The organism is Streptomyces sp. NBC_00080, assembly GCF_045041255.1.
Taxonomy (GTDB): domain Bacteria; phylum Actinomycetota; class Actinomycetes; order Streptomycetales; family Streptomycetaceae; genus Streptomyces; species Streptomyces coriariae.
Genome location: NZ_CP108235.1, coordinates 1 through 115,343, shown reverse-complemented (window position 1 = coordinate 115,343; position 115,343 = coordinate 1). Strand labels below are relative to the sequence as shown.

General features: G+C 71.8%; 100 protein-coding genes and 4 pseudogenes (1 of these 104 running past the window's edge). 66 read left to right on the top strand and 38 right to left on the bottom strand.

Annotated features, from left to right (window positions below):
• The 24 genes and pseudogenes from OHU34_RS00520 to pcaB all read left to right on the top strand — a co-directional run.
• On the top strand, positions 1-1,045 hold the 3' portion of the coding sequence (locus OHU34_RS00520) for a methyltransferase (protein ID WP_235034845.1). Its footprint begins 29 nt before the window's first position; only the last 1,045 of its 1,074 coding nucleotides appear in the window; its start codon lies beyond the left edge, outside the window; the stop codon is at positions 1,043-1,045.
• 92 nt (positions 1,046-1,137) lie between these two features.
• Positions 1,138-1,848, top strand: coding sequence for an AAA family ATPase (locus OHU34_RS00515; RefSeq protein WP_235034844.1), 711 nt, complete (start codon positions 1,138-1,140; stop codon positions 1,846-1,848).
• Between the two features lie 25 nt (positions 1,849-1,873).
• On the top strand, positions 1,874-2,470 hold the full coding sequence (locus OHU34_RS00510; RefSeq protein WP_142270716.1) for a flavodoxin family protein: 597 nt from the start codon (positions 1,874-1,876) through the stop codon (positions 2,468-2,470).
• A gap of 23 nt (positions 2,471-2,493) precedes the next feature.
• Positions 2,494-2,904: a nuclear transport factor 2 family protein gene (locus tag OHU34_RS00505; protein WP_142270715.1), complete on the top strand. Its 411-nt coding sequence runs from the start codon at positions 2,494-2,496 to the stop codon at positions 2,902-2,904.
• A gap of 61 nt (positions 2,905-2,965) precedes the next feature.
• A complete protein-coding gene (locus OHU34_RS00500; protein WP_142270714.1) occupies positions 2,966-3,973 on the top strand; it encodes an AvrD family protein in 1,008 nt (335 codons plus the stop codon).
• On the top strand, positions 3,970-4,983 hold the full coding sequence (locus OHU34_RS00495; RefSeq protein WP_142270713.1) for a beta-ketoacyl-ACP synthase III: 1,014 nt from the start codon (positions 3,970-3,972) through the stop codon (positions 4,981-4,983). Before OHU34_RS00500 ends, OHU34_RS00495 begins: the two co-directional genes overlap by 4 nt.
• Before the next feature lie 31 nt (positions 4,984-5,014).
• Positions 5,015-5,263, top strand: a complete 249-nt coding sequence (locus OHU34_RS00490; RefSeq protein WP_142270712.1) for an acyl carrier protein — start codon at positions 5,015-5,017, stop codon at positions 5,261-5,263.
• 72 nt (positions 5,264-5,335) lie between these two features.
• On the top strand, positions 5,336-6,562 hold the full coding sequence (gene metK / locus OHU34_RS00485; RefSeq protein ID WP_142270711.1) for a methionine adenosyltransferase: 1,227 nt from the start codon (positions 5,336-5,338) through the stop codon (positions 6,560-6,562).
• Positions 6,563-6,720: 158 nt separating this feature from the next.
• Positions 6,721-7,701: a carbohydrate kinase family protein gene (locus tag OHU34_RS00480; protein WP_142270710.1), complete on the top strand. Its 981-nt coding sequence runs from the start codon at positions 6,721-6,723 to the stop codon at positions 7,699-7,701.
• A gap of 215 nt (positions 7,702-7,916) precedes the next feature.
• Positions 7,917-8,780, top strand: coding sequence for a methylenetetrahydrofolate reductase [NAD(P)H] (gene metF, locus OHU34_RS00475; protein WP_405764035.1), 864 nt, complete (start codon positions 7,917-7,919; stop codon positions 8,778-8,780).
• Between the two features lie 160 nt (positions 8,781-8,940).
• Complete coding sequence (locus tag OHU34_RS00470; RefSeq protein WP_142270708.1) at positions 8,941-9,855, top strand: aromatic prenyltransferase; 915 nt, start codon at positions 8,941-8,943, stop codon at positions 9,853-9,855.
• 206 nt (positions 9,856-10,061) lie between these two features.
• Positions 10,062-10,550, top strand: coding sequence for a hypothetical protein (locus tag OHU34_RS00465; protein WP_142270707.1), 489 nt, complete (start codon positions 10,062-10,064; stop codon positions 10,548-10,550).
• A 481-nt stretch (positions 10,551-11,031) separates the two neighbouring features.
• Entirely contained in the window at positions 11,032-12,555 is a 1,524-nt protein-coding gene (locus OHU34_RS00460) for a DHA2 family efflux MFS transporter permease subunit (RefSeq protein ID WP_235034843.1), read from the top strand.
• Positions 12,556-13,275: 720 nt separating this feature from the next.
• On the top strand, positions 13,276-14,478 hold the full coding sequence (locus tag OHU34_RS00455) for an acyltransferase (RefSeq protein WP_142270705.1): 1,203 nt from the start codon (positions 13,276-13,278) through the stop codon (positions 14,476-14,478).
• A 138-nt stretch (positions 14,479-14,616) separates the two neighbouring features.
• A complete protein-coding gene (mvk, locus tag OHU34_RS00450; RefSeq protein WP_235034842.1) occupies positions 14,617-15,597 on the top strand; it encodes a mevalonate kinase in 981 nt (326 codons plus the stop codon).
• Positions 15,587-16,642: a diphosphomevalonate decarboxylase gene (gene mvaD, locus OHU34_RS00445; protein WP_142270703.1), complete on the top strand. Its 1,056-nt coding sequence runs from the start codon at positions 15,587-15,589 to the stop codon at positions 16,640-16,642. The genes mvk and mvaD overlap by 11 nt, the downstream gene beginning before the upstream one ends.
• A pseudogene (locus OHU34_RS00440) lies at positions 16,639-17,505 on the top strand (phosphomevalonate kinase); the annotation flags it as partial. The gene mvaD and the pseudogene OHU34_RS00440, both read left to right, overlap by 4 nt.
• Positions 17,506-17,566: 61 nt before the next feature.
• Positions 17,567-17,761: a hypothetical protein gene (locus tag OHU34_RS00435; protein WP_405772092.1), complete on the top strand. Its 195-nt coding sequence runs from the start codon at positions 17,567-17,569 to the stop codon at positions 17,759-17,761.
• A complete protein-coding gene (fni, locus tag OHU34_RS00430; protein ID WP_142270701.1) occupies positions 17,758-18,849 on the top strand; it encodes a type 2 isopentenyl-diphosphate Delta-isomerase in 1,092 nt (363 codons plus the stop codon). Before OHU34_RS00435 ends, fni begins: the two co-directional genes overlap by 4 nt.
• Positions 18,846-19,907, top strand: a complete 1,062-nt coding sequence (locus OHU34_RS00425; protein WP_142270700.1) for a hydroxymethylglutaryl-CoA reductase — start codon at positions 18,846-18,848, stop codon at positions 19,905-19,907. Before fni ends, OHU34_RS00425 begins: the two co-directional genes overlap by 4 nt.
• 3 nt (positions 19,908-19,910) lie before the next feature.
• Positions 19,911-21,086, top strand: coding sequence for a hydroxymethylglutaryl-CoA synthase (locus tag OHU34_RS00420; RefSeq protein WP_142270699.1), 1,176 nt, complete (start codon positions 19,911-19,913; stop codon positions 21,084-21,086).
• A 133-nt stretch (positions 21,087-21,219) separates the two neighbouring features.
• The gene (locus tag OHU34_RS00415) at positions 21,220-22,197 is read left to right on the top strand and encodes a 3-oxoacyl-ACP synthase III family protein (RefSeq protein ID WP_142270698.1); all 978 of its coding nucleotides are present in this window, start codon (positions 21,220-21,222) and stop codon (positions 22,195-22,197) included.
• A gap of 289 nt (positions 22,198-22,486) precedes the next feature.
• Complete coding sequence (locus tag OHU34_RS00410) at positions 22,487-24,436, top strand: FAD/NAD(P)-binding domain-containing protein (RefSeq protein WP_142270697.1); 1,950 nt, start codon at positions 22,487-22,489, stop codon at positions 24,434-24,436.
• Positions 24,426-25,853: a 3-carboxy-cis,cis-muconate cycloisomerase gene (pcaB, locus tag OHU34_RS00405; RefSeq protein ID WP_405764028.1), complete on the top strand. Its 1,428-nt coding sequence runs from the start codon at positions 24,426-24,428 to the stop codon at positions 25,851-25,853. Before OHU34_RS00410 ends, pcaB begins: the two co-directional genes overlap by 11 nt.
• 78 nt (positions 25,854-25,931) lie before the next feature.
• On the opposite strand, the gene OHU34_RS00400 is transcribed toward pcaB, so the two are convergent.
• The gene (locus tag OHU34_RS00400; RefSeq protein WP_142270695.1) at positions 25,932-26,114 is read right to left on the bottom strand and encodes a hypothetical protein; all 183 of its coding nucleotides are present in this window, start codon (positions 26,112-26,114) and stop codon (positions 25,932-25,934) included.
• A complete protein-coding gene (locus tag OHU34_RS00395) occupies positions 26,111-26,659 on the bottom strand; it encodes a hypothetical protein (protein ID WP_405764026.1) in 549 nt (182 codons plus the stop codon). The genes OHU34_RS00400 and OHU34_RS00395 overlap by 4 nt, the downstream gene beginning before the upstream one ends.
• 677 nt (positions 26,660-27,336) lie before the next feature.
• On the opposite strand from OHU34_RS00395, the gene OHU34_RS00390 reads away from it, so the two are divergent.
• The 6 genes from OHU34_RS00390 to OHU34_RS00365 all read left to right on the top strand — a co-directional run bounded on the left by OHU34_RS00390 (position 27,337) and on the right by OHU34_RS00365 (position 32,672).
• Entirely contained in the window at positions 27,337-27,633 is a 297-nt protein-coding gene (locus tag OHU34_RS00390; protein WP_142270693.1) for a hypothetical protein, read from the top strand.
• A 199-nt stretch (positions 27,634-27,832) separates the two neighbouring features.
• Positions 27,833-28,711 carry an aromatic prenyltransferase gene (locus tag OHU34_RS00385; RefSeq protein WP_142270692.1) on the top strand — a complete coding sequence of 293 codons (879 nt, stop codon included), beginning with the start codon at positions 27,833-27,835 and terminating at the stop codon, positions 28,709-28,711.
• Between the two features lie 78 nt (positions 28,712-28,789).
• Positions 28,790-29,629, top strand: coding sequence for a nuclear transport factor 2 family protein (locus tag OHU34_RS00380; RefSeq protein WP_142270691.1), 840 nt, complete (start codon positions 28,790-28,792; stop codon positions 29,627-29,629).
• Positions 29,630-30,004: 375 nt separating this feature from the next.
• Positions 30,005-31,027 carry a ParB/RepB/Spo0J family partition protein gene (locus tag OHU34_RS00375; protein ID WP_405764024.1) on the top strand — a complete coding sequence of 341 codons (1,023 nt, stop codon included), beginning with the start codon at positions 30,005-30,007 and terminating at the stop codon, positions 31,025-31,027.
• A 204-nt stretch (positions 31,028-31,231) separates the two neighbouring features.
• Entirely contained in the window at positions 31,232-31,801 is a 570-nt protein-coding gene (locus tag OHU34_RS00370; RefSeq protein WP_142270689.1) for a carboxymuconolactone decarboxylase family protein, read from the top strand.
• A 4-nt stretch (positions 31,802-31,805) separates the two neighbouring features.
• On the top strand, positions 31,806-32,672 hold the full coding sequence (locus tag OHU34_RS00365) for an RNA polymerase sigma-70 factor (protein ID WP_142270688.1): 867 nt from the start codon (positions 31,806-31,808) through the stop codon (positions 32,670-32,672).
• Positions 32,673-32,750: 78 nt separating this feature from the next.
• Here OHU34_RS00365 and OHU34_RS00360 read toward each other — a convergent pair whose 3' ends face one another.
• Positions 32,751-33,932, bottom strand: a complete 1,182-nt coding sequence (locus tag OHU34_RS00360; RefSeq protein WP_142270687.1) for a ScyD/ScyE family protein — start codon at positions 33,930-33,932, stop codon at positions 32,751-32,753.
• Between the two features lie 464 nt (positions 33,933-34,396).
• Between OHU34_RS00360 and OHU34_RS00355 the strand changes: the two genes are divergently transcribed.
• Together OHU34_RS00355 and OHU34_RS00350 are read left to right on the top strand one after the other, a co-directional pair.
• Positions 34,397-35,551 (top strand): ScyD/ScyE family protein, encoded by a 1,155-nt coding sequence (locus tag OHU34_RS00355; RefSeq protein WP_405764021.1) that lies wholly within the window; start codon positions 34,397-34,399, stop codon positions 35,549-35,551.
• A gap of 297 nt (positions 35,552-35,848) precedes the next feature.
• Positions 35,849-37,006 carry a ScyD/ScyE family protein gene (locus tag OHU34_RS00350; RefSeq protein WP_405764019.1) on the top strand — a complete coding sequence of 386 codons (1,158 nt, stop codon included), beginning with the start codon at positions 35,849-35,851 and terminating at the stop codon, positions 37,004-37,006.
• Between the two features lie 220 nt (positions 37,007-37,226).
• On the opposite strand, the gene OHU34_RS00345 is transcribed toward OHU34_RS00350, so the two are convergent.
• Positions 37,227-37,415: a ferredoxin gene (locus OHU34_RS00345; protein WP_142270684.1), complete on the bottom strand. Its 189-nt coding sequence runs from the start codon at positions 37,413-37,415 to the stop codon at positions 37,227-37,229.
• Positions 37,416-37,424: 9 nt separating this feature from the next.
• The gene (locus OHU34_RS00340; RefSeq protein WP_142270683.1) at positions 37,425-38,633 is read right to left on the bottom strand and encodes a cytochrome P450; all 1,209 of its coding nucleotides are present in this window, start codon (positions 38,631-38,633) and stop codon (positions 37,425-37,427) included.
• 612 nt (positions 38,634-39,245) lie between these two features.
• Here OHU34_RS00340 and sigJ point away from each other — a divergent pair.
• On the top strand, positions 39,246-40,181 hold the full coding sequence (sigJ, locus tag OHU34_RS00335) for an RNA polymerase sigma factor SigJ (RefSeq protein ID WP_142270682.1): 936 nt from the start codon (positions 39,246-39,248) through the stop codon (positions 40,179-40,181).
• Between the two features lie 204 nt (positions 40,182-40,385).
• On the opposite strand, the gene OHU34_RS00330 is transcribed toward sigJ, so the two are convergent.
• From OHU34_RS00330 to OHU34_RS00305, 6 genes are all read right to left on the bottom strand, one after another.
• Positions 40,386-40,862, bottom strand: coding sequence for a carboxymuconolactone decarboxylase family protein (locus tag OHU34_RS00330; protein ID WP_142270681.1), 477 nt, complete (start codon positions 40,860-40,862; stop codon positions 40,386-40,388).
• Between the two features lie 141 nt (positions 40,863-41,003).
• Positions 41,004-41,639 carry a phenazine biosynthesis FMN-dependent oxidase PhzG gene (gene phzG / locus OHU34_RS00325; RefSeq protein WP_142270680.1) on the bottom strand — a complete coding sequence of 212 codons (636 nt, stop codon included), beginning with the start codon at positions 41,637-41,639 and terminating at the stop codon, positions 41,004-41,006.
• Between the two features lie 28 nt (positions 41,640-41,667).
• The gene (locus OHU34_RS00320) at positions 41,668-42,504 is read right to left on the bottom strand and encodes a PhzF family phenazine biosynthesis protein (protein ID WP_142270747.1); all 837 of its coding nucleotides are present in this window, start codon (positions 42,502-42,504) and stop codon (positions 41,668-41,670) included.
• 5 nt (positions 42,505-42,509) lie between these two features.
• Positions 42,510-44,501, bottom strand: a complete 1,992-nt coding sequence (locus OHU34_RS00315) for an anthranilate synthase family protein (protein WP_200840144.1) — start codon at positions 44,499-44,501, stop codon at positions 42,510-42,512.
• A complete protein-coding gene (locus OHU34_RS00310) occupies positions 44,498-45,121 on the bottom strand; it encodes an isochorismatase family protein (protein WP_142270679.1) in 624 nt (207 codons plus the stop codon). Before OHU34_RS00310 ends, OHU34_RS00315 begins: the two co-directional genes overlap by 4 nt.
• A gap of 19 nt (positions 45,122-45,140) precedes the next feature.
• A complete protein-coding gene (locus OHU34_RS00305; RefSeq protein ID WP_142270678.1) occupies positions 45,141-45,629 on the bottom strand; it encodes a PhzA/PhzB family protein in 489 nt (162 codons plus the stop codon).
• 305 nt (positions 45,630-45,934) lie between these two features.
• Between OHU34_RS00305 and OHU34_RS00300 the strand changes: the two genes are divergently transcribed.
• Complete coding sequence (locus OHU34_RS00300) at positions 45,935-47,035, top strand: methyltransferase (protein ID WP_142270677.1); 1,101 nt, start codon at positions 45,935-45,937, stop codon at positions 47,033-47,035.
• A gap of 34 nt (positions 47,036-47,069) precedes the next feature.
• On the opposite strand, the gene OHU34_RS00295 is transcribed toward OHU34_RS00300, so the two are convergent.
• Together OHU34_RS00295 and OHU34_RS00290 are read right to left on the bottom strand one after the other, a co-directional pair.
• Complete coding sequence (locus OHU34_RS00295; RefSeq protein ID WP_142270676.1) at positions 47,070-48,293, bottom strand: cytochrome P450; 1,224 nt, start codon at positions 48,291-48,293, stop codon at positions 47,070-47,072.
• 108 nt (positions 48,294-48,401) lie between these two features.
• The gene (locus OHU34_RS00290) at positions 48,402-49,013 is read right to left on the bottom strand and encodes a nuclear transport factor 2 family protein (protein ID WP_268827263.1); all 612 of its coding nucleotides are present in this window, start codon (positions 49,011-49,013) and stop codon (positions 48,402-48,404) included.
• 474 nt (positions 49,014-49,487) lie between these two features.
• Here OHU34_RS00290 and OHU34_RS00285 point away from each other — a divergent pair, with 474 nt between their 5' ends.
• The 12 genes from OHU34_RS00285 to OHU34_RS00230 all read left to right on the top strand — a co-directional run bounded on the left by OHU34_RS00285 (position 49,488) and on the right by OHU34_RS00230 (position 64,704).
• On the top strand, positions 49,488-50,945 hold the full coding sequence (locus OHU34_RS00285; protein ID WP_142270675.1) for a multicopper oxidase family protein: 1,458 nt from the start codon (positions 49,488-49,490) through the stop codon (positions 50,943-50,945).
• Between the two features lie 56 nt (positions 50,946-51,001).
• A complete protein-coding gene (locus OHU34_RS00280; RefSeq protein WP_405764014.1) occupies positions 51,002-52,567 on the top strand; it encodes an MDR family MFS transporter in 1,566 nt (521 codons plus the stop codon).
• 782 nt (positions 52,568-53,349) lie between these two features.
• The gene (locus OHU34_RS00275) at positions 53,350-54,606 is read left to right on the top strand and encodes a 3-deoxy-7-phosphoheptulonate synthase class II (RefSeq protein ID WP_405764012.1); all 1,257 of its coding nucleotides are present in this window, start codon (positions 53,350-53,352) and stop codon (positions 54,604-54,606) included.
• Between the two features lie 593 nt (positions 54,607-55,199).
• Positions 55,200-56,738: an NAD(P)/FAD-dependent oxidoreductase gene (locus OHU34_RS00270; protein ID WP_160160089.1), complete on the top strand. Its 1,539-nt coding sequence runs from the start codon at positions 55,200-55,202 to the stop codon at positions 56,736-56,738.
• Between the two features lie 422 nt (positions 56,739-57,160).
• A complete protein-coding gene (locus OHU34_RS00265; protein WP_142270672.1) occupies positions 57,161-58,882 on the top strand; it encodes a cytochrome bc complex cytochrome b subunit in 1,722 nt (573 codons plus the stop codon).
• Between the two features lie 117 nt (positions 58,883-58,999).
• Positions 59,000-59,359 carry a DUF3099 domain-containing protein gene (locus OHU34_RS00260; protein ID WP_142270671.1) on the top strand — a complete coding sequence of 120 codons (360 nt, stop codon included), beginning with the start codon at positions 59,000-59,002 and terminating at the stop codon, positions 59,357-59,359.
• A 193-nt stretch (positions 59,360-59,552) separates the two neighbouring features.
• Positions 59,553-60,344, top strand: a complete 792-nt coding sequence (locus OHU34_RS00255; protein ID WP_405764009.1) for a hypothetical protein — start codon at positions 59,553-59,555, stop codon at positions 60,342-60,344.
• A gap of 651 nt (positions 60,345-60,995) precedes the next feature.
• Complete coding sequence (locus tag OHU34_RS00250; RefSeq protein ID WP_327488632.1) at positions 60,996-61,178, top strand: hypothetical protein; 183 nt, start codon at positions 60,996-60,998, stop codon at positions 61,176-61,178.
• Between the two features lie 460 nt (positions 61,179-61,638).
• Entirely contained in the window at positions 61,639-62,013 is a 375-nt protein-coding gene (locus OHU34_RS00245) for a DUF6059 family protein (protein WP_142270669.1), read from the top strand.
• Between the two features lie 352 nt (positions 62,014-62,365).
• Entirely contained in the window at positions 62,366-62,536 is a 171-nt protein-coding gene (locus OHU34_RS00240; RefSeq protein ID WP_160160088.1) for a hypothetical protein, read from the top strand.
• On the top strand, positions 62,529-63,074 hold the full coding sequence (locus OHU34_RS00235; RefSeq protein ID WP_405772089.1) for an aromatic prenyltransferase: 546 nt from the start codon (positions 62,529-62,531) through the stop codon (positions 63,072-63,074). The genes OHU34_RS00240 and OHU34_RS00235 overlap by 8 nt, the downstream gene beginning before the upstream one ends.
• 205 nt (positions 63,075-63,279) lie before the next feature.
• Complete coding sequence (locus OHU34_RS00230; RefSeq protein ID WP_405764006.1) at positions 63,280-64,704, top strand: NACHT domain-containing protein; 1,425 nt, start codon at positions 63,280-63,282, stop codon at positions 64,702-64,704.
• Positions 64,705-65,400: 696 nt separating this feature from the next.
• On the opposite strand, the gene OHU34_RS00225 is transcribed toward OHU34_RS00230, so the two are convergent.
• The gene (locus tag OHU34_RS00225; protein ID WP_235034840.1) at positions 65,401-65,988 is read right to left on the bottom strand and encodes a MarR family winged helix-turn-helix transcriptional regulator; all 588 of its coding nucleotides are present in this window, start codon (positions 65,986-65,988) and stop codon (positions 65,401-65,403) included.
• 116 nt (positions 65,989-66,104) lie between these two features.
• Between OHU34_RS00225 and OHU34_RS00220 the strand changes: the two genes are divergently transcribed.
• The gene (locus tag OHU34_RS00220) at positions 66,105-66,620 is read left to right on the top strand and encodes a YceI family protein (protein WP_405764004.1); all 516 of its coding nucleotides are present in this window, start codon (positions 66,105-66,107) and stop codon (positions 66,618-66,620) included.
• A 64-nt stretch (positions 66,621-66,684) separates the two neighbouring features.
• Here OHU34_RS00220 and OHU34_RS00215 read toward each other — a convergent pair whose 3' ends face one another.
• On the bottom strand, positions 66,685-67,002 hold the full coding sequence (locus OHU34_RS00215; protein WP_405764002.1) for a hypothetical protein: 318 nt from the start codon (positions 67,000-67,002) through the stop codon (positions 66,685-66,687).
• Between the two features lie 184 nt (positions 67,003-67,186).
• Here OHU34_RS00215 and OHU34_RS00210 point away from each other — a divergent pair.
• The 6 genes and pseudogenes from OHU34_RS00210 to OHU34_RS00185 form a co-directional block, all read left to right on the top strand.
• Positions 67,187-67,568 (top strand): annotated as a pseudogene (locus tag OHU34_RS00210) (transcriptional regulator); the annotation flags it as partial.
• Between the two features lie 4 nt (positions 67,569-67,572).
• Positions 67,573-67,846 (top strand): annotated as a pseudogene (gene tpg, locus OHU34_RS00205) (telomere-protecting terminal protein Tpg); the annotation flags it as partial.
• A gap of 872 nt (positions 67,847-68,718) precedes the next feature.
• Positions 68,719-69,051 carry a MerR family transcriptional regulator gene (locus tag OHU34_RS00200; RefSeq protein ID WP_405764000.1) on the top strand — a complete coding sequence of 111 codons (333 nt, stop codon included), beginning with the start codon at positions 68,719-68,721 and terminating at the stop codon, positions 69,049-69,051.
• 183 nt (positions 69,052-69,234) lie between these two features.
• Positions 69,235-69,890: pseudogene (locus OHU34_RS00195) on the top strand (hemolysin III family protein).
• A gap of 409 nt (positions 69,891-70,299) precedes the next feature.
• On the top strand, positions 70,300-70,692 hold the full coding sequence (locus OHU34_RS00190) for a hypothetical protein (protein WP_405763999.1): 393 nt from the start codon (positions 70,300-70,302) through the stop codon (positions 70,690-70,692).
• 9 nt (positions 70,693-70,701) lie between these two features.
• On the top strand, positions 70,702-71,124 hold the full coding sequence (locus OHU34_RS00185) for a hypothetical protein (protein ID WP_405763997.1): 423 nt from the start codon (positions 70,702-70,704) through the stop codon (positions 71,122-71,124).
• Between the two features lie 358 nt (positions 71,125-71,482).
• On the opposite strand, the gene OHU34_RS00180 is transcribed toward OHU34_RS00185, so the two are convergent.
• From OHU34_RS00180 to tap, 10 genes are all read right to left on the bottom strand, one after another.
• Complete coding sequence (locus OHU34_RS00180) at positions 71,483-72,397, bottom strand: TniQ family protein (RefSeq protein WP_405763995.1); 915 nt, start codon at positions 72,395-72,397, stop codon at positions 71,483-71,485.
• The gene (locus tag OHU34_RS00175) at positions 72,394-73,416 is read right to left on the bottom strand and encodes a TniB family NTP-binding protein (protein ID WP_405763993.1); all 1,023 of its coding nucleotides are present in this window, start codon (positions 73,414-73,416) and stop codon (positions 72,394-72,396) included. Before OHU34_RS00175 ends, OHU34_RS00180 begins: the two co-directional genes overlap by 4 nt.
• Complete coding sequence (locus OHU34_RS00170) at positions 73,413-75,536, bottom strand: transposase (RefSeq protein ID WP_405763991.1); 2,124 nt, start codon at positions 75,534-75,536, stop codon at positions 73,413-73,415. The genes OHU34_RS00175 and OHU34_RS00170 overlap by 4 nt, the downstream gene beginning before the upstream one ends.
• Complete coding sequence (locus tag OHU34_RS00165; protein ID WP_405763989.1) at positions 75,530-77,491, bottom strand: transposase; 1,962 nt, start codon at positions 77,489-77,491, stop codon at positions 75,530-75,532. The genes OHU34_RS00170 and OHU34_RS00165 overlap by 7 nt, the downstream gene beginning before the upstream one ends.
• Before the next feature lie 41 nt (positions 77,492-77,532).
• Positions 77,533-78,363 (bottom strand): TnsA-like heteromeric transposase endonuclease subunit, encoded by an 831-nt coding sequence (locus OHU34_RS00160; protein ID WP_405763987.1) that lies wholly within the window; start codon positions 78,361-78,363, stop codon positions 77,533-77,535.
• A 193-nt stretch (positions 78,364-78,556) separates the two neighbouring features.
• On the bottom strand, positions 78,557-78,889 hold the full coding sequence (locus OHU34_RS00155; RefSeq protein WP_405763985.1) for a hypothetical protein: 333 nt from the start codon (positions 78,887-78,889) through the stop codon (positions 78,557-78,559).
• A 161-nt stretch (positions 78,890-79,050) separates the two neighbouring features.
• Positions 79,051-80,274 carry a hypothetical protein gene (locus OHU34_RS00150; RefSeq protein WP_405763983.1) on the bottom strand — a complete coding sequence of 408 codons (1,224 nt, stop codon included), beginning with the start codon at positions 80,272-80,274 and terminating at the stop codon, positions 79,051-79,053.
• Positions 80,275-80,469: 195 nt separating this feature from the next.
• On the bottom strand, positions 80,470-81,858 hold the full coding sequence (locus OHU34_RS00145; protein WP_405763982.1) for a DNA-binding protein: 1,389 nt from the start codon (positions 81,856-81,858) through the stop codon (positions 80,470-80,472).
• A gap of 52 nt (positions 81,859-81,910) precedes the next feature.
• Positions 81,911-82,468: a telomere-protecting terminal protein Tpg gene (gene tpg / locus OHU34_RS00140; protein ID WP_405763980.1), complete on the bottom strand. Its 558-nt coding sequence runs from the start codon at positions 82,466-82,468 to the stop codon at positions 81,911-81,913.
• 14 nt (positions 82,469-82,482) lie between these two features.
• Positions 82,483-84,711, bottom strand: a complete 2,229-nt coding sequence (tap, locus tag OHU34_RS00135) for a telomere-associated protein Tap (RefSeq protein ID WP_405763978.1) — start codon at positions 84,709-84,711, stop codon at positions 82,483-82,485.
• Positions 84,712-84,954: 243 nt separating this feature from the next.
• Between tap and OHU34_RS00130 the strand changes: the two genes are divergently transcribed.
• From OHU34_RS00130 to OHU34_RS00105, 6 genes are all read left to right on the top strand, one after another.
• Entirely contained in the window at positions 84,955-85,911 is a 957-nt protein-coding gene (locus OHU34_RS00130) for an ankyrin repeat domain-containing protein (RefSeq protein WP_405763976.1), read from the top strand.
• A 120-nt stretch (positions 85,912-86,031) separates the two neighbouring features.
• The gene (locus OHU34_RS00125) at positions 86,032-88,461 is read left to right on the top strand and encodes a Helicase associated domain protein (protein WP_405763974.1); all 2,430 of its coding nucleotides are present in this window, start codon (positions 86,032-86,034) and stop codon (positions 88,459-88,461) included.
• Positions 88,462-88,947: 486 nt separating this feature from the next.
• Entirely contained in the window at positions 88,948-90,240 is a 1,293-nt protein-coding gene (locus OHU34_RS00120) for a DUF4241 domain-containing protein (RefSeq protein ID WP_405763972.1), read from the top strand.
• 145 nt (positions 90,241-90,385) lie between these two features.
• Positions 90,386-90,808, top strand: a complete 423-nt coding sequence (locus OHU34_RS00115) for a hypothetical protein (protein WP_405763971.1) — start codon at positions 90,386-90,388, stop codon at positions 90,806-90,808.
• Entirely contained in the window at positions 90,805-91,017 is a 213-nt protein-coding gene (locus OHU34_RS00110; RefSeq protein ID WP_405763969.1) for a hypothetical protein, read from the top strand. Before OHU34_RS00115 ends, OHU34_RS00110 begins: the two co-directional genes overlap by 4 nt.
• 205 nt (positions 91,018-91,222) lie before the next feature.
• Positions 91,223-91,471, top strand: coding sequence for a hypothetical protein (locus OHU34_RS00105; RefSeq protein WP_405763967.1), 249 nt, complete (start codon positions 91,223-91,225; stop codon positions 91,469-91,471).
• An 18-nt stretch (positions 91,472-91,489) separates the two neighbouring features.
• Here OHU34_RS00105 and OHU34_RS00100 read toward each other — a convergent pair whose 3' ends face one another.
• Positions 91,490-92,287: a hypothetical protein gene (locus OHU34_RS00100; RefSeq protein ID WP_405763965.1), complete on the bottom strand. Its 798-nt coding sequence runs from the start codon at positions 92,285-92,287 to the stop codon at positions 91,490-91,492.
• A gap of 313 nt (positions 92,288-92,600) precedes the next feature.
• On the opposite strand from OHU34_RS00100, the gene OHU34_RS00095 reads away from it, so the two are divergent.
• On the top strand, positions 92,601-93,125 hold the full coding sequence (locus OHU34_RS00095) for a hypothetical protein (protein WP_405763963.1): 525 nt from the start codon (positions 92,601-92,603) through the stop codon (positions 93,123-93,125).
• A 301-nt stretch (positions 93,126-93,426) separates the two neighbouring features.
• Here OHU34_RS00095 and OHU34_RS00090 read toward each other — a convergent pair whose 3' ends face one another.
• Positions 93,427-94,077, bottom strand: a complete 651-nt coding sequence (locus OHU34_RS00090; RefSeq protein WP_405763961.1) for a DUF6417 family protein — start codon at positions 94,075-94,077, stop codon at positions 93,427-93,429.
• 399 nt (positions 94,078-94,476) lie between these two features.
• Between OHU34_RS00090 and OHU34_RS00085 the strand changes: the two genes are divergently transcribed.
• The gene (locus OHU34_RS00085; protein ID WP_405763959.1) at positions 94,477-94,950 is read left to right on the top strand and encodes a lamin tail domain-containing protein; all 474 of its coding nucleotides are present in this window, start codon (positions 94,477-94,479) and stop codon (positions 94,948-94,950) included.
• Positions 94,951-95,069: 119 nt separating this feature from the next.
• Here OHU34_RS00085 and OHU34_RS00080 read toward each other — a convergent pair whose 3' ends face one another.
• A complete protein-coding gene (locus tag OHU34_RS00080) occupies positions 95,070-95,789 on the bottom strand; it encodes an HNH endonuclease family protein (RefSeq protein ID WP_405763958.1) in 720 nt (239 codons plus the stop codon).
• A 315-nt stretch (positions 95,790-96,104) separates the two neighbouring features.
• Here OHU34_RS00080 and OHU34_RS00075 point away from each other — a divergent pair, with 315 nt between their 5' ends.
• Both OHU34_RS00075 and OHU34_RS00070 read left to right on the top strand, forming a co-directional pair.
• Positions 96,105-97,388: a hypothetical protein gene (locus OHU34_RS00075; RefSeq protein ID WP_405763957.1), complete on the top strand. Its 1,284-nt coding sequence runs from the start codon at positions 96,105-96,107 to the stop codon at positions 97,386-97,388.
• A 242-nt stretch (positions 97,389-97,630) separates the two neighbouring features.
• Positions 97,631-98,374 carry a TIGR02391 family protein gene (locus OHU34_RS00070; protein ID WP_405763955.1) on the top strand — a complete coding sequence of 248 codons (744 nt, stop codon included), beginning with the start codon at positions 97,631-97,633 and terminating at the stop codon, positions 98,372-98,374.
• Positions 98,375-98,751: 377 nt separating this feature from the next.
• On the opposite strand, the gene OHU34_RS00065 is transcribed toward OHU34_RS00070, so the two are convergent.
• Positions 98,752-99,561 (bottom strand): TIGR02391 family protein, encoded by an 810-nt coding sequence (locus tag OHU34_RS00065; protein ID WP_405763953.1) that lies wholly within the window; start codon positions 99,559-99,561, stop codon positions 98,752-98,754.
• A 531-nt stretch (positions 99,562-100,092) separates the two neighbouring features.
• Here OHU34_RS00065 and OHU34_RS00060 point away from each other — a divergent pair.
• The gene (locus tag OHU34_RS00060; protein WP_405763951.1) at positions 100,093-101,469 is read left to right on the top strand and encodes a helix-turn-helix transcriptional regulator; all 1,377 of its coding nucleotides are present in this window, start codon (positions 100,093-100,095) and stop codon (positions 101,467-101,469) included.
• A 250-nt stretch (positions 101,470-101,719) separates the two neighbouring features.
• Here OHU34_RS00060 and OHU34_RS00055 read toward each other — a convergent pair whose 3' ends face one another.
• Positions 101,720-102,193 carry a hypothetical protein gene (locus tag OHU34_RS00055; protein ID WP_405763949.1) on the bottom strand — a complete coding sequence of 158 codons (474 nt, stop codon included), beginning with the start codon at positions 102,191-102,193 and terminating at the stop codon, positions 101,720-101,722.
• A gap of 374 nt (positions 102,194-102,567) precedes the next feature.
• Between OHU34_RS00055 and OHU34_RS00050 the strand changes: the two genes are divergently transcribed.
• Positions 102,568-102,786 carry a hypothetical protein gene (locus OHU34_RS00050; protein WP_405763947.1) on the top strand — a complete coding sequence of 73 codons (219 nt, stop codon included), beginning with the start codon at positions 102,568-102,570 and terminating at the stop codon, positions 102,784-102,786.
• 53 nt (positions 102,787-102,839) lie between these two features.
• Here OHU34_RS00050 and OHU34_RS00045 read toward each other — a convergent pair whose 3' ends face one another.
• The 8 genes from OHU34_RS00045 to OHU34_RS00010 all read right to left on the bottom strand — a co-directional run bounded on the left by OHU34_RS00045 (position 102,840) and on the right by OHU34_RS00010 (position 114,561).
• On the bottom strand, positions 102,840-102,977 hold the full coding sequence (locus OHU34_RS00045; RefSeq protein WP_405763945.1) for a hypothetical protein: 138 nt from the start codon (positions 102,975-102,977) through the stop codon (positions 102,840-102,842).
• A 1,051-nt stretch (positions 102,978-104,028) separates the two neighbouring features.
• Positions 104,029-104,187, bottom strand: coding sequence for a hypothetical protein (locus OHU34_RS00040; protein ID WP_405763943.1), 159 nt, complete (start codon positions 104,185-104,187; stop codon positions 104,029-104,031).
• A 219-nt stretch (positions 104,188-104,406) separates the two neighbouring features.
• Positions 104,407-104,934: a hypothetical protein gene (locus tag OHU34_RS00035; RefSeq protein ID WP_405763941.1), complete on the bottom strand. Its 528-nt coding sequence runs from the start codon at positions 104,932-104,934 to the stop codon at positions 104,407-104,409.
• A gap of 687 nt (positions 104,935-105,621) precedes the next feature.
• Positions 105,622-107,289 (bottom strand): hypothetical protein, encoded by a 1,668-nt coding sequence (locus tag OHU34_RS00030; RefSeq protein ID WP_405763939.1) that lies wholly within the window; start codon positions 107,287-107,289, stop codon positions 105,622-105,624.
• A 229-nt stretch (positions 107,290-107,518) separates the two neighbouring features.
• Positions 107,519-110,038, bottom strand: coding sequence for a DEAD/DEAH box helicase family protein (locus tag OHU34_RS00025; RefSeq protein WP_405763938.1), 2,520 nt, complete (start codon positions 110,036-110,038; stop codon positions 107,519-107,521).
• Between the two features lie 259 nt (positions 110,039-110,297).
• On the bottom strand, positions 110,298-110,783 hold the full coding sequence (locus OHU34_RS00020; protein ID WP_405763936.1) for a hypothetical protein: 486 nt from the start codon (positions 110,781-110,783) through the stop codon (positions 110,298-110,300).
• The gene (locus OHU34_RS00015; RefSeq protein WP_405763934.1) at positions 110,780-112,918 is read right to left on the bottom strand and encodes a hypothetical protein; all 2,139 of its coding nucleotides are present in this window, start codon (positions 112,916-112,918) and stop codon (positions 110,780-110,782) included. The genes OHU34_RS00020 and OHU34_RS00015 overlap by 4 nt, the downstream gene beginning before the upstream one ends.
• Before the next feature lie 518 nt (positions 112,919-113,436).
• Positions 113,437-114,561, bottom strand: a complete 1,125-nt coding sequence (locus tag OHU34_RS00010; RefSeq protein WP_405763933.1) for a hypothetical protein — start codon at positions 114,559-114,561, stop codon at positions 113,437-113,439.
• A 112-nt stretch (positions 114,562-114,673) separates the two neighbouring features.
• Here OHU34_RS00010 and OHU34_RS00005 point away from each other — a divergent pair, with 112 nt between their 5' ends.
• A complete protein-coding gene (locus tag OHU34_RS00005) occupies positions 114,674-114,841 on the top strand; it encodes a hypothetical protein (protein ID WP_405763931.1) in 168 nt (55 codons plus the stop codon).
• Positions 114,842-115,343 lie beyond the last annotated feature (502 nt).

Genomic DNA, 115,343 nt, shown 5'->3' with positions numbered 1-115,343 from the left:
GCGTGAATACATGGTGGGCCCCTCGCGGTTCATGACCGTGCTGTCCTGCTTCGAGCTGGGGATCGTCGGCGCGCTGCGGGACACGCCCGGCCTGACCGCCGCCGAACTGGGCGACACCGTCGGCGCCAAGCCCGACGCCGTGCAGCAGCTCCTGCACCTGCTGGTCAAGGAGGGCTTCGTCGCCCTCGACGAGGACCGGGGCACCTACCGCCTCGACGCCCTCGCCGGCGTCGCCGAGAACGACCTGCGACGCGCCCTCGCCTACATGAACATGATCAAAGTGGTGGCGCTGCGCCAGCTGTTCTACCTCACCGAGAGCACCCGCTCCGGCACCATCGTCGGACTCAAGGAGCTCTACGGGGTGGACGAGGGCACCCTGTACGGCGCGGTCGCCGACCACACAGACCTGCGGGACGCCTGGGCGAACCTGATGAACACCGTCACCGCCCACATCGACCCCTGGTTCTTCGCCAACGTCGACATCCCGGCCGGGTCGAAGGTACTCGACCTCGCCGGCAACACCGGGCTCGGCGCGATCCACACCTACCGGCACAAGGCCTCGCCCGGCCTGCACGTCACCACCTTCGACCTGCCGGAGAAGGAGAACGAGGCCCTGGAGAACTTCAGGACCCACCAGGTGGCCGAGCACTGCTCGTTCATCGGCGGCGACGTCTTCGACGGAGTCCCCGAGGGCTTCGACATCGTCCTGATCAAGCACTTCCTGGACATGTTCGACAAGGACGACGTCTTCAGGATCCTCAAGGGGGTCAACGCGTCCCTGGAGGTCGGCGGCCAGGTCAACATCATGGTGCCGGTGTACCCGGAGGACATCACCGACACCGACAACTACAACGTCGACTTCTTCCCGGCCTTCTTCATCGGCTGCGCCATGGGCCAGGGCGGCCCGCAGCAACTGTCGGTCTACCAGAGCTGGCTGGAGGAATGCGGGTTCAAGGTGACCAAGGCCGTCACCAAGGACGCCTCCGAGATCCCGCCGGACGTCATCCCCGTCCAGGCCATCCTGTCCGCGACGAAGGTCGCCTGACCGGCCGGACCGCCACCCCCTCGCCCGGCGAGCACGGCGGCCCGGACCCGGTCCGGACCGCCGCCCGAGGACCCGTCACCACTGGAGCACTCGTGAAGATATCCGTATCCGGCACCTACTCCTCGGGCAAGACCTCCACGGTGATGGCCTTGTCGCACTACACCGGCGTCCCGCGCAGCCTGGCCCGGACGATCCGGGGCATCATGCCCGAGGCCCTGCCCGGCCTGAAACTCGCGGAGGTGACACCGCCCCAGTTCCTCCAGCTCACCCTGCGCCGGCACACCGGCCGCGCCGTGCAGGAAGCACTGCTGGGGGACAACTTCATCTCCGACGGCTCCTCCCTCCAGGAATGGCTGTACGGGGCGGCCCGGGTCAAATACGGCATGAACCCGAACGCCACCGCGGACGGCCAGGAACCCCCCGCGGCACAGGACCCCCAGGAGATGGCCTTCTTCGCGCAGGTCGTCGAGCAGTACGGACAGGCGTTCAAACAGCACGTCAAAAGCACCTACGACGCCTACGTCCACCTGCGCCACGAACTGCCGATCGCCGCGGACGGCCACCGGCCGATGAACAACCAGTTCCGCGCGACCATCGACACGATGCTGCTGGCCACGCTGGAGGAACTGCGGATCCCCTACCACGTGGTCGGCGGCACCATGGCGCAGCGCTTGGAGACCACCGCGGGGATCTTCGGCCTGACGCCGGTCATGAGCACCGCCGAAGCCATCGAACTGGCCCGCCAGGAGTACGGCCGGCAGGACTTCCGCATGGAGACCGAGCGGATTTCCGGCCGGGCGTGAACCCCCTGCCCCGAGGAGAACACCGATGCACCAGCCACCCCAAATCGCCGTCGCCTACCACTCCGGCAGAGGCCACACCGAGGTGCTGGCGCAGGCCGTACGGGCCGGCGCGCAGGCCGCGGGCGCCGAGATGACCATGGTGAGCGTCGACGCCATGGACGACGCCAAATGGGAGAGCCTCGACACGGCCGACGCGATCGTGTTCGGCGCACCCACTTACATGGGGTCGGCGTCGGGCAAGTTCCACGCCTTCGCCGAATCGACCAACAAGCGCTGGGCACGCCAGGCCTGGAAGGACAAACTCGGCTCGGGCTTCACCCTCAGCGCCTGCAAGGCGGGCGACAAGGACTCCAGCCTCGGCTACTTCGCGACCCTGGGCGCCCAGCACGGAATGATCTGGGTCAGCCTCGGCCTACTCCCGGGCTGGCACCTCAGCCACGAGAGCGAGAACGACCTGAACCGGCTCGGGTACTTCAACGGCGCCGCCGGGACCCTGCCCGGAGACCTGCCCCCCGACGCCGTGCACAAAGCGGACATCGCCACGGCCGAACACCTGGGCCGGCGCGTCGCCGAGCAGACCGCGGCATTCCTCGCCGGACGCGCGGCACTGACCCACCGATAGCGGACAAGCACCGAGAGGGCGACATGACGACACCGCAGCGGTCCACCGGAGCGGTCCTGGACGCGTTCTTCGAGAAGTTCGGGGCCGGCGACCTGCCGGGCCTGCTGGAACTGTTCGCCGACCACGTGGACTTCCGCGTCCAGGGAAGCCCCCACGTGCCGTGGACCGGCACCCGCACCACCAAGGCGGAGATCTCCGACTTCTTCCAGATCTTCCCCAAGGTGCTGACCGGACCACAGAGCTTCACCCTCACCGCGCGCCTCGTCGACGGCCCCGACGCAGTGGTGACGGCCGAGTCCGTCTTCGAGGTCCTGGCCACCCGCAAGAGCTTCACCAACAGCTACGCCCTGCACCTGCGCGTCGAGAACGAACGGATCACCCGGTACCACATGTACGAAGACAGCTACGCCATCGCCGAAGCCTTCGCCCGATGACCACCCCCCCGCACTGAACGGCGGGGCGGACAGCGGCTCTTCGTCGAGACAAGGAGCGCCTGTGCCATCCCTGGAACTAGCCTCCATAGACGACTTCCTCGGCCCGCGAGACAGCCGGTTCCTCGGCGAGGGTTTCAAGCGGGTCGAGCGCTCCCTGAACGATCTCACCGTATCGCCGGGAGACGAAGGCGTCGGAGGGATCCAAGCCACCGCCCGCATCGCCATACCGGGCCTGTGGTCGCGCAAAGGAGAACAGAGCCCCCAACCCCATCTGAGCACCATCGACGCCATGCTCTTCGGCGCCCAGCTCACCGGCCTGTACGCGGCCCACACCCTCGGGCTCACCCCCGACGCCCGCTTCACCGTGCAGCGCGTCGACCTGAAAGCCGGCGCCCGCCCCGACGAGGACCACCTGGAGGCGGTCCCGGTCAGCGGCCGCCTCGTGGCCGCGCAGCGCGCCGGCGAGGAATGGGCGACCACCCTCGACTGCCGGATCGGCTCACTGACGGCCAGGGTGCACGCCCGGCACAGCCCCGGCCGCACCCTGGCCCGCACCGACCGCGTCTACGCCGGCGCACGGGAACTGGCCGGCCCCTGGAACCACACGCCGTACGGCATCTCCCACCACGCCCGCCGGCAACTGCTCACCGGGGTCCGCGTCAGCACGGACGACCAGGACGACCTGCGGGCCACCGCCCGCGTCACACTGGCCCGCGACCCCGCACACGCCGTCCCGCCGGACGCCCCGGCCACCATGATCGACGCCTTCGTCGCCGCCCTCCAGCTCGGCCAGGTCCTGCTGTACACGCTGGACGGCATCGACCGCGCCCACAGCAACAACCTGTGGATGCGGCGCACCCGCGTCACCGCCGGCCCCGCCCTGCCGCGACCCGCCGACGAGGTGAGCGCCGCCCTGGAGCAGACCATGCTGCTGCCCTCCCCGGTCGGCACCTGGCGCACGGCCGAGGTGGTCGGCAGCCTGCACGGCGTCCAGGCCCGGGCCGGCGTCGGCCACCTGCTGCCCCAGCCCTCCCTGTCCGCCGCCTCCCCGGGAAGGAGCGGCCGATGACCGCCCGCGCCGCCGTACTGACGGGACTGGGCGGCTATCTGCCGCCCCGCACGCTCACCAACGAAGAACTCTCCGCCCGGATCGACACCAGCGACGAATGGATCCGCAGACGGACCGGCATCCGCCGGCGGCACGTCGCCGACCCCGGAGTGAGCACCGGCGACCTCGCCGTCGAGGCCGGCCACCGGGCACTGAAGTCGGCCCGCCTGGGCGCGGCGGACACCGTCGACATGGTGATCGTGGCCACCTCGACCCCCGACCACCCGCTGCCCGCCACCGCACCGGACGTTGCGGCCCGCCTCGGCCTCGGCCCCGCCGCCGCCTTCGACATCGCGGCCGGATGCTCGGGCTTCGTCTACGCCCTCGCCACCGCGAGCGCCGCGCTCGTCGCCGGGCACGCCGAACGTGTCCTCGTCATCGGAGCCGAGGTCTTCTCCACCGTCCTCAACCCCGCCGACCGCGGCACCGCGGTCATCTTCGGCGACGGCGCCGGCTCCGTCCTCCTGCGCGCCGGAACCACCGACGAGGCCGGCGCCGTCCTGGCCGTCGACCTGGGCGCCGACGGCACCGGCAGGGACCTGGCCACCATCCCGGACGGCGGCTCCCGCCAGCGCGCCACCGGCCGCGAACCGCAGCCGGACGGCCACTACATCCACATGCGCGGCAAGGAGATCTTCGTCCGGGCCGTCCACGGGATGGAACGCTCCTCGGCCGCGGTCCTGGACAAAGCGGGCTGGGACATCGGCCAGATCGACCATGTGGTCGGCCACCAGGCGAACCTGCGCATCCTGCACAGCCTGGCGCAGCAACTGGGCGTGGACCGACAGCGCGTGGTCTCCCACATCGAAGAAGCGGGCAACACCGCGGCCGCCTCCATCCCGCTCGCCCTGGCCGACGCCGCCGCCCGCGACCGGTTCCGGCCCCACGACCGGCTGCTGCTGACCGCCTTCGGCGCCGGCCTGGCCTGGGGCTCCATCGCCCTGACCTGGCCACCGCTCACCCCCGCCTGACACCCCCCACGACGCCTGGAAAGGACATCCCATGACGATACGGACCGGCATCCAGCCCGAGCCCGTACTCGACGTTCTGAAGACACACTTCGACGTCCCCGCCGAAACGACGGCCGACACCCATTTCGAGAGTCTCGACCTGGATTCCCTGGTCCTGATCGAATTCGCGGTCATCCTGGCGAAGCAGTACGACATCGACGTGGCCGCGGACGAACTGGCCACCGCCGGCACGGCGGCCGGCGTGGCCGGCCTGCTGTCGGCCAAAGGCGCGCACACCTGATCCGGCGCCCCGCACGGCCGCTCATGCCCGCCACCGGCGTGAGTCCACCACCCCCCGTCTCCTGGAGTCGTCATGTCCCGCCGCCTGTTCACCTCGGAATCCGTGACCGAGGGACACCCCGACAAGATCGCCGACCAGATCAGCGACACCGTCCTGGACGCACTGCTGCGCCAGGACCCCGCCTCCCGCGTCGCGGTCGAAACCCTGATCACCACCGGCCAGGTGCACATCGCCGGCGAGGTGACGACCTCCGCCTACGCCGACATCGCCACCCTGGTCCGCCAGAAGATCCTCGACATCGGCTACGACTCCTCCGCCAAGGGCTTCGACGGCGCCTCCTGCGGCGTCTCGGTGTCCATCGGCGCCCAGTCGCCCGACATCGCCCAGGGCGTCGACACCGCCTACGAAGTACGCCAGGACACCGGCCGCACCGGACACGACGAGGACGACCTGGACCGGCAGGGCGCCGGCGACCAGGGCCTGATGTTCGGCTACGCCAGCGACGAGACCCCCACCCTGATGCCGCTGCCGATCGAGCTGGCCCACCGCCTCGCCCGCCGCCTGACCCAGGTCCGCAAGGACGGCACCGTCCCCTACCTGCGTCCGGACGGCAAGACCCAGGTCACCGTCGAGTACGACGGCAGCCGCCCGGTCCGCCTGGACACCGTCGTGGTCTCCTCCCAGCACGCCGCCGACATCGACCTCGACGCCCTCCTCACCCCCGACATCCGCACCCACGTCGTCGAACCCGTCCTGGCCGGGCTCGCCGACGACGGCATCAAACTCGACACCGACGGCCACCGCCTCCTGGTCAACCCCACCGGCCGCTTCGAGATCGGCGGCCCCATGGGCGACGCCGGCCTCACTGGCCGCAAGATCATCATCGACACCTACGGCGGCATGGCCCGCCACGGCGGCGGCGCCTTCTCCGGCAAGGACCCCTCCAAGGTCGACCGCAGCGCCGCCTACGCGATGCGCTGGGTCGCCAAGAACGTCGTCGCTGCCGGCCTCGCCGCCCGCTGCGAGGTCCAGGTCGCCTACGCGATCGGCAAGGCCGAACCGGTCGGCCTGTTCGTGGAGACCTTCGGCACCAGCACGGTCGCCGCCGAGAAGATCGAGGACGCCATCGTCGCCGTCTTCGACCTGCGCCCCGCCGCGATCATCCGCGACCTCGACCTGCTGCGCCCGGTCTACGCCCAGACCGCCGCCTACGGCCACTTCGGCCGCGAACTGGCCGACTTCACCTGGGAGCGCACCGACCGCGCCGACGCCCTGCGCGCGGCGGTCGCCGCGAGCTGACCGCAGGACCGGCGCCCCGGGAACACCCCGGCGCCCGGACCGGCGGGGAGCGGTGGCACCCCGTCCCACCGCTCTCCGCTTTCCTCGCCCGCCGGCCTGCTCGCCGCCCCGGACGCCGGCCGGAAACGTCCCGCCCACAGGCCCAAGGAGCACCTGCCGTGCGTATCGCCGTGACTGGATCGATCGCGACCGACCATCTGATGGTGTTCCCCGGACGCTTCACCGAACAGCTGATAGAAGGACAGCTCGAGCGGGTCTCCCTGTCCTTTCTCGCCGACCGGCTGGAGGTGCGCCGCGGCGGTGTCGCCGCCAACATCGCCTTCGGCCTCGGCCTGCTGGGCTGCGGCCCGCTCCTGGTCGGCGCGGCGGGCACGGACTTCGCCGAGTACGGCGCCTGGCTGCGGGCCGCCGGAGTCGACACCTCCGCGGTCCGGGTCAGCGACACCCTGCACACCGCGCGCTTCGTGTGCACCACCGACGCCGACCAGAACCAGATCGCCACCTTCTACGCCGGCGCCATGGCCGAGGCCGCGGACATCGACCTTGCCGACACCGCCCGCCGCACCGGTCTGGAGCTCGTCCTGGTCGGCGCCGACGACCCCGCGGCCATGCTGCGGCACACCGCCACCGCCCACCGCCTCGGCATCCCCGTCGCCGCCGACCCCTCCCAGCAACTGGCCCGCCTGGACCGCGCACAGGCCCGCCGGCTGGTCGAGGGAGCGACCTGGCTGTTCACCAACGCCTACGAGGCCGCCCTGCTGAAGGAGCGCACCGGCTGGAGCGAGGAGGACATCCTCCAGCGGGCCGGTACCTGGATCACCACGCTGGGCGCCGACGGGGTGAGCCTGGCCCGCGCCGGCGCCCCCCGCCTGCACATACCGGCCGTGCCCGCGCAGAAGATCGCCGACCCCACCGGAGCGGGCGACGCCTTCCGGGCCGGCTTCCTCGCCGCACTGGCCTGGCAGTGGCCGCACGAGCAGGCCGCCCGGCTCGGATGCGCCCTGGCCACCACCGTGCTGGAATCGGTCGGCACCCAGGAGTACAAACTCCTCGCCGCCGACCTGACCGACCGCATCGGCCGGACCTACGGCGATGACGCGGCCCGCGCCGCCGAACCCCGCCTGGCAGACGTGTCATGACCCCCGGCCAGCCCCGCCGCCCCGCCGCCGGCCCGGCAGCCACCACAGCCGCGGCAGGCACCACGGGCACGGCGGGCACCGGGGTGCGGGAACCGGCCCCCGCCCCACGGCACGTGCCGCATCCGGCAGTCCCGCATCCGCTGGGTCCTCGGCTGTCAGCCCCGCGTCCGGCGGTCCCGCCGGCGGGCCGTTCCGGCGGCGCAGGGCGGCCCGCGGTGACGTTCTCCTTCGAGTTCTTCCCGCCGAAGACGGGTGCCGGGGAGGGCACGCTGTGGAAGGCGATCCGCCGGATCGAGCCGCTGCGCCCGGACTTCGTGTCCGTGACCTACGGCGCCGGCGGCTCCTCCCGGGATCGCACGGTCGCCGTCACCCGGCGCATCGCCGCCGAGACGACCCTGCGCCCCGTCGCCCATCTGACCGCCGTCGGCCACCCGGTCGCCGAACTGCGCCACATCATCGGCCGGTACGCCGACGCCGGCATCCGCGACGTCCTGGTCCTGCGCGGCGACCCGCCCGGCGATCCCAAGGGCGCCTGGACGGCACACCCGCAGGGCTTCGCCTACGCCAGTGAGCTGGTCGAACTGGTCCGCTCGCTGGGCGACTTCAGGATCGGTGTGGCCGCGTTCCCCGAGCGCCACCCCCGCTCGCGCGACTGGGACTCCGACATCCGACACTTCGTCGCCAAGTGCAGGGCGGGCGCCGACTACGCCATCACCCAGATGTTCTTCCACGTGGAGGACTATCTGCGGCTGCGCGACCGGGTCGCGGCGGCCGGCTGTGACATCCCGATCATCCCGGAGATCATGCCGGCCACCGACCACCGCCAGATCGCCCGCTTCGCCGAACTCTGCGACGCCTCCTTCCCCGAGGCCCTCGCCGCCCGCCTGCACGCGGCCCGCGAGAACCCGGCGGACGGCCACCGCATCGGCGTCGAGTACGCCACCGCCATGGCCGAACGCCTGCTCGCCGAAGGCGCCCCCGGCCTGCACTACATCACCCTCAACAAGTCCACGGCGGCCCTGGACATCCACCGCGACGTGCTGCGTTCGACGAGCGCGAGGATCCTCCAGTCCTGCTGAGCCCGACACCGGCGACGCCACCGCCCCGCTCCGCCAGGGGCGTCGCGCACGACAAGGCCGGCAAGGACCCCTCCCGCCGGCACCGCACCCCCTCGACAGACCCCGCCATCCGCGGGAGTTTCCGCTGCAAGACAGCAACCCTGGGCACTTGGAGGATGAAATGTCCGAAGCCACTGTGGCCGAAGACGTGTACGCGGCCATCGAGGAATCGTCCCGGCTGGCGGGCATCACCTGCTCGCGCGAGACGGTCTGGCCGGTCCTGAGCGCGTACGAGAAGGCTCTCCCGCAGGCCGGGATCGTGCTCAGCGTGTCGACCGTCGAGCACCCGCCCGCCGACCTCGACTACACCATCACGGTGCCTTCCGGGACCGTCGACCCCTACGCCGTCGCCGTGGCGAACGGCTTCGTCACCGACACCGACCACCCCGTCGGCACCCTGCTCGCGGACATCCAGGCCAAGGTCCCGGTCACCGAGCACCTCATCGACTGCGGAGTCGTCAGCGGCTTCAGCAAGATCTACGCGCACTTCCCCTTCGACCTGCTGGGGCTGGCGCAGCTCGCGGACCTGCCCTCCATGCCGCCGGCGCTGGCCGACAACACCGGCCTCTTCGCCCGCCACCACCTCACCGAGGTGGCGATGACGGGGATCGACTACCAGCGCAAGACGGTCAACCTCTACTTCGCCCACCTTCCCGAGGAATTCCGCACCGCGCGCAACATCCTGGAACTGCACCGCGAGCTCGGCCTGCCGGAACCGAGCGGCAAGATGCTGGAGTTCGCCCAGAAGTCCTTCCGCGTCTATGTCACCCTCGGCTGGGACTCCTCCCGGATCGAGCGGATCTGCTACGCCCCTGCGCCGGTGCGCGGCTGGGACCCCTCACACCTCCCGGTCCCCGTCGAGCCGGAGGTCGACAAGTTCGTGAACGGCTCCCGGCGCACGTACGCCGGTCCGCCCATCGTCATCGCGGCCGTCAAATGGACCGCCGAGGGCCAGTACCTGAACCTGGGGCCGTACTGTCGGCTCTCGCCCCTGATGCGCCGGCTGCTGCAACAGCTCACCGGGCAGCCGGTGTGAGCACCGGCCGCGGTTGAACTCCCGCGGGCCCGTCCCGCACGCCCGGCCGCCGCCACCGGCGCAGGAGTGCCGGTCGAGCGAGGGTCGGGCAGGCGGCGAGCGGGGGGGCGAGGCTGATGTTCTACATCCCGACCCGACCGGCGGCCGCCCGCCCGGACATCGGTCTGTGCACGCGAGCCCCTGTCGCCATGACACCGGAGGGAACAGTGTCCGAAACCACCGAAACCACCGCGACCGACGCGGAGTCGACCGCCCTGAGCGCCCTGGGGGGCGCACTCGCGCAGGCCGGGGCGGCGTCACTGACCGGGCAGCGCGAGCGGATGGCCGAGGAACTCCTGCGGGCCTCCCTGGCGCAGTGGGAGGACCCCCAGGTCAGGCCGCGGCTGCTCGAGGGCCTGCTCGCCGCGCTGACCAGCGAGGCGGGTGCGGCCCGGATGCGCGACTTCATGGCCTCCCCGTCCTCCCCGATCTTCAGCCAGCTGGGCAAGGCGCTTGGGGTGCCGCAGGCGCTGGACATCAACCAGGTCGCGGAACTCCTCAAGGTGCCGGCGCTGAACATCAACGCGGCCCAGGCCCAGGTGTGGGGCCTGGTCGTCCTGCGCTACCTCGTGGAACTCGAGCCGGTCGCGTCGGCGACGGCGGACGACATCGTCGACGTCTTCGCCCCCACGATCCAGCGCTACCTGGTCGGCTAGGAGGCGGCACCGGGCCCGGCGCCCCTCTCCCCGCCCCCGCGTCCACCGCCCGCCCGTCCGCGGCAGCCGCCCGGACGGCCCGGCCCGCAGCCCGGAGAACGCCCTCCCCCTCACCCGCCCGACCCGCAACACCCCGGCCGTGCACCGCGGATGCTCCCGGCACGGGCCCTTTCGCAGCACGTCTCAGGTGCCGGGCCGGCGGGGTGGACCGCCGGCCCGGCCTGCCGGTCCCGGACCCCGCCCCGCCCCGCGCCGCCCGCGCGCAGCGCGAAAAGGCCCTCGCGAACGGATCCCGGGCGGCCGTCCCGGGCGGCGCCGCGGCCATGAGAGCGGTGCGGGCCTCACATTCCGGGGTGCCGCGTCGTCGTAGTACAGACCCCGTACGGCGCGCGCACCGGCACGGCGGTCGGCAACGTCCACCCGGCGGCCCCCTGTATTCGCGGCCGCTGATCATCCGAGGAGACGCAAGGCAGTGACTACCGTGGGCAAAGAATCGCATGGCGGGGCCGTCGCTCCCGCCAGTGCCGACCCCCGGCGTTGGCTGGCGCTGACCGTGCTGGCGGCCATGCAGTTCATGCTCGTCATGGACATCACCGTGGTGAACGTCGCCCTCCCCGACATCCAGAGCGACCTGGGCTTCTCCCACAAGGGACTGGCCTGGGTGGTCAACGCCTACGTGCTGGTGGCCGGCGGGTTCCTGCTGCTGGGCGGGCGGCTGGCCGACATGTTCGGCCGCCGGCGGATGTTCATGGTCGGCGTGCTGGTGTTCGGCGTGTCGTCGGCCGTCTGCGGCGCCGCCACCGAATCCTGGATGCTGGTCACCAGCCGCTTCGTGCAGGGCCTGGGCGAGGCGCTGGCCGGCCCGGCGGCACTCGGCCTGATCCCCGTGCTGTTCACCGAACGCAAGGAACGGATGCGGGCCCTGGGCATCTGGGGCGGCCTGTCGGCGGTGGCCGGATCGGTCGGCTCGGTCGTCGGCGGAGCCGTGACCGACCTGGTGAGCTGGCGGTGGATCTTCTTCATCAACGTCCCCATCGCAGTGGCCGCGCTGATCATGGTGGGCCGCGTGATGTCGGAGAAGCCGGTGGCCCGCGACGGCCGCCGGCTCGACACGGTCGGGGCCGTCACCGCCACCACCGGCCTGGCCGCGGTGGTGTACGGGCTGTTGCAGGCCGCCGACCATCCGTGGGGCTCCGCACGCGTGCTGCTGCCGCTGCTGGGCGGGATCGCCCTGCTGGTCCTCATGGTCGTGTGGGAGGCACGCACTGAGGACCCGATGATCCCTCTGCGGTTCTTCGGCAACCGCACCCGGGTGACGACCAACGTCGTGACCGTAGCCATCTTCGCCGCGTTCTTCACCTACATGTTCCTGTTCACCCTGTACGTCCAGCAGGTGCACGACTACTCCCCGATGAAGACCGGCCTGGCCTACATCCCGCTGACCGTCACGGCGCTCGCCGGCGCGGGCGTGGCCACCGTGCTGATGCCCCGCGTCGGAGTGAAGGCGGTGATGGCCACCGCGTTCCTCGGCGGCGCCGTGGCCCTGTTCGTCGCCGCCGCCGGCCTCGCCCCCGACGCCTCCTTCGTCGGCGGGTTCATGCCCGGGCTGCTCCTGTTCGGCTTCTGCAACGGCCTCGCCTACCCGGCCCTGATCAACGGAGCACTGCACGAGGTCACCGGCCAGGACTCCGGTCTGGCCTCCGGCGTCCAGACCGCCATGCAGCAGGTCGGCGCGGCGCTCGGCCTGGCCACCCTGGTCCCCTTCGCCTTCCGCTACGCCAGCGACCACATCGAGGACGGAACACTCCCGCAGGTCGCGCAGACCGACGGATACGCGCTGGCGTTCCGCATCGGCTCCGGCGTCTTGGCCGCCGGAGCCCTGTTCATCCTCGCGCTGCTGGAGAAGGTGAACACCGAGATGCGCGACCCGATCGCCGAAGCCGCCGAAGCGGCCACCGGCCAGGCGCAGGCCGAGGAGCCCACCGCCACCGGAGCCGGCAGGTGAACCGCGCGCGGGCCGGGGCGCACCACCCCGCCGCACCGCCGCGGCGGTGCGCGCAGCACCCCTCGCACCGCCGCGCCGCGGACGCGGGGCCACGCCGGGCGGCGTGGCCCCGCGTCCGCGCCGCACCCGCCCGCCGCACCACCGCGGGGCAGTGACCCGCGTCACTTTCAGGGGCCCTTGGCGCGGAGCTACGGCCCGTGTCACTATTCCGGTACGTCAGCCCTGCCTGGAGAACGCCCCACACCGGTGGGCTGAGCGCCGTACCGGCCGGTTGCCGCAGGCGAGACCGAGTCCCTGCCCGTACCGCACCGGATGTCCTCCCCTCCCTTTCCCGCACGCCGTGCTGCGCGTTTTCGTGCTGCGGGCCCCGGGGGAGTGCCGTGGCACTCTGAGCAGCCGTGCGGGGCCGGCCCGGCTCGTGCCGCGCCCCCGCCGCGCGACCCGCGGCCGCCGCACCCGCACCCGTATTAGGTCACCCGGCCCCCATCGGGCACCGCCCGCCCGTCATGCCATGCCCCCGCCCCCCTTCGCGCGTGCGACAGGCATGCGCGGAGGCGGAGTTCACCGCGGCGGGCGCGCACCCGTGCCCAGGCCGCACCGCGCACGTCCCCGCCCGGCGCCTGCCCGCCCGACACCACCGGCCGTGCGGCGCCCTCCCCGCGAACGCGCCGCACGCCGACCGCTCAGCAGGCGCCTCTTCCACCGAAAGGCAGTACGCCGATGGCAGACCGAACAGCCGCATCGACCGTCAGCGGCCCACCACAGCGCAGGCAATCACTCCCCTCGCTCACCGGCCTCAGGTTCCTGGCCGCCATGCTCGTGTTCCTCACCCACGCCACGCTGCTCGCGGGCCCCCTGCGGCCGACCGCCCCGATCAGCTTCTTCAACGACCAGGACATCGCCAAGGCGCTGGCCGACTTCTTCCAGTTCGCCGGCCCCATCGGGGTGTCCTTCTTCTTCGTCCTCAGCGGCTTCGTCCTGACCTGGTCGGCGACCCAGGGAGACCCGGTCACGGGGTTCTGGCGGCGCCGGGTACTGAAGATCTACCCCAACCACATCGTCACCTGGGCGCTGGCGATGTGGCTGTTCGCCTCCTCCAGCCCGGTGCACGCCTGGCTGCCGAACCTCCTGCTGGTGCACAACTTCAGCAACCGGCCCGAGACCGTGTCCAGCGTCAACCTCCCGGCCTGGTCGCTGTGTTCGGAAGTGCTCTTCTACGCGCTGTTCCCCCTGTTCATCGTCCTGGTGCGGCGCATCGCGCAGCGCAGGCTGTGGCTGTGGGCCGCCGCGATGGTCGCCGGCGTGGCGGGCGTGACGCTGGTGACGCGGTTCATCCCCGGCGGTGTCCCGGTGCCGGGATACGGCCTGACGACGAACCAGCTGTGGTTCAGCTACGGGTTCCCGCCACCGCGCCTGTTCGAGTTCGTGCTGGGAATGATCCTGGCGCGCATCGTCGCCGCGGACCTGTGGCCGCGGATCGGCCTGCTGCCCTCGGCGGCCCTCTTCGCCGGCGGATACTGGGTCGCGCTCGCCGTCCCGAGCCCCTACAACTTCAGCCTCGCCACGATCGTCCCGGTCGGCATGATCATCTGCGCCGCGGCCACCTCGGACCTGCGGGGCAGCAGAGGCTGGCTCAGCAGCCGGACCATGGTCTGGTTGGGCAGCGTCTCCTTCGCCTTCTACCTCGTCCAGGGCCTGGTGATCTTCTACGGCCGGCCCGAGGTGTTCGGCGCCCGCACCTACGACACCCTGCCGGCCCTGGGCATGCTGAGCGTGCTGTTCGCGGCGAACCTGCTGGCCGCATGGCTGCTGTTCAGCCTGGTGGAACAGCCGGTGATGCGCCGCTGGAGCCGCAGCAGGAAGCGGCCCGCGCCGGTCGCACCCCGCAGCACCGAATCCGTGCCGGCCGGCGGATCCGTCTGAACCGCGCCCGGCGCGCCGGCGCACCCCGGGCACCGGCACACCGCGGCGCCCTCCTTCCCAGAACTGGATACCGCGATCTCCATGCAGAACCGACCAGGGGAGCTGAGCGCGTTGACCCTACCGACCTCAGCGGAGGGGGTGTCAGAAGACCACCGGGCTCGCTCGGTCGGCATCGGCCGCGCCCACGCCAAGGCCATTCTGCTGGGAGAACACGCGGTCGTGTACGGAGCCCCGGCGCTCGCGCTGCCGGTACCGCAGCTCACCGTCACGGCGACCGCCGGCTGGTCCTCCCACACCGGCGACGATTCCGGCGATGTCTCCTTCACGATGACCGGCTCCCCTTCGCGGCCGATGATGACCCAGGCCTCCGACAGCCTGCGCCGGCTGACCACCGAGTTCAAGGCGGCCATGGACGTGGCCGGCAGCCCCCACCTCGACGTGATCGTCGACGGCGCTATCCCGCACGGCCGGGGCCTGGGCTCCAGCGCGGCCTGCGCCCGCGCGGTCGTCTTCGCCCTCGCCGACCTCTTCGGCCGCGAACTGAGCGAGGCCGCCGCCTACGACCTGGTGCAGACGGCCGAGAACGTGGCCCACGGCCGCTCCAGCGGCGTCGACGCGCGCGCCGTCGGCGCGCTGGCCCCGCTGCTGTTCCAGGCGGGCCGGAGCGAAGAACTCAGCATCGGCTGCGACGGCTTGTTCATCATCGCCGACAGCGGCGACGTGGGCAGGACCAAGGACGCCGTCGAGCTGCTGCGCGAGGGATTCCAGCAGCACCCCGGCGCGCAGGAGCGTTTCGTACGCCGCGCCTCGCAGCTGACCGACGAGGCCAGACACGCCCTCGCCGACGGCCGGCCCGAGCGACTGGGCGCCCGGCTGACCGACTACCACGACATGCTGCGCGCGGCCGGCCTCAGCACCAACAGGATCGACGCCCTGGTCGAGGCCGCGCTCACGGCGGGCAGCCTCGGAGCCAAGATCACCGGAGGTGGCCTGGGCGGCTGCGTGATCGCCCTGACCCAGCCGGTACAGGCAAGAGAGGTCACCCGGCACCTGCACGAAGCCGGCGCCGTACAGACCTGGGCCGTACCGCTGAGAGGGCTTGCCGACCATGCGCGCTGAACACCGCACCCCGACCGTCCCGCCGCCCCGCAGGGCCGGCCGGGAAGACGCCACCGCCGTCGCGCATCCCAACATCGCCCTCGTCAAGTACTGGGGCAAACGCGACGAGCAGCTGGTCCTGCCCCGGGTCGACAGCCTGTCGATGACCCTGGACATCCTTCCCACGACCACCCGCGTCCGCCTCGCCCCCAACGCGGACCACGACCGCGTCACACTCGGCGGGGCACCCGCCGAAGGCGAGGCACTGCGCCGCGTAGTCGCCTTCCTCGACCTGGTACGGGCCCGGGCCGGCCGCCCGCTGCGGGCCGTCGTGGACAGCCACAACACCGTCCCCACCGGGGCGGGCCTTGCATCCTCCGCGAGCGGCTTCGCCGCCCTGGCCGTCGCCGCCGCCGCCGCGTACGGCCTGGACCTGGACGCCACCGCGCACTCGCGGCTGGCCCGGCGCGGATCGGGCTCGGCCTCCCGGTCGGTCTTCGCGGGCTTCGCGCTGTGGCACGCCGGCCCGCCCGCCGCCACCCCGGCCCAGGCCGACCTCGACTCCTACGCCGAACCGGTGCCCGCCGCCGGCCTCGACCCCGCCCTGGTCATCGCCGTCGTCAACGCGGGCCCCAAGGCCGTCTCCAGCCGTGAGGCCATGCGGCGCACCGTCGACACCTCCCCGCTGTACGAACCGTGGGCGCTCTCCAGCAGGGACGACCTGAGCGAGATGCGCGCGGCGCTGGCACGGGCCGACCTCGACGCGGTGGGGGAGATCGCGGAACGCAACGCGCTCGGCATGCACGCGACGATGCTGGCCGCGCGCCCGGCGGTGCGCTACCTGGCGCCGGCCACGCTCACCGTCCTGGACAGCGTGCTCCAGCTGCGGCGCGACGGCGTCAGCGCCTACGCGACCATGGACGCCGGACCCAACGTCAAGGTGCTCTGCCACCGCGCGGACGCCGACCGGGTGGCCGACACACTGCGCGGCGCCGCCCCGGGCGGCCCGGTCCTCGTCGCCGGGCCGGGCCCGGGCGCCCGCCTGCTGCCCGAGGACACACCATGACCCCGGGAGGGACCCGGGGAGCCGGGGGGACGGTCGTCCGGCGCGCGCCGGGCAAGCTGTTCGTCGCGGGCGAGTACGCGGTCGTCGACCCCGGCAACCCGGCGATCCTGGTCGCGGTCGACCGCTACGTCACCGTCACCGTCAGCGAACTTCCTGGCACCGGCGTCGAGTTCACCTCCGACCTCGGCCCGCGAGCGGTACGCCTGAGATGGCACGGCGCCCGGCTCGGCACGCACGACGGGCCCGGCGCGCCCGCCGGCCTGGCCCACGTGGTCGCGGCGACCGAGACGGTGGCCCGGCTGCTGGCCGAACACGGCCTGCCCGTACCGGGATTCAGCCTCCGCGTCGACAGCGCCCTGCACGACAACGGCACCAAATACGGGCTGGGCTCCAGCGGCGCGGTGACCGTCGCGGCCGTCGCGGCCGTCGCGGCCTTCTGCGGCCTGCGACTCCCGCCCGAGGACCGCTTCAAGCTGGCCCTGCTCGCCACCGCCGAGATCGACCCCCGCGCCTCCGGAGGCGACCTCGCCGCCAGCACCTGGGGCGGCTGGATCGCCTACCAGGCACCCGACCGGGCCGCCGTACGCGACCTGGCCCGCCGCCACGGCGTCCAGGAGGCCCTGCGCGCACCCTGGCCGCACTTCGCGGCGCGCCGGCTGCCGGCGCCCGCGGGCCTGTCGCTGGAGGTCGGCTGGACCGGGACCCCCGCCTCCACCGCCGCTCTCGTCCGCGACCTGGACCGGCGGACCTGGCGCGGCAGCGCCTCCCACCGCACGTTCGTCGAGACCACCACCGACTGCGTGCACGCCTGCGCCGCCGCACTCGAACAAGGAGACCGTCAAAGCCTGCTGGAACAGATCCGGCGGGCCCGCCGCGAGCTGGCCCGCCTGGACGACGAGGTCGGCCTGGGCATCTTCACGCCCCCTGACAGCGCTGTGCGACGCCGCCGAAGCCGCCGGCGGCGCGGCCAAGCCCTCCGGGGCCGGCGGCGGCGACTGCGGCATCGCACTGCTGGACGCCGAGACCCCGCGGGACATCGATCAAGTGCGGGAACGGTGGGCCACGGCCGGGGTGCTGCCCCTGCCGGTCCGTCCCGCCGTGGAAGGGAACGAGGAATGATCGCACAACGCAAGGACGACCACGTCCGGCTCGCCGCCGACCAGCAGCGCGAGCACAGCGGACACAACCAGTTCGACGAGGTGTCGTTCGTCCACCACGCCCTGGCCGGCACCGACCGGCCGGACGTCTCCCTGGCCACGACCTTCGCCGGTGTCTCCTGGCCGGTGCCGCTCTACATCAACGCGATGACCGGCGGCAGCGAGAACACCGGCCTCATCAACCGGGACCTGGCCACCGCCGCCCGCGAGACCGGCGTGCCCATCGCGTCGGGATCCATGAGCGCCTACTTCAAGGACCCCTCCTGCGCCGGCACCTTCAGCGTGCTGCGCGAACAGAACCCCGACGGGTTCGTCATCGCCAACATCAACGCCACGGCCTCCACCGACAACGCCCAGCGTGCCGTCGACCTGCTGCGGGCCGACGCCCTCCAGATCCACGTCAACACCGTGCAGGAGACGGTGATGCCCGAAGGCGACCGCTCCTTCGCCTCCTGGCCCGGGCAGATCGAGAAGATCGCCGCCGCCGTCGAGGTTCCCGTGATCGTCAAGGAGGTCGGATTCGGGCTGAGCCGGGAGACGGTGGCCACGTTGAAGGACCTCGGCGTGCGGGTGGCCGACCTCGGCGGCCGCGGCGGCACGGACTTCGCCCGCATCGAGAACGGCCGGCGCGAACTCGCCGACTACGCCTACCTCCACGGCTGGGGCCAGTCCACCGCCGCCTGCCTCCTGGACGCCCAGGACTGCGGCCTGCCCGTCCTCGCCTCCGGCGGCGTGCGCAACCCGCTCGACGTCGCCCGCGCCCTGGCGCTCGGCGCCAGCGGCGTCGGAGCCTCCGGCGGATTCCTGCGTACCCTCCTTGACGGCGGCGTGTCCGCGCTGATCGCGCAGCTCGCCACCTGGCTCGACCAACTTGCCGCGCTCCAGACGATGCTCGGCGCACGCACCCCGGCCGACCTCACGCGCTGCGACCTGCTCCTCCACGGCGACCTGCGAGCCTTCTGCGCCGACCGGGGCATCGACACCCGGCCGCTGGCCCGGCGCTCCAGCAGCCCGGCCGCCCTCCACGAGATGACGGGAAGCACACGATGACCGAGGCGCACGCGATCGCCGGAGTCCCTATGCGCTGGGTGGGACCCGTACGCATCTCAGGAAACGTCGCCACCACCGAGACCCAGGTCCCGCTGGCCACCTACGAATCGCCGCTGTGGCCCTCCGTGGGCCGCGGCGCGAAGGTCTCCATGCTGGCCGAACAGGGCATCGTCGCCACCCTCGTCGACGAGCGGATGACCCGCTCGGTCCTCGTCGAAGCCACCGACGCACAGACCGCCCTCACCGCCGCACGCACCATCGACGCCCGCTTCGGCGAACTGCGCGAACTGGTGCGTACCTCCAGCAGGTTCGCCGAACTGATCGGCATCCGCCACGAGATCAACGCCAACCTGCTGTTCATCCGCTTCGAGTTCTCCACCGGCGACGCCTCCGGCCACAACATGGCCACCCTCGCCTCCGACCTCCTGCTCGGCCACCTGCTCGAGACGATCCCGGGCATCTCCTACGGATCGATCTCCGGGAACTACTGCACGGACAAGAAAGCGACCGCGATCAACGGCATCCTCGGCCGCGGCAAGAACGTCGTCACCGAACTGCTCGTGCCGCGCGACGTGGTCGAACGCGTCCTGCACACCACGGCCGCCAGGATCACCGAGCTGAACATCCGCAAGAACCTGCTCGGCACCCTCCTCGCCGGCGGAATCCGCTCGGCCAACGCCCACTTCGCCAACATGCTCCTCGGGTTCTACCTGGCGACCGGCCAGGACGCCGCCAACATCGTCGAAGGATCCCAGGGCGTCGTCCTGGCCGAGGACCGCGACGGCGACCTCTACTTCGCCTGCACCCTGCCCAACCTGATCGTCGGCACCGTCGGCAACGGCAAGGGCCTCGCCTTCGTGGACACCAACCTCGCCCGGCTCGGCTGCCGGGCCGACCGCGCCCCCGGGGAGAACGCCCGCCGCCTCGCCGTCATCGCCGCGGCGACCGTGCTGTGCGGCGAACTCTCCCTCCTCGCGGCCCAGACGAACCCGGGCGAACTCATGCGCGCACACGTCCAGCTGGAACGCGACAACAAGACCGCAAAGGTTGGTGTTTAGGGCATGGCCAGCGATTCCGCCATAGGCATTCACGATCTGTCGTTCGCGACCACCGGGTTCGTCCTGCCGCACACCGCGCTCGCCGAACACAACGGCACCGACATCGGCAAATACCATGCGGGCATCGGCCAGCAGTCGATGAGCGTGGCCGGCGCCGACGAGGACATCGTGACCATGGGCGCCGCCGCCGCCGCGCCCATCATCTCCCGGCACGGCGCCGACCAGATCCGCACACTCGTCTTCGCGACGGAGTCCTCGATCGACCAGGCGAAGTCGGCGGGCGTGTACGTGCACTCCCTGCTCGGGCTGCCGTCGGCCACTAGGGTCGTCGAACTGAAGCAGGCCTGCTACGGAGCGACGGCGGCCCTCCAGTTCGCCATCGGCCTCGTCCACCGCGACCCCGCACAACGCGTCCTGGTCATCGCCAGCGACATCTCCAAGTACGAACTCGACAGCCCCGGCGAGGCCACCCAGGGCGCCGCCGCCGTGGCCATGCTCGTCACCGCCGACCCCGCGCTGGTGCGCATCGAGGAACCCTCGGGCCTGTTCACCGCCGACGTCATGGACTTCTGGCGGCCCAACTACCGCGATGCCGCACTCGTCGACGGACAGGAGTCCATCACCGCCTATCTCCAGGCGGTCGAAGGGACCTGGAAGGACTACCAGGAACAGGGCGGCCGCGCACTCGAGGAGTTCAGCGCGTTCTGCTACCACCAGCCGTTCACGAAGATGGCCCACAAGGCACACCGCCACCTGCTGAACACCTGCGGCTACGACACCGACGACAGCGACATCAAACGCGCCATCGGCCAGACCACAGCCTGCAACAGGGTCGTCGGCAACAGCTACACCGCATCGGTCTACCTCGCACTCACCGCGCTGCTCGACCACGCGGACGACCTGAGCGGCCGGCCCGTCGGCTTCCTCAGCTACGGCTCCGGCAGCGTCGCCGAGTTCTTTGCCGGCACCGTCGTGCCCGGCTACCGCGCACACCTGCGCACCGAGGCGCACCGCGAGGCGATCGAGGCACGCCGGCCGCTCGACTACGCCGCCTACCGCGAACTGCACGAGTGGTCCTTCCCCACCGACGGCGGCGACCACCCCACCCCGGCACAGACCGCCGGCCCCTTCCGGCTGGCGGCGCTGCGCGGCCACAAGCGCATCTACGAACGGCGCTAGCACCGCCGTCACTCCCGCCCGCGGCCGGGCAGCCGGCCACGGCCGTCCCCCTCCCGCGGACGAGCCGCGGCCGCCCACCTGACGGCCCTTTTCCCCAGCCAACGGAAGTCCCCTTTGAAAAGAGGACAGGAGCATGACCGACATCGGGATCCTGGGAACGGGCGCCTATGTGCCGGACCGAGTCGTCTCCAACGACGAAGTCAGTGCGGCAGCAGGGGTCGACGACCCCTGGATCATCCGCAAGACCGAGATCCGCCAGCGCCGCTGGGCCGCCCCCGGCCAGGCCACCTCGGACCTGGCCACGGCCGCGGGACGGGCCGCGCTGGCATCGGCCGGCATCACCGCCGACCAGCTGTCGGCGATCGTGGTCGCCACCTCCACCCCGGACCGGCCGCAGCCGCCCACAGCCGCCTACGTCCAGCACAGCCTCGGCGCGGCCGGCGCGGCGGCGTTCGACGTCAACGCCGTGTGCTCCGGCGAGGTGTTCGCGCTCTCCGCGGTCGAGAGCGTGCTCGCCCGCCGGGGCGGCTACGCACTGGTCATCGGCGCGGACCTGTACTCGCGCATCCTCAACCCGCTCGACCGCAGGACTGTCGTGCTGTTCGGCGACGGCGCCGGCGCCATGGTCCTGGGCGCGGACGGCCAAGGCGCCTGCATCCGCCACCTCCAGCTGCACACCTACGGCGAACTGGCGGATCTGATCCAGGTGCCCGCGGGCGGCAGCCGGCTGCCCTGCGACCCGGCCGCCCTCGAAGCGGGCCTGCACTACTTCACGATGGACGGCCGCGCGGTGCGCCGCTTCGTCGAGGACCGCGTGCCGCAGCTGACCAAACAGTTCCTGCACGAGGCCGGTGTCGTCCCCGACGACATCAGCCACTTCATCCCGCACCAGGCCAACGGCGTCATGCTCGGCACAGTCTTCGCCGGCCTCGCCCTTCCCAACGCCACCATGCACCTGACCCTGGACCGCTACGGCAACACGGGAGCCGCCTCCATCCCGATCACCCTGGACGAGGCCGCCCGCGCGGGCGCCTTCCGCCAGGGCGATCTGATCCTCCTGGCCGGCTTCGGCGGCGGCATGGCGGCGGGGTTCGCACTGGTCGAGTGGTGAGAGGAGCCCTGACCTCCGCCACACCCCCCGCACTGTGCGCGGGGGGCGCGCCCGCGCGCGCGTCGTGACAGAACAGGCCCGGGCGTCCGCCCGGCCGAGGGCCTTGCAGGACCGCCGGGCGCGGGAGCGAGCAGCACCGCCCGCACGCTCCTCACCACACCGCCCCCCCCGTGACCCGGGCAGAACAAGGGGCGGCACCGCCGCCCCGCACCGCGACAGCGGCGCGCACGCGGCGGCCCGCCGGGTACGGCCCTGGCTCTGTTGCCCGACATCGGCAGAAACGGTAGACATGACAGCGGAACATCGAACGGTGTGCGTGATAGGTGCCGGACCGCGCGGGCTCTGCGTGCTCGAGCGGCTGGCCGCCAACGCCCGTTCGGCGCCCCCGGACAGCACCGTCCACGTCCACGTGGTCGACCCCTACCCGCCGGGACCCGGCCGGGTATGGCGCACGGACCAGTCCCCTCACCTGCTCATGAACACCGTCGCCGGACAGATATCGGTGTTCACCGACGCCAGCGTCGACCTGCGCGGCCCGCTGGAACCCGGACCGAGCCTGCACGAATGGGCCGTGGCACTCACCGAGAACACGACGGGCGACGGCCACCCGGCACACGTCCTCCAAGAAGCCCGCGCCCTAGGCCCCGACACCTACCCCACCCGCGCCTTCTACGGCCACTACCTGCGCTGGGCCTACCGGCGCATCGTCGACGGTGCGCCCGCCGGCCTCAGCGTCACCGCCCACCGCTGCCGCGCCGTGGCCCTGGACGACGTCCCCGGCGGCCCGCACCAGCGGGTAACGCTCGCCGACGGAACCCTCCTGGAGGATCTCGACGCCGTGATCCTGTGCCAGGGACATCTGCCGGCCCGCCCGGACACCGCCGAACAGGAACTGCTCTCCCAGGTACGCCGGCAAGGACTGCGCCACATCCCCCCGGCCAACCCCGCCGACGTCGACCTGGACGTCCTGGCCCCCGGCACGAAGGTGCTGCTGCGCGGACTCGGACTGAACTTCTTCGACTACCTCGCCCAGCTCACCGTCGGCCGCGGCGGCTCCTTCACCCAGGTCGGCGGCCGGCTCACCTACCACGCCTCCGGACAGGAACCCCTGATCCACGCCGGCTCCCGGCGCGGCATCCCCTACCAGGCCCGGGGTGAGAACGAGAAGGGCCCCCACGGCCGCCACGAGCCGCTCCTGCTCACCGTCGAACGCATCACCCGGCTGCGCCGTACCCACGCCGGCTCCGGAGCCGACTTCAAGGCCGACCTGTGGCCGCTGATCTCCCGCGAGGTCGAAGCCGTCTACTACGCAACGCTGCTCAGGTCACGCGGAGACACCTCCCACGCGCAGCGGTTCCAGGCCGACTACCTGGGAGCCGGCTGGGGACAGCGGCACACCGACGCCGTCCTCGACGCGTACGGCATCGGCGACAAGGACCGCTGGGACTGGGAACTGCTCGCCAAGCCCTACCGCAACCGGGAGTTCACCGGCCCGCGGGACTTCACCGGCTGGCTCCTGGACTACCTGCGCCAGGACGCCGCGGAAGCTAAGTCCGGCAACGTCAGCGGCCCGCGCAAGGCGGCCCTCGACGTCCTGCGGGACCTGCGCAACGAGATCCGCCTGGCCGTCGACCACGGCGGCCTGCACGGCGACTCCTACCGCACCGACCTGGACGGCTGGTACACCCCACTCAACGCACACCTGTCGATCGGCCCACCGGCCCGGCGCATCGAGGAGATGGCGGCACTCATCGAGGCCGACACCCTGCGGATCGTCGGACCGGACATCCAGGTGAGCGTCGACCGCACCGGATACACCGCCAGTTCACCGCTCGTGCCCCGCTCCGCGGTCCACGTCGACGCACTTGTCGAGGCACGCCTGCCCGTGATCACACTGAACCGCACCGACGACACCCTCCTGCGCCACCTGCTGGCCACCGGACAGTGCACCGCCTACCGTATCCGCACCCGCACGGGAGACCCCTACCGCACCGAGGGCATGGCCGTCACCGAACGGCCGTTCCGCCTGATCGACGCCGCCGGACGCGCCCACCCCCGCCGCTTCGCCTTCGGCGTGCCCACGGAGTCGGTGCACTGGGTGACGGCCGCCGGCATCCGGCCCGGCGTCAACTCGGTGACACTCACCGACGCCGACGCCATCGCCCGCGCGGCGCTCGGCCGCGACGGCGCACACGGACAGGACGCTCCCGCCGGACAAGGACTCGCACATGCCCAGTGACACCGCCCTCCCCGCGGACACCGCCGCCGGCCCGGCCGCGGCGCAGCCGGACTGCGGCCTGTTCTCGCCGGTCTGGGCAGACACCCCCGTCGTGGCCGCGGTCTCCGACAGTGCCTGGCTACAGGCCATGCTGGACGCCGAGGCGGCACTGAGCCGGGCACAGGCCCGCCTCGGCACGGTGCCCGAGACCGCCGCACAGGTGATCACCCGCTCGGCACGCGCCGACCACCTGGACCTGATGTCCCTGGCCCGCCAGGCCCGCCAGTCCGCCAACCCCGTGGTGGCGCTGGTCCGCGAGTTCACCGCACTGGTCGCGGCCCGGGATCCCGACGCCGCCGCCTACGTGCACCGCGGATCCACCAGCCAGGACATCCTCGACACGGCGACCGTCCTGGTGGCCCGCCGCGCCCTGCTGCTGATCCGCACCGACCTGGAACGCATCGAGCAGTCGCTGGCCGCACTCGCCGGCGAACACCGCGACACCCTCATGACAGGCCGCACCCTGGCCCTGCACGCGGTGCCGACGACGTTCGGCTGCAAGGCCGCCGGCTGGCGCCACCTCGTCCTGGACGCGGCACAGAAACTGGACCGGCTCACCGGCGGGGACCTTCCCGTCCAACTCGGCGGAGCCGCCGGGACCCTGGCCGGATACCTCCAGCACGCCCAGGACGCCGAACCCGCCGCCTACGTCCAGGACCTCACCGAGGCCTTCGCCGCCGAACTGGGGCTGTCCGCCCCCCTCATCCCATGGCACGTCCTGCGCACCCCCGTGGTGGACGTGGCCACCGCCGCCGCGTTCACCTGCGGCGCCCTGGGTAAGATCGCCGTCGACGTGCTGTCGATGACCCGCACCGAGGTCGCCGAGGTGCACGAGCCCGCGCCCCCGGGCCGCGGCGCGTCCTCGGCCATGCCGCACAAACGCAACCCCGTCCTGGCGACGGTGATCAGATCCGCCGCCTTGCAGACACCGCAGCTCGCGGCGACCGTACTGGGCTGCATGCTGAGCGAGGACGAGCGCTCCGCCGGCGCCTGGCACGCCGAATGGGAGCCGCTGCGCGCCCTTCTGCGGCTGACCGGAGGAGCGGCGCACCAGACGGCGGACCTCGTCTCCCAGCTCTCGGTGGACACGGCACGCATGCGCGCCAACACCGAGATCACCGGCGGACAGATCGTCTCCGAGAGGATCGCCGCCGTCCTCGCGCCGCTGCTCGGAAAGGCGCGGGCACGGGACCTGCTGAACGAGGCATCCGCACGCTCCGCGCGCACCGGCGAACCGCTGGCCGAGATCCTCGGGCAGGACGACCGGGCGTCGGCCGCCCTGGCAGGCGTCCCGCTCACCGACCTGTTCGCGGCCGAGGCCTACACCGGGGCCGCAGGCCCCCTGACGGAGCGCGCGTTGTCCCGGTCACTGCCCTAGCACCGCGCAGCACAGCACAGGCCGGCCCGGCCCGGGCGGCGCCCGGAAAAGGAGAGCCCGGCCGGGAACCCGGCCGGGTCAGTGCCGACGCTGCAGAGCGATCTCCGTGAGCTCCTCTATGTCGAACTCCGAGCGACCCGGCGTCCCGTAGCGGGTGATCTTCCCCCGGCTCACCCACTTCCGGATGGTCGCCTCGGACACACCCGCGGCGAGGGCGGCCACATTCGTCGGCACGAGCCTGTGGCGTGGCGGTCTGTTCATGCGGCATCCTTTCGCTGCCTATTCATGAGATGCCGCAGGGCAAGCCACTCGTGCATCTCCCATGAATGTCCAGACGAACAGCTGATGCTGCTCCGTACCGCACTCCCGCCGCCCGGCGGCGACGCGCTGATGATCCCCGGGCAGTTGTCCATGACGCACTCCCTGATCAGGGCACGGAGATGGCCCGGCTCAGGATCGATGGTGCGCAGCAGCTCGGCGTGGAGACTCTCGACCTCGTCCGCGAAGTCCGCCGCCGGAGGCTGGGCGGCGAGCCATTCCAGGTTGACTGTCAGAAAACGTGCGAGATGCGGAACGGAGCGGGTCGGAAAAACGGTTTCGAGCTCCTCCACGATGATTTCCGACCATGACTCCAGGATGGCGAGAATGTTGTGCCGGGTGTCGAGCGCGGAAACATTCAGATGATCCCGCCTGCGGCTCCCCGAAACTTTCGTCGGATTGTTCATCCGCCGGGACGTCGACGCTACGTGGTGCAGACATTCCTGATGGAGCCCGGGAAGCGCGCGCAAGTGACGCTCCACCTGCATGATGCAAGGGGCGCAGAGGACGGATCCGGCAGCGGCACGGATATCCTGGGCATGGCCCCTGGGGCATGACTGAAACTCCATTGAATCTCCTTCATGAGACGGCTCGCCCCGCAATCGTCATGGATCGCACGTATTCCATGCGGATTGCTGCGCAGTCGATGCGTTATCGGCACCCCGGGGGAGTGGGTGATATTTCATGATCCGCACGCCGAGACCACTGGAAGACGTCGCGGATGTACATGAAACGGGCCCGTCCGGAGAATCTCGGAAAGGTTCCTGTTCCGTTCCGGCGGGCGCAGGCCCAGACGCGTTGTGCGGGCAGGACTGCTCTGCGCGTTCCGTTCCCCCGTACTGCGCAGCCCCTTCCAACGCTTGTCCATGCGAATCTCTGGGATTACTGGGAGAGTTCCATGGGTGCTCAAGGGTGTCAACGTTCACCCCAGCAGGACGAGAGCGATAATCTAGCAGCTGGAAATTTCCCTTTTCGCCGCCGATCGCCGCCCGCGGCCGGTGCCGTGATCTTTTCGAAGATGCCCTGGTCCGGCCGTCGCCGTCACACCGCCGCCGGCGTCATTCCCGCCCCCCGTACCCGCACGCCGTACCCGCGTCCGCCCGCACCCGCGTCCGCTCAAGGGAAGACGCTGCACCCGCCTCCGAACACGCCGAGGAGCGCCGCCATGCCGATCTCGCAGCCGCCCGCGCACAAGGCCGAGTTCGCCTCCCGGGCGCGGGCCGAGGCCCTCGCCATGGCCGGCGCCGACCCGGACCGCGCCCACCGCCCGCCGGGCGCACTGGCGGCCGCCGCGCTGCGCGCGTACAGCACACTGTCGGCGGGGACCGGCCGGAGCGTCCCGGTGACCGTGTTCGCGGCGGGTGGCGACGGGGTGCGGGAACTCGCGGCCTTCCTCGCGGTGTACGCGGCCGAGCAGGAGCGCCAGGAGCGGCAGAGCGCCCAGGGCGTCGCGGCGGCGTGAGCCGGAGCGCCGCTGAAGGTGAGCTCGAAGTTCCGTAGTGCGTACGGGGCTTGTGGGATCAGCCGTTCCTAGGGTGAGGCCTGCAAGCCCCCGGCGCGCCCGCCCGCCCGGGCGGCCCCCGCCGCCCGTCCTTCTTTCGGGAGGACGGATCGTCACATCCCTGTTCGAGTAAGGGTTCATGCCGACACTTGGAGGAAGAATGCCCGGAACTGCCGGCGTGGAAGAGGTCCGCACAGCCATCGAGGAAGCGGCCGGACTGCTGGACGTGCCCTGCTCGCGTGACACGGTCGGGCCGATCCTCACCGCCTTCGCACCGTTCGAGGGCGGGGTCATTTTCAGCGCGTCGGCGGGCGAGCGCCACGCGGGAGACCTCGACCTCACCGTCCAGGTGCCCCGACGGATCGCCGATCCCTACGCCCACGCGCTGGCGAACGGCTTTCTCGACCCGACCGACCACCCCGTCGGCTCCCTGCTCGCGGACCTCCGAGACCGGTGCTCCATCGACGAGTACCTCATCGACTTCGGAGTCGTCGGCGGGTTCAACAAGGTCTATGTGCACTTCCCCCGTGACGTGCAGTCGGTGGCACAGCTCGCCGCCGTCCCCTCCATTCCGCCCGCGCTGGCCGAGAACGCCGGATTCTTCGCCCGGCACGGCCTGGACGACGTCGCGATGATCGCGATCGACTACCGGAACAGCACGACGAATCTGTACTTCCAGGTCCCCGGCATAGAACCGAAGGTCATTCTTTCAATGCTTCAGGAGCTGGGCCTGCCGGAACCGGAGCAGGAACTGGTGGAGTCCGCCGCCAAGACGTTTAGGGTCTACGTCACCCTCGGCTGGGACTCTTCGAAGATCGAGCGGATCAGCTTTGCCCGGAGCCTGGACCTGCCGGTGATCCAGGCCCGTGTCGAGCCGGAGATCACACGGTTCGTGACAGGCACTCCGTACACCTACGACGGCGAGCGTTTCAGCATCTCGATCGTCAAGTGGTCGCCCGACGGCGAATGGTTCAACGTCGGATCGTACTTCCAATTCGGCCCGCTTCAGTGGGAGGTTCTGCGGAAAATCCTCAGGTGACAGCCGGCCCGCGAAGACGAGGGGCGCGAGATCCCCGAACCGCCAGACCCTTCTCACGGCAAGGAGATCATCGAGCCCATGACCGACCGACATGATGACACCGGCCTGCCGCGGCCGGCGGACCCGGACGTACGGCGCCGGCACGCCGTCCGCGTCGTGCACGCCTTCTACACGGCCCTGGAGGCCAAGGACCTCGACGCGTTCGCGGAACTGTGGACGGCGGACGCCGTGTACCGGGTTCCCGTCACCCCGTACGGCGTTCCCGGCGAATTCGCCGGGCGGGACGCCATCGTGGCCGGACTCCGCCAGTTCTTCGCCCTCTTCGGCAAGACGCGGTTCACCTGGGACGCCGAACCGATGGGCGACCCCCGACGGGTGCTGGCCACCTGGACACTGGAGATCGAACTGCTCGGCGGAGGCACCTACCGCAACCGGGGAGCGTCGATCTTCCGGCTGGAGCACGACCGGATCGCCGAGTTCACGGAATACGTCGACACCGCCGCGTTCCTGGGCCTCTTCTCCGCCACGATCGGCACGGCACACCGGTTCTTCGAGCTGCTGAACGCCAAGGATCTCGACGCGTGGGGCGAACTGTGGCACGGACAGGGCACGATCACCGTGCCGTACTCCCCGCAGGGAAGCCCGTCCACGATCGAGGGCAAGGACGAGATCGTCGCCGCCTACCGCGAACTCTTCGCGGCGTACGAGACGTTCGGCACCGAACTGACCGGTGTCCACCCCGCCGTGGGCTCCGACGCGGTCTGCGTGCAGTACAGGATCCGCGCGACACTCGCCGGCGGAGCGGAGTACACCAACGACGCCATCGCGGTCCTCCGCTTCCGGGACGGGCTGATCAGCGCCTTCCACGACTACGTCGACCCGCGCCGCTTCCAGGACGTCCTCGACACGCTCCGGTGAAACCGGCGTGTGCGGCAGCACCGTTCCCGCCCGTGCGGCAGGGGACTCAGCCGCCGCAAGCCGGATCCTCGACGGAATCTCCAGCTCCCCTTCAGCGGTTTTTGACGGTGAAAGAGAAACTCACCCACCGCTAGACGATCGCTCTCACTCCGGTAGAAAGAACATTGACACCCCCGATCGCCCGTGGAAATCTCCCAGTGCCCCCAGTCACGTATAGGCACACATCGGGGGATCTGCGCAACAACGGGGGAACGGAACACACATGACAGCCCCATTCACTGAACATGTCAGGGCCTGCACCCTCCAGCACGGATCCGAATAACTCAGCCACCGGAAATATGGCTCCGCTTCCGCATTGCTGTCAGGAGGTGCACGTTGTCTCTGACCGAGCAGTTGACCTGTCCGACCGCCGATCTCGACGAGATCGAACCGTCGGCCATCTGGATCGCCTCGCACCCGATCACCCGCGTCCGGATCGGCTCGCTCGTCTTCGAGGACTCCCCCCGCCTGGACGGGGAGGACCAGGACCACGTACGGATGCTCGCCGAGGCCGGGGACGCCCTGCCCCCCATCACCGTGCACCGCCCCACCCTGCGCGTCATCGACGGCGCCCACCGGGTGCGCGCGGCCCTGCTCAACGGCCGGGCCGGGATCGCCGCCCGGCTGCTGGACTGCGACGAGGCCGCCGCCTTCGTCCTGTCCGTGAAGGCCAACATCACCCACGGTCTGCCGCTGTCGCGGGCCGACCGGGCGGCCGCGGCGGCACGCATCATCCTGACCCACCCGCGGTGGTCGGACCGCGCGGTCGCCGCCGCCACCGGGATCTCCGACAAGACCGTCTCCCGCATCCGTTCGCAGACCGCCGCGCAACACAGCGGGCAGTCCGGCACCAGACTCGGCCGGGACGGCCGGATGCGCCCCGTCGACAGCGGCCAGGGCCGCCGCCGCGCCGCAGCGATCTTCCTCGACCGGCCCGACGCCGGCCTGCGCGAGGTCGCCCGCGCCACCGGGCTCTCCCCGGCCACCGTGCGCGACGTGCGCCAGCGCATCGACCGCGGAGAAGACCCCGTCCCGGGCCGCTACCGCAGCGTCCGCGACCCCCGGCCCGCCGCCACGAACCGCCCGCGCCCGCCCGCCGCCCCCGCCGACCGCGAAGCCGCTCCGGTGGACCGTCAGAAGCTGCTCGCCAAGCTCAGCGAGGACCCCTCCCTGCGGCTCAACGAAGCCGGCCGGCGCGCCCTGCGCTGGCTGCACCACTACTCCGTCGACGGCGACAGCATCGAGACCCTCGAGCAGGGACTGCCCTGTCACTGGGCCCCCGAGGTCGCCGACCTGGCCCGTAGCTGCGCGGCCGCCTGGAGCGAACTGGCGGCACAGCTCCAGCAGCGCGCCGAATAACCCCCGCGCACACCGCACACGCGCCGACCGGGCGGCGGACACACCACCGCCGCCGCCACCGCACCCACCCCACCCCGTCCCGCCGGGCCCGCACCCGGGAAGCCGGCGGGGGACCGGCCGACCGGCCGCGGATGTCACATTCGCGGGCCGGGCGGTGTCTTCATGCCGCACAGGCCGACAGGCCACCCGATCGAGGAGAACACCATGACACCGCGTATCCCCAAGGTAGAGCTCCCCACCGAGCTGCGGGAAAGCCTGCTCAAGCAGCTCGGCGCCGTGCCCGAGCCCGTCGAGGTGGTGTACAACGCCCCCGACGTCGCCCTGGACAACCAGGAATTCTCCGGCAAGGTGGCCCAGTGGGACTACGCCGACGCGGGCCTGAAGACATTCGCCCACATGGCCGTCGCGGCGCAGGTCGGCTGTAGCTGGTGCCTCGACATCAACTACTTCGCGGCACAGCACCAGAACCTCGACATGAACAAGGCGAGCCAGATCCCGCGCTGGCGGGAATCGGACGTCTTCACCCCGCTCGAGCGGGACGTCATGGAATACGCCGAGGCCATGACGAACACGCCGCCGACCGTCACCGACGAGCTGTCGGCGAGCCTGCTGGAGCGGCTCGGCGCCGCGGCGCTGGTCGAGCTCACCGTGTTCATCGGCTACGCCAACCTGGCCACCAGGATCAACACGGCGCACGGCATCACCTCGCAGGGCTACTCCGAGTCGTGCGAGATTCCGCTGGCCCAGCGTGCGCAGAGCCCGGCCGTAGCATGACGCCATGACCGATGATCCGTTCGTCGTCCATCGCAGCCTGCTCTTCACCGTCGCCTACGAGATGCTCGGGTCGGCGGCCGACGCGGAGGATGTGCTCCAGGAATCCTGGCTGCGATGGGCCGATGTCGATCCCTTACAGGTGCGTGATCCGCGGGCGTACCTCGTCCGCGTGGTCACGCGGCAGGCGCTCAACCGGCTGCGGACACTGTCACGCAGCCGTGAGGAATACGTCGGCGAGTGGCTGCCGGAGCCGCTGCTGACCAGCCCCGACGTCGCCGAGGACGTCGAACTCGCGGAGAGCGTCTCCATCGCCATGCTGACCGTGCTCGAGACGCTCGGGCCGACGGAGCGGGCGGTGTTCGTACTCCGCGAGGTCTTCGACATGCCCTACGGCGAGATCGCCGAGGCCATCGGTAAATCCGCGGCCGCGGTGCGGCAGATCGCCCGGCGGGCCCGCGAACACGTGGCCGCCCGGCGGCCACGGGTGCAGGTGAGCCGGTCGGAGCAGCAGGCCGTGCTCGAGCGGTTCCTGGCCGCGCTGCGCACCGGGAAACTGCACGAACTGCTGGAGGTCTTGGCGCCGGACGTGGTCCTGGTCGCCGATGGCGGCGGACTGGTCGCCGCCGTGCTGGCTCCGGTCCACGGCGCCCAGCCGGTGGCGGAGCTGCTCGCCCGCGCGAACCGGGTGGTGGCCGCGTTCGAGACGACGGCCGTGTGGTTCAACGGCGCGCCGGCGGGCCGTATCGAGTTCGACGGCGAGCCGGCCGCGGTGAGCCTCGAGGTGGAGAACGGGCGGGTCACCCGGGTCTACGTGGTGCGCAACCCGCGCAAGCTGACCCGGATCGACGAACCGGCCGAACTCGCCCGGTAGCCGCCGCCCGTACCCGGCCGGCCCCACGGCAGCGGACCGCCCGCCGCAAGAGCAGCGGGCGGTCCACCGGCGGCCGGGTCAGACGGCGGCCGGGAACTTCAGCAGCTCGCCGGTGGTGTCGATGTCGTTGGTGACGTAGACGTCACCGTTCGCGCTGACGTCCAGCCCGAAGGGCACCTTCAGCCGGCTGCCGGTGTCGATCGGGGTGAGGGCGCCCGTCTTCTTGTTGATCCGGGTCAGCGCACCGGGACCCAGGGCGGACGCCGGGCCGGTGCCGTAGGACAGTGCGATCAGGTCGCCGTTGGGGGCCAGGGCGAGGTCGATGACGTCGGTCAGACCGCTGACGAAGACGGTCGGCGCACTGCCGGGCACATAGCGCCAGATACGGGTGAGGTCCTTGTTCATGCCGCTCATGGTGGAGATGTAGAACGCCCCGTCGCGGCCGCGCACAATGCCGGTCGGCACCGCCTCGGTCTGTCCGGCCGGCGCCGCCAGCACCGTGGCGTCGGCGGACGACTGCGCACCGGAGGCCGAAGCGGCGGCCGGCAGCACGTTGTTGGGGAAGACGAACTCGGTCGTGGTGGTGCCGTCGGGGTGGACCCGGATCAGGGTGTTGCCGGCGGCGTCGGTGACCAGGAAGTCCTTGCCGTCCCGGGCGAAGTCGTGCGGGTTGGAGAAGACGTCGTTGTTGCCGAGCACGGAGTCCGGGTCGAGCCGGCCCTCGTGGTCGGCCAGGTCCCCCAGCACCCTGCCGCCCGCGATGCTCAGCGTGCCCAGCGGCGCCGCGTCCGCGCCGAGCGCCGCACGGTCCGCGGGGACGCCGCTGAGGCCGTAGACCACACGGTAGGCGCCCTTCGCGGTCGCCTCGCTCTGGATCGCCCCGTTGACGCGGGTGAGGCCGTCGCTGCGGACGATCTGCTCGGAGGGCAGACCGGTGACGATACGGCTCTGCGTGGAGCCCTTCACCTGGTAGAGGGAGCCGGTGAAGCCCAGGCACCGGGCCAGGGGGGCACCGACCGGCGGTGCCGCGCAGGGGGCCCCCGAGCCGCTGCCGACCTCGGTCACCACGACCGAGCCGTCGGCCTGGACCCGCACGCCCCGCGGGTTGTGCAGACCGCTCGCCAGGACCACGGGGGCGGCCGCGGCCCTGGGCGCCTGCGAGCCGGCCGAGGCCTGGGCCGGGACCACCGTCGCCGTGAGGCCGGCCACGACCGCCGCCGCCAGGAAGGCCCCCGCCCAGGACTTGGATGCTTTCGACATGACACTCCTCAACTTGACGCCCCCGCAGTCAGGGACGAATCCAACCGGCGACACCACAAATACGAGAGTTCTGCCGGAACGCGGTGTGCAACATCGCGGATTCCGCGATTACCTGCGGCCACGGAGATGAAGAACCAGTGGCCCTTCTGCGCCGTGCGCAGACAAGGACACAGCGCGGACGACAGGATTCCGGAGCGGCTCGGGTGAACAACTCTCCGCCTTGCACAGACACACAAGCCCGCGGATTACCGCGCACGTTGCCGCACGGGGCGCCGCCTTTCGCGTGAAAGGAGGCGAGTTGCTGCTCGGAGTTGAAGGGTTGCTGATTTCAGCCTCGGTGGCCAGTGTTCAACCGCGGAATGTCCGGTGTCGCACACTGCGTTCCGGTGAACTCCTGCGTCTATGGTGACCGCCGGTTGGATTCGCCCCTGACTCGCGGAGGGCGTGCCAAGTTGAGGAGTGACATGTCGAAAGCATCCAAGTCCTGGGCGGGGGCCTTCCTCGCGGCGGCCGTTGCGGCCGGCCTCACGGCGACGGCGATCCCGGCCCAGGCCGGGACCCGGGCCGCGCCCGCCGCCCACCCGCCCAAGGCCGCGCCCGTGGTGGTGGCGAGCGGCCTGCACAACCCGCGCGCGGTCCGGGTCCAGGCCGACGGCTCGGTCCTGGTGACGGAGGCCGGCAACGGCTCGGGAGGCCCCTGCACGACGCCGGGCACCCGGTGCCTGGGCCTCACCGGCTCCCTCTACCGGGTGAAGGGCTCCCGGCAGGGCCGTGTCGTCACCGGCCTGCCCTCCGAGATGGGCGTCCGGGCCGACGGCAGCACCGCGGTCAACGGGGCGATCCAGGCCGAGGCCACCGCGAAGGGCACCTACCGTGTGGTCTACGGCCTGAACGGCACCCCCGCCATCCGTGCGGCCCTCGGCCCGGACGCGGCGCCGCTGGGCACACTGAGCATCGCGGGCGGCAGGGCCCTGGGGGACCTCGCCGACCACGAGGGCCGGCTCGACCCCGACTCCGTGCTCGGCAACAACGAGGTCTTCTCCAACCCGCACAACTTCGCCAGGGACGGCCGCGACTTCCTGGTCACCGACGCCGCCGCCAACACCCTGATCCGGGTCCACCCCGACGGCACCACCACGACCGAGTTCGTCTTCCCCAACAGCATCCTGCCCGCCGCCTCCCCGGCCGGTCAGCCGCTGGCACCGGCCGGCCAGACCGAGGCGGTGCCGACCGGCATCGTGCGCGGCCGCGACGGCGCCTTCTACCTCGCCACCATGGGCGGCATGCACGAGGGCCTCAGCCGTGTCTGGCGCTACGTTCCCGGCAGCCGGCCGACCGTCTTCGCCACCGGCCTGACCGACGTCACCGACCTCGCCCTGGCCCCCAACGGCGACCTGATCGCCCTGTCCTACGGCACCAGGACCTCGCTCCCGCCGGCCGACCCGGGCCCCGGCGCGCTGACCCGGATCAACAAGAAGACGGGCGCCCTCACCCCGATCGACACCGGCAACCGCCTGAATATGCCCGCGGGCGTGACCGTCAGCCGCAACGGTGACATCTACGTCACCAACAACGTACTCGGCACCAGCGGCCAGCTCCTGAAATTCCCGGCCCGCTGACCGGTACAGCTGCCCTTTCCCCGCCACCACGGCACCCACCGCGCAATACACCGGCGGCCACGCCGCGCAAGGCGGGGGAGCCGCTCTCCGGACCACGCACGGAATCCGTTCGTCCGCACTCCGCCCTCACCCGGCGCACGGAGCCGGACGGTTACCGATTCCTGCCCGTGCGGCCGGTGCGCCCACATCCCCCTTTCCGATGTTGCACAGTGCGTTCCGGTCAACTCCTGCGCCTATGGTGACCGCCGGTTGAATTCACCCACTTCTTGTGGGGGGCGTGCCGAGTTGAGGAGTGACATGTCGAAAGCATCCAAGTCCTGGGCGGGGGCCTTCCTGGCGGCGGCGGTCGTGGGCAGCCTCACGGCGACGGTGATCCCGGCCCAGGCCGGGACCCGGGCCGCGTCCGCCGCCCACCCGCCCAAGGCCGCGGCGCCCGTGGTGGTGGCGAGCGGCCTGCACAACCCGCGGGGCGTCACGGTGCAGCCCGACGGCTCGGTCCTGGTCGCGGAGGCCGGCAGCGGCCCGGCCACCCCCTGCACGGCGTCGCCCGGCGCCATCACCCGGTGCCTGGGCTTCACCGGCTCCCTCTACCGGGTCAAGGGCTCCCGGCAGAGCCGTGTCGTCACCGGCCTGCCCTCCGAGCTGATCTACCGCACCGACGGCTCCAGCCTGGTCACCGGAGCACTGCGGTCCGAAGCCGGCCGCAACGGCGCCTACCGGGTGGTCTACGGCCTCAGCGGCCTGCCCGCGGACCGTGCGGCGCTCGGCGCGGGCAGCGGGCCGCTCGGCACGCTGAGCATCGCACGGGGCAAGGTGCTGGGGGACCTGGCCGAGCACGAGGCCCGCCACGACCCCGACTCCGTGACCGGCAACAACGAGGTCTTCTCCAACCCGGCCGACTTCGCCCGCGACGGCCGTGACTTCCTGGTCACCGACGCCGGCGCCAACGACCTGATCCGGGTCCACCCCGACGGCACCACCACGACCGAGTTCGTCTTCCCCAACAACGTGCTGCCCGCCGCCGCTTCGGCCGTCCGGCCCCTGACCCCGGCCGGACAGGCCCAGGCGGTGCCGACCGGCATCGTGCGCGGCCACGACGGCGCCTTCTACATCTCCGACATGAGCGCCCTGCGGCAGGGCCTCGGCCGTGTCTGGCGTTATGTCCCCGGCAGTTCGCCGACCGTCTTCGCCACCGGCCTGACCGACGTCATCGACCTCGCCCTGGCCCCCGACGGCGACCTGATCGCCCTGTCCTACAACACCGGCACCTCGACCGCCCCGCTGCCCGGCGCGCTGACCCGGATCAACAAGAAGACGGGCGCCCTCACCCCGATCGACACCGGCAACCGCCTGACCGTGCCGCTGGGCGTGGCCGTCGGCCCGCGCGGTGACATCTACGTCACCAACAACGCCCTGGGCACCAGCGGCGAACTCCTGAAGTTCCCGGCCCGCTGACCTGCTTCCCCCCGGGCCGCCCGAGCCTGGGGGGACGGCACCCCCTTTCGCGCACGGACACCCCCCGCGGCACAGGCCACCCCGGGGCCACGGCCCGCCCGCCCGCCGGGCGCGCGGGCGCCCCGCACGCGCGCAAGGCCACGGGCGTACCTCGCCCGCGGCCTCCCCGCCCGCCTGGCCGGACCTCAGCAACGTGTCCGGCCCGGCGGCTGCCCTCTCCTCACCCGACCGCGATGGCCTGCACCGGACAGGCCCGTACAGCCTCGCGCACCAGCGGTTCACCCGCGCCGTCCTCACGGCCGGGCAGGACCTCGCTGAGACCGTCGTCGTCCTGCGTGAAGACGCCCGGGGCGGTGAGCGCGCACATGCCCGCGCCCATGCACCGGTCCTTGTCGACGTGGATCCGCATGCTCATCACCTACCAGGTGGCCGGGAGTTCGATCATGCCCTGCAACGTGGTCCCCGGTTTGAAGGGGATCTCCCGCGCGGGCACCGCGAGCTTCAGGCCGGGCAGCCGCTCGAACAGGGTGCGCAGCGCGATCTCGATCTCGGCCCGGGCCAGGTTCTGCCCCAGGCACTGGTGCATGCCGAAACCGAACGCGAGGTGGTGGCGGTCCGGGCGGTGCCAGTCCAGCTCGTCGGGCTCGCTGTGGACCGCGTCGTCACGGTTGATCAGGGACGTCGACATCATGACGCCGTCGTTGGCGCGGATCGTCTGCCCGCCGAATTCGATGTCCTGCGTCGCCACCCGCATCCCGCCCTCGGCGACGGACAGGAAACGCAGCAGCTCCTCGACGGCCGCGGGCATCAGCTCCGGGTTCGCGCGCAGTTCGGCGAGCCGGTCGGGGTGCTCCAGCAGCGTGAACGTCCCCAGAGAGATCATGTTCGTGGTGGTCTCGTGCCCGGCGACGACCAGCAGGGCCGCCAGCGCCATCAACTCGTCGCGCTGGATGACCCCTTCGGCGAGCTGCTCGTGGATCAGTTCGTCGAGCAGTCCGTCACCGGGCTCGCGCTGCTTGTGCTCGATCAGCGCGCCCAGGTAGGCGTCAAGCCGCTCCCCGGCCTGCTGCGTGTCCGCGACCGTCGGGCCGGCCAGCAACCGCCGAGACTGCTCCTCGAAGAACTCGTGATCGGCGTACGGCACACCGAGCAGGAGACACATCACCTGGGACGACACCGGCAACGCGAACGTGCTCACCAGCTCGGTCTGCGGGCCCTGGGCGATGATGTCGTCGATGAGCCGATCGACGATCTCCTGGACCCGGGGGCGCAGCGCGGAGATGCGTTTGGCCGTGAAACTGGGAATCACTGTCCGCCGCAGCGCCTTGTGTTCGGGATCGTCCATGCCCAGCAGGGACAGACGGCGCCCGCGGACACGGTTCTTGAAGCCCTCGGTCGGCGAGGGGAACGCCTCGTTGTCCTGGTCGGCGGACAGCCGCGGGTCGCTGAGCAGCTCCCGGGCCGCGGCGAATCCGGTGACGAGCCACACCGAGCGCCCGTCGTAGAGCCTGACCCTGGACAGCGGACGGGCCGCGCGCAGCGGGTCGTACCCGGCCGGTGGGTGGTAGGGACACGTACGGTCCTGGGGGAAGGCGACGAGTTCTTCCGTCACGGCTTCTTGCGTCATGGATGCCTCGCAACTGTAGAAGCAGGGGAACCGGGGCAGGCGGCCAAAACTCCAGCGGCGCCGCACGGTTGGGCGGCCGCCGTGTCGATCGGGGTGAGGGCTCCCGCCTTCCGGCCCCTGCGGGTCAGGGCGCCGGGCACGGCTGCCGCTGCCGGGAAGGACCCCGTCCACGGCATGCTCGCCCTCGACATGGCGCTCCCGGACTCGGCGTGCCCTCTGCCGCCAGGGGCGGATCCGACCGGCGCCACCATAGACGCGCGCGACGGCCGCCACCCGGTGTGCAACATCGGAACCTCCGCCCTCGGACACCGGCCGCACCGGCAAGAACCGCACCGCTGTGCCACCGTGTGCAGGTGAGGGCGGGTCCACGCGGAAGGAACCCGTTGCGGGCTCCTGGCAGCGCCCTCCACCGCGTTTCCACCGGTGTGAGACGGCGCCTCAACCGGCGGCCGGCGGCCGCCGGTGCGCGCACGGTCCGCGAGACCGCCCGGATCGGCCCTCTCCTCAGGCGATCCCCTAGGCCCCCCAGGTAAACTGAAGGGACGCGCCGCCCGGGTGTGATGCCTTGTCAGCCGGTGGGAGAAGGGCGCGGCCGAGGGGGGCGGCGACACCATGAGCGTGCAGTCCGAGTTAGGCGACGGCCGGTTCGATCCGGGTCTCAGCGCGGTCCTGAGCGAACGGCGCCAGCTGATCAATCTCGCGTACCGGTTCCTCGGCTCGGTGGCCGACGCCGAGGACGTCGTCCAGGAGACGTACGCCCGCTGGTACGCCATGTCCCCGCAGCAGCGGCAGGACATCGCGTCCCCCGGCGGATGGCTGACCAAGGTCGCCAGCCGCATCTGCCTCGACCTGCTCGGCTCGGCACGGGCCAAGCGCGAGACGTACGTGGGCGAATGGGTGCCGGAGCCGCTGCCCGATCGTATGGAGTGGTTCAGCGGGCGGTCCGGCGGCGCCGGCGACCCCGCCGACCGGGTCACCCTCGACGAGTCGGTCAACATGGCCTTCCTCATCGTGCTCGAGTCGATGACCCCGGCCGAGCGCGTGGCCTTCATCCTGCACGACGTCTTCCACTATTCGTTCGCGGAAGTGGCGGAGATCGTCGGCCGGACACCGGCTGCGTGCCGCAAGCTGGCCTCGTCGGCCCGCCGCCGCATGCGCGGGCAGCAGGCCCCCGCGACCGCGGCGGCCGCGGTCCAGCGCGCGGGCGTCGTACGGGACTTCAAGCAGGCATGGGAGGCCCAGGACATCGAGGCCCTCATCGGCCTTCTCGACCCCGACGCCACGACGATCACCGACGGCGGCGGCCTGGTCGGGGCCCAGCTCCACCCCGTCGAGGGCGGCGAGCAGGTCGCCCGCTTCTTCATCGACTCCGCGGGCACCGCACCGGGCCTGACGATCCTGGAGTGCAAGGTCAACGGCCAGCCCGGTCTGGTGCTGCAGCGTGAGGGCGTCGCCCTGTCGGTGCTGGCGTTCGACGTGGCGGGCGACCGGATCAAGCACATCTGGGCGGTGCTCAACCCCGACAAGCTCCGGTCCTGGATGCTCTGACGGAGCGTGCGGGTGCCTTCGGGCCGGCGCGGGCCGTACTCACTGCGAGACGGCCCGCGCCGGCGTTGTGACGCGCTCTGCCCGCGTCCGCCCCACACAGGGCACCGTCGGCCGCCCGGTGCACGGGGAACGCCCCGGGACGCCGCGTTGTGCGGCGTCCCGGGGCGTCTGCCGCCGCATCACGCGGCGTCCGTCTCCCGCTGGCTATCCGAGCTGGCCGGGCTGGTAGCTGCCACCCTGCTGCCGGGTGATGACACCCAGACGGTTGGTGGCGTTGATGAGGGCGATGAGCGTCGACAGGGCGACGAGCTCCTCCTCGTTGTAGTGCTTGGCGGCATCGGACCAGGCCTCGTCCGTCACACCGCCGGCCGCGTCGGCGATACGGGTGCCCTGCTCCGTCAGCTCCAGGGCGGCGCGCTCGGCGTCGGTGAACACCGTGGACTCGCGCCAGGCCGCGACCAGGTTGACCCGCACCGTGGTCTCCCCGGCGTGCGCGGCGTCCTTGGTGTGGATGTCGGTGCAGAAGCCGCAGCCGTTGATCTGGCTGGCGCGGAGCATGACCAGGTCCTGCGTTGCCTTCGGCACCGTCGTGCCGTCGAAGATCGCCTTGCTCGCCGAGGCGATGTACTTCAGGGCCTTGCCTGCGAGCGGGCTGGCGGAGAGGTTCAAGCGGGCTTCCATGACGCATCCCTCAATGTTTGTCGGCAGGTACATCTCTACGACGACACAGCCCCGCGAAATGTGAGGCCGCCGCATGTGACGCGCGTCTCCTGCCGGGCCGCGCGCCGCAAGCGGGCCCGCCGCTCCCGGCCGGGCCCGGCGTCAGGGCTGTAGACGGGTGACCGACCACCCCTGGTCCCTGTGTTCGTAGCGGAGCCGCTCGTGCAGCCGGTCGGTGCCATCGGACCAGAACTCCAGGCACCGGGCGGACAGTTCGAAACCGACGAAGGTGTCGGGACGCGGATGCGGGGCGGAGCCGGCGAGCCGGGCCGCGCGCTCGCGCAGGTCCGCCGCGTCCGCCAGCGGCTCGCTCTGCCGGGACGCCACCGTCATGGCATGGGTGAACACCGGTCGGGCCGCCCACAGGGCGTCCGACGCCGCGTCGGACACCTGCCGTACCGGCCCGCTGACGCTGACCTGACGGCTGGTCTCCCGCCAGTACAGAAGACCCGACGCCCACGGGTTCTCGCTCATCTCCCGGCCCTTGCGGCTGCCCCGGTGACTGGCGAAGAGCAGACCGCGGTCGGTCACCCGCGCCAGCACGACCGTGCGGACCGAGGCGCGGCCGCGGGCGTCGGCCGTGGCGAGCGCCATCGCGGCCGGCTCCCGTACATCCAGTTCCCGCGCCTCTCGCAGCCATCCGCGCAGCAGCGCGACCGGGTCTGCGACCGGGTCCTCGTACTCCGGGAACGGCACCTGGAGGGTGCCCGTGAGGCTCTCCGACCTGCTCGCTGTCATGTTCTTCCTTTCCGGCCGCGTGGGCCGCTCAGACGAGAAGGATGCCGCGGGCCACGATCACGCAGTCGCCGCCGACCTCGACACTGGCGAAGTCCTCGCCGCTGCCGCCGATGCGGGCGAGCATGCGGGAGGGGCGGCCCATGTCGACGCCCTGCATGATCTCGGCGCTCCGCCCCTGGGTGAGGGCCCCGTGCCGCAGCAGATGGATGACCAGCGGGCCGGCGGCCGACCCGGTGGCCGCGTCCTCGACCACCCCGTAGGCGGGCGAGAACATCCGGGTGCGCCAGTGGGCCCCGGAGCCGGCGAAGCAGTTGGCCGCCATGTCCTCGAAGCGCGACAGGGCGCGGTGGTCGGGGCGCAGAGCGGACAGCGCGGCGGCGCTCTCCACGCCGACGAACACATGGCGTGGCCCGTTGCGGTAGATGTCCACCGGGAGCGTCGACTTGCGCACGCCCAGCGCGTCGAGGAGTTCACCGGCCCGCTCGAACGGCTCCCAGGTCGGGATCGGCTGCCGCATCCGGGCCCCGGTCACCCGGCCGTCCCGGCGGAGCAGTTCGAAGGGGATCGTGCCCATGGCCGTCTCCAGGCGCAGCGTGTCGCCGTCGGTGCGTTCACCGAGCGCGGCGGCCGTCCCCAGCAGTGGGTGGCCGGCGAACGGCAGCTCGTTGACCGGGGTGAAGATACGGATCCGGGCGTCGCCGCCGTGCCGCGGGCGCAGCACGAAGGTGGTTTCCGAAAGGTTCATCTCCCGTGCGATGCGCTGCATCAGCGGCGCGGACAGGTCGTCGCCGTCGAAGAAGACCGCCACGGGGTTGCCCTGGAGACGCACCCGGGTGAAGGCGTCCACGACGAGATACCGGTGCATGCCGCTCACCGGGTTCCGGTGCCGGATTTGCCGTGCCGTCCCCGCGGCCCGGTCATCGACGTCACCGCCGCGCGGCTTCGCGGGCCCGGCCCCGGGCCGGCGGAGGCGGCGGCCAGGCGGGCCGCGTCGATCCCCAGCGCCGTGCGCACGGCCTGCGCCAGCAGCCCGGGGCCGTCGGGGGTGAGCACGGACTCCGCGTGGAACTGCATCGACGCGAAGTGCGGGCCGCGCAGCGCGTGCACCTCGCCGGTGGCGAGGTCCCGGGCCGCCTCGACCAGACCGACCCCGTCGACGAGCACGCTGTCGCTCGCCCCGTGGGCCGCGTACGTGTTGTAGAAGCCCACCCGCACCCGCTCCCCGAAGAGGTCGATCTCCTTCTGCACACCCTGGTTGGGCAGCTCCCGGCGGATCAGCTCGAACCCCAGGCGCAGGGCGAGCATCTGATGGCTCAGGCACACCGCCACGAACGGCCGCCGCCCCTGGAGCAGGGTGCGCACCGCGCCGCGCAGGCTCTCCATGCGGGGGTGCCCCGGCTCGGCGGGGTCGCCCGGGCCCGGGCCGAGCACCACCAGGTCGCGGCCGTCGAAGGTGTACGCCTCGTCGAACCGCCGCACCGTCACGACCAGGCCCAGCGCCCGCAGCTGATGGGCGATCATCGCGGTGAAGGTGTCCTCCATGTCGATCACGAGGACGGTGCGCCCGGCAAGCTCCGGCGGGGAGACGACCGCCGGGCCGCCCGAGTGCAGCCAGAACGGGGCCAGTTGGTCGTTACGCCGTTCCAGGGCGGCCCGCACGTCGGGATGCTGGGCGAACGAGATGCCGTCGCCCGCCTCCAGGGCGGCGATCAGCCCGGCCGCCTTGGCCCGGGTCTCGGCCGCCTCGGCCTGCGGCCAGGAGTGGCGCACCAGCGTGGAGCCGACGCCGATCCGCAGCCGCCCGCCGCCGTCGATCTCCGCGGTACGGATGAGGATGGCCGAGTCCAGCGTCCGCGCACCCCGCCCGTCATGGCCGATGAGCGCGGCGACCCCGCTGTAGTAGCCGCGGCCCCCCTGTTCGTACTGGGCGATGACCCGGCAGGCGCTCTCCAGCGGGCTTCCGGTCACGGTCGGCGCGAACATCGTCTCGCGCAGGATCTCGCGCGGGTCACGGCCGGTGCGGCCCTCGATGAAGTACTCGGTGTGCGCCAGGCGGGCCATCTCCTTGAGGTAGGGGCCCCTGACCTGGCCGCCGGACACGCAGATCCGGGCCATCATCTTCAGTTCCTCGTCGACCACCATGCACAGCTCGTCGGTCTCCTTGGCGTCGTCCAGGAAGTCCATGACGCCGGGCAGGGTGGGCCCGCTCGGCGGATAGCGGTAGGTCCCGCTGATCGGGTTCATCACCGCCAGTCCGTCCTCGACGCTGATGTGCCGCTCCGGCGACGCCCCCACGAAGGTGCGCTCGCCGGTGTGGATGACGAAGGTCCAGTACGCGCCCGACTCGCTCTCCAGCAGGCGACGGAAGACGGCCAGCGCGCTGTGCGGCCCGTAGCCGGTGATGTCCGCGACGAAGGAGCGCCGGATGACGAAGTTCGCGCCGGCGCCCGTGCCGATCGCCTCCCGCACGACGTCGCGCACCGTCTGCGCGTAGGCGTCGTCGTCCTGGTCGAAGGAGCCCCCAGACAGGGGCGTCGCCACCCGCGGCAGCCGGCTCAGCGCCTCGTATAGGGGCACCGTCTCCTGTCCGGTGACCGTCATCGCCAGCAGCGGCGCACCGTCGTCGGGGCAGGCGTAGCCCAGTTCGGAGATCTGCCGGTAGGGCACCACCACCAGCTGCTCGTGCCGGGCGCCGGAAGCGGCCGGGGGAGGCTCGGCCAGCGGGATCTGCGCCAGCGTCGCGGGCCGCGACACCTCGCCCGTCAGGACGTCGAGGCGGTCGGGCCCGGTGGCCTCGGGCCGGTACAGCAGGGCGTATGCGGCGGGCGGCGCCGTCAGGATCCGCTCCAGGAGCGCGCTCACCCCACCAGCTCCTTGGTCGTCACGACCCGGGCGCACAGCGCCGCGGCGTACTCGAGCGCCAGACGGTGCTGCCGCTCGGAGAAGTCGGCGACGGCGTCGGCGACGAGGAAGGTCTCGATGTCCCGGCTGAACGCGTCCACCGCGGTGGCCAGTACCCCGATGTGCGCGTACACGCCGCACAGCACCAGCTGGTCGCGGCGCCGGTCACGCATCCAGGCCGACAGCCGGGAGCGGTAGAAGGCGCTGTAGCGCCATTTGGCGAACACCGGTTGGTCGGTGTCCGGTTCCAGTGCGGTGGCGATCGCGCGGTCCTCTGCGGAGGCGCGCATGCCCGGACCCCAGAAGTCCTTGAGCAGGCCGCGGTCACGCGCACCCATGTCGCCGGACTGGGCGGTGTAGGCGATGGGCACATCGAGCAGCGCGCAGTGCTCGCGCAGCCGGACGGCGTTGTCCAGCAGTTCCTGGCGCAGCGGGGCGGGCAGCGCGGCAAGGAAGTAGCGCTGCATGTCGTGCACGAGGAGCACCGCGCGGCCGGGGTCGAATTCCCAGGGAGCGGGGCCCGCGGGCAGCTGGCCCGTGGTCGGAAGCGGATAGGCGGAGATGGCCGGGATGCCGGTCATGAACGGGCTCTCCAGTTCCTCAGGTGGGGATTCCGGCGCGCCTGATCTCCGGTACGGGGATGCCCAGCGAACGCAGTTGCTCGAAGGGGTTCATGAACTCGCGGTTCTGCACGATCTTCCCGTCGTCGAGGGCGAAGGAGTGCAGGAAGTGGTTCTCGTAGTAGCCCTCCGGATAGCCGGGGAAGCAGATCTTGCCGTGGCCGTCGCACTCCACCCAGAAGAAGCCGGGGTCCTGCGTCTCGAAAACCTGGATGTTGTACCACTCCCAGTCCGGGAAGCACTTCAGCGACCAGACGCCGTGCTCGGCCAGGCGGTCGCGGCCCCGGATGACGATGGGCGCGCCGGTGTCGTTGGTCCACAGGCCGCCGCTGCCGTCCTCGACGAACAGCTCGTGCCGGCGCAGACGGCTCTCGCCCTTGGTGTCCGCCAGGTACTTCTCTACGGTGGCGCGGTTCTTGCGGCGCAGTGCGGCGGCGTCGGTGAAGCCGTGTGGTGCGGCGTCGGCCATGGGATCCCCTCGCGGCGTAGGTGGGCGCACGGCGCCGAAGGACGGCACTGCGGCCGAAATAAAGAGGAAAAGGTCAAAGGGTCGCGGGCAAGCATGTCCTCCCCGACTCGGCCAGGGCTTGGCGGCCGGTCGAGGACGGCTCGACAGCCGCCGCCCGCCCGCCGCACCGGCGCCGCGCCGCGGGCGGCGTCCGCCTGCGGCTCAGGCGCTTTTCGACCGGACCGCGATGCACGCGGCGCAGGCTAGGACACGAACGGATCCGGTTGAGGTGCCTCGTGAGAGGCGGGAGAGAGGCGAAGCGCCCGATGACAGCTGTTGACCCCGACGCCGCGGGAACCTTCCCCCACCCGGCCGATGCGGAAGCGGCCGCCTCCCCGGACACGCCCGCCGGCACGGTCGATGCCTTCAGGGAGCCGACCGAGCAGCTGCTCGAACTGTCCCTGGGCTACCTGTACTCGGCGGCGCTGCACACCGCGGCCCGCTACGACATCGCCGACCTGCTGGCCGACGGCCCGCGCACCCCCGCGGAGCTGGCCCGCGCGGCCGGCGTCGACGGGCCGCAGCTGTACCGGGTGTTGCGCTTCCTCGCCACCAAGGGTGTCTTCCGCGAGGACGAGACCGGCCGCTTCCACCTCACCCCGCTCGCCGAACCGCTGCGCAGCGACGCCGAGCGCTCCCTGCGCGACTACGTCCTGGTGCGCGGCGAGGAGGTCTTCTGGCACTCCGCAGCCCGGCTGCACGAGGCGGTACGCACCGGACGGACCGCCTTCGAGGGCCTGTACGGCGTCCCCTTCTACGACTACGTGGCGGCCGACCCCGACCTGGCGGCGGCGTTCAACGCCAGCATGGCGGCCTTCTCGGGGACACTCACCAACGACGTTGCCGCGGCCTGCGACCTCGACGGCGCCAAGAGCGCCGTCGACGTGGGCGGCGGCCGTGGCGGCCTGCTGCACGCCCTGCTGCGGCGCCATCCGCAGCTGACGGGCACGCTGTTCGACCTGGAGTCCGTCGTGAGCGCCCATGTGCTGGACACCCCGGAGCTGACGGGCCGCTGGCGCGCCAAGGCGGGGGACTTCTTCACCTCGGTCCCCCCAGGGGCCGATGTCTACCTCCTCAAGCACGTGCTGGCCAGCTGGCCGGACGAGGAGTGCGTCCGCATCCTGCGCAGCTGCCGCCGGGCGATGCCCGGACACGGCCGGCTGCTCGTCATCAACGCGCTGGTCCCGCCCGGCAACGAGCCGCACCCCGGCAAGACCATCGACATGGTCATGATGACGGTCCTCAACGGCAAGAGCCGCACGCGCGCGCAGTACGAAGCGCTGCTCGCCCAGGCCGGGTTCGCCGTGACGGGCGTGGTGGAGGCCTCACCGCACGCGTCGGTCGTCGAGGCGGCCGTGCGGCACTGACGCCGTGCCGGGCGACCCGCCCGGCACGGGTCCCTCACCAGGTGACAGGGAATTCCAGCAGCCCCTGCGTGGTGTCGCCCGGCTTGAAGGGGATCTCCGCCACGGGGACGGCCGGCCGCAGCGCGGGCAGCCGCGCGAACAGGCTGCCCAGAGCGATCTCCAGTTCCGCGCGGGCCAGATTCTGGCCCAGACACTGGTGGATGCCGAAGCCGAACCCCAGATGATGGCGGGCGGGACGCTGCCAGTCGAGGGCGTCGGGCGCGTCGTACACCGACGCGTCGCGGTTGATCACCGACAGCGCGAAGAGGACGCCCTCACCGGCCCGGACCGTGACACCGGCGACCTCGAGGTCCTCCAGCGCCACACGTGCCAGTCCGTCCGAGATCGACAGCATCCGCATCAGCTCCTCGACAGCCGCCGGCCACAGCGCCGCGTCGGCCAGCAGCTCGGCCAGCCGCTCGGGGTGGGCGAGCAGGGTGAGCGTGCCCAGGGAGATCATCCCGGCCGTCGTCTCATGGCCCGCGACGAGCATGAGCAGGGCCAGCGAGACGAGTTCGGCCCGCTCCGCGGTGCCCGCGCGCAGCCGGTCGCGGACGAGGCTGTCCAGCAGGCCCTCGCCGGGCGCGCTCTGCCGCTCCATGCGGTCGATGAGATCGCCGAGATACCCGTCCAGCCGGTCGCGGGCGTCCCGCGCGTCGGCGCCCGTGGGGCCGCTCAGCATCCTGTGGCATTGCGCCGTGAAGAACGCGTGGTCGGCGTAGGGCACGCCGAGCAGGCCGCAGATCATCGTCAGCGACACGGGCAGAGCGAAGGAGGAGACCAGATCGGCGGGCGGACCCTGCGCGATCATCGCGTCCAACAGTGTGTCCACGGTCCGCTGGATACGTGCCCGTTGTGCGCTCACACTCCTGAGGGAGAACGACGGGATCATCATCCGCCGCTGCACATGGTGTTCGGGGTCGTCGGCGCCGAACAGAGCGGGGCTGCGGTCGCGCTGGACGGCCGCGAGGCGGGCCGACACCTGGGGGAAGCCGGGGCTGCGGCGGTCCGAGGACAGCCGCTGGTCGGCCAGCAGCGCACGGGCCGCGCCGTGGCCGGTGACCAGCCAGACCTCGCGGCCGTCATAGAGGGTGACGCGGGACAGGGCCGGTCCGTCCCGCAGGGCGGCGTAGGCGGCGGGCAGTTCGTAGGGGCAGCCGCGGTCCTGAGGGAAGGCGAGAGGTGCGAGCGCCCGGGTGGTGCCGGTCGGTTCCGTCATCGGACACCTCCGAGGAGACCCCGGCCCGCGGGCCGGGGAGGAATCGGACTTCTGCGGAGCAGGACAGCAGGCGGCGGCCCGCCGCCGCGGGGCCGCGGGGACCGGCCTTCACGCGGGAGACACCGCGCTCCCGGCGGACCGCGGCCCGGGCGGCTGCCCTCCGGCGCCGCCGGGCGCTGTGGGGACGTCCCCGCCGGGCCCGCCCCCGGCTGCCTGGCCCGCCCCCTCCACCCCGCCCTCGGCCCCGCTCTGCCGGCCGGCGCTCTGATCGGCGGCCTGGTCGTCCAGGCTGACCCGGCGGCTGCGGACCCGCAGCCCGTCCTGCGCGCGCACCAGGACGTCCTCGCAGACACAGGTCTGGTGCACCCGGGAGGCGCCCCCGATCCGGGTGGCGTAGATGACGGTGTACGCGCGCACGTCCAGGGCCCCGTCCGGGCGTTCGTCGATGACGAACATGCCGGTGACGTGCCGGCGGCGCTCCCCGGCGGCCGCGATCGCGGCCGCCGCCGCACGGGCGCCGCTCTCCAGGGCCGCGCGGCCGCGCATCGGCTCCGGGCGCGTCGGCAGGTGGAAGAGGGCGTCCTCGGTGAAGGTGGCCGCCCACCCCGGCGCGTCACCGCTGTCCAGGCGCTGCATCTGACGGGCGTAGAACCCCGACACCTCCGGGTACAGCGCCGTGTCCGGTGGGGGAGCCGCGTCGGGTCCGGTCGGCCAGGTCAAGGGGGATCTCCGTTCACTGCGCGACGCGCGGCGTGCCGTACCGCTGTCGATGCCGGGCCCGTACAGGGGGAAGTGCCGCCACGCTTGCACAGCACGCCTGTGACTCGATCGAGAGCCCGTGGAGTACGGACGGCGCCCGCCTCGCCCCGCACCGCCCGGCTCCTGTCCGCTGCCTTCCACCGGGCCCCGCCCTCGGCCGCCGCCCACACCGGTCGGTCCGGCGTCCCGTACGACGACCCTCGCCCGCGCCGGTCACCGCCGACGACGCGGACACGGCTCACGACAGCGTCCCGGGCAGCCGGAGGCGGGCACGGCCGCGTACCAGGGGCGCGGCGTATTCGAATCCCGCCGCAACCCTGCTCGGCAACGGCTGGAACCGCGCTCACGGCACGAGCGGGACACGAGTTCCCGGTGCTGGACTTGAGCCGCCTCTTCACCTTTTTTCCGGCACGCATCACAGGAGGACACATCATCATGGTCGCCCGACGCCGTGTGCTCGGCGCAGGACTCGCCATCGGCGGCACGGGATTCACCGGGGTATCCCTTCTGCCGGTCATCAACGCACGCGACGCCTCCGCGGCGGCGTCGCAGCCGGCCGCGGCACCCGTAGTGACGCCGTTCAGCCGGCCCATGCCCCTGGTCCCCGTGCTCTCACCCGTGTCCACCAGCGGCGGCGTGGACCGCTACGAGGTCACCATGCGCGCGGTGAGCAAGGAGATACTCCCCGGTCTGACGACCGACCTGCTGACGTTCGACGGACACTTTCCCGGCCCCACCATCAAGGCCCGCCGGGGCCGCCCCGTCGTCATCCGCCAGCGCAACGAGACCGCGGTGGACACCTCCGTCCACCTGCACGGCGCCTCGGTGCCGCAGAACAGCGACGGCGGCCCCATGGACGTCATCGCGCCGGGCGCCGAACGCGTCTACACCTACCCCAACAGGCAGCGGTCCGCCTCGCTCTGGTACCACGACCACGCCCACCACGTGGAGTCCGAGAACGTCTACCGCGGCCTGCACGGCAGCTATCTGCTCAGCGACGCCGACGAGGCCGCTCTGCCGCTGCCCAAGGACGACTACGACGTGCTGATCGGCATCCGGGACGCGCACTTCGACACCACGACCGGCCAGCTCGTCTACACCATGAGCGACCGGGCCCGCAGCACCATCTTGGTCAACGGCGCGCCCTACCCCTACTTCGAGGTCGCCGCCCGCAAATACCGGCTGCGCTTTGCCAACACCTCCAACCAGCGCTTCGTCGAGCTGGGCCTGGAAGACGGCAGCGACATGATCCAGATCGCCTCGGACGGGGGACTGCTGCCCGAGCCGCACACCACCAAGACCGTCTACCTCTCCTCGGGCGAACGCGCCGACGTCGTCATCGACTTCGCGCGCTACCCGGTCGGCACGAAGATCGTCCTGAAGAACATCGCGGGCTTCGGCCCGGTCGAGGAAGTCGGCCAGGTGATGCGCTTCGACGTGGTGCGCACGGCGGACGACCCCAGCTCCGTACCCTCCACGCTGCGCACCCTGCCGCCGCTGCCCCAGCCCACCGCCGAGCGCACGGTGGTGCTCAGGATGGACGAGGACGGACGCGTCGACCCGAAGGGGTACATCGACGAGAAGCTCTACGACCCCGAGCGCGTCGACGCCCGCATCCGCTTCGGGGCCAGCGAGATCTGGACGGTCACCAACGCCAACACCAAGGCCTCGCACAACTTCCATCTGCACCTGGTGCAGTTCCGGGTCCTGGAACGGGCCGGAGCGGCACCCGGGCCCGCCGAGTCGGGCCTGAAGGACACCGTCGTACTCAAACCGGGAGAGACGGTCAAACTGCAGATGACCTTCGACAGGTACCGGGGCACCTACGTGTATCACTGCCACATGCTCGACCACTCGGCCATGGGCATGATGGCGACGATGAAGATCTGCTGACCGCGGGCGCCCACAACTGCCCATGGAGAAACGCGAGTCGAGCAGGGAGAGCGAGGGTGGCCACCACAGCCGGTGAGGCGACGGGCGGCGCGCACCAGCAGCGCGCACAGCGCCGCGACAGGCGCCGCGCCCTGGTACCGCTGCTGCTCGCGATGCTCCTCTCCCAGCTCGACAACATGATCGTGGGCACCGCGATGCCCACCGTCGCCGGCGACCTCGGCGGCGTGCGGCACCTGACCTGGGTGGTCACCGCCTACACCCTCGCCACGGCCGCCGTCACGCCGCTCTGGGGCAAACTCGGCGACCTGCACGGACGCAAAGGTGCCTTCCTCGGCGCGACCGCCGTCTTCCTCGCCGGCTCCGCGCTGTGCGGCCTGGCCCAGGACATGGGCCAGCTGATCGCGTTCAGGGCCCTCCAGGGCATCGGCGCCGGCGGCCTGATGGCCGGTGCCGTCGCGATCGTGGGCGAGCTCGTACCCCCGCGCGAACAGGGCCGCTACCAGGGCCTGCTCGCCGCCACCATGGGGGCCGCCATGACCGGCGGCCCGCTCGTCGGCGGCACGGTCACCGACCATCTCGGCTGGCGCTGGGCGTTCTACCTCAACCTGCCGGTCGGCGCGCTCGCCCTGGCCCTGACATCGGCGCTGCGGCTGCCCCGACGACGCTCCCCGGCGCGCATCGACTACCCGAGCGCGGTGCTCCTGATGGCCGGCATCACCGCGGTCGTCCTGCTCACCACCCGGGCAGGCGCCCCGCACACCGGGAACCCGTCCGCCCTCGTCGCGCCGGCCGCAGGCGGCGCCCTGTGCCTGGCCGCCTTCGCCGTCCGCCAGCGCAGGACCGCCGCGCCGATCGTGCCGCCGCACATCTTCCGCAGCCGCAACTACGCGCTGATGTCGGTGATCGCGTTCCTGACCGGCTTCGTACTGTTCGGCGCCGTGCTCTTCCTGCCCCTCTACCAGCAGGCCGTACAGGGCGCCTCCGCGACCGGCTCCGGACTGCTGCTGCTTCCGATGCTGGTCGCGATGACCGCGGTCGGCGCGTTCGCGGGCCGGGTCGTCACCGGCAGCGGACGCTACAGAATCCTTCCCGTCGCGGGCGGCGCACTGCTCCTCGCCGGGATGGTCTTGCTCTCGCAGATGGACACCGCCACCTCCCGGCCGCAGTCCGCGCTGTGCATGATGGTCCTCGGCGCCGGCCTGGGCTGCCTGGTCCAGATCGTGACGCTGATCGCGCAGAACAGCGTCGACAGCAAGGACATCGGGGCCGCCTCGGCCACGGTCGCCCTCTTCCGCATGCTCGGCAGCTCGGTCGGCGTCGCCCTCATGGGAGCCCTGTTCAACAGCCGCGTCCTGGACGTGATGGCCGAGCGTGCCCCCGGCCGTCCCGCCCTCGACCACGCCCGGCTGGACGCGGCAAGCCTGTCCGCGCTGCCGGCACCGGTGCGCGAGGCCTACCGGCACGCCACCGCCGCCGGCACCCACGCCGCGTTCCTCGCCGCCGCCGTCGCCGGCGCGGCCGTCCTCGTCGCGGGGCTCCTCATCAAGGAGACCGCGCTGAGCCGGACCGTGTCCCTGTCCGGCGGACCGACCCCCGCGGCCGCCCCGCCCGACGGCGGGTGAGCACGGCACGCCGACCACGACCCGGCCGGGGACACGGCTTCGCACGCGGTACCCGTATACGTCCGTCCAGAAAGGGGCAGTCAGTGCCCGGCTCCTGCCGCGCGGTGTGCGCGGACCACGGTGGTGTGCGCGGCGCGGACCGGACACGCGGTGCGCCCGCTCCCGGCGGCCCGTGGCGGATCCGGCGAGGAACCCCGGGGCCGGGGCCCCCGGCCGCGGACCACGCTCCGGGCCCCTTCGCGGCCGGTGTCCCGGCGCTGCCGGGCGCTCTTCCCGCCGCTGCGCGCCGCCGCGTCACGGACCGCGCGGCAGCTGCCGCGCCGGGCCCGTTCCCCGGCGTCCGGCGGGCCGGCCTCGCCCGGCGGCGGCGCACGGCCGCCCCGCACGCTCCCCCGTCCCGCGCCGGCCCGCCCACCGGGCATCCAGGCCGCCCAACACGGCGGACGGCACCCGAAGGCAGCGGGTCCACCGGGCAGGCCCGGCCACCCGCACACCACCTGGTGCCGTCATGGCGTCACCCCCCACCACTCGGAGGTACGAATCATGAAGAAACCCGCGTCGCTCTCCGTCTGCCCGCCGCCCTCCACGTCCACCTCACGGCTCGGGCCGGGACCGGCCGGCGGCCGCCCGGCTCCGGCAGCGTCCACCGCGTCGGGGGCGGGGACCACGCCGCCGCGGCAGGCTCCGGACCGCCCGGACGGCGATCCGCCCTCGCCTGTCCCGCGCCGCGGGAATCCCCTTCCTGCCCGGCCCGAAGGCCGGAGCATCCCCGGAGGACCCCGGTGACTGCCGCCGTCCACGGCCCCGCGGGCGCCTGCCCGCCGCCTGACGATCCGAAGGCCGAATCCTGGCGGAGCAGGCCCGCCGCCCACCAGCCCGACTGGCCCGACCCCGCCGCCCTGCGCGCCGCGGTCGACGCGCTCACGGCCCGGCCGCCGCTGGTCGCGGCCCGCGAGTGCGACCTGCTGCGCGAGCGGCTGGCGGCCGTCGCCCGGGGCGAGGCCTTCCTGCTCCAGGGCGGCGACTGCGCGGAGACCTTCGACGCGCTCACCGCCGACCAGCTTGACGGCAAACTGCGCACGCTCGGCCGGATGGCCACGGCGCTCACGTCCGCGACCCGCCTGCGCGTCGTCACCGTCGGCCGCATCGCCGGCCAGTACGCCAAACCACGCTCCAGCCCGACCGAGACCCGCGGCGCCCTGACCCTGCCCGCCTACCGCGGCGACGCCGTCAACGACCGGCGCTTCACCGCCGAGGCCCGCACACCGGACGCCCGACGGCTCACCCGCGTCTACGACGCCTCCGCCGCCACCCTGAACTACCTGCGCACCCGTACGGCCGGGCACCCCGATGACCCGCCCGGGCAGCTCTTCACCAGCCACGAGGCACTGCTCCTGGAGTACGAGGACGCCCTCACCCGCTTCGACGCCCGCACCGCAGGCCGCTACGCCACCTCCGCGCACATGGTCTGGATCGGCGAGAGAACCCGCCGCCCCGACGGCGCCCATGTGGAGTTCGCCAGCCGCATCCGAAACCCCGTCGGCGTCAAACTCGGCCCGGGCAGCACCGCCGACGAGGCCCTCGCGCTCGCCGACCGCCTTGACCCCCGGCGCGAACCCGGCCGCCTCACCTTCATCGTACGGATGGGCGCCACGGCCGTCCGCGACGTACTGCCGCCCCTGGTGGAGAAGGTGACGGCAGGCGGCGCCCCGGTGGTGTGGGTGTGCGACCCCATGCACGGCAACACCGTGCAGGGCCCCAGCGGCCACAAGACCCGCCACTTCGAGACGATCATGGACGAGGTCAGCGGCTTCTTCGAGGTGCACCGCGCGCTCGGCACCCACCCCGGCGGCGTGCACCTCGAACTCACCGGCGCCCCCGTCACCGAGTGCGCGGGCGGCACCCTGGCCCCTGTGGCCGCCACCGACGTGGGCCTGCGCTACGAGAGCGCCTGCGACCCGCGGCTCAACCACGGCCAGTCGGTGGAACTGGCCCACCGGGTGGCCCACCTGATGACCGAACCGATGACCCACCGATGACCGAACGACGACTCGCCGGCGACGACCGGGCGGAACACGTCCATGCGCGGCCGGGCCCTTCCGCCACCCCGGGCCCGTCCGGGCCGCGCGCCGCCCGGCCCGGGAACCGTGCACTGCCCGGGCCGGCCACGGGCACCGCGCCCCGCACCGCCCCGCCCCGCACCGGTCCGGTGCGGTGTGCGGCCCGGGACGGAGAACCACGCACTCCCCAGGCCGGGTATCACGCACCGCCCGGGCCCGGCCGGGGTGCTGACCGCCCCGCCGCCGCGACAGGGGCCCGCCCCCGCCCGGCGGGCGGTCGCGTCCTCGACGCCCGCCGGAGTCCTCCTCAAAAATCCCTCGACGTCCGCTCGAACCCCGCCCCGAAACGGGCGCCGCCCGCCAACGCCGCCCGGCGCCCGCGCGCGGCGCCGGACAGGCCCGTCCCACCAGGCACATCGCCCCTGCACACCGCCGGCGGCACGCCGTCCCTGCCGCGCACACCACGGCACCGACCCCACCGGGCGGCCCCGCCGGCCGGCCGGACAGACCCTGCCGTGACGCCGGCCGCGCACCGCATGATGCAACCACAACACACAAGGGGGAAAGCCGACTTGAGTCTGGACGCACGCGCCGTCGACGCAGACGGCCACGGCCACGCCGTCGTGATCGGCTCGAGCCTCGCCGGGCTCACCGCGGCGCGGGCCCTGGCCAATTTCATGGACCGGGTCACCGTCATCGAACGCGACCGGCTGCCCCGCGGCCCCGCACGCCGCCGCGGCATGCCCCAGGCACGGCACCCGCACAGCCTCACCACCACCGCCCAGCACGGCTTGGAGCAACTGTTCCCCGGCATCGGCCGCGACCTCACCCGCGCCGGAGCGGTCCGCGTCCGCATGCCCCAGGACATGCTGCTGCTCGGCCCCGCCGGCTGGCTGCCCCGGTTCGACTCGGGCCTGTCGATGCTGAGCGCCGGCCGCGACCTGACCGACTCGGTGATACGCGACCGGCTGCGCGCCGACCCCAAGGTGGCCTTCCTGCCCGCACACGAGGTCGTCGCCCTGCGGGAAGGCGCCAACGACACCGTCACCGGCGTATGGGCCCGCGGCCGCGACCGGCAGGCGCCCGACGGCTGGGCGCCCCGGCGCCTGATAGCCGCCGACTTCGTCGTGGACGCCTCCGGGCGCGGCTCGTCCGCCCCTCGGTGGCTGGCCGAACTCGGCTACCAGCCGCCCCCGCAGTCGGTGACCGCCGCCCGCACCGTCCACACCACCGCCATGTTCGCCCCGCCCGTCGGCCATGTCGCCGACTTCAAGAGCCTGTTGCTCATGCCCTCGGCCGGCAACCCGCGCCAGGGCATGCTCAACCCCGTCGAAGGCGGCCGCTGGTCGGTGTCGCTCACCTCCGGCGACGGCACACCCCCGCCCACCGACCACGAGGGTCTGCTGCGCGCCGCGGCCGCCCTGCCCCACCCACTGCTGCGCGACCTCCTCGAGGCCGCCACCCCGCTCGGCCCGCTCTACAGCCACGGCCCCGGCGAGCACCACTGGCGCCACTACGAGAAACTGCGCCGCTGGCCCGATCAGTTCCTCGTCGTCGGCGACGCCCTCGCCACCCTCGACCCGGCCCACGGCCACGGCATGACACTCGCCGTGCAGTGCGCCCTCGTCCTCCACGACCTGCTGGCCGGCCACGGAACAGCCGTCGGCCTCGGCTACCGGCTGCGCCAGGCACTCGCCCACCGGGTCACCCCCGCCTGGCAGGCCGGCCTCCGCGGCCTGCACGCGGCGCAGGCGGCCCAGGGAGGGCCGACCGCACTGCGCGCCCGGCTCGGCAGCCGGTACGCGGCCCGGCTGGCGGCCGCCGCAACCACCGACCGGCACGCGGCGACACTGCTGCTCCACCAGCACCAGGCGGCCGCTCCGCCCGCCGCCGTGCTGCGCCCCCGCCTGCTGCGGGCCGCGTGGCGTCCCGCGAGCGGCCTGGCCCCGGCGGGACCGCCCAGCCTCACCCACGGCCCCGAAGCGCGAAGGCGCCGCCCCGCCGCGCCGGACGTACCGGCCGCCGGGCCCGCCGCCGCCCGGCCGCGGCCCACGGGGGCGCCGGCGCCCTGGCCGGCCGCGGCACCCGCCGGTGACCAGCGGAGGCCCTGAACTTCTCTGCCCCACCCGCGTGTTCGAGCCGTACGGCGGAATCGGCCCCATCGCGCACGGGAGCGGCCCGGACCTACGCTGCGCCATATGACAGGAGTGGATCAACCAGCCGCCGAACAAACCCACTTGGGGAGACAGCTCTACTCGATCCCCGGCAACACACCTGAAAACCAGGGCCCGTTGTCCCCGCCATACCCACCAAAACACCCGCCCGGCTCCCAACTCCCGCCGCAGCAAGCCCGGTACAGACTCGAATCTCACTTGAGCGTGGTTGTTCGCCCACCTCAGGCATCGATAGCGTTCGATCCGCTCCAGGGCACGGGCCCGCTTGCGCCGCGGCAGGCCGCCCCCACCCCCGACCGCTCACCGGCCGGGCGGGGTGTGCCTGTGACGGCCGAGCGGCGACGGGAGGGTGCGCGGGTATGAGCACGATCGAGGAGGCTCCGCCGAGCGGGCGCGACGAAGCGTCCAAGGGCGAGCGCATCGCCGACTGGGCCGACGGACGGCTGGGGATCTACAACTTCGGATTCCTGGCCCGCAAGGTCTTCCCCGAACACTGGTCGTTCATGTTCGGCGAGATCGCGCTCTACAGCTTCATCATCCTCGTCCTCACCGGCACCTGGCTCACCCTGTTCTTCGATCCGAGCATGACCGAGACCGTGTACCACGGCTCGTACGTCCCGCTCCAGGGCATCCCGATGTCGAAGGCCTACGCCTCCACGGTCGACATCAGCTTCGAGATACGCGGCGGCCTGTTCATCCGCCAGCTGCACCACTGGTCGGCCCTGACCATGATCGGAGCACTGTGCCTGCACACCCTGCGCCACTTCCTCACCGGCTCGTTCCGCAAGCCGCGCGAGGTCAACTGGCTGATCGGCTTCGTGATCCTCGTCCTGGTCATCCTGGAAGGCTTCCTCGGCTACTCACTGCCCGACGACCTGCTCTCCGGCACCGGACTGCGCATCGCCGAAGGCGTCACCCTCGCGATCCCCGTGGTCGGCACCTACGCGACCATGTTCCTCTTCGGCGGCGAATACCCCGGCCAGGACGTCATCCCGAGGTTCTACAGCCTCCACATCCTGCTGATCCCCGGCATCATGCTGGCCCTGACCGTCATCCACCTGATCCTGGTCTTCTACCACAAGCACACCCAGTTCCGGGGCCCCGGCCGCACCGAGAACAACGTCGTCGGCCAGCCCCTGATGCCCCACTACACGGCCAAGGCTGGCGGCTTCTTCTTCCTGGTCTCCGGCGTCCTCGCCCTGACGGCGGGCATCGCCCAGATCAACCCCATCTGGTCCTTCGGCCCCTACCGTTCCGACCAGATCTCCCAGGGCTCCCAGCCCGACTGGTACATGGGCTTCCTCGAAGGCGCCCTGCGCGCCTTCCCCGCCTGGGAATGGAACACCCCCGGCGGCTACACCATCAACTTCGGCGTCCTGATACCGGCTGTCATCCTGCCCACCCTCATGATGCTCGTCCTCGCCCTGTGGCCCTTCCTCGAAGCCTGGGTCACCGGCGACAAGGACGAACACCACCTCCTGGACCGGCCCCGCGACCACCCCACCCGCACTGCCTTCGGCTGCGCCTTCGTCGCGCTGTACATGGTGCTGCTGTTCGGCGGCGCCAACGACGTCCTCGCCGAACGCTTCCACCTCTCCCTCAACCAGATCACCTACGCGGTACGGATCGGGTTCTTCCTCGTCCCGGTCCTGACCTACGTCATCACCAGGCGGATCTGCCTCGGCCTCCAGCTGCGCGACCGCGACAAGCTCCTGCACGGCCGCGAGACCGGAAAGATCAGAAGGCTGCCGCACGGCGAGTTCGTCGAGGTCCACGAACCCCTCGACGCGGGACAGCGGTACGCCCTGCTCGCCCGCGAGATCCGCGAGACGGCCCCCCCGCCCGCGGCCGAACACGACGGTGTGCCCAACCCCCGGGCCCGCAAGGAGATGCTGCGCCAGCGACTCAGCCGCTGGCTGTACGGCGGCCAGGTCCCCCACCCGACCCCGCAGGAGCTGCGGCAGGCCCACGCCCACCTCGACCACACCCCCGACGGGCACGCCTCACCGAACGGACATCTGGACACCGCCCGCACCGGCGCCCTCCAGCCGGGACGCGAACCGGACAGGGAACGGCACTGACCCGGCGGCGCGGGTGCGAAGAGAACACGCCACCCGCGCCGCCGCCACGCCGCCCCGCGGAGCACACTCCCTTTTCCGGCCGTCCGGCACGAAGGCCGGAGCGTGAACGGAGGCCCGATGAGCCGAACCCCCTGGCACCGGCACGGCCCCCGCCCCGCGTCCATCACCCAGGCCCGCACCGGCCTGACCCAGGACGTCCGCGCCCGCCAGCGCCGCTACCTCGCCGCCATGCTCGTACGCAGCGCCTGCGTGGTCGTCATGGCCGCCACCTGGAACCGCTGGCCCGCCCTCGCGCTGTGCGCGCTGGCCGGCGCGTTCCTCATCCCCTACGTCGCCGTGGTCGCCGCCCAGGCGGGCTGGCGCCAGCAGCGGGGCGACCGCCCCGCCCTGACCCCGGTCCCCGAGGAGCCCGCCGCCGCCCGCGTTCCCCTGGAACCCACCCTGATCCTGCCGCCGGAACACCACACCGCCGCCTGACCGGCCACCCGCCGCACACCTGCACTCCCGGCGGACCGCCCGGCAGGCCCGCAGCGGCGAACGAGCCCCCGCCCTCCAGCCCAGCCCTCCCGGGTGACCGGTGATCGCCGTCCGCGGCCACGCACCACCCCGCCTCCCGCCCGGGCCGCCCCGCCCCGTCCGCACACCCGGCGAAGAGCGAAGAAGGCCCGCCATGACGAGCGTCTCCGTGCCCGTTGCCGACGCCGGTTCGATCCGGCAGACCCGCGCCGGCATGCTCGCCCTCGCCGAACGGCGACTGCGGCACCTCCTCGCACAGCAGCAGACCGACCAGTGCGCCACCGGCCCCCGGCCCGCCCGCGGCGCCGACGGCACGCGGCTGGGACCGGTGTTCTGCGTGAGCGGATTCCTGGCCGCGGGCGGCAACCCCGGCGACCCGGTCGCCATCGACACCTGCGCCGCCCTCGCACTCCTGTACCTGCCCGACCGCATTCCCGGCGAGCCGGCCCGCGCCCACGCCGACCGGCTGGCCGCACGGCTGCCCGCCGCCGCCCGGACCCTGTGGAACGACCTGCGCGCCGAACCGGCCACCGGCCGCCACCCGCACGCCCCGGCCGCCGCCGAGGGCGCCCCCGGCTCCGCCCCCTCGCCCCGGCCCGCCGCGCACGAGAGCGGCCGCCGCACGATCCACCGACCCCTGCTCCTGGGAGCCCTGCTCGCCGGCCGCCCCGACCTGAGCGCCCCCTTCGACAGCTACGGCCCGGCCCTGGAGGAGGCCCTCCAGCTCCGCGACGACCTCCTCGCCGGTTTCGGCCCCGCCACCGAGGACACCGACGGCCCGGCCGCGCCCCGCCACAGCCCGGCCGGCGCGAAGGCCACCGCCGAACGCAGGATCGCCGGCCTGGTCGACAGGGCCTGCGCCGCGCTGGCCACCCCGGCCCTCGGCCGGCCCTGGCGCCAGGAGTTCACCCGCCTCGCCACCGAACTGGCCTACCGCAGCCGCTGACATCGCCCTGCTGTCCAGGACCTGCCCGGTGAGCCGGCAGGGTCCCCTTGCCTGCCTCCCAGGCCGGCGCCATGGATAACGGGCTCGGTCACGAGGAGAGCGCCTTCATCACCTTTCGACGCTACGGCTCGGATGCGAAGGAGCACGGGTTCCGAGCGGGAGGCGGATCTGCGGCGGGAAGTGTTCGGCCGCCTGGCCGCGGCCCATGGCATCCACCACCTCAGCGAGCTCGGTGATGAAGCCATCCATAACTGGCACGCGTGCACGACTCCACGAGTTCGTGCTCATCGACCGCTCGGCCGGGCGGACCACTCTCATCGTCGCCGCCGTCGACTGAGCCGACCACCGGGGTCCCGACGGCCGTCCCGTCCGCAGGCCGGCACCGCAACAGGCCTGCCCGCCCCCGGCTGTTTCCCGGGACGGCAGGCCCCTTGTCCGCGTTCGGGGCAACGACCCGCCCGGCCACCCCACCTGGCCACCCGCCGCCTGCGGACGAGGGCCGCTACAGCCGTACTCGAGGCCGCCCGCCCGCAACACCGCCGATCCGGCCGATCAGCCCGCGCTTTGTGCCATCCGCGGGGGAGCGGGCCTTATGGGGCGGGCCGGGGTGACTGCACCTGGACGGCAAGCACCGTGGGGGAGGGACTGTTCGTGCCGACGATCAATGTGGCGGTGCTGCCGGCGGTCATCATCGTGGTGCGGCTCGGCCGTCGCACCCAGGCCCGCAGCCGCAACGACGAGAAGCCGACGGTGCTCATCGTCCTGGCGCTGTCCTGGCGTTCGGAGTGGTCGTCGCCCCGACCGCGTTCGGACAGGGCGTACTGGACGGGGTGAGCCGGCTCGCCCCAGGGGTCGGCGAGGCAGGCCGCTGACCTCCGCGAGCGCGGTGCGGGCGAGGAAAGCCTCCGGGACACGGCCGGAGCAGGGAGGACCGGGCCCCCGCGCACCGCCGTGCACGAGGGCCCGGGAGCACACCGCCGGTACCCGTAGCCCTCGTCCCGGCGGGTGCTCGCTCGCGGCTCATGACGAACCGCGCCCCGGGTAATCCGAGACAGCCGGCGCGACGGATTGCCTCTGTCTTCCAACAGCCGCCCGGCGCCCGCAGACACCCGCCCGGCAGTCCCCTCGGGTACCGACCACGGCCACCGTCAGCAACACCTGCCACAGGCGCGCGCTCGGTACGCCACACGGCGGCCGCCGGGCCACCGGCACGGCCCGCCTCTCGACCGGGACCCGAGTCCCCTCGGGCACTGTGCACAACCGCACCCGGATCCCAGGAACGGAGGTCAGGAACATGGAAGGGTCCGCACGCGACACGCCGTACGGCCTGCCGCGGTACCCCACGGCCGCCGAACGGGCGACAGCGATCGTCGTCCGGCGCTGTGTCCTGCCCGTGTGGCGGTCCCTGAAGGCCTACGGCCTGATGTGCCTGGGGCTGGTGGGCCACGACGAGGCACCCGGGCCCGACAAGACGCCCGCGCAGGCCCGGCCGCCCGCCCGCAGGGAACCGGGGCTCGCGGCCAGGCACGGCCCGCTGCCCGCTTACGCCGGGCCGCCCCCGGGCCACCCCGAGCGGCTGCGGCCCGACATGCCGCTCACCGAGGCGGAGCGCGCACTGGCACGCCAGCTGTCGGGCCCCCTCACCGGCAACGACCCCACGCCGGGCTGACGGCACCCACGCCGTCGCCCGGGCCCCGGACAACACATTGCCTCCCGGGCAGCCAGAGGGAGGCCGCCCCTGCGCCCGGGACACTCTGGCGACCTGCTGCTGCACGACCCGAAAACGAAACGTCGGCGTCTTCGACCAGCTGTACCGCATCCTGCTCTTCGGGCTGAAGGCGTTCGGCGGACCCGACAGGTCACGAGCCCCCGGCCCGTACCGCCCACCGCCTCTACCGGCTTCGCCCCTACCGGCCGCCAAGCCGGCGCCAACTCGCCGTTCAGCGCCGGCCAAGCCCTCCGGTCGATGCTCTTGCGTACGCGCATCGAGCAGACGTTCCATATCGACACCTGGGGGATCCATGTCCGGCACAGCTGATACAGAACGCCTGTACGCGGCCGTGGAGGAAGCGGCCGGGCTGCTGGACATAGCCTGCCCGCCCGAGAGGATGCGGCCGCTGCTGACCGCGTTCCAGGACGTGCTCGCCGACCCAGTCGTCTTCAACACGGTGACCAAGGGGCCGGATCGCTGACCTCTCCTTCGACTTCACCGTGCCCGCGAGCGCCGGCGACCCGTACGAGATCGCCCTGGCGCACGGCCTCGCCGAAGAGACCGACCACCCGATCCGCACCCTCTTCCGCGACCTCGGGGCGCGATTTCCCGTGCAGGGCTACGGCGTCGACTACGGAGGCACCGGCGGCTTCAACAAGACCTACGCCTTCTTCCCGCTGGGCGACCTGCAGACACGGGCGCGTCCGGCATCCGTGAAGACGTCCGGCTCCCACCGGGCTGCGACCGAGGTGACGCGCACAGCGCCCTCCCGGTCTGCACGAGGCCCCTGTCGGTGCAGTAACCGCAGCCGTGGCGCACCTGCCGGGAGCGTGGCTGCCCGACTCGGCACCGCACCCCGGTTCTTCGGGCGGCCCCGGCCGGGCCAGCGGCGCGAGAACAGGCCAGGACGCGGCCGGGCGTGTACCGGGCCCTCGCGCACCGCCGTGCACGAGGGCCCGGGAGCCCACCGCCGGTACCCGTATCCCTCGTCCCGGCGGGTGCTCGCGCGCGGCTCATGACGAACCCGCGCCCTGGGTAATCCGCAGCGGCAGACGAGACGGATTGCTCCCTGTCTTCGGCTTCCTCGGGTAGCGCGTCCCGCACCGGGTGCAGCGGCCCGGCGGCGGCTACGGACACCCGCGGCAGCCCCCGAAGGGAGAGGGGCCGCCGGTATCGTGGACAGCACTGCGACGGGACGCGCGAGCGGTGAGGCGACGGCATCGAATGCTGGATCAAGCCGACGGGGAGGAGCGCCCCGCTGACGAGTTCTTTGCCGGCGCGACCCGCGAGATATCCGGCAACACCTTCCACGCGTCCGCGGCGATCCAGCAGGGCGACCGGGGCATCCAGGTCAACGTGTTCCCCGACGCGCCCGAAGACGCCCGCAACCGGGAGCGCTGGCTCGCCCAGTACCTGGCGGCCGCCGCCGAGACGTCGAAGGAGCACCCCTATCCCGCGATGCTGCCCAGCGCCGGTCCGTCGCTGGACGACGTCTACGTCCGCCAGCGTCTGGGCAGCCTGGCGCAGGACGGGTTCCCCGTCGAGGGCGACGCGATCGACCGGATCCTGGGCAGCACCCAGATGTGTACGGTTCTCGCGGGGGCAGGCGGTGGAAAGTCCAGTCTCCTGCGCACCCTCCTGGCAGTCGGCGTGGACCGCTGGCGGCAGGACCCCGACCAGGGCGTGGTCCCGGTACTCGTCCCCGCTGCGGCGCTGGACGGCCAGCCGCTCGACACGGCCCTTGCCGGCGTAGTGCGGTCAGGACTCAAGGGCCTGGTCGAAACCCTGCCCCCGGCCCTGTTCCTGGAACCGCCGACGCCACGCGCCTGCTGGCTGGTGCTGGTGGACGAACTCGACGAGATAGCGGACCCCATCAGACGGTGGAGGGTCCTACGGCATCTGCGCTCGGTCGAAGAGAACCCCGACCGCCCGCACTACCGTTTCGTCATCGCCACGCGGCCCCTGCCCGAGAGCGAGCTGGACCTGCTCGGCGCGGCTGTCGGCAGCTACGAGCTGGAGCGCTTCCAGCTCGCGGAGCTTGCGGACGTGGCCCGCCGCTGGTTCGCGGCCTACGGGCTCGGTGACCCGGACCGGCTGGCGCAGCTGTTCGTAGGCGACCTCGAGCGGTCACACCTGGCAGGCCTGGCGCGCATCCCCCTCATGGCGTCGCTGCTGTGCCAGCTGTACGCGGCGACCCCGGGCCAGCCCCTGCCGGCCGTCCGCGGCGCGATCTACGCCGAGTTCGCAAGGATGCTCCACAAACGGCAGTACAACCCGGCTGAGCCCGGCAACCCTCGCACTGTGCACCGAGTTCCGGCGTTACGGAGACGAGGCCGTCGCCTGTGCCGAACGCACCCTGGGCCGGCTGCCGCAGCTCATCGACTTCCTCGCGGCCGAGCGGCGCAAGGGCAACTACGGCTCGGCGCACGGCAGATGAGCAGCTGGCCGAATCACGCCGTACGCAGGCGCGGCGCCACCCTCATGAAGGCCGCGCAGGGGCGGGGGCCCCGCCCCTGCGAGCGGGCGGCCACGTCCGGGCCGTCGACCGGCGGCCTGGTCCGCTCCCGCCGGGCGATCGTCGCCGCCCGGGGCCGCAACGCCATCCCCTCGGACGGCGGCGGCACAGGCAAGAGCGACGGCAACGACTGACGGATCGGGAGCCCTGACGCCCACATCAACAGACTGCGGGAGCAACTCCTAGAGATCTGCCCGGCTTTGGAGCGCGCCGGAAGCGCGGGTCCGGCGGCAGGGGCCGGGGGAGCGGTGCGGGCCGGCGCGATGCCGTCCGGTGCGCGGCAGGCTCCGGAGGCGCGCGCGTCCCGCCAGGAGCCAGGGTGCGCAGCTCCGGCATATGAACCCATCATGGCGGTGCTGGAGGACGGCGGCCGCCCGGCTCGCGAGGCGGCTCGCCGACAGGACCGATGTAGTTGCAAGGTGCCCGGCAGGCCAGGGTGCCGATGCGCGCTGCGGGGGCACCACTCAGTGTCTTTCACTTGCTGTTACACCGAGAGATCGCACGCACCCGCCAACAGTCATTCGACAGGGTTGCATTCAAGGCTAAATTCGGGGTGTAGCTCGGCTAGTCCTCGGCGTCCCGTACCCGTGGTCCTCACCGGCTCGTCGACCGCCCCGGCCAGGACCGACCGTCTCAGAGTTCGGCTCGTTGACGGATCGTGACGGTCGTGAAGAGTCACTGGGTCTTCACAGGGTTCGGTGAGCTGTTGTGCGAGGAAGGCCGCAGGGGACGCGGACGGGTGGGAGAGGGCGGAGGAGGCGGTGGGGCCGGAGGAGGCCGCGTCCGCGGAGAAGTACTCCGACGCCGGCGGGGCGTCCGGCGTCCGGACTTCAGTCGGAGACGGTGGAGTGCTCCGGCTCCGACTCCGCCGCCGGAGCCGGTTTCGGCTTTCCCTCTCCCTCTGCCTCTGGCGCCGGCTCCGGAGCCGTGGCAGTGGCGGTCTTCGGTATCAGTCCGCTCATCGCGGCGCACTGCTCCGGGCCCATGACATGGGCCAGCGCCCCTGTCACCGTTTCGGCCAGGGCACCGGACGCCTCCCGGAGCATGCCCCGGGCCTCGTCGGTGAGGGCCACCTCGACGCCGCGTTTGTCGCCGCAGACCGACTTGCGGGTCACGAGGCCGGCGTGCTGAAGGCAGGCGATCTGATAGGTCAGCCGCGTCTTGGGTCGCCCCAGCAACTCCGCGATGCGGGTCATGCGGAGGCCCTCCCGGGGCTGCTCCGCCAACAGACACAGGACCAGGAACTCGTCGTGCGATACGTCGAGCCGTTCCTTGACCACCGAGCGCAGCCGTTGCTCGACCGCCCCGGTCGCGGCCAGCAGGAGCATCCAGCCGCGCAGTTCGGCCGGCAGCAGACCGGGGCCCTGCGCGGACGGGCATGAGGGCAGGTTGGTGGGGTGCTCAGTGGGGTCTGCCATGACTACGAGTGTATCTGTGGTCCAAATTTGCATGACCAGGTTGTTCAGGGTTCGGATTACCGGCTAGCGTAGGTCGTCCAGCTTCATCCAAATTTAGATTACCAAGGAGAATGGCCATGACCGTCGGCGTGGAAACCGGACAGTGGCAGCTCGACACGAGTGCCTCCACCGTCGCCCTGAAACACAAGGCGATGTGGGGCCTGGTCGCCGCCAAGGGCACCTTCGCCATCGTCAGCGGCGGGGGTGAGGTAGCCGCCGACGGAACCGTCACCGGCACCCTGGTCCTGGACGCGGCCTCCATCGACACCAAGAACGCCAAGCGGGACACGCACCTGCGCAGTGCGGACTTCTTCGACGTCGAGAAGTACCCCGAGATCACCTTCGTGGTGCGCGCCGCCGAACTCGGCGCCGACGGGGCCGTGAAGGTGTCCGGCCGGCTGACGGTGCACGGCGTCAGCCGGCCGCAGAACTTCACCGCCCGCCTGAGCCAGGCGGACGCCGACGCGGTCACCCTGGACGCCACATTCACCGTGGACCGGAACGAGTTCGGGATCACCATGAACCAGCTCGGCATGATGGGCGGCCTGACGACGATCACCACCACGCTCCGCTTCACGCGCACGGTCGCCTGAGGTACGGCCAGTGAATATTGCCTGACGCGACGTCAGTGATCCCTCGTGAGCGGCGGGCCGACTATCAGTTGTGGCCGCGGGGATCTTCCGTGATACCGGCGGTGTTCATGCCATAAGCCTCGAATTCCGCGTCGCTGATCCACTCGAGGCTTTCCAGCCGGTCGTGCAGGCTCATGGAGGTCGAACTCTTCCGGGCGTCTGGGCTCTCCAGTGCGCCAATGGTGTAGAGGTGGCGGGCGGCGTGAACGTCCATGGCATCACGTGCGAGACCCCGGTCTCCCAAAGCCCGCACCTTCGTCCCGATGAGATCGTCCAGATCGAGGACCGGACCGATGTCCATCACGATGGGACGGCGCCAGAGCACCTCTTTGAGGAGGTCCACTTCGCAGGCGGACCCTGTGGCTGCGTCGCGCGACATCCCCAACGCGGCGTTACAAGCGCTCGTTGACCTTGGTGATCACGGTCTGGAGGAGCTTGCAAAGCCCGATGGCCGAGGCCGACGCGTCGTCGTGAGCTGGGACGCCGCAAGCCAACGCTGGGTCCGGAACGTCAGTTGCCCTGTCCGAGGGGTAGGCAAGTTGCGTGAGCGCCCGCAGGGCAAGTCCTACAAGCAGGGGGGAGCGGTGGCCGGCGCTGGAACACCCAACCTGGCGCCCCGACATCCGCGCCGCCGTCATCAGCAAGGCCCGGGTCAACATGCACCGCAAGCTCACCAACATGGCCAGGACGACGGGCCTGTTCCCGCTCGCGGTGCTGTCCGACTGCGTCGTGCCGTATGCGGCCTCGGGCAAGCCGCAGCCCGGCGGATTCCGTCTCGGGCCGACGCCGGGCCTGGCCAAGCTGGAGGGCATCCAGACGATGCTGTGGGCGGTCGACCTGATGGAGCAGGGTCTCAACCCGGCCCGTCACATCAAGGGTGGCGACGCTGTCCTGGACGAAGGGGAGTAGGTCCGTGGCGGGAGAGATCGGGGACGCCATCGAGCGCGCCGACCGGGAGTCGTTCATCCAGGAGCCGCCCAGGACGCTGAAGGGCCGGATCGGCTTCCTGATCCGCCAGTTGGGCAAAAGCGGTGGCGGCGGAGATCGGTGTCACCGCCGACTCGGTCAACCGCTACCGGCGCGGCGCCCGTAGGAACCCGCTTCCGGACATTGCGGCGAAGGTCGACGAGGCGGTGCGGCAGCGCTGGCAACCGCGGGTCCGCAAGCGCCGCCGCCGACAGGCCGCGCGGTTCAACGAGAGGGCGACACGTCTCGCGTGCGCCGACCGGTCTCCGGTTGGCCCCCTCAGTCGTCCTCGGCCTGGGTGGACTCCATCTGGTGCCCTTAACGCTGCTCTCGAGGCCGATTACCTCCTCATCGGGCACACAGAAAATCTATGTTGGCTGGAGTAGACATTAGCCGGTGACGTAGGTATGGTTTCTCCCGTAGCCCAGAGAGACAGCAGGGCCTGGCAGACACGAACTGCCTGGCAGCAGTACGTAGTTGCAGTCCGCAGGACGGTGCGGTGGTGGAGCTTCGAAGCCAGGGTTGTTGCAGGACGGCGACGGGGCTGACGACCGGACCGGGTGGCCCGCAGTGATCAGGGGCCGCCGTGAGCAGTACCGCAGTGGCAGTACCCGTAAGTGAAGTTCGCGGTACCCAGCAGTGCAGTTAAGTGAGTGGTACCTCGGTGAAGGCGTCGGCTGCGGGCGCGCGCACCGGGAGGTTCGGCAGTGGGGTTCCAAGCCAGAGCAGTCGCAGGACGGGTGAACGGGGCTGGCTGCCGAAGAGTGGCGCTGTGACAGGTTACGGAGCAGGTCGCATCACCAGCAGTACGCAGGAGAGCAGTACCAGCAATTGAGGGAATGAACGGAGGAATTGGGAGCCATCAGGATCGCCCGGGCGGCTTGTTGAGTCCGGGTACCGCAGGACATCGATAGTGAGGTGGTCTCCGGTCGAGCAACCGCGATCCCAGCATCCCCGGCAGCATCTCGGCCGGGTCTGCGGAAACAGAAGGCCGGCGCAGTAGTAAGGGCCGGCAGATGGTGTAGCAGTTCCTTCGGGGCCCTGGCGGCAGTACGGCGCCAGGGCCCCTCCACGCGTTCCACAGAGAGGTGCAATGACTGTAGACGACACGTTCGGCCGTCTCGACGATGACGACTACCCCGCTTACACCATGGGCCGGGCCGCCGAGATGCTCGGCACCACCCAGGGCTTCCTGCGCGCCATCGGCGAAGCCCGTCTCATCACGCCGCTCCGCTCCGAGGGCGGACATCGCCGCTACTCCCGCTACCAGTTGCGGATCGCCGCCCGCGCCCGCGAACTCGTTGACCACGGGACCCCCATCGAGGCCGCCTGCCGCATCATCATCCTCGAAGACCAACTCGAAGAAGCCCAGCGCCTCAACGCCGAGTACCGCCGCACCGCAACCTCGCACCCGGCCAGCGTCTGACCCGCCCTCTTCCGCCGAATTCAAGAATATGAACGCATGATCGCCGAGGATGCCCAGCCGCCGCTACGCGGACGGGAGTTCGACTCCCGCCCCGGCACTCTGCCCGACACTCTGCGTACAACCGCGACGGATGCGTCTGCCGACGCGACCGGCCAACTGCCTTCCAGGTAGGCAGCCGTCGGCCTGGAAGGCGGGGTGGACCGTGCGGCGGCTGCGCTGAAGCCCAGGATGCGTGGGTGGCTGCACGCCGGCGTGTTCCCCCTGGCGCTGGTCGGCGGGATCGTCCTGATCGCCGTCTCGGGCTCGGCGGCGGCGGTGGCGGCCTGCTCGGTGTACGCGCTGTCGGCCTGCCTGCTGTTCGGTACCAGCGCGGTCTACCACCGCGGCACGTGGGGCCCGCGCGGGGAGGCGGTCCTGCGGCGGCTGGACCACGCGAACATCTTCCTGATCATCGCCGGCACCTGCACCCCGCTGGCGGTACTGCTGCTGCCCGCGAGTCAGCAGCGGGTGCTGCTGGCCGCGGTGTGGGCAGGTGCTCTGGTCGGCATCGCCTTCCGCGTCCTGTGGATCGGCGCTCCCCGCTGGCTGTACACCCCGTGCTACATCGCCCTCGGCTGGGTGGCCGTCTTCTACCTGCCGGACTTCGCCCGCGCCGGCGGCATCGCGGTCCTCGTACTCGTCATCGCCGGCGGCCTGCTCTACACGGCGGGCGCCGTCGTCTACGGACTCAAACGCCCCGACCCCTCACCGGCCTGGTTCGGCTTCCACGAGGTCTTCCACGCCCTGACCATCGCCGCCTTCACCGCGCATTACAGGCCATCCTCCTGGCAGCCACATGACCGCGGCCGAGGCATGCCGGAGCGCAGGATTCGGAGGGCCCTGGCCGCACATGATCCGAGAGGGGCTGGTGGCGCGGCATGCCCCGGGTCCCGTGGCGCAATGTGACTTGTCCGGTATCGGGCTCGGCAAGCTCTTTCGCGCACCCCGGGCGGAGGCTTGAGCGTCATCAAGCAGTGAAGGAGCCGCTGTGACAAATCCGCTAAGGATCACTGCATGATCGATGCGTTGAGCTGTTGGTCTAGTGATCATTGCAGGATTTCTGGTTGTTGTGACGTCTCGACCTGAGCTGGGGTTTCGGCAGAGGTTCAGGAGCCAGAGAGGCTCCTGAAGTGCGAGTTCAGTGATCGCTTCGGAATGTGGTGATCGTCGCAGGATTTCCTATTGCCGGGCACGAGTAGGGTGCGCGGGATGAACGTATGCGTTGAAGCCTCGTTCGATGCGGCTGTGCCGGGCAGTCCTGGGGCATCGCTGGTCCGGTGGTTTCGTGCCGCCCGCACCAGGCTGTACCGCGGCTTGGTGGAGGCGGAGGCCGGGAGCGGGGGAGGGGCCGTCTCCGAAGCGCAGATCGTCCCGGACATCGACGACCTGGTGCGCCGCTTCCCTCGCATCGGGAAGACGTGGCCGCAGTTCGAGGAGCAGCTTTCCGCGTTCCCTTGGGGAGCCCAACTCGTGTTTCTCACGGACGACGGGGAGCCGGAGGTGCTGGGCCGGGCGAGTTCCTATCACGTCCTGAGTGACGGTTCCATCTGGCGGGCATCGGCTTTGGCCAGTGTCAATTCCCCAGATGACGTCGCATCCTGAACTGCGGCGGTGGACTTCCTGTACGCCGCGCTGGATGGGAGCAGCCCCCTCTTCGGCCACATCGAGTGGGACAACTTCGACGAACTCACCAGCCTTGACGTCGTGCTGCGTCGCAGGCGGCGCACGTCCCTGCGCGAGGGCCGGCAGTTCCTGCGCGGCTACGCCTGGGTGACGGTCTGTCCGGCGGAACTTGCGGCGCGGCTGGGCGGCGCCGCGGCGCTGGAGGACTCGGGCGCGTTCCACCGGGTGCTCCCGCTGCGGGCGGGGGGTGTGCTGCTCCAGGCATCGGCCACGATGGACGGGTACACGGACCGGGTGATGGAGCGGGTGTTCGAGACGCTGGCTCCCGTGCTGCCGCCGGGCGAGCCTCGCCCGGACCCCGCTCACCCTTACACGCGGTTCGTCCCGCGAGACGCCGCCACGGTGCGCTGAGCCGCCTGGACGCTGCCACGTGTGTCGATAGCCGGCTCATTGCCGAGCGCGGCGACGTCCCCGCCCAGATACGTGGTGAAGCTGACCGCATACACCTGTGGCGTAGCTGACGCTTTTGCTTATTGATCTTGATGGTGACCTGCTGTTGTTCAGTTGTACTGAGCAGCGTGTTCGCCTTGCGGGGGCAGTCGATGCGGGGCTGCGGGGCCGGTGACGGGTGGTACGTGGGCTGAGCTGGCTGTTTGGTGTTGCGCAGTGAGCTGGGTGGGGCGGCGGTTGTTGCTCAGTGTGGTTGGCGCGCCTATAGGTACCGGTGTCGGCTGGTTGTGTGCTGGGGCCGGCAAGGGGTGTGGGCCGTTCAGCGGGCGGTGAGGCGTTGCCGGAGCAGGTCGTGGTCGGCGGGTGCGAGGCGGGGCAGTTGGAGGCGGCTGGCGAGGTCGTGGAGGAAGGCGGTCTGCTGGGTGGGTGTCAGGGGGTGTGGGGGCAGGCGGTCGAGGGCTGTGGCGAGGGTGAGGGTCTCGGGGTAGATGATCAGGTTCCGGCAGGTCAGGGCGGGTGAGGCCGGGCCTGGGACGAGGTGGGGGTTGGTGGTGGTGAGCCGGTGTAGGCGGGTGTGCCAGCGCTGGTGCAGGTGTTGGCGGTGGTCGTACCAGCGTGTGGTGATCGTCGATGCCCAGCTCAGGGAGGACGCCGTGGGCGGGCGGCGGTTGGTGAGTCGGGCACGGGTGAGTTCGGGGACAGCGCGGATGTCGAGGGGGGTGCGCTGTCTGGGGTCGCTTGAGGCTTGCTGGTGGCGGGTGCAGATGAGGGCCCGGGGCAGGTTGGGCGCCGGGTGGATCCATGCGGGGACGGCTTTGTGCGGGCTGCGGTGAGCGGTGCAGGCGGCGCACGCAGGCAGCGGCTGCATCGCGGGCTGGGCGGGCTGCCAGCGGGCGATGGCGGCGCGGGCGGTGCCGATGGCGGCGGGTGGGGGCCGGCGGGCCAGGGCGCGGGCGAGGTGTGCGGGCGGGATGCGGGTGAAGCCGGACAGGCGGCGGGCGGCTTCGTTGCTGAGGTGGATTTCGGTGGCGGGCGGGGCGGCGGGGGTGCCGGTGGTGGTGATGTGCAGGCCGTCCAGGAGCTGGGCGGCACTGAGGTGGTAGGCGGCTGCGAGGCGGGTGAGGTAGGAGGCGGTGGCCTCGCGGGGCAGCGGCCTCACGCGCAGGGCGCCGGGCCGGGTGGGCCACATGGTTCCGGCTCGCACGGCGGGGCGGCTCGAGGTGGGGGTGGTCACCGGCTGCCGGGTCGGGCGGGGGTGCGGGGCCGGTAGTGCTCCTCGGCGAGGTGGTCCAGCGCAATGGAGTCCAGCAGCGACTTGGTGATGCGCTCGCTGCTGTCCAGGATGGCTTCGATGGCGGCCTGGCGGATCAGGCGGGCCAGGCTGCCGATCCGTCCGGCGGTCCGCTCGTGCAGGTAGGGAGCCAGCCTGGGCAGGCTGCCGGTGCGGTGGGCGGTCAGGTCGAGGGCCTGCTCCAGGGCAGCGATCAGCTCGCGGAACGGCTCCCGGCCGCCGGCGCGGGCGGGCAGCGCCCCGCAGTCGATCAGGGAGGCGCGCCCGGCCAGCTGCGCACCGCGCACCCCGGTGAACACCGTGCTGGCGGTGACGTCGATGCCCGCGTAGACGAAGGTGGCGGGTACGCGTTCGGTGAGGTCTTTCAGCCAGTCGGCGGCCTCCGCGCCGGTGGAGGTGCGCGGGTTGAGGCGGTGGATCTCGTCGATCAGCACGAGCTTGACCCCGGCCGCGGTGTAGGTGTGGCAGACAGCCGTGGTGATCTGCGCGGTGGTCATGCGCGTGGTGACGGGGATACCGAGAAAACGGGCGAACTCCCCGGCCAGGGTCTTGGCCGTGGCGCCCGGCGGGACGAGCACATACGCGACGGGCACACTGTCGTCGCCGGGTTGGGCGCGGCGGGTGTGGGCCAGGTGGCAGGTGCGGCCGACCTCGAGCAGCGCGGTGGTCTTGCCGGTGGTGGCCGGGCCGGTGACGATCAGCGACGGGCGGGCGGTCACCTGCTGGTGGCGGCCGAGGATCATCAGGGTGCGCACACTGCGCGAGAGGTTCTCGATGGCCGGGGTGCGCACGGTGACGAACCGCGAGTGGAAGGCCAGGCGTTCCTCCAGCGAGCGCGGTGCCTGGCCGGGCTGCGGCGGCGTGGGCAGTGTGGCGTGTGCGAAGCGGGCGAAGGCATCGAAGGTGGTGACTGCCTGCGCGGACGTTTCTTCGACGGGGGGCGTGACATCGGGGCTGGTCACCAGTGCTCGGCCTCCTCGAAGGCGTCGTACAGCGCGAATCGGGCCGGCGGCGGGGGCTCTTCGCCACCGGCTTGGCTGTCGTCATCGACATGGGTGCGGGCGTCGACGGCGTCGAGACTGTCCGCGGCGTCCTCGCTGCCCCCGGTCTGTGCGTCGTCATCCGCTGTCTGCGGGCCCGCCCCGCCTGCCGCCGGCACCTGGCGGCCGGTTGCTGCGGCGGGTGCGCCGGGGCCGGGCAGGGGACGGGCGCGGCGCAGGACCTGGTCGGCGGCCTCCGCGAGGGCCGCTTCGTGCTTCTCGCGGTCTGTGCGCCGCTCGAGGGCGGCGCGGATGTGGCGCCAGGCGGTCTCGCCCATGGGGGCGTGGACGTGGTCGCGGTGGATCCACGGGATCTCGTGCAGGCGCCCGTCGGGCAGCCGGATGTAAATCTGGCGTACATCGTGCGGGTTGAGGTGGATCTCCCACCTGCCGCCGGGCCCGGCGGGGCAGAGCCGTCCGCGGTGCTCGTTGAGCACGGCGTGGTCGTAGGTGCGGTGGTTGATGCGGATGCCGCGGCCGGTGACGGGATGGAAGCGCACCGGCAGCAGTTCCAGGTAGTCGGCGCCACCCAGAGGCCACGGCACGTACCCGCACGCGCCCAGAAGCGCGCCCCACATCTCGTTGGGGGCCAGCGCCTTCTTCGGCAGCAGGGGGTGGCGCAGCCCGTCGTGCGGGCGGTGCTGCCAGCACGCGGTGATCCATTCGTCCAGCAGCTCCTGCAACTGCGCCACCGTGAACCGGGCTTCGTCCTGCACCGCCTCGCCGCGCGCCAGGACGTGGGGGCCGGTGTAGCCGGCGACGTGCTGCGCGAACAACGAGTTGATGCTTCCGAACGTGCGCTCCACCGCGCCCTTGGCGGCCGGGGACCGGGGCGGCGCGGGCTGCACGCTCACCCCCAGGGTCTCGCAGGCGGCCAGGAACGCGGCGGAGACGAAGATGGCCCCGCGGTCGATGACGATCGTCTCCGGCACCACCACCGGGCGTGCCGCCGCCGGCTGAAGCCGCGTATCCAGGGCGAGGAGCCGGTCGTAGGGGACGGCGGCGTGCGCCAGGCGCAGCTGCTCGCCCCAGCCGGGCCGCACCGGGTGGGGGACGGCCATCTCCGCCAGCAGCAGGGCGGCGTCCACGGCCTTGGTGCCCTCCTCGCGCAGCACGGCCGCCACCACCGACCTGGTCGCCACTTCGAGAACGATGGTGAGTTCCGGGCGCACCGCACGGCCGTCCTCGCCGATGGCCATCACATCGAGGCGGGTGGTGTCGATCTGCACCAGCTCGCCCGGCCGCAGCGCCACCGTCGGTGTGAAGGGCCGCACCGGCGCGGCCGTTGCGGTGCGGGCCGGCCGTCCGGGATGCTCCAGCGGGTCGGCCAGTACCCGCGCCAGCCGGTTGAACGTCGACGGCGCGGGCAGTGCCACCGTGCCCGGCCCGTGGGTGTCGGCCAGGATGTGCCCGGTCAGCTCCCGCAGCCCCTTCAGCGTGCCCTTGGAGCGCCCGCGCTGGCGGCGCAGTGCCTCCAGCACCGCGGCCACCACCCGTTCATCGGCCTGCCCGGTCGCACTGGAGGGTTTGCGGCGCGGGATCAGACCCCACAACCCCTGGCCGTGGTAGCGGGCCCGCATGCGGCGCACGGTGGCCCGGCTGACCCGCGGCCAGCCCAGCTGGGCGAGTTCGTCGGCCTTGGCCTGCTCCCGCTCGGCCATCGATGTGCGCTGCGGGTCGTACGCGGGCCGCGGCATCCCGGCACTGCCGGGGCCGTCGGGCAGTCCGGTCTCGATCTCGCGGATGTGCCGCTGCCAGGCCAGAGCCCGCTCCCGCTCCCGGGCGGGCACCGACTCCAGCAGCCCCCACTGCCGCACCCCGGTGGCGGGGGAGCCCACCAGGGTGAAACCCGGGTCGGCGAACAGGAACGGGGTCAGCACCGACGCCGTCTGCCCGTCCTCGCCGACCAGCGTCACCGACGCACCGGCCACCGCGGCCACCTGCCAGGTACAGCCCTGGAATGTCACATACGCGCCCAGCTTCACCTGCCTGCCGCTCGCAAGGGCCACGGGGTGGCCCGGACGGCCGGGCGCGCTCACCACTGCTCGGCCTCCGCCTGCGCGTCCCACACTCCGAAGGACCCTGCGCGCCCGGGCCCGTCCGGGAACGGGGGCACGCCACCGCCCGGTGCCGGATCAGCCATCAGGCCCTGCTCGCCCGGCTCGGGTACTGGCACACCGGCCTCCCGCCCCGGCCCGTCGCTCGAGGGTGCCGGATGCCCGGGCGGGCCACTGCGCGCGGCGAGGATCTGCCCGGTGCGGCGCCGCACGGCGTCGTCGAACGGGCGAAGCGCGTGCGCGCGCTCGGTCCAGGGGATCTCGTGCAGGAGTCCGTCGGGCAGCCGGATGTAGACCTGCCGTGTGTCGTAGGGGTGGTGGTGCACTTCCCACCGACCGTCGTCCGTGGTGGGCCTGGCCCGGCCGCGGTGCTCATCCAGGCATTCGTGGTCGTAGCGGCGCCTGCCCAGGCGGATCCCGGATTCGGTGACCGCCTGGTGCTGCACCGGCAGCAGCTCGGCGAAGTCCTGCCCGCTCAGCGGCACCGGTACCGATCCGGCGACGCCCAGCAGCACCCGCCACATCTCCTGCGGACTCAGGGCCGCCTTGGGCAGCAGCGGGTGCCGCAGGGCTTGTTGGGGGCGGGTGTGCCAGCGGGCGGTGATCCACTCGTCCAGCACATCCTGCAGGTGCGGCAGACTGAAGAACGCCTGCGCCTGCCCTCCCGCGCTGTCCTGCGGATGCACACCAGGCAGCGCGGTGGCCAGGTCGGCGGCGTGCCGGGTGAACAGCCCTGCGAGCGTTTTCACCGTGTCCCCGGCGACACTGCGCGTGCCGCGTTGCCGTGCGGGGGCGGCTTCCAGGCTCACGCCGAGGCTCTCGCACACGGTCAGGAACCAGGGGGTGACGGCGGCCGCCGCCGGGTCGAAGAGCAGCGTCTGGGGCAGGGCCGCCGGACGCGCCACGGTCGCCTCGATGCGCGCGTCCAAAGGCATCAGCCGCTGCGGTAGCGGCAGCGCCTCGTGGGCTGCCCGCAGCATCTCGCGCCACCCGGGCCGCGCCGTGCGGGGGACTGCCATCTCGGCCAGCAGCACGGACAGTTCGACCGGCGCGGCCTGCTGCGGGTGCAGCACGGCGGCCAGCACGCAGCCTGTGGCCCCGTCCAGTGCGCAGGTGACCGCCACCGCCACCGCACGGCCGTCCTCGCCCACCGCCTCGATGCCCAGGCGGGCGGTGGCGACATGGACCCGCTCGGCGGGCCGTAGTGCAGGCGGACCGCCGCCTGACCCGTCCGGACCGGCGGCGGTGCGCGCCGGGCTGCCCACCGGCTCGGCCGGATCCGCCAGCATCCTCACCAGCCGGTACAGCGACGACCTGGCCGGCAGCGTCACCCGGCCCTTCCCGTGGGTCTGCGCCACGATCTGTTCGGCCAGGTCGATGACCTGCTTGACCGTGGTCGCCCTGCGGCCGCGACGTATGCGCAGCGCCTCCAGCACGGCGGCCACCACCCGCTCGTCCGTACGCCCGGTGGGGGAGGAGGCGCGCAGGGACCGCTTGTCCACCAGCCCCAGCAGCCCCTGGCGCTGGTAGGCCAGCCGCATCCGCTGCACCGTGGGCCGGCTGACCTTCGTCCAGCCGAGCGCAGCCAGCTCTTTCGCCTTGGCGTGCTCCCGCTCGGCGAGCGTGAAGGCTTGCGGGTCGTACTCAGGCCTCGGTACTCCGCCGCTGCCGGGGCCGCCGGGCAGCCCGGTCTCGACCTCCCGGATGTGCCGCAGCCAGGCCATCGCCCGCTCCCGGGCCGGCAACGGCAGTTCCGCCCACGCGGCGGCGGCCGGAATCTGCGGGGCGGCCTGGCCGAGGACCTCGAAGCCGTCGGCGGCCACCAGATGGGCGGCCAGCACGCACCCGGTGGCCCCGTCCTGGGCGGCCAGATACACCCGCCCGTCGGCCAGACCGGTCACCTGCCAGGTGCGGTCCTCGAACGTGACCTGAGCGCCCACTCCAACACACCGCCCGCCGGGGGCGGTTACCTCGTGCCTGCTCACCTGCCGTGCTGCTCCTGCTCCCCGTCGCCTGCGGCCGGGCCGGGCGCCACGAGGGTGTGCTCGCCCAGCGGCCGCGTCAGGTCCGCCACCAGCCGTCCGCCCCACAGCGCGTGGTAGAGCACCGGGAGGGCGGAGAGGGTCTCGCCCGCCGCCGCGGCCCCGGCCATCAACGGCCGCGGCGCGGCGAACGCCTCCAGCACCGCCTGCTCCAATCCGCCGGCGTCGCGGTGGCGCGGGTGGCGGTAGCCGGCCAGCCACCTCACGTTCGCCGCCACCACCTTGTCCGGCGGCACCATGCGCCGGTAGGCGAATCCCACCGCCGCACACGCCGCAGCAACCACCACGGCGGCGCGCTCGGCCCGTGTTCCGGCGGTCGTCGAGGTGGCGGGGCAGTCGGCGAGCAGTGCGCGGCCGTCGGCGTAGCGGGCGAACAGCTGCGGCACCCAGCTCAGAGTCCGCCGGCTGTCCGGATCCCGCCAGATCAGCCGCACCGGCCGCGCTGAGAGGCCGACCACCTGCGGATCGCGGTCCAGGACCATCAGCTGCATGCACATCGCCTGCGAGCCGTGCATCACGTGCCGCCCGGTCGTGGCCGACCACCACCAGCCCGGTCCCCACCGCCGCCCGGGCACCACCGGGAACGCCGCCACCGGCGCCAGCTGCTCGAACTTGACCGCCACGGCGGCCTCAACCCAGCGGCGCTGCACGAGCGTGCTGCCCACCGCGGCGAACTCCGCCTCCACCGCGCCCGGTTCCGGCACCCGGCAGGCGCCTGCGAGCGCGGGTAAGCCGCCCTGCGCGCTGTCCTGGCTGCTGTCGATGATCACGAACTCCACATAACGCCATGCCCGTCCTGCCGCGCAGGCGAACCGGCGGGTAACCCCAACTGCGTTGCATCGTAAGGTCGTTGGGGTCAAGTGCGGGGCCAGGATGACATCCGGACGCGCCGCTGTCAGTGCACACCCCTGCACTTTCCCGTCCTCGGGCCGCGGGGTATGGGCAAGACGGATCCCTTCGCCGCTATCCCAGAGACGACAGCACCCATCCTGAGTCGTCCTCGTCCTCGTCCTCGTCCGGACCGAGCCGGATCAGGGCGCCGGACGGCATCGCCGCACCGCGCGCGAGCGTGTCGACGAAGGCATCCGCGAGCGCGTTGACCTGCTCACGCCCGCCACCCCGGTCGTCGTCGCGGACACCGGAGTCGAGCCACAGGTGATCGCGGTGTCCCGTGACCTTCAGCATGATCTTGAACGTCTCGTGGTGGTAGCGCGGATCGCTCACGGTGACGCCCACGACGGTGTCGCCGCGCACCAGGTCGTCCCCGACACGTACCCACACATCGCGTTTGGCCACGTGTCCCCGCTTTCCCCGCCCAGACGCATCAGCAGCCCGAGCGTAGCTCTCCCCAACCCGCCCCCGGATGAACCGGAGCCGTAGCCGGTCTGCCGAGGCGGCCCCCGTCGACGTGCTCCTGTGGACCGCCTGGGCTAGAGGTCTGGCGGCGAAGGCCGGGGTCAGGAGCGGCCAAAGCCGCGGTCGGGGTCGCGGGCCTGGCTGGGGCGGAAGGGCACGAACCACTGGGCGGCGGCCAGGTTGGCAAGTCCGAGGGCCTGGTTGATCTCGTTGCCGCTGTCCTCGATCCCGTCCAGGGAGGCGTCGAACAGCATCAGCACGTCGTGGTCCTCGAACAGGACGGTCAAACACCAGTCCCAGTCGAAGTCCCGGGGGTCCTCATCCAGGCCTGCCACCGTCTCCGCGACCAGACGCGGCCGGTTCCGCGTCAGCGACTTGGCCCGGTCGATGCCCAGGTGAAGCGCCATCTCCTCGCCGGTGCAGCGCGGGCGCACGGTGCCGTCCTGGGCGAGGTCGGCGGCGAGGTCGTCGAAGCAGCGGGCCATCTGCCGCCGCCACTGGTGGTCCTGGTGAAAGGTGATGGGCGGCAGCGAGCCCAGTACACGGCCCTGGCCCCGCCCAAGCGGCGTATCGCCCACGGCGGCGACGTCCTGCCAGACGTGCGCGGACAGCTCATCGAGCGCCGCCCGCAGCACCGCAGCGGTGCGCGCGGTGAGCTCCTCGTCCTCCTCGCCGTCCTCGTCCCAGCCGTCGTCCGCATCGTCTTCGTCCCACGCCGGCGCTCCGCCGTGACGGGCGAGGGAACGCAGACGGCCGCGCACGCGCTGCGCGGCCTCTTCGGGAGCGGCCAGAGCGTTGTCGATGATCTGCAGCTCGTCGGAGAACGCCTGGGCGCTCAGCAGCGTGCCGGCCTCGGCGAGCAGAGCGGAACCCGCATCCGTGCAGGCGTTCTTGCCCGGCAGGACCACGGCGAAGTAGTTGTCCGTCAGCCGGTCGATAACGGCGGCCACCACCACGGCGACGACCAGCGGATCAGCGAAGGCCTCATCCAGGTGCAGCCCGTCAACGACGAGGACGCTGGAGGCCGACTCGATGAACTCCTCGAACTCGGCTGTGAAATGGCCCTCGTCGTCCAGAAGCTGCTCGGCCACCAGAGCCGGGAACGACTGCTCGTCGGCCATCCGCTCGCGCAGATTGTCGGACTTCCAGTACAGACCGCGCACGGCCGTGAGGCTCCCCACCTGCGTGCCGGCCACGGTGATGCGCACTTCCCAGTCCTGCACCCCCTGCGCGGCAGGGTCCAGCAACTGGTGGGTGTGGTGGAAGGTGAGCGCCAGCTGGGCAAGGTCCGCCCCCGCTGCCGCCGGGCCCGGTCGACTGCTCAACGTGCTCCCTCTGTGCCTGTCCTCGCCCCGCCGCCTGCCGCTGCTCCGCAACAGCGTAGTGGCCAGGCGCGGCCGGTCTTCCCGAAACGGCACCGCGCACGCACATCCGGGCCCGGGAGGCGAAAACGGCCCGAGCCCCTGCGGGCCGGGCTGCGCCGTGCAGTGGCAGGCCCGCCACACCGGACACCAGGCGCCTCAGCCGCCGTCCTGGCCTGCGGCCACAATGTCTGCCAGTTCCTGGGCGGGCAGGCGCGACCACTGGGCAACTTCCTGAAGCGACACCCCGGCGGTGACGGCCGCCGTGGCGGTGTGCACGAGGGCCTTCTCGATCAGGGCGGCACTCTCACTGAGGTGCTCCAGCAGGGTGCGGGCCACCTCGGCGGTGGTGCCGCTGTGCACGCCGCGCAACTCCACCAGCTGCTCACCGGCCTCCTTCACCAACTGGGCTATGTGGAAGCGCTGTTCGGCGGACACGGTGGTCCGCCACCGGGTCCCCGAGCCACCCGAATGCGCCTCGGCCGCCATGACGCGCAACCCGCCGGCCATCGTGGCGGGCTGCTGTTCCCGCGGCAGCCGCCACGGATCCCCCCTCCAGCCGGGCGGCCCGCCTTCACCGCGCCGCCGACGGATGACAGCGCCCATCCAGGCGAGCAGAGGCCCGCCGTAGTCCACCGCCGACAGCGGCCCCAGCCAGTTACGTCCCACCCGCTCGCCCAGCCGACGGCAGAACGCCCCGTCAGCGGGCAGCGGCCGCGGCCGCCCGGCGCCGCTGTCCCTCCACACCAGCTCGGCCATGGCCGGATCCAGCAGCGCCTGTGCCACGGCCACCACCTCCGGGAAGATCGCCGCGTCCCGGCCCAGGATCCGCCACCACCCAAGCCGTGATCCCGCGTCACCGCCCGCCAACTGGTCCAGACGGTATGGCCAGATCTCCTCCTGCTCCCAGTGCAGGGCCCCCTCCCACCAGCGGGCCACCACCGCATGCGCCACCGTGAACACCGCTTCCGGCTCCACCCCGGCCCGCACCGCACGCCGCGCCACGCCCGGCCACCGCCGCTGCGCGGCCGCCACCTCGGGCACGGCGCGCAGATCCAGGTGCTCCAAGGGCTGGTCGGCGTCCGCGTCCAGCAGCCACCGCCCGTGCCGGGCACACACCCGCTGCCAGCGCGGCAGATACCGCACCGCCCGCACCGTCTGCCCGGTGCGCCGCGCGGTGCACGACCGGCAGGCGAATGCCGCCTCACCCGCCACCGCGCCCGCCGCCCGCCACCGCGCCTGCGCCAGGCCGGCCTCCCGGCCGCTGCTGATCTTGGGGTCGTCCACGGGGAAGGCGGGCAGAGCGCGCGCCAGCACCGCCGCCTCCGCCCCGCACAGCTCGGCGAGCACCGCCCGCCCGGCTTCGTTGAGCACGATTTCCGCGTCGGCCCGCACACGGCCGCCGCCGTTGCGGGCGGGGGAGTTGCGGCACGTCCACAGCCGCAGCACACCGGCGGTCGGCAGACCGTAGCGGTCTGCGGCCCGGCTGATCAGTGACGAGGTCAGCTCCCCGGCCAGCGGCACCGTCCGTAACACCCCTGCTGCCACAACTCTCCCCGGCATCCGTTCCTGCTCTCCCATCCCGGCGCCCCCGACCGGTCTACAGCTCGAACTCGAGGTCGACGAGATCTTTGAGTTCGACTTCGAGGCCGTGGGCGCGGCGGCCGTTGTCGCGGAAGTAGACCTCGCCCAGAACCTCGGCGGCGACCTGGAGGAGGTCGTCCTCGTCCAGGCCGGCCTCGCGGGCCTCGAAAAGGCGGGCGGCGTGCCGGGGGTGCAGGGCGAGGGTGAGGTGACGCACCCGGGCCTGGTCGGTGCTGTTGCCGGCGGCGGTGTAGCCGAACCTCGCCTGCACATCGATCATGATGCCGTTCGCGGAGGCGGCGGCCTGCTTCGCCCTGGCCCTGACCTGCGGCTGCCAGCGCACGCGCACCTCACGCTCGAGACGGTCTGCGAGCTCCGGCCGGGGATGTCTGATCTGGTTCTTCACGTACCGTTCGACGGTGCGCTGGCTGATGCCGAGCAGCTCGGCGACCGGTTTCGTACGGCCGCCGTGGTTCTTGACGAGGTAGCGCATCTGCGCCCCTGCGGACTTGGGAACGGGGCGCGTGAACGCCCCCTGCACCGCCTTGTCGAGTTCTTCCCCGACCGTGACCATCGCCGTAACGCTCCCTATTCTCCGGTGTCCTTGGCGGTGACCTCGCCGGTCTTGATGTAGCGGGCGAGGTTGGCGGTCTTGTCGTCGGCGGCGAGCTGCTCGAGGACGTCCGCCCCCCACAGCACGCTCTGGGTGCCTTCGTGCTTGACCATCCCGGGTGACACTCCGAGGCGGAAGCTGCCCGGCACGGTCTTGCCGTTGCTGTCGTAGGGCAGGACGTCCAGGGGGCTGGGGCCGTCGGCGGCGTACACGGCGCAGTCGGAGAGGACCGCGATCGGATACTGTCCGGTGGCCGCTGCCAGGTGGAGCATCTTGCGGTGCATGTTGATGCGGGCCCGGGAGATGACGGTGGCGCGGATGTCCGGCCGCCAGGTCGGGCGGGCGAGAGCGGGCCAGGCCTGCCCCGGCTTCCAGCCGCCGCCGCGCGCCTTCTCCTGCAGCTTGCCGATCCCGCCCTTCACGGTCATCTTGACCGCGTCCACGACGATTCCCAGCTCCGGATCACGGCTCTTGCAGCCGTCCATCGCCTCCAGGAACTCGGCCGGGGACAGCTTCTCCGCGACGCCGAGGTCCGCCATGGTGGCGACGTAGGCATCGCGCAGCCGCTTGTACCAGCCGTCCAGGAACCGGCCGCTCTCACGGCGTACCCAGGCCTCCACGGGCGCGACGTCGTAGCCGAGCTCGACGGCGTACGCCACGGTGGGCGTGGCGTACCAGGCCGGTCCCGTCGGGCGTTCGCCGGTCGGCGTGAACGGGCTGGGCAGCAGCGCGCCGTCGAGGTCGCGCCACTGCTTGGCGACCTTCACCCGGGACAGGTCGACGTGGGAAAGGTCGACCAGCCAGGAGCCGGGCACCGCCGCGTCGAAGACCGGACCGGTGACGTGCACGGGCGGCGTGGCCAGGCCGACGACGGCACCGTTGGCGGCCGCACCGAAGGCGAGGTTCACATCCAGGCCGACCAGGTGCCGCTGCATGCACTCGGCATCGGTCAGATCCCGCGCCCAGTCGTAGGCCTCCTCGAACAGCCTCTCGCCGGGACCGCGCACGTGGAAGCGGGGCAGGTGCGCCAGGACGGGGTGCCCGTCGGTCGCCTCGCACGGCGCGGGGTCCACCGGCTCCGTACCCAGCGAGCCGGGCCGGTGCTCGCGGTGCCGCTTGCCGTTCTCGTCCGGCTCACTCGCGCGGGTCGGCGGATTGAGGGTGGTCATCAGCTGCAGTCCCGTCACCGCGGTGGAGCCGACCGGCGTCATCACCCGGGCCGCGTACACCCCCAGCACCCGGGCGAGTTCCGCGGGATCCAGCTGGGCGGCATGGCCCCAGGCGCGGCCGTCGAGGGCACGCCAGGAGGGGATGCACAGCTGCACGCACTGCCGGCGGCCGCCCTGGGCAGGGCGGTAGATCCGCGCCCACGGCCCCAGCCCCCGCTTCGTCAGCTGCCAGTCCGCGCGCTCAAGCTGCCTGATGACCTTGTGCCCCTCCGGCAGCCGCCCGGCGAGCCGCTCGGACTCCGACAGGACGGCGGGCAGGCCGTAGCGCTCGCACGCGGCTTCGGTGAGGACCAGCAGCGGGTCGGCGTCCTTGCCCGAGCTGTGCAGCTTCTCCGCCCCCAGCTGTGCTTCGGCCAGCGTCCACTCCACCAGCGCGGGCAGCGACTTGGCGGGCACGTCCAGGATCAGACCGCCGACGCCGTACCCGCTCACCTGCCGCTCCGCGTCCGCGTCGAGGACGAGCAGCGGACCGTGCGCGTACGCAGCGCCGGGCGCGGGAGAGGCGGCCGGAGCGGGCTTCTGCGCGCCCGGGCGGCGCGAGGCCGGTGAGGGCCGGGCGGCACGGGCCGCACGCGGCGCGGTGGCCGCAGCACCCACCGCGGCGGGGGACGCCTCGGGCGTGGCCCTGGCCGCAGCCTCGGGCACCCCGCCCGCGGGCGCATCCGCTGTGGGCGCCGGTCCGCTGAACGTCTCCGCCACCGGGGCGTCCTCCTGCGGTGCGCCGGTGTTTTCGGGGGCGGGATAGAGCTGCGCGAGCTGCTTGAGCAGGCGTGCGTACGCCTCCCGCTCCGGCGGCCGCGGCTCGGCCTTGCCCGACTCCCAGCCGCTGACGGTCGCCCGCCGCACGTCGAGGGCGGCGGCCACCTCGTCCAGGGTCAGGGCATGGGCCTGGCGCAGCCGCTTGCGCTCCGCCGGTGGCGGCAGCGGGGAGCGGGACGCGACCAGCGCGTCGACCGCGTCGAACAGCTCGGACATGGGACACCTCCGCTCTCACCCTACCCCATGAAACGTACGCATCGCGTACGGAGAGCGTCGTTTACGCGTACGTCTTGCGTACGTGGGTGGTAGGGTGCTCGATCGGAGGTGCCCTGACCGTGTGCCTGCGAACCTTGGGCGCGGCGTTCGTGTCATCGACGTTTGATCGTGCTGGTCGGTCCGATGCCGGACCCGGGTGCGCGTGTGGGTGCGAGAGCCTGCGACATGGCGGGAGGGGAACCGATGACAGTGCAGAGCGACGGCTGGGCCGGCATGGGCTGGGACTGGACGGATGTCGGCGACATTCGCCGGCGTCTCGACGAAGGCGCTGATCCGGAGAGATGGAGCGGGGGCCGACCGCTGCATCGCGCAGCGGTGTTCGGGTCCCGGGAGGTCGTCGCGGAGCTGGCCGGCCGGGTCGCTGATGTGGACGCGCTGGAGGACGGTGTGACGGCGCTGTGGGAGGCCGTCGTGGCCAGGAAGCCGGACAACGCACGAGCCCTCGCCGCTGCCGGGGCCGATCCCTGGCGACTGTCGCTCGGCGGCTGGTCACCGGGGCGGCTGAGCCTGGCCGGACCGACGCCGGGCCTGTTCCCGGTACCGGAAGGGGTATCCCTGACCGACACCGAGCAGGCGGCAGCGCAGGAGGCCCATCGGCTCACCACGGCACTGGGCGCATTCGACTACGACGGCACGGGCATGGCCTGCGTGGCCGGCATCGACGCGGCCGAGGCGGTGCGCCGTCTTCAGGCGACACCGGTGGACGGCGAAGACATCGATGAGCTGCTGGAAGATCCCTACGCGTACGACATGGACGAGAGCCTGCAGATCATCGGCGTGACGTCGGTGCCGGGCGGCTGCGTCGTCACCCAGCCCTGGGGATACGCGCCGAGTATGCGGGGCGTGCTGGCCCGGTTGTCCGCCGGCACCCTCTGCTACGGCCTGTACGCCAATCCCAAGAGCGGCAACCAGGGCGCCATCGCCCGTCATGGAACCATCGAGGGCTCAGACCTGCACCCCGGCGGAGGACCGCACGAGAACGACAGTCCCGGGGAGGTGCTGGCCTCGTACCTCTACCAGCACAGCGCCGTCGCCTACGCCTGCGCCTTCGCAGGACTGCGCCCGACCGACAGGCGCGCAGTGGCCGGACCTCCCGACCTGTGGGTCGAACTGCCCCGACGCGACTACTGGAGTCACTGACTCAACCCAGGCCATCGTCACCGTGCTGCCACACGCTCGGACAGGCCGCACCGTCTTTCCGGCTCCGGGCCCCCGCCCGGAGGCCGTAGGCCGTCCTTTCGGGATCGAGGAAGAGCTGTCATGACTGTGGTGGAACTGCCGCGCCCCGGCCGCCCCGAGCGCGCGCGGCTCTTTCCCGACCAGGCCGAGGCCGTCCAGCGGCTGGCCCGGCATCTGCGGCGCCCCGGAACGCGGGGCCTGTTCGTGTCGGCGACAGGCACCGGCAAGACGCTGGTGTCCATCCGGACGGCGGACGAACTCGGCGCCCGGCTGCTGCTGTTCGTGGTGCCCACCCTGGACCTGGCGGTCCAGACGGCGCTGGCCTGGCGCCGCGACGGCCACAGCGAGCACATGGTGATCGTCTCCTCCCTCGACGCGAGCGGCCACGACGACCTGGTCGCCGCCCGTGTCATGTCGACCACCGACCCGCACGCACTGGGCGGCCTGATGTCGGTGGTGGGGGAGGGCGACGACCAGATCCCCGCGTTGACGGTGATCTGCACCTACGACTCCCTGAACAAGATCGAGGAAACCCAGAACACCGGGTACGCAGTGCCGCCGTTCGACCTGGCGATCATGGACGAGGCACACCGGATCGCCGGCCGCACCGACAAGAAGTGGGCCGCCGTCAACGACGCCAAGCGCATCCACGCGCAGCGCCGCCTCTACATGACCGCCACCCCCCGCATCTTCGCCGCCCCCGAGCTGGCCGAGTCCGCCGACACCACCCGCCCCCGCCGCCGCCCCCCGGCCGGGGCGGACGCGGAGGCGTTCGCCAACTCCATGGACAACGAGGCCGTCTACGGCAAGAAGGTCTTCGAGTACCCGCTGGCCCAGGCCGTCGCCGACGGCCGGGCGGCGGACTACCGCATCGTGGTCCCCACCCTCACCGACACCGACCTGCGCCACCGCCTCAACCTGCCCGCCTCCGCCACCACTCCTGGCAGCGACAGCGGTGAGGCGGACGGTGCGCTGCGCACCACCGCCCTGCACCTCGCGGTCCTGCGCGCCATGACCGAACACGGGCTGAAGAAGGTCCTCGTCTACTTCAACCTCGTCTCCGACGCCCGCCTCTTCGCCCGCGAACTCCCGCACACCCTGCGCCTGCTGACCAAGGCCAGCCCCGGCCTCGTTCCCGGCATCACCCCGAAGCTGTTCTTCGCCCACGGCGAGCACACCCCCGCCCAGCGCGCGAGCACGTTCACCGCCTTCGCCGCCGCCGACTGCGCGATCCTCGCCAACTCCCGCCTGATCTCCGAAGGCGTCGACATCCCCAGCGTCGACGCGATCGTCTTCGCCGACCCCACCCGCAGCGTCATCCGCTGCGTCCAGGCCCTCGGCCGTGCCCTGCGCCTGGACGTGTCCGGCAAGACCGCCTCCCTGATCGTCCCCGTCTACATCCCGCCCGGCGCCGAAGCCGACAACATCCTCGCCACTCCCTACGAACCCGTCTGGGCGATCGCCTGCGCGCTGGCCAGCCACGACCACCGCATCCTCGAACGCCTCCCCGACAAGGCCAACCGCCTCCCCAGGGAGACCAGCGACGTCATCGAACGCCGCTGGCACTTCGACTTCACCGTCCACCCCGAACGCATCGCCCGCGCCATGGACCTGGCCTCCTTCGACCCCCGCGACCCGGCCGTCTCCCGCACCCGACGCCTCGGCCTCGCCGCCGCCCAGTCCTACCGAGACCAGTACGGCCACCTCGACGTCCCCGCCGACCACGTGGACCCCACCGGCTACACACTCGGCACCTTCATCACCACCATGCGCGACGCGGCGAAAGCCGGCCGCCTCGAAGCTGACTGGACCGCCGAACTCGACGCACTCGGCATGATCTGGGACAAGCACGACGCCGCCTGGCGCTCCCGCCTCACCGCCGCAGCCGACTACCACCGCATGCACGGCCACCTCGCCGCCCCCGCCACCACCCCCGTCGGCGCCTGGCTCGCCGAACAACGCCACCTCGCCACCACGAAACAGCTCGACCCTGCCCGCGCCGACGCCCTCACCGCACTGGCCCCCGACTGGCGCCTCCCGCACGGCGCGGACTGGCACCGCAAATACCACCTGCTGCGCGCCCACCTCGCCTCCGGCGCCGACCCGGCCACGCTCACCAAGGACACCCTCCTGGCCGGGGTGAAGATCGGCTCCTGGCTGCACCGCCAACTCTCCACCTGGCTTACTCTTCACCCCGGCCAGCAACAGCTCATGACCTCCCTCAGCCTGACTCCGGACAGCAACCCGCTCACCCCGCCCCGCCGCGCCCGCCGCACCTTCGCCCAGACCGCCCAGCTCCTGGAACTCTTCCTGCACCGCGAAGGCCGCGCCCCCGCCGCCCGCGAGACGATCCGCGTCGACGGCGACACCGTCAAGATCGGCGCCTGGCTCGCCAAGGCCCGCACCAAACACCGCGCCGGCCAACTGCCCGATGCCGACGCACGCCTGGTCGCCGCCCTCTTCGACAGGGACTGGACGACCGAGGACGCTGTCCCGGCCGCCGTCGCGTAGGCAGTCCGGCTCGCTTCACACACTGCGGGTGCACACCGCTGCTCACCGACGCGATCGCAGGGGGTCTTCGCGCTGGCCGTCGTGCTGGGCCTCAAGCGCGCACACGCCGCGTTCCAGCGCGGGTCGCGGGCGGCCCGGCGGGGAAGCGCGGGAGCCGGCGGACGAGGAGAGTTGCTCGCGGATCTCGCCGGGCCGAGGCCCGCGCCCTCGCCGGTCACCTCGCAGGCCCCTCCGTCCGAGCCCAGGTGCCCGGTCCCAGCGATGTGTAGGCTCCCGCTCTTCTGAGGGCAAGTTCCTGGGTGTTTCAGTCCCCAACGGAGCACGCTGGCACGCCACTCGCTGAGCGGGCCATGGACCGGATCACCGGCACCACCGTCTCGCCGTCGGAGCCGGCCCGCCGCCCGCTCAGCAGGGCCGTTGTCACAGGCAGCGGTTACCTTGCAGCTCAGCACAGAACCAAGGCAGGTTGCGGGAAGAGGAGCGGCAATGGTCGTCGAGATGGGGTACGCGCAGGCGTGGGACCTGCAGGCTTGTGCGCCCTGGCGGCCGATGTCCGCCGAGGAGGCCCGGGAGCGGGATGCCGCCGGGCTTCCGTACGTGGTGGTGTACCGGGAGCCGGGTCGGAAGGCCCCGCTGGAAGTCCGGCTGGTGTCCTGGCGGGACCACTACGTCGGGCTGTGGGTCTACGACGCCCACGGTCGCCGCACCTACGATCTGGACCTGCGGCTGCTGGACGACCCCTCGCGGCTGCTGCGTCGATACTCCGTCGGCTGGTACTACACAGGCCCTGAGATGGCGGAGTTCGACAAGGCGTGCCCGCGCATCACCGTGGACCTCTTCCCGGACGGGAGGGGCCGACGGACGGAGAAGCGGCAGGGGCAGGGCGGGGGCTCCTACGTCACCTCGCCCAGACTCCGGGACGACGAGCGCTGGCTGGACCGCCCCTCCTTCGGGGAGTGGCCGCTGCTCTCGGCCCAGGTGCACGGGCTCGTTGAGCCGCCGGCCTTCGAGGCGGCCGAGGTGGCCGAGGCAGCCGAGCCTGGTGAGGGAGGTGCCCCCGCTACCTGCTGGCGTCCGCCGCGTCCTGCGCAGCCCGGGCCGATCAACGAGTTGTTCCGGTCCGGGGTGCGCGTGACCGACGGGTACCACCCTGAGATGACCGTCGTGGAGCCGCACCGGGTCGGCACCCTGCGCGTCCCCAGCGGGCTGCTGGCCGTCTCCGGCCCGGACATCGACCACGGCGACGGGCCGCGCATTACGGTCCCTGTCCCGCCCGGGGAGTACGTACTCGACGAGGCGCGGGTCCGGTTCAGCTACCACTGCGAGTGGCGGAACGCCGAGGTAACGACCAGAGAACCCATGGCCGTCCGCCTGCTCGTCAGCGAGACCCCCGCAGCGACCTGGGAGATGGCCCTCGGTCCGGACGACGATCCCCGGCTGTTCATCGAGCAGCAGATAGCCGGCTTCGACACCGACGGTGCCACCGGCTGCTTCGCCGACGCCGGGTCCTGGGATCCGCTCATCGCGCTCTTCGAGCGGGGGCTGATCCGGGGGGAGCCGGACCTGGCCGGGTACGAGGACATCGACGACGGTTCCATGTTCATGCGGCGCACCTGGGATGAGGCTTCCGGCGGCGAGCTCATGTCCTTCGCGACGACCGGGGACGGTACCTACCCGGTGTGGGTCGGCCGTTCCGAGGCAGGTGAGGTGACCGGTGTCGTGGTGCTGGTGGAGGGGATGCCTGAGCTGCTCCCGGAGCGGGACGGAACCCCCACCTAGGTGCGCTGGACACGGTAGCGAGATGGAGGCGTCCATGCGGTCCGTACCAGGCGCCGGCCTCGGCCCATGCCGCCTCCCGCACGGTCAACTCCCTGACCCCGAAACGGTATTGCGTTGGCCGTACTTTTTTGCGATGGTCGTAATCATGGATTTGATCGGTGACCTTGCAGCCATCCACGTCCCTGTGCCGCAGCCCGGTGACGTCACGCCGGAGGAGCTCTACCCCGACGCTCTCGCGGAGGCCGAACAGGCCCGCGCCGACTACGCGTTCGCCCTGGAAGCGCAGCACGACGACCAGCGCGAAGACCCCCTGCTGATCGCCCTCGGCAACGCCCGTGCCGCCCGCGAGGCCGCCGACCGCGAGATCCGCCACCTCCTCGCCTACGGGCGGGAGTTCCACGGAGAGCGCCCCTACAAGCTCGAACCCCTCGCCCGGGCCGGCGGCATGACCCCCTCCGGCATCCGCACCGCCTACACCAGCAGCGAGATCCACACCGTCGCCGGCCGGATCGGCCGCACACCCGACAGCCGCCGCGCCCGCCCCCCGGCCCCGCCGGAGCCCTCATGAGCAGCCATCCCGGACCCCCTCCGCCTGCCTGCGGCTGTCTGCCCGCCTGGCCCGCCCTGACCACCGTCATCGAGGGCACCGCCCACCCGGTCGTGCCCTCACCCGCCCACACCCCCGCCTCCGCCCTCTACCTCGCCCGCTGCACCGGATGCGGTGCCGCCTACACCGGCCCCTGGAAACGGCTCAGCACCTCCTCCCGCGCCGCCTGAGGACGCCACTCCGCGAGGTCGTCGACCACCGTCCAGCCACCCGTCACGACGTGGGCCGCGTCCTCGCTACCGGCGAGGCATGACCGTCCCGCCCACCACAAGGTCGGCACCAAACCCCGTCGCAGGAGCGGCACTGACACCGTTGACGGAGCCCCCGTAGCCTGCTTTGACGCAGAGCGACGTGATTTTTTGGCGGGAGACCCCGATGGCAGGCGGCAGCAGGTCCAGCACGGATATCAGAGGCGGCCACATCGGACTGGTCGTCACGATCATTGCCCTGGTCGTCATCGCTAGCTTTTCCGGCCCTCGCTGGACTTTGATCGTCGCGGCGTGCTTCACCGTCTGGTTCATCCTCGCGCTGACCATCATCCGCATCGGGGGCGGACGCGGCGGAGAAGCCCTTCGACGGGCGTACGTCGCTACTTTCGGCTGGGGCGACTACGTCACCCCCTGACGGGGTTTAACGACAAGCTCAGAGCGTGAGCACCGGTCGCGTGGAGAAGTTTTCGTACATGTCCTCTCCGTCCGGTCCGTACACGAACTCGGCCGTCCCGGGGTTGCGGTTGGCGGTCGCCAGGGGGAGCCAGGCCAGCAGATGGCCGTAGCCGCCGCACACCGACTCGCCTCCGTCGCCGCCGTGGACCGCGGTGACGTCGCTGGTCAGTTCGGTGCGGTAGGTGTCGTGGGCGATGTGCAGGCCGAAGGCGTTCAGCTCGTTGTGCGGGCCGGTGTCGTCGCCGTAGGGGATGCGGTCGAGGGGGCAGTCGTCGCCCCACCGGAACAGGGTGTCCGACCCGGCGCCGCAGGCGTGTTCCCACTCGTCGGAGCTCGGCATCCGCAGACCACGGGCCAAGAGGGCGGCAGGCATGTCGGCCGGAGGTTCGGTCAGGTTCTCGTCCTCGACGGCCATGAGGACGGTGTCCAGGTGGACGCTGCGGCGAGCGCTGAGGATCCGCTCGAGGTGGGTCCGCAGATCGGGCCCGTAACCGTAGCCCTGCTCCAGGCTCTCCGCGTAGTCGGCGGCCTGCTGCGCGGTCGGCTTCCAGGTGGCGCCGTCGAAGCCCAGGGACACCCGGCCTCCGGGTATCAGGGCGAACTCCTGCCCGTCCCGCTCGAGACGGATGCGGTGCAGCGGGGCACCTAGGTGTTCCGTGGCCTCGACCAGTGACACCCGGCCGCCCACGTGGTCAGCGGCATTCTGGGCGATCCGCCGGGCGGTGACCTCGTCGAAGGTCCGCCACAGGTCGAGAGTGAGATCAGCGAGCGACATGGCCGGCAGTGTGGCACGCGGCACTGACACAGCACCGATGCCCGCCACGCCGACACCTGCCTTGTGTCCACCGATCCCCTGCCGCCCCGCCGGGAAATCGGCCGTGACGTGGGCAGGACGTTCGTCGTTGTCCGGGCGGTGCCGCCCCTTTCCTGCCGCGCTGTGACGGTGCCCGGCCGAGTGCCGCGTCAGCCCACGACTGACCCGGACTGGTAGGTCCCAGACGCGCCGCGTCACTCACAGCGCCCCGCCGTGCGGCCCCGGCCGCCCGACAGGCGCCGGATCGTGGGGCCGGCCGGAAGACTGCACCGCCATGACCTCACCCCACCCGCGAAGGCGCCCCCAGCGGCGCAGCGAGATCGCCCGTGGCCCGCAGCAAACCGCGGGCCTGCAGGAAGTCCGCGACGCCCTGCCGCCCGCGCCCGGTTCCTGCGCCGTGGCGCCCGCTCCGCTCGCGGCCGATGAGGGCGTACCGCCCGAGTTGCTGGCGCTGGTCACCTACCACTGCCGTCACATCAACGCCTACCTCGCCCGCGCCCAGCACCTGAAGACCCTGCACGGCGACAGCATGAAGCAATGGCAGCGCCTGGTCCTGTACGCCCTGACCGACGCCCTCGCCCACAACCACCTCCTGGTCGGCACCCTCGCCGCCTACCTGCAGCGCCAGGACCTCGACGCCGACCTGCTGCGCCGCTACCTGCAATCCCCCGACCCTGACCGCTACATCACCCGTGAGGCCGTCGAGCACCTCGACGGTCTCACCGGCGCCGTGCCCGAGGAAGCGGCCGAGCCGGTCTGGACCGGCATCGGCCGGCGGATTGCTCGCGACGGCGGCTGACGACCGCGCCAGCTCGATGCTGAGCGCGATGTTCTCCGCGGGCTCGAGGAACGCGTCGCGAGCGCCGGGCCCGGGCGTGGTAGGCGCGGCGCGGGCCGGACTCGCTCAGGCCGAGAAGGACCGCGCTGCCGTCCGGCAGCGCGGTCGGCCGACGCGGCGGGCGGCGCCGACTAACCCTGGGGCCTGGAATCGGCTCAACACCTCATCCCACGCCGCCTGAGGACGCCGCACCGCGGGCCGCGCAACGGGCCGCCCGCCGCCCGGACCTGGCCGCCCGGACCACTCGCGCCCGCCGCCCCCGTCAGGCGTGGGGATCGGCAGGTACGGCCGATGGCGGGCGGTGCAGGAGCGGTGTGCGCTCGGGAATCGCCGTGCGCTGCGCGGGGGCGGGCCGGTGGGTGACGCCGGTGTCGCGCGCGAAGCGGTTGGCTTCGAGTGCGGAGCCGGTTGTCTTGTGCAGCCAGAACACGTACGCCACGGAGGCGATCTGGGCGTCGGTCAGGTGCAGGACCCACCGCTTCACACGGTGGTCGCAGCACGCGGTGCGGACCTCGTCGGTGAGGCCGTCGGCGAGCGGCCGCCGCAGGCGCGCGCCGAGGCTGACGGCCTGCCACAGAGCGGCCATCTGGGACAGACACAGCTCGACCCGCTGGCGTCCCGGTCCGGGACCGCCGGCGGGTGCGGTGTGCCGGGGGCGGGAGGCGGCGTAGAGGAGGAGGTCGTGGCCGTCGGGTGCCAGGCGGGCCGCCCACCTCACAGGGCGGCCTTCCCATGCCGAGAGCGCTGCGCGTTCCTCCCGGTCGGCGAGTTCGATGAGGCCGCGGTCGGCGAGGTTGAGCACACGCTGCTTCACGGGCACCAGCACCGCATCCACCGCCCAGCCGTGCTCCGCGCCACGGCGGCGCGCCTCCACGGTCCTCAGCAGGTCGAGGGTCTTGTCGTCGGCGGCCATTGTTTCCCTCCCGCGCGTGCCTGTCCTGGTATGGCTCAACCGGCGCCGGAGCGCCGGCGTCACGGCCGGCCGGCGGCTGGGCTGTTACTCACTTTCGGGTGACGCCCGGCCCGGGGGCGGGGCGGCGCTCCCGGGCGAGCGGTCAACTCCCGCAAGGGCCCGCAACCTGGCGGGGCGTCAACATTGTGCATGCGAGGCATAAATGGACGATGCATTTAAGAGTCACAGGAATGCGGGCAACAGGTAACACAGGCCGTGATTCCTCCCCAACTGCCGCACGGGGTGGACAGAGTGTGAGTGCGCGGCCGGCCCGGCCGCCACCCGCACACCGCACCTACTTTCCGCAGCGGCCGAGAAGGCCGCTCCTGAGAGCGGTGCCCGCACCATCAGGGGGACTCCTTGACCGCTTCTGTCACCGCCCGCCGTCTGGCCGCCGCAGCCCTCGCCGCCGGCGCCCTGGTCTCGGTGGCGGCGCTGCCGGCCACCGCGGCCGATCATGCCCGCCCGCACCACCCGCAGGTGGAGATCTCGGACGTGCAGTACGACTCCCCGGGCCGCGACGACCGCTCCAACCGCTCCCTGAACAAGGAGTGGGTGGAGCTGACGAACACCACCCGCTACGCGGTCAACCTCGACGGCTGGACCCTGAGGGACGAGTCCGGCCACAAGTACACCTTCGACCACTACCGTCTGGCGGGCCGCGCCACGGTCCGGATCCACACCGGCGAGGGGCGTGACACCCGCGCCGACCTCTACCAGGACCGCCGCGCGTATGTGTGGAACAACGACTACGACACCGCGACCCTGCGCAACGACCACGGCCGCTTCGTCGACGACCAGTCCTGGGGCCACCGCCGCGGCGGCCACCACTGACCCACCCGCCCTCCTGAGGGTGGATGCCGTGCGGCGGCTCGGCAGACCTGACACCCCTGGCGGCGTGCCCACCCTCTCCAAGGGCGGGCACGCCGCCCGGCGTCATGCGCCGGCCACGGTCACTGCGGCACCTGCTCGTAGCTGACCGCGGTGTCAGGGCAGGCCTCCGCCAGGCGGGTCAGTGCGTCGCGCTCGGCAGGGTCGGCGGGCAGCTGCCAGCGCAGCTTGGTCGCCACCCACGCCCCGCCGTACTCACACCGGTAGCCCTCGACGGGCAGCCAGTCCGCGGGGTCCTTGTCGCTCTTGGAACGGTTGGAACTGCCCGAGACCGCGATCAGCGACGCCGGGGCCCCCTGGTCGTTCGCGTACGCCTCGCGCCGGGCGGCCGTCCACGCCGACGCCCCGGAGTCCCAGGCCTCGGCGAGCGGGACCATGTGGTCGACATCGAGCGAGGATGCTGCGGTCACCCACACCTGGTCGTACTCCGAAAACCAGCGCCCGCCCGCCAGCGCGCACCGCGCTCCGGACTCGGGGGCGAGTTTTGCCTCGGCCAGGATGACCTCTTTACGGGTGTCGCATCCGTCGGTGGGGTTGAGGCCCTTGTTCCAGTGCCTGAACAGGTCCCGGCTGTAGCCGTCCCGGCTCTCGGGCGCCTCGCCGATCCACTCCAGTGCCTGGAACAGCGGCACATCCTGCGCGGCCACGGGCGCCGCGGTCACGGTGGTCTGACCAGCGGCAGGAAGTGATGGCCGGGCAGTCGTTGCAGCGGTGGCCGGGGCCGCGACGGGCAGCAGGCAGAGGGCGAGCACGGCGGCGATGCGGGGCAGTCTCTTGATCACACCCCGGGTTGTAGCGGCCAGCCCCTCTGGAGCAGCAGGGCGGGGAAGAGCGCTTCACCCGGGCGGGTGCAGGAGTTCACCTGGAGAAACGCCACAGCAGAGGGACCTTAATCCTAGTGCGCCGGTCTGACCCACCTCGTACGATGCCTCCGACGCTCGAACATCAGTGCACATCGGAGGCATCGGAGGTCACACTTGACCATGTCTTTCGGCACGCGATCGCGTGCCGTTCTCGCATTTCTGGGATCCGTCGGACTGACCCTGACCCTGACCGTCACCGCGTCGCCCGCGAGCGCGGTCGGCAGGACGCCCACGGTGCCCACTGATCTGTTCAACAGCCACAAGAACTGCTCGACCGACGCGGACCGACCCACGTACGTCTCGGCAGCCGCCGGTCTCGGCGTCGAGGGCATCCCGGGAACCACAGACACCGCCAACAACTACCTGGTCACCGCGCAGTACCGGGTCTGGCCGGTCGTCAGCCCGAGCAGCGTCACCACGGTCACCCGTCTCAACGCGCTCGCCGGCATTGAGGCCCCGGCCACTCTGCCGGCCGCTGCTCTCGCCGACGGGCAGACCTACGCGTGGCAGACACAGACGGTGGCCGACGGCACGGCCTCGGACTGGTCGGCCGCCTGCTACGTCACGATCGACAACACCCCTCCCGTGACCACGCCCGCCATCTCCTCTGCTAACTACCTGCCGGACGTGTCCAACCCGGGTGGCGCACCGGCCGAGTTCACCCTGAGCGCCGGCGGCGACGACGATGTCACCGGATTCGAGTACGCCTGGTTTCAGCCCCTCCCGATCATCGGCATCGTCAACCTCGGCGATCACGGCATTCCGCAGGTCGTGGACCCGTACTCGAAGCCCCAATACTTCATGCGCGCCGACGTCCCCGGCGGGTCAGCCACGGTCCGCCTGGTGCCGCCGAGCGGCTCGGGTCCGAAGACTCTGTGGGTGCGAAGCCTGGACCGGGCCTTCAACACGTCGGAGGCCACCAGCTACATGTTCTTCGTGGGCCCCACGGCACCAAGCGTTACCCCAGCCGTCCCGTCGCCCGAGTTCGGAGAGCCGACCGAGTTCACGCTCCGGCCCGCGCCAGGACTCCAGTCCAGGAATCCGGTCGTCAGCTACTCCGTCGAAACTATCGGCGGTCAGATCTATGGCAAGCCCGTCGAGGTGGCGGCGGAGACGGACGGGACGGCGAAGGTGACGGTGGTCCTGGACGGCATCTATGGCGAGGCTGTCCAAGTGACCAGCAAGAGCGCGGACGGCTGGGTCTCCGACATGGGCCGGTGGAGCAGCACCTACGACACCACTCCCACGGTCGTTTCGGACGTCTACCCCGAGAACGGTCCGGGTGGCGGAGCAGGAGTCCCGGGCTCCTTTACGTTCACGCCCAAGGTCAAGGACGTCGCCTCCTACACGTATTCCTTCAACGGGGGCCCCGAGGTCACGGTCACCGCGGGCGACGACCTCTCCGCGAGCGTCGACTGGATCCCTGCCACCGACGGCTTCTACGACCTTATGGTCTACGCGACCACCAGCTCGGGCGCCCAACTGGCTCCCTATGACTACTACTTCACCGTGAACTGAGACGGCGAACCGCCGTCACAGAAGGGCAGCCGCGCCTGCCACGGCCGGACGGCGAGTGGCCGCCACTCCTCAGGGGTGCGGGCCGCCCCAGCCGGCCCGCTCCTGAAACCGCTGCAAGGCGAACGGGCGCCGGCGCCGGACAGTACCGGCGCCCCCCTACGGACTGCGGGCAGCTGCGGGTTCCCGTAGGGCCGTCTCCCGTAAGGCCGCGCAGTGTCAGTGCTGCGCCGTAGCGTCGGCCTATGAACTTCCAGTACATACCGCCGGTTCCGGCAGAGCAGATCCGTCAGCTGCCCACGCGAGACGTCGCCCTCCTGCTGCTGCGGCACCTTGCCAGCAGCACCGGATACCTGCAGTACGTGGGCACCATGAGCTCGGCTCGGCAGGCGTTCCAGGAAGAGCCGGATACGGACGCGCTGGTGAACCGGCTGTCCGATGCCTGGTGCTGGCTGGAGGCGCAGGCGCTGCTGACTCGCGAGCCCAGCCAGTCCGAGGCGTTCCGCCGGATCTCCAGCGACGGTGTGGACCTGGCGAAGGACCCGCAGGGCATCACGAGGTTCGAGGCCCGCGAACGGCTCTCCGGCCCGCTCCACCGCGACCTGGAAGGCACGGTGCGCACCAACTTCGACCTGGGGGACTACGAGACGGCGTCCTTCGCCGCGATGAAGGCGGTCGAGGTCGCCGTCCGCGACGCCTCCGGACTCGACAACTCCCTGGTCGGAGTGAGGCTGATGCGCGAAGCGTTCCGGCCTCACGAGAACGGCAAGACCGGCGGTACGCTCGCCGACGCAGAAGCCGAGGGCGGCGAACAGACGGCCACCGCCAACCTGTTCGCCGGCGCCATGGGCGCCTACAAGAACCCTGCCAGCCACCGCACCGTCGACTTCGACGACCCGATCGAGGCAGCAGAGATCATCCAGTTCGCCGACCTGCTGCTGCGCCAGGTCGAGCGCGCCAAGCGCCGCCAGCCCGCGCCGACGACATAGATCCATACATGGTGCGGGGGCGGGTTTGGGCACCCGGCCCGGTCGCAGTGGCACCCTGCAAGCAGGGGTGCGACGGCCTGCAGGAAGCCCGCCTCCTGCCCGCCTCTTGAGGTGTCCTCAGGGAGCCGGCCGACGCCGATATCCAGGGCGCGTCTGGCGGGAGTGGTGGTCCACGCGGCCGCCGTGCACGCGGACGCGCAGCGGCGCCAAGGTCGCAGCCGGCGACTTTCCAGCCCGCGCACACGCTGGCCGCCGACGACCATGCCCGCGTCCTGCTGCGCCTGGCGTCCACGGGCCTGCTGGCTGGCACCGCCCAGCACGTGGGATCTCGCCCTCGTCGGCCTCGCGGTGGCTTGGTGGCACCACGAGTGACCCCCTCAGGGGGTCACGTGGGCGCCATCGAGACGGCGGTGCACCATCGACAGCGTGGTCAGCAGCTCCAGCAACTCCTCATCGGTGACCGTGCGGTGAAGCCGCGGCTCGTGCGCGGCCGGGTTGCGGTACATGCTGAACAAGCCCTTGACCAGGTTCGCCAGCCCCTTCTGCTCATCCAGCTCGGGCCCTGTGGCGTTCGCGTTGATGGCCACGCGGGCGGTTCCCTGGCCGGGCATGAGCACCGTGTCGACCAGCCGCGCCCCGTCCAGGCCCTGGCCGGTGAGCGTCCGCAGCCTGTCGGCCACCGACTTGACCGCCTCCAGGCTGGCGTGGAAGGAGTTCTTGGCCAGGATCTCCAGCGTGCAGTAGCGCAGCACCTCCGGATGCGTAGAGCGACGGCGCAGCTCGGCCCGCAGGGAACTGGCGTGCCGTGCCGCCTCGCTCAACGTGGCAGCCGCCGGCCCCCTGGCCATGCTCCCCTCGTCGTTCACCCGCAGCCCGACATGGACGAGGATTTCGTTGAGGTCGTCCTGCCGGCGCGAGAACGTGTGCGGCTGCTGGACGTAGCGCACCGGGGCCATCGCCTCTTTGATGAACGCGATCACGCAGTTCGACGCCTGCTGGCGCGCCTGCTGCGCCAGCAGCGCCCCGGCCAGGCGGTCCCGCTTGTTACCGCCGTCCACGTCTGGCACCTTCACGACTGCCAGCAGCTGCCCGATCTCCCGCCCGGTCAAGCCTTGCGCGGTGTCGCCGAGCACACCTGCCACCGCCGTGACGACCGTCGCCGGCCAAGGCTCGTGACGTGTTGTCATGTCCTGTCCCCTTCCCCTCGCCCATAGCCAACCGGCCAGGATGGCACGGGCGCGGAAGGTCAGCAGCCCCTTTCTCCACCCACGAAAGATCGAGACCCCACAGCAACACCCTGTTCCGTACTGCACCGCCGGGCGCTGCCAGGAGGGCGGCCGTGTTGCAGGTCCGCAAGGAGTTGGTCGATGAGGGCTTCTCGTAGGCGGGCCGGCCGTGGGCGCGCATGGCGGCATGCTCGCAACGTCCCGACGTCGCGGCGGCGGCCCGCCTGTCGCAGTCGCGCCCGTGCGGCGCCCGCCCGGCCCCCGGCAGGAGCAGGTGAAGGCTGCTCCGGCGTGCGGAGGCGCCGAGGCGTGAGGTGCAGCGACTGCGGCACGGCAGTGTTCTGATCCTCTGGCCTGGCCTGGAGGCTGTCTCGACTTCCGCTGTGCAATGTTGACTTGAAAACGCTGTGCCGATGTGTTTGCAAGTGGTGTACCAATGGGCATCGAAAGTGTTGTAGCCAACTACAGCACTAAGTGGAGAGGGAGAAGTCCTTGGTCTACGACATTCGTCCGCTCGCCAACGGGCTGCGGACAGACCACCCGGTGCCCGGTCTGCCGTTCGTCGACGACTCACACCTGCCGCTCGACGACGGCCCCGACGCCATCGAGGCAGTCGGCCGGAACCAGGGCGAAGGCATGTGGGGCCGGTGCGACACCTCCCGCGAGGGGGGCTGGCTGGCCTTCACCACCGACCCGATCGCCCACCACCTGGGCTGGGCCGTCCGCTACCACCCCGAGCACGGGCGCACCGTGCTCCTGCTGCGCGATAAGGACACTGCCGGCCTGCACACCTACTGGTCGGGAGCGCCGCTGCTGTTCCGGGCCGGCGGCTACTGGTGGGACGGCGACGCCTGGTACCGGCCCGGACAGATCTGGGACCCGGTCACCGAGGACTACGCACGCCACACGGCACGCGCCACGGCCACCGTCCACGCCGACGACATGCTCGACGGCCGCGCCCACCCGGACCGCGCACCCGTGCACAAGGTCGCCACGTTCGACCCCGCCACCGCGGCGCCCAAGGACTGGCTCGACCACCTGACCCGGTGGGCGCAGCACCACCAGAAGCAGGACGATCCCCTGCCGCTGGAGAAGTGTGTCGTCGACCTGGCCAGTCCCGAACTCACCGGGGACCGGCTGCTCGGCGTGCCCGAGATGGCCGCGCTGGGCGGCATCACGGCCTCCACACTGCGGGGCTACATCTCCCGAGGAGAGAACGACGTGCCGCTTCCCCAGGCGACCGTCGGCGGACGGGCCCAGTGGTCACGACCGGTCGCCGAGGACTGGGCGGAAGCCCGGCGCCGCTCCTCCGAGGGGCTGAAGGACGCCATGTCGGCCGGCGACCGGCACCGTCTCGCCCCGGGAGCGGCTCAGATCCGCGACCGCTTCAGCGAGACCTTCTTCAGCTTCCTGTGGAAGCGGCCCGACATCCGCAGGCGGTGGGGCCTGCGCCATCGCAACGAGCCGAACGTGCGGGAGGTGGCCGACCAACTGGCCTTCGAGGTCGCCGACAGCCTCAGGCGGATCATTCCGACCGACGCCCTGGGGCCGACCCTGCGCCACGCCGTCCTGGAGGACTTCGCCACCTCGCTGCGCGTCAGCGAACGCCGGGGCGGCCAGCTCAAGGCCTTCGACCTCATCCTGTCGGTTCCCCTGGCGAAGATGCTCAGCTGGTTCATCCAGCACTTCCCGACCTCGGCCCAGTGGTACGTCGGCGAGATCATGGGTGAGGCGGACAAGCAGCTCGGCATCCCCGCCCGGGTGACGGGCGAAGCGCTGCGGCGGTCCGCGACCACGAACGGGGAACTCGACGGGCAGACCGCGAAGGAGTTCTTCTCCCGTGCCGTCCCGCGCGAGCCGGAGGGATGAGGTTCTTCACCGATCGTGAGGGGCGCCAAGCCAATCCCAGTGGCTTGGCGCCCCTGACGACTGTACTGGCGAGCGGAGCCGGCCCGGGAGCAGCACCGGGAACAGCGCTGGCCGTCACGCTGCCGTCCTCGTGAAGCCCTCTGCACAGCCCTCATTCCGTCCCCCAGGTCCGCAACGGCACCGCAGGGGCGGCCGGGCCTTGAGACCGGCCGCCGATCCCGCTCGACTCGCGGAACAGCTCACCGGCCCTTCAGGGAGCCGTGCTTGTGCGTACTGCGTGGCGTATGCGGGGGTCGGCGGTGCGGTCGTCGGCGAGGTGGCTGAAGTGCTGGGCGGATTCCGGGTGCTCGCGCAGGACCGCGGCCATGACGGATGCGGCTTCGCTCTCCAGAGCCCGCAGCCAGGGAGTGATCTTGGCTCGGGCGCTCCACTGGTCCCAGGCCCCGTCCCAGGTGCACATGGTGTGCGCGGCCTCTTCCAGCAGATCCCAGTCGCACTGGTCGGCGGCGTAGGCGCAGATGTCCCGGAGCCAGATCACGACGGCTGCGGCGTCGCCGAACTGCACCATGTGCGTGTCGTCTCCGTCGACGTGCTCGGCCAGGGCACGCAGGAGGCTGTGAGCTTGCGCGGGGTCGCGTTCGAGGGCCGGTCCCGCCTGCTGGATGTCGAGGCGAGCGAGCACACCGACGTGGATTTCGTAGTCTTCGGGGTGACCGCCGGCCAAGGCCAGCAGCGTGTCCGCGGCGGCCGAGTCGCCGGTATCCGCGGCTTCGAGCAGCGCCTGGGCGCTCTCAAGGGGGTCTGCGGGGATGTCCGCGTGCTCGCGGTCGATCAGGGCGAGCAGCTCGCTGGCGGTCTGAGGGCGACGCTGCGGGTCCAGATGCGTGGTGGCGCGGACGACGGGGCGCCACGGGCCGGGAGGGGGGCAGTTCCGCCCTGTCGCCCGACAGACCCCCTTCTCCGCCCGTCTCCGCCTGGTGGAGACGGAGGCCTGAGCGGCATGGTGGGGCCCGTTGCTGTCTGCCGGGCCCTGGGAGCCGTAAGGGGTACAGGCAGGGCCCGCACGGGGCCCTCCCGCCCCGCACGAGAGGCCCCACCATGGCCCAGCGCATCCGCATCTACACGGTGATCAACGCGAGCGCCGTTCTCGGCCCCGGCGCCGTCCACCATTTCGCGGCCCCCGACGCCCCGGCCGGAGCCGTCCGCACCATCACGGTCCACGGCCAGCGCCACCGCGTCTGCGCCGAGGGCTACCTCGTCCACGACGAGGTGTACGGCCGCATCCCTGCCGCCCGATTCATCGACGTCTACCTGTAGGCGGGTCCGGCGGGGAGCGCTCATCGAGGACGCGGGCGCTCCCCGCCGGTGCGTCACTTGCCGAAGCGCACGCAGCCCAGGGTGAGAATCCCTCCCGCGGCGAGGCCGTAGGTGAGCCAGGGGGTCGGACCGGCGGGGATGATGTGGGCCACCTCCCCCGCCTTGATCACGAACGGGGAGGCGAGCGTCACGGCGGCATTCGAAGGGAGCCAGACCCGGCCCCGGATCGTTCGGGAGCGTCCCCCGATTGTGAAGGTGATGCCGGGCTTGTTGGAGTCGGGGAACTTCTCTCGTGGTGTCACGATGGGTGTTGCCTCCTGTTGTCTCGACGCGTGGAACCGGCGATACACGGAGCACTCGGGGCCGCCCTTCCTAGGGGGCGGCCCCTCTCCGTGCCTGGCGGTCTCTCGACCGCTAAACCCATGATGACCAGCGGTTCCGACACTCCTGTACACAGACGACGGTCCGCGGGCGTATGCCGGGGAGCCCTCCCTGGCGAGCTCTCGCGCTCGCTGATTGCGCGGGCTGAGCTGCGTGTTTGCCGATTGCCGGCGCCGTCTGTGCGGCCTTCGAGGCATGTCCGGCTGTTCGAGAGCTCTTTCGGCCCCTGACCTGCGGGAACGGCTCCTTTGGGGCACCCAGGTCACGCTCTGCGGGATCGTCGCTAGAGCGAGCGAAAATCACCCGTTCGGGTTGGAATGCCTATTGGTTCTTCCGCAAGGGTGAGTCGCGGCTGAACTTCGTGCCGGGCAAGGGGTGTTGGAGTGGTTGCTCCTCGCCGTGCGGTCCGGGAACGGCCGGCGACGGCGCATGTCGAAGATGTCCGCGTCCCGTGGCCCTCGGCGACCATCTTGTTGCGGGTCGAACGGCCTGCCGGGCCGCCTACGGCCTGCGAGGCGGGCGCCGGGGCAAGTCCGCCAGATACGCCTCCTCGACGCCCCGGGATGGCCCCACGGCGCTCCCGCGCGCCTTCGACAAGCAGCTCGCGTAGGATCCGGCCCGGACCGGCACCCGGCTGATCGACGAAGTGCGCCGCGTCCTGCGCCACTTCATGCAGCGCGAACGCAGGCCTGCCAGGTGTTCAGCCTCGCCCGGCAGGTCCGCCAAGGGACCGAATGCGCCTTGCCGATGACCGACCGGCTTCCTCCGGCCGACCCGGCAGCCCGGCCTCTGCCCGGCCCCCAGGGGGCCGGGCCCTGCGGCGACGGTCGCTGAACCGCCCTGCCGCGCCGCCTAGAGCGGTCACGGCTTCAGCAAGACGGCCAGGGCCGTGAAGGCGGCCAGGGCGATGCCGAGCGCCGGAACGAGACTCGGGTAGAGCACGGCGATCAGCGCGACGAACGCGGTCCCGATCAGCAGGACGGCGAGGGTGAGGCGGTCCTGGCGCGGGTCGTTGGGCATGTGGTCCTCCTGTGGATCGAGCGAAAAGGTGTCCCCTCCGGGCACCGGGCAATCCAGGCAGTTCCGATCGATCCGTGTGGTGGGCTGCTCACCGGTGACGGACGGCAGCGGCAACGCCAGCCGGACGGGCAGGCGACCGGGCGCGGGCACAACGGCCTCGCCTCTCGAGGCAGCGACACCGCCTGGCTCGCCACGTACCTGCCGTTGCCGCGGATGGGGTCACTCGGACAGGCAGTGTCCGCTGCTCGTGGCGCGGGCGAGCACGGCGAAGGCAGGCTCGCCGCCCCGCAGGCGGTGCTTGACGCGCATCCCGTCCAGCAGGACGTTCATCGCGGACAGGGTGATGCCCGCGGTGCGGCAGTCCCGGGCGATGGCGGCGCCGTCCACACCGACGGCGCGGATCCACGCCTCCATCTCCGCGGGCCACAGTCCCACCGTGGCCCAGGCCCGTGCACGGTCCCGCAGCGCAGACGGGCGAAGGTGTGTCGCCTCGCGGCTGAGCAGAGTGAAGGCGTGGCGCTCCAGTGAGCGCCGGTCGTCGCGGCGGTGTTTGCCACCGTCCGTGCGCCGCCGGGCCGCGGTGGCGCGAGCGGTGCGCCGACGCGCCGCGGCGAGGTCGTCCGCCAGGTCCAGGCCCTCGCGGGCGGCGATGGCCTCGGCGGTGTCGGCCGGTGTGCCGGACTCGGCAGGGGCGAGGCAGTCGTAGAGGGCCTGCAGTTCGGTGTCGGTGAACCGGGCACGCGTCATGGCGATCTCCTGAGGGTGTGCGGGCATGCCGAAGGCCCCGTCGCCGGGCTGGGCAACGGGGCCTTCAGGGGATGCGGAGTGTGGTGGCGAGGGGCAGTCCGTGCGCGCGGCTCTCAGCAGAGCGGGCTGACTTGAGCGGACTTCCGGTGCTGCGCAAGCGCGGGTACACCCCGCACATAAGCGGGCAGCTTAGCCAACCATTGCGGCAAGCACGCCAGTTCACGAGAAATCACAGGCCAGAACCCTGCAAGGATCATTTCAATGCCAACAGCCCAAATGGGTGGATACTTTCGTGAAGCGGACGGCTACGTGACAGCTCCTGCGACCCGTGACGGCAGCCAGCACCGCCCCCACGGCCGACAGACAAATGGCTACCTCCCGCACGAGCCCGGGCTCTACCGTGGGCGGACGAACTGGGTCAGCGCGATGGCCACGTCCAGGTCGTGTGACCGGCTGGCGGAAGCGCATGGACTCGACCAGTTCGGTGTCGAGCGCCACGGGCTGCGCCCATCCGTTGCCGCTGCTGAAGAACGCCGTCAGCTCCACGCCCACCCCCGCTGGTGATCCTCCAGGACATCGTCGGCCGTCAGCGACGCGGCCACCAGAGGGCGCGCGACCCTCGCGCCGTCGCGACCACGTCTAGGCCGTCTCCGTGTACCCGCACCTGCCACCGTCTCGGCGCCGCCGTCACACCTCGGCGCTACTGGGGCGTTCGGGCCCGAGGTAGCGCACGGCCGGGAAACGCTCGGCGATGCGCATCATCACGGTTGCGTGCCCGCGCGCGGCGAGGTCGCGCCGGGCCTCTTTCATGTTCAGGATCTTGTCCATGGTGTAGATCTCGGTGCAGGGCCCGAGGTCGATCTCGTGCTCGCCGAAGGTGAAGAGTGTCGACTCGCAGGCGTTGGTGACGCGGAGCATCCCGTCGCGGAAGAGGTCGCCCAGGTTGGTGAGGGCCTCGGAGCTGCCGACGCCCACGGACACGGTGTCGCCCCGTAGTACGACCTCCTCCCCGTCGAGCAGCGCGAGAGCATCCTTGACCTCTAGTGCTTCCCGTTTGCCGAAGTCGTCGGGGAGTAGGAAGAACTGGTGAGTGCGGGCCTGCAGTTGTCCCAGATCGGCGAAGGCGTCGGCCCATAGCTGGGCCTCGCCGGGCTCCCAGCCGGCCGGTGTCATGCTCGTGGCGATCGGCGCCCGCATCCGGCCGGTACCGGCTCCGGCGAAGCCGACCTCCAGGAAGCGTCCGGGGCGGCTGAGTGCGATCAGCCGGAGCACCGGCACCATGGTCTGCGGCAGGACCGACTCGGGCAGCTTGAAGGAGAACGTCAGCCGGGCGGAGTGATCACGGGGGGTATAGCGCAGCCGCACCCGAAGCAATCCGGTGCCGTCGCGGCCGTGGAGCGTTCCGCCGTCGGAGCCGCTGATCCGGTGCGTGAAGGTCACGGGCAGGGAGGCGAGCGGAACGCCCGAGGACTGCTGGACGACGACCTGCCCCCGCAGCGGCGGTGTCACCTCCCGGCGGGGCGAGGTGATGCGCACGCCCCCGATCACGAGCCGCTCCAGCCCCAGCCCGGCGGGGCCCGACAGGGCGGCTTCGGCGAGGTTGTCCGCGGTCAGCTCCACTTCGCCGCCGAAGCGCAGGGCCTCCTCGAACCGCAGCCTTCGCCGGGTCTCCTGTGGGTCACCGTCGGCGAACCGGACCCGGGCGGTGAACTGGATGGCGTTCTGCCCGTCCGGGTCGGGCCCCCGGGGCGTCAGGTGCACGACCGTCCGGCCGTCGGCGTCCAGGGCGGTGTGCACCGCGTGGTGCGGGGAGATCTCCCGGACCCGGGCATGCAGCGCGCGGGCCCGCTCGACGTAGTCGCTGATCCCGCCGGCCAGCACATCGCGCTCGGCACGCGCCTCGGCGATGCACTCCAGGATGTAGGCCTCGGCCTCCTGCAGCGCGTAGCGCACCAGACCGGGCTCGGCCGCGAACTTCTCGTCCAGCCAGCTGCGCCCCAGCCACCGCCGCACGAACGGGAACTCACTGCGCAGGCCGTCGAACCACCGCTGCTCGGCGGGGTTCGCATCGATCGGCACGAGGAGATCCCAGTGGTCCGGCTGGTGACGGGCCGCGGACACCAGCGACCGCTCCACCTGCCTGCGCCGCCCCGTACCCATCCGGCCGGTGAACGACTTCGCCTCGTACACGACCAGTTCACCGTCGTCGGTGTACTCGAACAGGTCCCGGCCGCCGTCCCCGCCCGTCCCGTCCACCGCCTGCGCCCGCTCCCGCAGACGCATCACCAGCAGCGTCACCAGGGACTCCGACAGCCTGGGGTTCTCGGCCAGCTTCTCCCACGGAACTCTCACCACACGCCCACCCTACGAACCCCCTCTGACATCCCGACCCGCTCCGTACGCCGAACTCCTCGCCCCGCCACCGCCCCCCGGCCCCGGCGGGCAGGGCCACGGTGCCAGGGGCTGCCGACCGGCCACCGTCGCCCGCCGGGGTCGCCCGCCCGTGCCTGCCGGCCGGTACGGGCATGCCGGTATACGCGGCGGCCCGTACCGGCCCAGGACCCCTCTGACTTCCGGGTGTTGATCAGGCGCGCACGGGTTCGGAGTAGGTGGTGAAGAGCCGGTCGCCGGTGAGTTTGTGGTGCGTGAGCTGATCGCGGACGGCCTGTTCGTCCGCCCAGCGGTCCGGGCTGCTCGCGAGCGCGGCCACGTAGGCCGTCACGGCCTCCTTCAGCTTCTCGAACATGGCCGGGGTGACGACGCGCATGCCCGGCACCGCGGTGGCCTTGGCGTCGCGGACCCGGCTGGGATGCAGCATGACCGCCACGGCCTCCACTTCGGCGTTGTGGTCGTTGAGCCAGCGGACGCTGCCGCCGAGCTGGTCCATGTCCTTCTTCGCGATGGTGTCGGTGGTGCAGCCGGTCTTCAGCTCGACGACGGCCTGCCGCGCCGACGAGAGCGCCCACAGGTTGTCCGGGCCCGTGCCGTACAGCTTCTCCGGCCGCGTGCTGGCGAACCCGAGATGCAGCCCGAGCTGCTGCCAGGCCCGCTCGGCGTCGTCGGAGCGCTCCTCCTCGCCCCACACCACGTCCTCGAACAGCGCCTGTACACCGAGCCTGAGGCTGACGCCGTCGCGGTACCGGGCGGCCAGGAACTCGGCGGCGGCGCGCGACTGCACCGCGACCGCCTTGAGCTGGACAGGGGCGCCGCCGTTGACGGGGCGCAGGACGAACGGGTTGTCGTCCAGCGCCCCGGCCAGGGCCCGCTCGGCGGCCGCGCGATCGGTCAGGTGCAGGTAGGCGGCCTTCTGCTCCCGCAGCCAGCCCCGCAGCGCCCTGTCGCCCTCGCCGAGGTCGTTCACCGCCTTCTGCACCCGCTCGGCCGCGGCCGGGGCGCGGCCGGTGGCCGCGAGGTCGAACGCCTCGCGCAGCGCGACCGCCTCGTCCCGCACCGTCCCGTGCTCGGCGTAGCGCACCTCCGCCAGCGCCCGCCGGCTGCGCTCGCGCCACTGCGGCACCCGCCCCAGGCAGGCCCGCAGCGCCTGCCTCACCGCGTCCAGCCCCTCGCCCTTGATCTGACCGGCGATGTCCCGGCTCAGCTTCAGCTGCGCCTGCGTCGCCGGGGAGAACAGAGCCAGGTGGCGGGCGTCGTGGATCGCCGTGGCGAGCTTCGCCCCCAGCAGCAGGACCGCGCAGTAGTCCTCGCCGTCACGCACGCCGCGGCCCATGCCCTGCTCGATCCGCTGGACCTCCCTGGCCAGGCGGACAGTGCTGTCGGACAGCGCGAGGGCCTCGCGCCGCTCCACCGCGTCCAGAGGCTGGGGGACACCGTCGAGGATCAGCAGACGGCAGGCGCCGGCCGGGAGGTTGACGCCGTCGTACTTGTTGACCAGCACCACCAGGCCCACATGACCGGCCTGGAGCTCCTTCACAACCGCCTCGAGGTCACCGACCCACCAGGTGCGGTCGGCGTAGCGCGCCCACGCCCCGGCGGCCCGGTCGCTGGGCACCAGCACGACCACGTTGGCCGGCTCGGTCTCAGCGACACCGTCACCGTCCTGGTCCCCGTCGGCGAACTGGCGGGCCAGCACGCGGACGGCCTCGTCGTCCAGGTCCGGGTTGAGCGCCACCGGGGCCAGGATCATCCGCTCACCGAGGTCGGAGGCACTGCCCGGCGTGACGGGCCTCGCGACGAGGGCCGGGTCGGCACCGAAGTCGGTGACCAGGGCGCTGTCGTCGGCGAGCGTCGCGGTCAGGTAGACCCGGCGCCGGGCACGCACGAACGACGGGATGCGGTCGATCGGCGGGCACGAGGGCCTGATCTCGATCGCCGACGACGTCGCCGTCGCGGTGCACAGGTACAGCACCTCGGCGAGCAGCGGCCACACGAACATGAAGGCCCGCTCCTCCCGGTGCGGGCGCACGATCTTCAGCACCTCCTCGCGCTTGTCGGCCCACGCCCAGAACGGGATCGGTGCCAACGCGGTGGGGTCCTTGTCCTCCAGCCCCGCCCAGGCGTTCGCCGACTGGTGCCGCAGGTCCTGCGCGAACAGCTCCAGCAGCTTGTCGTACGCCTCGTGCCCGGCGGGCACCCGCAGCCGGAACTGGTCCTCGGTCCGCGCCAGCGCGGCGTGCGCGTCGTCGACGACGACGATGCCCAGATCGACCGGATCCTTGCCGTCCCCGACGACACCGAAGGCCGACCTGCCGTTGAGCAGCTTCGGGTAGTTCGTCACCAGCACCGCCTGCGCGGTGAGGAACGCCGGGTCGTACGGATCGTCCGTGGTGGCGATGTTGAGCCTGGCGGCCTCCTCGCGGACCTGCTTGACGAGGTAGTTGTCCGGGGTCAGGTAGACGGCCTTGCCGATGCCCTCGTTCAGGGTGCTCTGCGCGATCAGCAGGCCGACGGCCGTCTTGCCCCCGCCGGTGTTCTGCTTGATCACCACATCGCGTTCACCGCGCCGCTCGAACCACTTGTCCAGCACCTCGCCCTGCTCATGCCGCAGATACGGCCACGGCCGGCTGGCCAGCCCCGCGTAGATGTCCCGGGGCCGCAGCAGCGCCTCGCTGTCCCCCGTACCGATCCGATCCCAATCCAGCGCCACTGCGCCGTCCTCCCTCACCTGTCCCGGCGGCCCCGCGCCGCCCGCACTTCCTCGTTCTTCAGGGCCGTCGCCCGCTCGGCGACGGCCTCGCGCCACACCGACGTCTCCAGGCCTCGGCGCGGCCCTGCTGCGGCTCTGGCACCCACGCCCGCCGGCGGGGTGCTTCCCCGGCCCGCCTGGAAGCGGCGGGCCGGGAAGCACCCCGTTCGCGGACCGTGCCTGGCTCGTCAAGCCGGCACCGCAGGACAGCGGCTGTCTCCTACCGCACCTGGGCGGGCAAGGAGACCAGCGTCGCGGGCGTCTGCGTGAGATCCACGCGCGGGTGGGCCGAGCCGTCCGCCGGGTTCAGCAGCCGGGCCGTCCACCCTTCGGCGACGCGGACCGCCTCCAGGGGAGTCCCCTCCGACAGCGGGAGCACGGTCAGCAGGCACCAGGACGTCCGCCGGGACACCCCGACCGTGCGATGGGCGTAGTGCTCGGCCAGCCGGTCGCCGACCGCGCCCGGGCCCTGGCGGCACACGCTGCCCACGTACCGGCACTCACGGCGGTTGTCCCACGCGACGTACACCGCGCAGCTCGCGGTCACCCGGCGGCGCACCACGTCCGGGCTGGCCCGGCACACCACCACCGGCGAGCCCGCGCGGCCCTCTGCGGTCGCGGGGAGGTCGAGCACTGGGCCCAGAAGCCGCAGGACCGGCCGCAGCGCCTGGCCGATCGCCGCCGACACTGTCAGAACCGTGCTCACTCGGCGTCCTCCCCGTCCCCGTCATCGTCCTCGTCGACCACGAAGATCGAGGGATCGACCGGCCCGAACTGCATGAGGATCTCTTCGAGATTGCCCAGCTGCACCCGCAGCGCCTTGACGGCCTCGAAGGTGCCGAAGACCTGGTTGCCGCGCTTCTGGCTCATACGGGCCAGGGCCCGTCCGGCCTTGGCCGCACCCTTGATGCCCTGGTCGAGGAGCCGACGCTGGCGCGCGTCCTCGGCCTCCGGTTCCGCCGACGTGCCGTCCGTCTTGGCCTTGGCCTCCGCGCGGTTCTTGGCGATGGTGGCCAGGGCGTGGGCCGGGTCGGCGGCGTGGACGAGGTCCCACTCGTAGTCGAGGATCTCCTGCACACCGGACTTGTCCAGCATGGGTTCGCCGTCGTGGACCACCACGCCCTCGACCTCGCGCTCCTGGGTGTGGAACAGCTTCGGCAGCACGGCCGGGTCGGCGGCGACGTGGGCGACGGCGATGGAGTGCAGCATCCGCAGCCCGCCGGAGGTCTTCGACAGCAGATCCAGCAGCTTCAGCGGCGTCGCCCGGAAGGGCGCCTTGCGGCTGTCGCGGTCGGTGCCTTCCTTCGAGCCGCGGTCCCGCGTGATGTACCCGTCGAGGATCGCGGCGGTCCCGCCGAGCACGGTCAGCTCCGCCACGGCGCCCTCCTTGCCGCCCAGGGCACGCTCGAGGATGTCGTCGAGCACCCCGAAGGCGTCGTCGCCGTTGGTCAGCTCCCACGGCTGCTTCCACACCCGGTCGGTGATCGTGCCGCCGTTGCCGAAGGCCCGCAGCGGCTGTTCGATGCCCTCCTTGCTGCGGTAGGCCGACAGCGCCATGGGCGCCAGCCGCTCGCTGATCGGCTGCCGGTAGGCCTTGGTCATCCCGAATTCCTGTTTGATCAGACGGTTCATGGCGTCCGCGTGCGGTCCGGCGAGCACCGCGTGCTGGTGGACGGCAGCCGACCACAGCCGGTGCGCCGGCACCCCGAGCAGCTCGTGCATGGCCTGCGTACCCACCGTGCCCGACAGCACCCGGTGCACGTCCGGGGCGATCAGGCCCTCGCGCAGGGCGTGCCGGTAGACCCGCTGCATGCCCTGCGTGTTCTGCGCCCCCGACGTCCAGGCGGTGACGCGGACGTGCAGGGTGGCCAGCAGGTCGTCCCGCGCCGCCACCAGGTCCGCCAGCGGCCCACCCCCGTCCGCCTGCGCGCCGACCACGACGGTGGCGGGGAAGGCCAGCGTGTGGCCCTCGCGTCGGGTCGCCTCGGTCAGCGTGGGCGCCGCCAGGTTCTTACGGGTCCGCGCCGTCAGCTCGCCCACCCGCCGCCGCGTGGCCGCCTGTTCCGCGCGGCTGCGCCCGCCGGACCGCTCGGTGGAACCGATGACGGAGGCGGTGCAGGCCGAGATGGCCTCCTCGATGTCGCCACCGGTGCGCGCCAGCCACATGCTCACCATCCGGCTGTTGCCGTCGCCCGCGACCAGGAAGGTGTCCTCGGTGCCGTCGTCGTACACGACGCGCATCACGAACAGCGTCAGCGGCTCCTTCACGCCCTGCTGGAGCACGCTCTCGGTGTAGACGTTCTCGCCCTTCTGGGCCTTGTACGTCTTCCGCATGCTCTCGCCGACCGCCTTGGCCAGCGCCTGGCGGTCCCGCATGCGAACCGTGAAGACCGCGAGCGGCTTGCCGGTCTTCGGATCGGTCACGGTCTCGTACGCCGGTACCACCGACGTGGACGGCGCCACGTCCATGGCCGTGCGCAACTGGTCCGCCCACCGCTGGTTGATGAAGTCCGGCAGGACGTCGAGGTCGAGGTAGCGGTAGTGCGGCGGGGTCGCGTACAGCATCCCGCCGACGACCGGCTTGGCCGTCAGCAGGCTGATCGGCTCACAGGCCACGAGGGCCTGCAGCCGCTCCGGGTCCACCGCACCCGAGGTGATGGCGTTCGCTGCGGCCTCGTCCAGCGCGGCCTCGGGGTTCTCGAGCAGCTCCCTACGGGTGCTGCGGAGCTTGGTCACCGGCAGCGGGTCCGCGACCGGCTCGGGGCGGCGCAGCAGGGGCGGCAGGCCCTCGTCGGGCTCCTGCCCATCGAGGCCGTCGAGTTCGTCGAACGAAGAAGTCACGATCTTGCTCTCCTGGGCATCGCGCGCAGCAGGAAATACCCGCGGCAGGGCGTGAGCCACTGCCTCCACTGCGCGCCGTCCACAGGGGGCGGCGAGCGCCGTCACGCTCCACCAGCGGCTCATGTCTCCGCGATGTCCCGTGCCGACCAGCGTTCCACGGTCCTAGGCGAGCTGCTGGTCAGTCGGATCCCCAGGGGACCGAACTCCCGTCGACGACGGGTGCCAGCCGATCTTCATGCCTCAGTTCGAACCCTGAGGCATGCAGTTCCATGTAGCCAGAGCGGTGCGCAGCCGACGACAACGAACTCCGCCGGCTCCACCCAAGCCTACGCCCATCTCCACCTAAAACAGACTGACTTCAAGATGACGGCTCGCAACCAGGCAAACACCCTGGTTAGTTCGGTACAGCCAAGCCCAACACCATTTCTGATCTGCGCCACTTGCAGGGGCCAGTCATCCGACAGAACAGGCCCAACGCGCTCTCGGCGAGCGTCCTGGTGCACGCCACCGCCTGACTCTCACCCGGCCGCGGTCTGTTCGCGCAGGGTGCGCATCCACGTCTCGCCGAAGCCGGCGGCGCCTGTGTCGTCGCCGGGGATCCGGAAGACGTACGGGTCGGCTGCGAGCTGCTCCATCAGCGCCTCGTACAGATTGTCGAAGGGCGGCTCCATGCAGACCGCCAGGGACTCGGCGAACTGGCCGGGGGAGGGGCTGACGGTGATGAGGTGGTCCAGGAAGGGAAACATGCCCCATTCGTCGATCCGCTGCCGCAGCGCGGCCTGCGCCGGTGTGTCCGGCATGAGCAGCCCGTGCATCACATACAGCCCGTAGAACCCGCGCAGACCGGTCAGCACCGTCCGCGCCCGCACGAGGTCTTCGTCACTGGCCCGCTTCACCGGACCCACCACGTCCGCATGCTGCTCCAGCAGCCCCCAGTCCACGGGCGGTACCTCGCCCCGCTCGGCCGCCCCCAGCATCTGCGCCCAGTCCTCGACCGTCAGGCCGTACATGCCGAACGCGGCGAACGCCTCGGCCAGCGCGTCCGCCCCCACCTCTTCCACTCCCAGACCGATCGCCGCGACCACGTGCACCATGCTCCTGGAGTCCGGCCCCTCGACCTCCACCGGCACGTCCTCGCCGGCCTCGAGCGCTGCGCGCACCAGGGCGGGGTTCGCCGCCCCGCGGCGCGGCGCCACGAGTCGGCCCGCGGTCGCGTACAGCGCGTCCTGCCCTTCCTCACCCGCCCCGGCCGCGCTGCGAGCGAACTCCACCAGCCGGTGCGACACCGACCTCTCCAGCACCCAGACGAGAGCCTGACGCACGGCGCCGATGGGGGGCTCCGGCACCTGAACCGCCCCCGGCCGCACGCCCATGCCGGCCTCGGCGAACCACTCCAGCACCGCCAGCCGACGATCCCGCCCCTGCCGAAGATGCCGCGCCAGCGCCGCGGCGCTCTCCACCACCACCGGATCGACCGCGTCCACCACCGACCCCTGCCCGCGCCCGAGCCCTCGGCGCCGGTGACGCGGCAACAACCCCGCCCGCCGCCAGCTCTCCAACTGGCTGGCCGTCACCACCACCTCCCGCGCGGCAAGTTCGCGGATCACCCACTGATCGGCCGGACTCGGCGCTCCTCGTGCCATGCCCACCATTACAACCCCGAGAAGCGCAATTTTCTGCGGATCTGCGGCTCTGGCTCACTGGTCCCAGCACCACAGCCCGCGCTGCCGCGCCCCGCCCGAACGGACACCCGCCATGCCGAAGAAGAACCGCACCCCCTTCACCACCCCGGACCAGGAGCACGTGACGCCTGACCCCGTCTCGTGGCGGCGCCTCGTCTCTGTAGCGCTCCTCACCGGAGCCGTCCGCCACATCGGGGCACTCCTGGCCGGCCTCGTGGTGACGTGGTGGCAGCACGACTGACACCCGCCTGAGCACGAAGAGGAACTCAATGTCTGTGCAGCCAACTGCAACTGACATCACCTACCCACACGGACACACCACATCCCGCCTCCGCCGCCTCCAGCCCGAGGAGGCACACACCCCAAAACCGGATCCACCAAAAATTTTGCGAGGAAGGAAACGACCAGCCAAGCACCCCGGCCACACTGCCTCGTAGCCAGCCGCCCGCGAATGCGGGCCGGGTCCGGGAGCGCAGCGGACGGACCCCTAGGCTCCTTCCAGGAGCGCAGCGACGAAGGAGCCGCTGGCTCGGAGCGCCAGCGGAGAGCCGGAGGGCACCAGCCCAATCTCCGGATACAGCAAAAGTTCTGACGGAGGGAAACAAGGCTCGGAGCGCAGCGCAGAGCCTTACTCCTCGCATCGCGAGGAGTCCCACTTCGGTTCCCGCGCGCAGCGCGGGGTTTCACTCCAACTTCCGCGCGCAGCGCGGAAGTTCCCTCAGAGCCTGCGCAGCGAGCTCTTA

What these genes read in the sequence shown, in the direction of transcription:
- OHU34_RS00510 (WP_142270716.1), top strand. Translation starts at nt 1,874, where the DNA reads ATGCACCAGCCACCCCAAATCGCCGTCGCCTACCACTCCGGCAGAGGC.
- OHU34_RS00505 (WP_142270715.1), top strand. Translation starts at nt 2,494, where the DNA reads ATGACGACACCGCAGCGGTCCACCGGAGCGGTCCTGGACGCGTTCTTC.
- OHU34_RS00495 (WP_142270713.1), top strand. Translation starts at nt 3,970, where the DNA reads ATGACCGCCCGCGCCGCCGTACTGACGGGACTGGGCGGCTATCTGCCG.
- OHU34_RS00490 (WP_142270712.1), top strand. Translation starts at nt 5,015, where the DNA reads ATGACGATACGGACCGGCATCCAGCCCGAGCCCGTACTCGACGTTCTG.
- metK (WP_142270711.1), top strand. Translation starts at nt 5,336, where the DNA reads ATGTCCCGCCGCCTGTTCACCTCGGAATCCGTGACCGAGGGACACCCC.
- OHU34_RS00470 (WP_142270708.1), top strand. Translation starts at nt 8,941, where the DNA reads ATGTCCGAAGCCACTGTGGCCGAAGACGTGTACGCGGCCATCGAGGAA.
- OHU34_RS00455 (WP_142270705.1), top strand. Translation starts at nt 13,276, where the DNA reads ATGGCAGACCGAACAGCCGCATCGACCGTCAGCGGCCCACCACAGCGC.
- mvaD (WP_142270703.1), top strand. Translation starts at nt 15,587, where the DNA reads ATGCGCGCTGAACACCGCACCCCGACCGTCCCGCCGCCCCGCAGGGCC.
- fni (WP_142270701.1), top strand. Translation starts at nt 17,758, where the DNA reads ATGATCGCACAACGCAAGGACGACCACGTCCGGCTCGCCGCCGACCAG.
- OHU34_RS00425 (WP_142270700.1), top strand. Translation starts at nt 18,846, where the DNA reads ATGACCGAGGCGCACGCGATCGCCGGAGTCCCTATGCGCTGGGTGGGA.
- OHU34_RS00420 (WP_142270699.1), top strand. Translation starts at nt 19,911, where the DNA reads ATGGCCAGCGATTCCGCCATAGGCATTCACGATCTGTCGTTCGCGACC.
- OHU34_RS00415 (WP_142270698.1), top strand. Translation starts at nt 21,220, where the DNA reads ATGACCGACATCGGGATCCTGGGAACGGGCGCCTATGTGCCGGACCGA.
- OHU34_RS00410 (WP_142270697.1), top strand. Translation starts at nt 22,487, where the DNA reads ATGACAGCGGAACATCGAACGGTGTGCGTGATAGGTGCCGGACCGCGC.
- pcaB (WP_405764028.1), top strand. Translation starts at nt 24,426, where the DNA reads ATGCCCAGTGACACCGCCCTCCCCGCGGACACCGCCGCCGGCCCGGCC.
- OHU34_RS00400 (WP_142270695.1), bottom strand. Translation starts at nt 26,114, where the DNA reads ATGAACAGACCGCCACGCCACAGGCTCGTGCCGACGAATGTGGCCGCC.
- OHU34_RS00395 (WP_405764026.1), bottom strand. Translation starts at nt 26,659, where the DNA reads ATGCAGGTGGAGCGTCACTTGCGCGCGCTTCCCGGGCTCCATCAGGAA.
- OHU34_RS00390 (WP_142270693.1), top strand. Translation starts at nt 27,337, where the DNA reads ATGCCGATCTCGCAGCCGCCCGCGCACAAGGCCGAGTTCGCCTCCCGG.
- OHU34_RS00385 (WP_142270692.1), top strand. Translation starts at nt 27,833, where the DNA reads ATGCCCGGAACTGCCGGCGTGGAAGAGGTCCGCACAGCCATCGAGGAA.
- OHU34_RS00380 (WP_142270691.1), top strand. Translation starts at nt 28,790, where the DNA reads ATGACCGACCGACATGATGACACCGGCCTGCCGCGGCCGGCGGACCCG.
- OHU34_RS00370 (WP_142270689.1), top strand. Translation starts at nt 31,232, where the DNA reads ATGACACCGCGTATCCCCAAGGTAGAGCTCCCCACCGAGCTGCGGGAA.
- OHU34_RS00365 (WP_142270688.1), top strand. Translation starts at nt 31,806, where the DNA reads ATGACCGATGATCCGTTCGTCGTCCATCGCAGCCTGCTCTTCACCGTC.
- OHU34_RS00360 (WP_142270687.1), bottom strand. Translation starts at nt 33,932, where the DNA reads ATGTCGAAAGCATCCAAGTCCTGGGCGGGGGCCTTCCTGGCGGCGGCG.
- OHU34_RS00355 (WP_405764021.1), top strand. Translation starts at nt 34,397, where the DNA reads ATGTCGAAAGCATCCAAGTCCTGGGCGGGGGCCTTCCTCGCGGCGGCC.
- OHU34_RS00350 (WP_405764019.1), top strand. Translation starts at nt 35,849, where the DNA reads ATGTCGAAAGCATCCAAGTCCTGGGCGGGGGCCTTCCTGGCGGCGGCG.
- OHU34_RS00345 (WP_142270684.1), bottom strand. Translation starts at nt 37,415, where the DNA reads ATGCGGATCCACGTCGACAAGGACCGGTGCATGGGCGCGGGCATGTGC.
- OHU34_RS00340 (WP_142270683.1), bottom strand. Translation starts at nt 38,633, where the DNA reads ATGACGCAAGAAGCCGTGACGGAAGAACTCGTCGCCTTCCCCCAGGAC.
- sigJ (WP_142270682.1), top strand. Translation starts at nt 39,246, where the DNA reads ATGAGCGTGCAGTCCGAGTTAGGCGACGGCCGGTTCGATCCGGGTCTC.
- OHU34_RS00330 (WP_142270681.1), bottom strand. Translation starts at nt 40,862, where the DNA reads ATGGAAGCCCGCTTGAACCTCTCCGCCAGCCCGCTCGCAGGCAAGGCC.
- phzG (WP_142270680.1), bottom strand. Translation starts at nt 41,639, where the DNA reads ATGACAGCGAGCAGGTCGGAGAGCCTCACGGGCACCCTCCAGGTGCCG.
- OHU34_RS00320 (WP_142270747.1), bottom strand. Translation starts at nt 42,504, where the DNA reads ATGCACCGGTATCTCGTCGTGGACGCCTTCACCCGGGTGCGTCTCCAG.
- OHU34_RS00310 (WP_142270679.1), bottom strand. Translation starts at nt 45,121, where the DNA reads ATGACCGGCATCCCGGCCATCTCCGCCTATCCGCTTCCGACCACGGGC.
- OHU34_RS00305 (WP_142270678.1), bottom strand. Translation starts at nt 45,629, where the DNA reads ATGGCCGACGCCGCACCACACGGCTTCACCGACGCCGCCGCACTGCGC.
- OHU34_RS00300 (WP_142270677.1), top strand. Translation starts at nt 45,935, where the DNA reads ATGACAGCTGTTGACCCCGACGCCGCGGGAACCTTCCCCCACCCGGCC.
- OHU34_RS00295 (WP_142270676.1), bottom strand. Translation starts at nt 48,293, where the DNA reads ATGACGGAACCGACCGGCACCACCCGGGCGCTCGCACCTCTCGCCTTC.
- OHU34_RS00285 (WP_142270675.1), top strand. Translation starts at nt 49,488, where the DNA reads ATGGTCGCCCGACGCCGTGTGCTCGGCGCAGGACTCGCCATCGGCGGC.
- OHU34_RS00265 (WP_142270672.1), top strand. Translation starts at nt 57,161, where the DNA reads ATGAGCACGATCGAGGAGGCTCCGCCGAGCGGGCGCGACGAAGCGTCC.
- OHU34_RS00260 (WP_142270671.1), top strand. Translation starts at nt 59,000, where the DNA reads ATGAGCCGAACCCCCTGGCACCGGCACGGCCCCCGCCCCGCGTCCATC.
- OHU34_RS00255 (WP_405764009.1), top strand. Translation starts at nt 59,553, where the DNA reads ATGACGAGCGTCTCCGTGCCCGTTGCCGACGCCGGTTCGATCCGGCAG.
- OHU34_RS00245 (WP_142270669.1), top strand. Translation starts at nt 61,639, where the DNA reads ATGGAAGGGTCCGCACGCGACACGCCGTACGGCCTGCCGCGGTACCCC.
- OHU34_RS00240 (WP_160160088.1), top strand. Translation starts at nt 62,366, where the DNA reads ATGTCCGGCACAGCTGATACAGAACGCCTGTACGCGGCCGTGGAGGAA.
- OHU34_RS00230 (WP_405764006.1), top strand. Translation starts at nt 63,280, where the DNA reads ATGCTGGATCAAGCCGACGGGGAGGAGCGCCCCGCTGACGAGTTCTTT.
- OHU34_RS00225 (WP_235034840.1), bottom strand. Translation starts at nt 65,988, where the DNA reads ATGGCAGACCCCACTGAGCACCCCACCAACCTGCCCTCATGCCCGTCC.
- OHU34_RS00220 (WP_405764004.1), top strand. Translation starts at nt 66,105, where the DNA reads ATGACCGTCGGCGTGGAAACCGGACAGTGGCAGCTCGACACGAGTGCC.
- OHU34_RS00200 (WP_405764000.1), top strand. Translation starts at nt 68,719, where the DNA reads ATGACTGTAGACGACACGTTCGGCCGTCTCGACGATGACGACTACCCC.
- OHU34_RS00190 (WP_405763999.1), top strand. Translation starts at nt 70,300, where the DNA reads ATGAACGTATGCGTTGAAGCCTCGTTCGATGCGGCTGTGCCGGGCAGT.
- tpg (WP_405763980.1), bottom strand. Translation starts at nt 82,468, where the DNA reads ATGGTCACGGTCGGGGAAGAACTCGACAAGGCGGTGCAGGGGGCGTTC.
- tap (WP_405763978.1), bottom strand. Translation starts at nt 84,711, where the DNA reads ATGTCCGAGCTGTTCGACGCGGTCGACGCGCTGGTCGCGTCCCGCTCC.
- OHU34_RS00130 (WP_405763976.1), top strand. Translation starts at nt 84,955, where the DNA reads ATGACAGTGCAGAGCGACGGCTGGGCCGGCATGGGCTGGGACTGGACG.
- OHU34_RS00125 (WP_405763974.1), top strand. Translation starts at nt 86,032, where the DNA reads ATGACTGTGGTGGAACTGCCGCGCCCCGGCCGCCCCGAGCGCGCGCGG.
- OHU34_RS00120 (WP_405763972.1), top strand. Translation starts at nt 88,948, where the DNA reads ATGGTCGTCGAGATGGGGTACGCGCAGGCGTGGGACCTGCAGGCTTGT.
- OHU34_RS00115 (WP_405763971.1), top strand. Translation starts at nt 90,386, where the DNA reads ATGGATTTGATCGGTGACCTTGCAGCCATCCACGTCCCTGTGCCGCAG.
- OHU34_RS00110 (WP_405763969.1), top strand. Translation starts at nt 90,805, where the DNA reads ATGAGCAGCCATCCCGGACCCCCTCCGCCTGCCTGCGGCTGTCTGCCC.
- OHU34_RS00105 (WP_405763967.1), top strand. Translation starts at nt 91,223, where the DNA reads ATGGCAGGCGGCAGCAGGTCCAGCACGGATATCAGAGGCGGCCACATC.
- OHU34_RS00100 (WP_405763965.1), bottom strand. Translation starts at nt 92,287, where the DNA reads ATGTCGCTCGCTGATCTCACTCTCGACCTGTGGCGGACCTTCGACGAG.
- OHU34_RS00095 (WP_405763963.1), top strand. Translation starts at nt 92,601, where the DNA reads ATGACCTCACCCCACCCGCGAAGGCGCCCCCAGCGGCGCAGCGAGATC.
- OHU34_RS00090 (WP_405763961.1), bottom strand. Translation starts at nt 94,077, where the DNA reads ATGGCCGCCGACGACAAGACCCTCGACCTGCTGAGGACCGTGGAGGCG.
- OHU34_RS00070 (WP_405763955.1), top strand. Translation starts at nt 97,631, where the DNA reads ATGAACTTCCAGTACATACCGCCGGTTCCGGCAGAGCAGATCCGTCAG.
- OHU34_RS00065 (WP_405763953.1), bottom strand. Translation starts at nt 99,561, where the DNA reads ATGACAACACGTCACGAGCCTTGGCCGGCGACGGTCGTCACGGCGGTG.
- OHU34_RS00050 (WP_405763947.1), top strand. Translation starts at nt 102,568, where the DNA reads ATGGCCCAGCGCATCCGCATCTACACGGTGATCAACGCGAGCGCCGTT.
- OHU34_RS00040 (WP_405763943.1), bottom strand. Translation starts at nt 104,187, where the DNA reads ATGCCCAACGACCCGCGCCAGGACCGCCTCACCCTCGCCGTCCTGCTG.
- OHU34_RS00035 (WP_405763941.1), bottom strand. Translation starts at nt 104,934, where the DNA reads ATGACGCGTGCCCGGTTCACCGACACCGAACTGCAGGCCCTCTACGAC.
- OHU34_RS00010 (WP_405763933.1), bottom strand. Translation starts at nt 114,561, where the DNA reads ATGGCACGAGGAGCGCCGAGTCCGGCCGATCAGTGGGTGATCCGCGAA.
- OHU34_RS00005 (WP_405763931.1), top strand. Translation starts at nt 114,674, where the DNA reads ATGCCGAAGAAGAACCGCACCCCCTTCACCACCCCGGACCAGGAGCAC.